Origin of the sequence: Candidatus Rhodoblastus alkanivorans (assembly GCF_022760755.1) — a bacterium.
In the GTDB taxonomy this organism is placed as follows: domain Bacteria; phylum Pseudomonadota; class Alphaproteobacteria; order Rhizobiales; family Beijerinckiaceae; genus Rhodoblastus; species Rhodoblastus alkanivorans.
This window is the reverse complement of record NZ_JAIVFP010000001.1, coordinates 2,639,385-2,752,463: the sequence shown is the minus strand read 5'-3', so window position 1 is coordinate 2,752,463 and position 113,079 is coordinate 2,639,385. Positions and strand designations below refer to the sequence as shown.

Genomic DNA, 113,079 nt, shown 5'->3' with positions numbered 1-113,079 from the left:
CCGCCGCTGTGAGGGCGCGTTGCAGTTCGGCGCGTTGCTGGGAGAGTTTTGTGGCCTCGGCCGGGTTGCGTTCGAAGGCGCGGGGGTCGGAGAGCATCAGATCGACGCGGGCGACGAGGTCGGAGAATTTCGTCATTTTCTCTTCCGCCGCCTTGACCTTGCGGGCGAGCGGCGCGGCGTCCCTGCGGGCTTTGGCGGCGTCGCGGCGGCCCTCTGTCGGCGCCTCGCGCTTTTTCTCCGCGCCGTCCTTGCGGCTGTTGCGCGCGGAATCGAGCACGAATTTGCGATAGTCCGCCATGTCGCCGTCGAACGTCCGCACCTTGCCCTCAGCGACCAGCCACAGCCGGTCGGCGCAGGCTTCGAGCAGATATTGGTCGTGCGAGATCAGGATCACCGCGCCCGAAAAGTCGTTGATCGCCTCGGCCAGAGCGGCGCGGCTGTCGATGTCGAGGTGATTTGTCGGCTCGTCGAGGATCAGCAGGTGCGGGCCGTTGAAAGTGGCGAGACCCATCAGCAGGCGGGCCTTTTCGCCGCCGGACAGATGCGAGACCCTGGTGTCGGCCTTCACATTGGGAAAGCCGATCTGGGCGGCGCGGGTGCGGACTTTCGCTTCCGGCGCGTCGGCCATCAGGCGCTGCACGGCCATGAAGGGCGTGTCGTTGAGATTGAGGTCGTCGACCTGATGCTGGGCGAAAAAGGCGGCTTCGAGCTTGGGCGATTTGCTCAAGGTCCCGGACATCGGGTCGAGCCTTCCGCCGAGCAGTTTGGCGAAGGTCGATTTGCCGTTGCCATTGGCGCCGAGCAGGCCGATGCGGTCGTCGTTGGCAAGGCTCAACGAGAGCCCCGACAGGACGATGCGCTCGCCATAGCCGACCGCAACCTTCTCCATGGCGATGATCGGCGGCGACAAAGGTTTTTCCGGCGAGGGAAAGACGAAGGGCAGCACGTCCTCGTCCACCATCGCCTCGACGCTCTCCATCTTCTCCAGCATTTTCAGGCGCGATTGGGCCTGGCGCGCCTTGGTCGCCTTGGCGCGGAAGCGATCGACGAAAGCCTGGAGATGGGCGCGGCGGTCTTCCTGTTTCTTGAGGAATTTGGCTTGCAGCATTTTCGCCTCGGCGCGCTGGTGGGCGAAGGAATCGTAATTGCCGCGATAGAGCTGCAATTTGGCGCGGTCGAGATGGACGATATGGTCGCAGACTTCGTTGAGCAGATCGCGGTCGTGGCTGATGACCACGATCGTCGCCGGATAGGACCCGAGATAATCGATCAGCCAGAGCGTGCCTTCGAGGTCGAGATAATTGGTCGGCTCGTCGAGCAGCAGCAGATCCGGCCGCGAGAACAGCACGGCGGCGAGCGCGACGCGCATCCGCCAGCCGCCCGAAAACTCTTTCAGCGCGCGATTCTGAGCGTCTTCGTCGAAGCCGAGACCGGAAAGGATCGTGGCGGCGCGGGCCGGGGCGGCGTGGGCCTCGATATCGGCGAGGCGGATGTGGATTTCAGCGATGCGATGCGGGTCCTGCGCGGTTTCGGCCTCTTCCAGCAGGGCGCTGCGCTCGATGTCGGCGGCGAGCACGAAATCGATCAGCTTGCCGTCGCCGCCCGGCGCCTCCTGCTCGACCCGGCCGATGCGCGCGCCGCGCGGCAATTGGATCGCGCCGCTCTCGGCGGCGATCTCGCCGCAGATGAGCCGGAACAAAGTGGTCTTGCCGGCGCCGTTGCGGCCGACGAAGCCGACCTTGGCGCGCTCGGGCAGCGCCAGGCCGGCGGCGTCGAACAACAGGCGCGGTCCGAGCCGGTAGGTGAGATCGGTGACAGTCAGCATGGTTGCGTCGAAGAAGGTCTGCTCAGCAGGTCGTTTTGCCGCATTTGGCCATGGAATCGACGCGGGACTTCAATTGGTCGTAGCCCACGGCGCCGACGATGGCCTCATCGCCGATCACATAGGATGGGGTGCCGTTGAGGCCGAGGGCGTCGGCGACCTTCATGGTTTGCGCGAGGCCGGCGTGGACGGAAGGATCCTTCATGTCCTTCTGGACGCGGGCCATGTCGAGGCCCATGCCCTGGGCCACGGCAAGCGCCTGTTCCTTCCCGACGTGGCCCCGGGTCATCAGCAGTTTCTGATGATAATCGAAGAATTTCGCGCCGGAAATCTGCTTGCGCACGGCGGCGGCGACCCGCGACGCTTCGACCGAATCCGGCCCGAGCACTGGGAAATCGGCGAGAACGACGCGCAGGTCGGGCTCGGCCTTGATCAGGTTTTCGAGATCGCCCAAAGCTCTTTTGCAATAGCCGCAATTATAGTCGAAGAATTCGACCAGGGTGACCTTGCCGTTCGGATTGCCGACCACGCCGTCGAAGGACGAGTGGAAGAGGGCATCCTTGTTCTGTTCGATCGCCTGATGACGAAGGGCGGTTTCCTCCTGCTGCTGTTTCTTTTCCAGCGCGTTCGCGACGTCGCGCAGAACTTCGGGATGGTCGAGCAGATAGGAGTGGACGATCGATTCGATCTCGGATTTCTGCGCGGCGGTGAATTCGCCGGCGCGCGCGGGGAGGGCGAAGGCGCTCAAGGACAGGAACGCGGCGAAAATCGCCTTGCGGGAGGGGAAGGACATGGACAACTCCGGCCGAAAAATCTAACCCTGCTTAGCACTATTTTCGCCGTTCGGTCGAATTACGGCGCTCGATTTTCCGGAAAATGTCATGGATCAGACTGCGCAAATTCTTCGTCCCGCGCGGCGGGCGGCGATCGCGCCTTTCATCGCGATGGACGTCAAGCGCGAGGCGACGCTGCGGGCGCAGGCCGGAGCCGACATCATCCATATGGAGGTGGGCGAACCCTTCGCGCCGCCGCCGCGCCGCGTCCGCGAGGCGGCGATCGCGGCGCTCGGGGGCCAGCCGGTCGGCTATACCGACGCGCTCGGGCTGAGCACTTTGCGCGAGCGCATCGCGCGCCATTATTGCGACGCATATGGCGTGGAGGTCGATCCGGGCCGGGTGGCGGTGACGACCGGCTCGTCGGGCGGCTTCGTCATGGCCTTTCTCGCTTTGTTCGATCCTGGCGCCCGCATCGCCATCCAGAACCCGGGCTATCCGCCCTATCGCAATATTTTCCGGACGCTGGGGCTGGAGGCGGTCGATCTGCCGGTCGATTCCTCCAATGGTTTCGCGGTCAGCGCGGCGGCCGTCGAGAAGGCCCATGACGCTCGTCAACTCGACGGCCTGCTGCTGATGAGCCCGGCCAATCCGAGCGGCGCGATGCAAGGCGCTGAATCGTTGAGGGAAATCGCCGAATTGTGCGAGCGGCGCGGAATTGTTTTCATTTCGGACGAGATTTACCACCGCCTGACCTATGACCGCCCGGCGCAGACGGCGCTGGCTTTTTCCGACCGCGCCGTCATCGTCAATTCCTTCTCGAAATATTATTGCATGACCGGCTGGCGGGTCGGCTGGCTGGTGCTGCCGCCCGAACTGCCGCGCGTTGTCGAGCGGTTGCAGCAATCGCTCGCCATTTCCGCGCCGACCCTGTCGCAGATCGCGGCGCAGGCCGCCTTCGACGCGACCGAGGAGCTTGAGGCAGTAAAGGAGGGCTATCGCCGCAACCGCGATATTCTACTCGACGGCCTGCCGGCGCTCGGCCTCGACCAACTCGCTCCGGCCGACGGCGCTTTCTACATTTACGCCGACGTCAGCCGCTTCACCGACGATTCTACTCGGCTCTGCCGCGACCTTTTGCATCGCGCCGGGGTTGCGGCGACGCCGGGCGTCGATTTCGACCCGCTGCGCGGCCATCTCGCTCTGCGCCTGTCCTATGCCGGCGCCGAGAGCCACATGGTCGAGGCGCTGAAACGGCTGAAGGATTTCCTGCGGCGGTAGGAGATGAGTCCGAAAGTGGAAGTCCGTTTTCGGAAAAATCATGCTCGACAGGACGGCGCCGTCGCGTCGGCGCGTCGTCCCCAGACGACGCGCCGTTCGGCGTTGACGAAACGCCTGCGGCGCCTGATCGTCTAATATTCGAATCTGCTGATTCATGAGCTTGGCTGCGATCTGGGCAGGTTCGGCGCCGTTTTTGCTTTGCAGCAAACAGCCGAGAAAATCGGCAAGGGAGGCGAACAGGAGGGCCCCGAAGCTTTCTTTGCAATAATCGCCGTTGGTCTAGAATAATTGAACTCTTCCGCGATTCGCTTGAATTTTGGAAGTTTTGACGGCCGCGGCGGACGGATTGGAGGTCTTGATGAACCGCCGGTCATTCATTCTTGCGGCGTCCGCGGCTGTTCTCGCCCCTTCGGCCAGCCGCGCAGAACTGATCGTACCTTTCGCTGAAGCGCCGAGCCGCGCTTTCATCCCCCACCCGACTTTTGTCGCGCAGCAATGCGCGGACTGGTGCTGGGCGGCGTCCTGCTCGATGATCTTCGGCACGCTCGGCCATCCCACCGATCAGAGGAAAGTGGTCGATTTCCTCTACAGCGACCTCGCCTGCGCGCCGGCGCCCAAGACCCGCGATCTCACCACGATCCTCAGCAAGTCCTGGATAGACGACCACGGCGTGACCTTCCGGCCGCGGATCGAGGCCAGCTTTGACCAGGAAAGCGGCATTATCGCCATAAACGACGCCCTTATCGTTAGCGAATTGCTGCAAAAGCGCCCGCTGCTTTACGCCAACAAGGACCATTGCATGGTGATCGTCGAAGCGGATTTCATTCCGACGCCGCGCGGGCCGCGCATCATCGCGATGGGCGCGCTCGATCCGTGGCTCCCGAGCGACCAGCCGGGCAGCTCGCCCTATCACCGGCTGACCAAGGCCGAGCGCCGCCCCGCCTTTTTGGGCGGCGACATGATGTATCTCGCGGCGGTGCGAATTTAGCGGTCGAATTCTGGCGCTTGGTTCTCGTTCGCGCTTGACCGAAAGCGGCGGAAAGCTGAAGTCCGAGGGCGTCTCCAGCACGGGCAGCGACGCGCCACCACCGGAAATTCCCGGTTGGTCAGCCCGGTTTCCGGAATTGACATGAGGGCGACGATCAGCGCCGGAGCGCGAACGACCTTTATGATGCTCTTTGAGGAAATTCTTAGAACTGCCGGGACTCGCGCTCGCCAACCCGAATCCTCGTTTTCGGGAGGAGGCGGCGGACCCCCTTCAGGGAAGATCAGATAATTCTCCGGGCAGGAAAGTTGTTGGCGCGCCTGAGGCGTGACGACGTTCACGGGCGGTGATCCTTGCGCCATTGTTGGACGGCGGCGAGCGTGTTGGCGATATGCTTTTGTGGCTCCGAATCCTGGTAGGCGTAAAGGATCCTTCCGTGGGGCGCGATGACATAGGAGATGCGATTGGACATCGAGGGGGCGATCGCGCCAAGTTTGAACATCTGCGCGTCATAGGCGCGGATGACCTTGCCGTCGGCGTCCGCGCCGACCGGGAACTTGTCGCGGCATTCCTTCGAGGAGAATGCGATCTGGGTCTCGATCCCATCCGCCGAAACCCCGATCAGACTCGCGCCCGTCGCGGCGAAGTTTTCCGCGTTCTCGGCGAATTCATGCGCCTCGATCGTGCATCCGGCCGTGAAGGACTTCGGGTAGAAATACAAGACGACGGGGCCTTTCTTCAGAGCCTCGGCCAGGTGGAAGGTGAAAGTCTTGCCGCCGACGGCCGCCTGCAGGGTGAAATCGGGCGCCTTGTCGCCAACCCGCATCGCCGCCCAGGCCGCCGTCGAACAAAGGAGGCCGGCAAGAATTCCCAGGACCGTTCGCGTCATCGTCTTCTCCCAGCGGTAATCCGCGCGCCACATCGCGCATTTGACACCCGTTGATACGCGCCGCCATCGAGAAAGGTTTTTGCCGAAACAGTTCGACAGCGAAAATGGTGATCCCTCGGAGAGCGCTGTGCGTAACTGAACCGAGGTGATCGGTTGGGATCTTTCCATGGTTCCGAAACCCGTACTCGCGCTCGGCTGGGCCGGCGCATTCCCCTTCATGTTCCTGTGTCTTGCAGCGATTCTGGGTCGCGGACCTGTTGCGCAGGACGCCATCAACATGCTGCTTCTTTATGGCGCCGTCATTCTTGCTTTCATGGGCGGCGCGCAATGGGGACTGGAAATGGCGAACGCCGGATGCGGGCTGGATGACCGGCCAGATCATCGGTTTCGACGGCGGCCGTTTGACCGTGGCGCCAAAAGGTTGACGCGCGGGCCGGGGAAGAAGACGTTCACGCGTCGGGCGTAATCGTCGAAAGCCGCGCCACGGGTCGCGCGCATGTGCTTTTCGAGCGGCGGGACGCCGCTGACATGGGCCAGCAGCCAATAGATGAAGATTGGCGCGGCGAGCGCGAGCCAGCCCTGCGGAAAAGCGCCGGAACGGTCGAACGCGATCAACGGCCAGGCGCACCAGAACAGAAATTCGAAGAAATAATTGGGATGGCGCGAGGCGCCCCACAGGCCGATCTCGCAGATCGCGCCGCGCGGCGCCGCGCGGCGGAAGCGCGCGAGTTGCGCGTCGGCGAGCGCCTCGCCCGCCAGGGCCGTCGCCGCCACGAAAAGGCCGGCGATATCGAAAAAGTCCGGAAAGGGGCGCGGCGCGCGCGCGGTCAATGCGATGGAGGCGACCAGAGGCAGGGCTGCCGCCGCCTGGATTTGCAGGAAAACGAACAGGCGCCGGGGAAAATCCGCGCCCCATTCCTGCGCCAGGGCCGCATAGCGCGGATCGTCGCCCGCGCCGCGCGTGCGCGCAAAAATGTGGCTGGCGAGACGCAGAGACCACAACAGCACAAGCCCGGCCGCGAGGAGCCGGCGTCCGAAAGGCGCCGACGAGGCCGGCGTCAAGGCGACGGAGAAACCCGCCAATCCCGTCGCCGCCGACCAGATGGCGTCGATCCAGCCGCTCTGGCCGGCGCGCATCCGGACAAGCCAGGCCAGCGACATGGCGAGGCTCAAACCCAAGACAGCGGCAACGACCACGAACCAGAACAAATTTTTTCTCCCACGTCGCATTAAACGTCCCGGCGACGCTTTCGGATCGCCGGCGGTGAACCGAAGGCTGAGGCTGCGCGTAGAAGATCGTACGCGCCCTTCGCCTGTGAGCCCGTCATGACTCGAACATTTCCTCGTCAAAGACTTGCGGTGATCGGCGCCGGGGTTTCCGGGCTTTCCTGCGCCTGGGCGCTGTCGTGCAACCATGATGTCGTGCTCTACGAGGCCGAGGGCCGGTTGGGCGGCCACGCCAACACGCGCGAGGTGGAATGGGGTGGACGGACGATTCCCGTCGATACCGGCTTCATCGTCTATAACGAGCCGACCTATCCCAACCTGAGGGCGCTTTTCGCCCATCTCGGGGTCGAGACGGCGCCGACCGACATGTCCTTTGCCGTGTCTCTCGACCAAGGCGCTCTTGAATATGCCGGCAAGGATTTGCGCGGCCTGTTCGCGCAGCCCTCGAATATTTTCAGCGCGCGCTTCTGGTCTATGATCCGCGACCTGTTGCGTTTCTACCGTGAGGCGCCGTGCGACCTTTCCCGTCTCGGCGACATCAGCCTCGACGACTATCTGGCGCGCGGCTTCTATGGCGAGGCCTTCATCCACGACCATCTCTACCCGATGGCGGCGGCGATCTGGTCCACGCCGGCCGGCGAGGTCGGCGCTTTTCCCGCGGCGGCCTTCATCCGCTTCTGCGAAAATCACGGCCTGCTCAAACTGGTCGGGCGGCCGACCTGGCGCACAATTCGCGGCGGCTCGCGCGCTTACGTGGGCCGCCTTGCCGAAGCGATTCCCGAAATCCGCGCCGGCGCGGCGGTAAGAAAGGTCGTGCGCTTTCGCGACTGCGTCGAAATCCGGGACGCGCGCGGCGCCGATCGTTTCGACCAGGTGGTGATCGCCGCCCATGCCGACGCGGCCCTCGCGATGCTGGAGCAGCCGAGCGACGCCGAGCGGCGCCTTCTCGGCGCCTTTCGCTACGCCTCCAACGTCGCCTGGCTACATTCCGACGCCAGCTTGATGCCGCGTCGCAAAGCGGCCTGGGCGGCGTGGAACTATCTTGCGGAGCGCGATGGCGACCGCTCCCTCGCGGTGACCTATTGGATGAACCGGCTGCAGCCGCTCGGCGAAGCGCCTCAGCTTTTCGTGACGCTCAATCCGCCGCCGCCGCCGCGCGCGGATCTGATCCATGCGCAGGAGATTTACCGCCACCCGCAATTCGATCTCGCCGCCATGGCGGCGCAGAAAGAATTGTGGTCGCTGCAGGGCGCGGACCGCATCTGGTATTGCGGGGCCTATTTCGGCTCCGGTTTCCATGAAGACGGACTGCAGGCGGGCCTCGCCGTCGCCGAGCAATTGGGCGGCGCGAAGCGGCCCTGGCGCGTTGAAAAGGAAAGCGGCCGGATTTTCCTGACGTCCAAATCGCCGCCTGAACGGGAGCTGGCGCCGGCATGAGCGAATCGGCCCTTTACGCGGGACTGGTGACGCATCATCGGGTGCGCCCGCGCGACCATCGCCTCGCCTACCGCATCTATTCCCTGCTGCTCGATCTCGACGAACTCGATGCGTTGGACAGGCGGCTGCGCCTGTTCTCCGTCGATCGCTTCAACCTGTTTTCCTTCCATAGTCGCGATCGCGGCGACGGCTCGGTCCGGGATTTGCGCGCGCAAGTAGAGGACGCCATGCGCGGCGCGGGGGTAGAGCCCGACGGCGGCAAGATCCTCCTGCTGACCATGCCGCGCCTGCTGGGCTCGGCCTTCAATCCGCTGAGCGTTTTTTATTGCCGGCGGAAATCGGGCGAGCTCGCCGCGGTGCTCTGGGAAGTCGACAACACCTTCGGCGAGCGCCACGCCTATATGATCCCGGTCGAGGGCGACGGCCGCGGCGAGATCGTCCAAAGCTGCGGGAAGAATTTTTATGTCTCTCCCTTCATGAACATGGCGCTCGATTATCGCTTTCGGCTGCGCGCGCCGGACGATCTTCTCAGCCTCGTAATCGAGGTTTCCGACCCTTCCGGCCTGCTGCTGACGGCGCGCTATCAGGCGCGCCGCGAGGCGCTTTCGGATTTCAACCTGCTGCGCCGCTTCTTCGCCACGCCCTTGCTGACCCTGCGCGTGCTCGGCGGCATCCATTGGGAGGCGCTGAAGCTCTGGCGCAAGGGAATCCGCCTGCGCCCCAAGCCGTCGCCGCCCAAGGACCGGGTCACATTCGTTCGCGCCGCCCCGCCCGTTCCGGGCAAACCAGGGATGGATTGATCCATGACGCAAGTTTCCGCCTTTGATATGGACGATGTCGCGTCACGCGCGTGGTTCCGGGCGCATCCCCTCGTTTTCGTCCTGCGTCGGCTGTTGGATCGTTTGCAGGCGGGCCGCCTGTCCGTGAGGCTGCCCTCGGGCGCAAGGATCGACGCCGCGGGCGCGGCGCCGGGGCCCGAGGCCGCTCTTCACATTCAGGATTGGCGCGCGTTTCGCCGCCTGCTGTTGCGCGGAGACATCGGCTTCGCGGAGGGCTATGTCGCGGGCGATTGGACAAGCCCCGACCTCGTTGCTCTGATCCGGCTGGCCGCCGCCAATTCGCCCGCCATGGGACATGTCGCGGCCGGCGCGAGCCTGCATCGCCTGTCCAATTTTTTCCTCCATCGTGCGCGGAAAAATTCGCGGCGCGGCAGCCGCCGCAACATCATGAGCCATTATGACCTCGGCAATGATTTCTTCCGGCTCTGGCTCGACGAAACCATGCTCTATTCCTCAGGCCTGTGGGATGAGGCGACCGTCAGTCTCGAGCAGGCGCAGGGCAAGAAACTCGCGCGCATCGGCCGATGGCTCGACTTGGAGGGCGGCGAAAACATTCTCGAAATCGGCTGCGGCTGGGGCGCGCTCGCCGCGCATCTGGCGCAGGCCGGCGCCGGCCATATTCTCGGCCTCACGCTCTCGCCCGCCCAGCTTTCCTTTGCGCGTGAAAGGCTTGCTCGGGAACGACTCGACAGCGCCGTCGAGCTGAGGCTTCAGGATTATCGCGACGTTTCCGGCGCCTTCGATCGCGTCGTTTCGATCGAGATGATCGAAGCCGTCGGCGAGGCCTATTGGCCGCGCTATTTCAAGAAAATCGCGGAAGCGCTCAAACCCGGCGGCAAGGCGTTGATCCAGGCGATCACGATTGATGAGGCGCGCTTTGAAGATTATCGCGCGCGGCCGGACTTCATCCAGCGCCACATCTTTCCTGGCGGCTTCCTGCCGACCAGGAGCGTCATTGCCGAACAGGCCGCGCGCGCGGGGCTGCGTCTCGCGGGGGCCGAATCCTTCGGCCTGTCCTATGCGCGCACGCTGGCCGAATGGCGTCATCGCTTCGAAAAGCGCTGGGCTGATATCGAAGCTCTCGGCTTCGACGCGAAATTCCGCCGCTTGTGGACCTATTACCTTTGCTATTGCGAGGCGGGCTTTCTCGAACAGGCGACCGACGTCGGCTTTTTCCTCCTTGAGAAGTCAGGAGACCCCTCATGAAGATGCTGGCGGCCTATACGGCGAGCCTCGTCGTTTTCACCGGAATAGACTTCATCTGGCTCGGCCGCATGGGCGATTCATTCTATCGCCCGGCGATGGGCGGACTGGCCATGGACGGCTTTCGCCTCGGACCCGCTGTGGCTTTCTATTTACTTTATGCGTTCGGCGTCGTCTTTTTTGCCGTCAACCCGGCCCTGGCCGCGCAGAACTGGAAAATGGCGGCAGGCTATGGCCTTGCGCTCGGCCTTATCGGCTATGGCGTCTATGACCTGACCAATCAGGCGACACTGAAAACCTGGCCGCTGACATTGACGCTGGTCGACATGGCGTGGGGCAGCTTTCTGACAGGGCTCGCGGCGCTCGCCGGCTATGTCGCCGGGCGGCTCGCCTGATCAAATTCCCATCAGCGGCTGGAACAGCCGGCCCAGCAGGGAATGAATGCGCAGAGGCGCCTCGACCGCCGCCAGACACAGGCATTCGCCTTCCGCCGTCACGCGCGGTTCGTGATCCTCGACCTCTTCGTCGGCTTCTTCCAGATCGCCGGGGCCGTAATAGCCGCGCGCGTGAGCAAAGGCGCCGTAAAGAACCTGGGTCAGCTCAAGCCCGCGATGGCCATGTTCCGGAACCGCGAAACCGGCGGCGATTTTCAGCAGAACGACGCGTTCGCGCGGCGCTTCGGGCAGGGTCACCCGCGCCCAGCGCAGCTTGGGATGGACGAAGCGCCAGCGCCCGATCGCGCAGCCGGACATGGCGGCGGGCAGAACGAAGTCATCCACCCGCGGGGGCGGAACGGCCGGCCGCCGGCGCGGTTCCGCCGCACCCGACTCGATACGCGCGAAAACCTTCTCGATGAGCGCGGCCGAAACCGCGGCCGGTGGCAGGCCTTCGAGCAGGGCGCCGGCCGCCGCCTCGAACAGGCGAAGCTGTTCGCGGCAACGCGGGCAGGCTTCGAGATGGACGTCGACGACCAGCCGAGCGCCGGCGCCCAGGTTTCCTCCGGCATAGCGCACCAGCGTTTCATCGCTGGGATGCTGACGGGGGCGCTCGACCAGACTCATGGCGTCTCCTCCAGCAGCTTTCTCAGCCGCGCGAGCGCCAGCCGCACCCGCGATTTGACCGTGCCGAGCGGCACGCCAAGCTCGCGCGCGATGGCCGATTGCGGCTTTTCGGCGAAATAGGCTTGCTGCAATATCTGCGCCTGTTCGGGCGTCAGTTGCGCCAAGGCCTTTCGGACCGTGCTTTCGCGTTCCGCGGCCAGAACGCCATCCTCGCCGGTGGGGCTGTCGTCGATCTGGTCCCAGTCGTCCAGCGGGAGCATCTCGCGATTGGCTTTTCGGCGCAGGTAATCGACGCGCAAATTGCGCGCGATGACGAAAATCCAGGTCGAGACCCCGCCCTGGGCCTGATTGTAAAGACCAGCCTTGCGCCAGACCGCGATCATGGTCTCCTGGACGATATCCTCGGCCTGGGCCGGCGAAAGTCCGGCGCGCGACAGAAAGGACGCAAGGCGGGGCGCGAAAAAGCCGTGCAGGCGGGCGAAGGCTTCGCGGTCTTGGGCGTCAGCGACGGCTTGCAGCCAGGATTGCAGCATTTCAGGCGTGGGCGCCGAATTTTCCGTGTTTTCCGTCAGCACCCGAGCCTGGCCGCCTTCTTTCGGACCCGCTGCGGCTTTCCTGCGAGGCGTATGTCCGAACAGGGCGCCCCGCCGCCTGAGCGATGGCATTATCGTCAATGGCGCGTCGAGGTCCAGCTTCGCAACCGCGCCAGGCGGAGAAATATCGACCAGAACGGCGCTCATCTTTCACGCGCCAAAGCGAAGAAGCGCGCCTGCTCTGTGGGATCGTCGCGGAAGCGGCCGGAGAAACGCAAAGTCGTCGTCACCGCGCCGGCCTTGCGCACGCCGCGCATCGACATGCACATATGTTCGGCTTCGATCAACACGGCCGCGCCGCGCGAGGTCAGGAAATCATCGAGCGCGCGGAGAATTTGCGAGGTCATCGTCTCCTGCGTTTGCAAGCGTCGCGCATAGATTTCGACCAGACGCGACAGTTTCGACAGGCCAACCACGCCGCGCTCCGGGTAATAGGCGATATGGGCCTTCCCGAAGAAGGGCGCCATATGGTGCTCACAATGCGAGACGAAGGGAATGTCGCGAACGAGGACCATTTCGTCGTAGCCCTCCACGTCCTCGAATATTTTGTCGAGGATCTCCGCCGGATTTTCGCCGTAACCCGCGAAAAGTTCGCCGAAGGCCCTGACGACGCGCGAAGGCGTATCGAGCAAGCCTTCGCGCGCAGGATCGTCGCCAGCCCAGGCGAGCAGCACGCCGACGGCGGCCTCCGCCTCGGCGCGGCTCGGGCGCGGGACGGGACCTCGCGCGTCATCCAGCTCGATCCTGAGCGATCGGGCGTCTATGTCCCGAGCCAGTTCGTCCATGTGCATCCCCGCGCCGGCGAGCAATTTCATTTAGCGTGGGTTTTTACGCGCCAGACGGAACGATGGTTCAGTTTCGTCGCTGCATTTTCCACTTTCGCCAAATGGCTCGCCCCTCTCCAGATCGTGCGCGCGAGCGGGGGGCGCCTGCCCCGCGGCGACCCGATCACGCGTGTCAGGGCCGGCGACCGAAACCCTCCACAAAGACAGCCATCCAACAAGGGGGCAAAGTGTCAGATCTCGACTTCGAGCGAGCCCGACCTATTCCGGCTTGAGCAGGACGTGCTTCTTCTTGCCGACCGAGAGCTTTGCGACGCCGTCATTTCCAAAATCCTTGGCGCCGAGCACGTAGCGCTCGTCGGTGATCGTCGCGTCGTTGAGCCTCAGCCCGCCGCCCTTGATCTGACGGCGCGCTTCGCCGGTCGAGGGCGTAAGGCCCGCCTTGACGAAGGCGGTCAGCACGCCGAGGCCGGCGGCGATCTCGCTTTCCGGCACGGTCACGGTCGGCAGGCTTTCGGCCAGCACGCCTTCCTCAAAGGTCTTGCGCGCGGTTTCGGCGGCGGCTTCGGCGGCTGCGCGGCCGTGCAGCAAAGCGGTGGCCTCGTTGGCGAGAATTTTCTTGGCCTCGTTGATCTCGGCGCCTTGCAGCGCCGCGAGCCGGGCGACCTCATCGAGCGGCAAGACGGTGAAGAGCTTCAAGAAGCGTTCGACGTCGGCGTCTTCGGCGTTGCGCCAATATTGCCAGTAGTCATAAACGGGGAGCATGTCGGCGTTGAGCCAGACGGCGCCGGCGGCGGTCTTGCCCATTTTCGCGCCAGAAGCGGTGGTCAGCAGCGGCGAGGTGAGGGCGTAAAGCTGCGGCGTTCCCATGCGGCGGCCGAGATCGAGGCCGGTGACGATATTGCCCCATTGGTCCGAGCCGCCCATCTGCAAAATGCAGCCGTGGCGCTTGTTAAGCTCCACGAAATCATAGGCTTGCAGGCACATATAATTGAATTCGATGAAGGACAGCTCATGCTCGCGCTCAAGCCGCAGCTTGACCGAATCCATCGCCATCATGCGGTTGACCGAGAAATGGCGGCCGACGTCGCGCAGGAAGTCGATGTAATTCAGCTTGCACAGCCATTCCTCATTGTCGCTCATCAAAGCGTCGGTCTTTCCCGCGCCGAAGGTGAGGAACTTTTCGAAGACCTTTTTGATCGAATCCTTGTTGGACTCGATCGTCTCGACGGTGAGCATTTTCCGGCTTTCGTCCTTGCCGGAAGGATCGCCCACGCGGGTCGTGCCGCCGCCCATCAAGGTGATCGGCTTGCCGCCGGTCTTTTGCAGCCAGTGCAGCATCATGATCGGCAGCAAAGAGCCGACATGGAGCGAGGCCGCGGTGCAGTCGAAGCCGATATAGGCGATGAGTTCGCCGGATAGCGCTTTTTGGTCGAGGCCTTCGACATCGGAGCACTGGTGAACGAAACCGCGCGCGAACAGCGTACGGAGGAAATCGGATCTGGGTTGATATTCGCTCATAAGGACCTCGGCTTTCGCCGAGGTTTAGTTTTTTGGGACAGGGCGCGCAAGGCCGACGGGGATTGGACGGGCTGTAGCGAGCCTCCGCCCAGGTCGAACGGCGACAGGCCGGCCCTCATTCCCCGATAATCTTTACTAGCGCCCGCTTGCGCCTTCCGCCGTCGAATTCGCCATAAAAAATCTGCTCCCAGGGGCCGAAGTCCAATTTGCCGTTGGTGATCGCGACCACCACTTCCCGGCCCATGACCTGACGTTTCATATGGGCGTCGGCGTTGTCCTCGCCGGTGCGGTTGTGCCGATAGCCGGACACCGGTTCATGCGGCGCGAGCTTTTCCAGCCAGACGTCATAATCGTGGTGCAACCCGCTCTCGTCGTCGTTGATGAAAACGGAAGCGGTGATGTGCATGGCGTTGACGAGGCAAAGTCCTTCGCGCACGCTGCTCTCGCGCAACGCCGCCTCGACTTGCGGCGTGATGTTGACGAAGGCGCGCCGACCGGGCGTCTCGAACCAAAGCTCCTTGCGATAGGATTTCATCAGCGCGCTCCTCATCGGCGTCGGATGGCGGCCGGAATGTCCGTTGGCGCGAAATCGCCCCGGCGCCGACGACGGAGGCGCGTCGTTCCGGGCTGGCGATCCGACAGCTTCAATCACATATGCGAATTTGTCTATTTCATTTTGTTTCGGCACGCAAAATAACGAATCGACGAGGCCGGGGATTCCGGCATCGGCCTTGCGAAGGGCGGTCGGTCGGCCGTATAAGCGCGCACCCAATCTTCGCCATATTTGTGCGTTCTTCGCTCAAGCGGCGATGCGCCGTATGGACGGCGTGGCGTCCTTTGCGCCTGCCAATGAAGGTCCTCATGTCACTCCGGGACAAGCTTCGTTACCGTTTTATCAAAATATATGCCAATGCAAGCAAGGTTGTTCTTTCGCTTCATTTGGCCTTTTTTCCGTCGATAAGGAAGGAGCTGCCCGTCTGTGAGCCGGCGTCGCGTCCGGAGCCCTCTGAGAGACGCATTCCACGCATCATCTGGCAGACAAACTATACCGGGTCCGTAACTCTTCAGGTTTATGCCTGTTTCCGTTTCAATCGAATTCTATCCATGACCCATGAATACCGTTTTCAGAACGATCAGGAGTGCGACCGATTCGTTAAGGACTTTTATCCAGAAGAAACATGGCGAGCCTATAAGCGCTTGCAAATCGGTGCGGCGCGCGCCGATTTTTGGCGAATGCTGGTTCTGCTGAAATATGGCGGCATTTACCTGGATATTGATGCGAATTTCGTAGAATCTCCGGATAATGTCATTGACGACGACGCCGAGGGCGTCTTCATCGTCATGAAGAACGGCGAGATCACCAATTATTTTCTGGCGAGCGCACCCGGAAATCCGGTTCTCGCCGAGGTTTGCGCGCGCATCGTCCAGAATATCAACGCTGGCGTTTTGCCTGGCGTCTTTGAAATGACCGGCCCGGTCGTACTCGACGCCGTAATCAAGGAATGGGGCGTCAAATATATCAGTTATAAGAAAATCTGCGTCCAGGGCCAGTTTACCTCCAAGAAAGGCCAATATGCCGACAAGCCGGATGGCGTATGGACGATCGCCCAGAAGCTCAAGCCGGTTTTGGCGGAGGAGGCCGCGATCGACGATTCCGCCGCGGGCGGGGGGCAGCCGCGGGAGTTCGGATGATTTCGCGCTCGGGTCGGTAACGGACAGGCTTCGCAGTCTCGCGACAGAGCGTGTCGTAAATAAATCACATATTGTCGTGATTCGGGGCGATTCCAAGTCCAGAATCGCCGCGGCCTAGGAAGAATTGGTGGCGTGACAAATGCAGAGGCGCCGAATAGTTTTCTGCCAAAAGTCGAAAGGACGGACATGCAGCCGCGTCACGACCATTCGCCTCTGCCGGCCGCGCGGCGCGCCGGCCCCATTTTTCCTCATGCTGACGCCGACGAGGTCGCCTTCGCCGGCTTCGCCTTCCTCGCGGGCGATCCGCCGGCGCGCGCCGGCATTTTCACGCTGACCCGCCGGATCGGCGAATTTCTCTATCCCGTGATCTTTGTCGAGGCCGAGGACATGGCGGCCGAAGCCGCGCGGCTGCGCGCGGACGAGCAGGTTCTCACCAGCGGCCTTGCCGACGGCTGTTTCTGGACCGCGCGCGACAACGCCCGTCTGCGCCATCACGCCCTGCGCGACCTGGTCGGCAAATATGACCCGCCGCTCAACGAGGAATTCCGCATGGGCCGGGCCGCGCCCGAAATCGCCGCCCTTGTCGCCGACCGCGCGAAAAACCTTCCCGTGGGCGAGGCGGAGCATGGCGCCGCGGCGATCGACGCCACGGAAGCCGACATCAAGGCGATGGTTCGCGCCTTTTACGCTGAAGCCTTGCACGACCCGTTGATCGGGCCGGTTTTCGTCAGCCACGTCTCGGATTGGGAGCATCATTTCGATATCGTGCAGAATTTCTGGTCGCGCTCGCTGCTCGGCACGTCGCGCTATGCCGGCAGTCCGTTCACGCCGCATCTGTCGATGAACCTCAAGCCAGAATTTTTCGATCGCTGGGTCGCGTTGTTCCGGAAGAACGCCGAGGCTCATTTGAAGCCGGCGGCGGCGCGGGCGGCGATCGCGCGGGTCGAGCATATGAGCGTCTGTTTCCAGGCCGGCCTTTTCCCGCCGACAATGCCGCGGAAGGAGCCGGCGGCGTGACCGGCGCTCAAGAAGGTGGGCCCCAGGCCTTTTTTGCCGCCATGCGCGTGAGTTTCGACCGGATTCTCGGGGAGGGGCGCGGCGATCCGCGCCTGGTGGAGGCGCTGACCGCCCAGGCCTTCGAAAGCTATGAGCGCACCGCCGAAATCCAGAGCGCGGGCCAGCCGGAGCCCGTCTGCGCGCGCGGCTGCGATACATGCTGCTGTCTTCATGTTTCGGCCACGGCGCCGGAAATTTTTCTCGCCGCCCGTTTTCTGCGCCTGACCGCGCCGGCCTTCGCCCGCCATGGCGTCGATCTGGATGAGAGGCTGGCGCGAGCCCATGCCGCGACGGCGGGCAAGAGCCAGCAGGAGCGTTTCACTTCCTGCCAGATGTGCCCTTTCATCATCGGCGGCGCCTGCGCGATCTATTCCGTGCGCACGCTCGCCTGCCGTGGCCATGTCTCCTATGACCGCGACGCCTGCCACGATGTGGCGGCGGGCGGCGATTCCGACGCGCTGCTGTCGGGCGCGCACCGCACGGTGCGTTCCTTGGTCCAGAGCGCCCTGCAGGCGTCGCTGCGCGATGCCGGGCTCGACTGGGGCGTGTGCGAATTCCTCGCCGGGCTCGACCGCGCGTTGCGCGATGAGGATTGCGAAGCGCGCTGGCTGCGCGGCGAAAAGGTCTTCTCCGATCTGCGCGAGGACTTGGGCGTAGCGCAGGACATGGCGGCGACCTTCGACGCGCTGCGGCCGAGCTGATGCGTAGCGGACGAAATCCGGCTTTGGTTCCCTCAAACGTAGGGCTCAAAACGGCGGAAAGCTGTCATAGCGGCTTCAGCCGGTTTTGACCCTACGCGGCCACTCGCGAAAACTGCCCGGCTAGAGCTGGCCGCGGCCATTGCCCCGATCGTCGGGGCTCTGGCGGCACAGGGACGGCCGCCGAAAACCCCGGTCCGCGATCTCGCTGGCCTTTTGGCGGCTTCAGCCGCTATGCGCGCGCCATCCTTGATCAGGCTGATCAATTCGCGTGATAACCGCGACCAGGCTGATCATCAGTTGAACGCCCCGGCTCCTGGGCGTTCAGTTTGCGCTCATGGGCGGCGCGCGCCAAAGGCGCCAGCCACCACGCGATCGGCGCCGACGCAACCAATGTCGCTGCGACCACGAAAGGCATCAACATCATGGCGATGTTCGCGAGCGGCGTCGCTAAAACCAGAACCACGCCGATGCCGAAAACGACGGCCTGCACCATCATGTAAATCACGATGGCGATAACCATGCGATTTGACATGCGATTTCGCATTTTGTCCTCCCAAACACTTTGAATTCCTCTGGCGTACAACGCACAGCGATCCGACCGTGTTCCTTTTCTGGGCAATTTGCGCGCCTCTCGCTTCCTGCCCGAGGTCGCGAACGCAGAGGTGCAAGGCTCGCCGCCGCGTCATAGACCCTGCTCTGGTTCGACACCGCTATTGTCGGCGCCGCCTGGTCCACACCGCATCTGGTCAAGTGCGCCGATGAGGCACTGTACGCGGCAAAAAATGCGGGACGAAATCGTGTCGTCACCTGGACCAAAATTCCGTCGTCGGTTGGGGAATCTCGGCTAGGACAATTGGCAGTAGGTCTCGATACGTATGACGGCTCGAAACGGCTTGCCGCGCGGCAAACAGGATGAGCACACGGACTCTCACTGAGTTTGTCGCGCTAAAGATTTCAGCCCCGCTGCGACGCATGGAGTGTGGAAAGACACGCGGGCGACCCCATAGGCCCTGTTTCGTGGGACGGCTGCTTACCCGGGTAAGAAAATAAGTTGGTCAGCAAGCGCCGAATTACCATTTATGGCGCCGAGCCGTCCTTTGCGGTCGTCAGCGAAGGGCTCCTTCGAGCCGAATGCGGGCGTCGCCTTCGGGCGCCAAGCGTATGATTTTGACCGTTAGGCCGCCGGGGGGTGGATTTCGTCCGGCTCGCGGGCCTTGGCGATGCGCTCATATTCCGAGCGCACATGGTCGGGGCCATATTTGCGCTCCAGGCGCCGAACCGTGAAATGGCCCTTGGCCAGCGACTGGAAATGGTCGATGAAGGCGAGATTGATCGCCGCTCCGCCGAATGCGCCGAGCGCCGGCGTGGCCTGGGCCAGGAGCTTCTGGCTGACCACGAAGCCGAACCTTGTTCCGATCTGCGCCATCAGCTTGACCAGAGCCGGCGCGGCCTCGTCGATCACGCCCCGGCTGGCGATATAGCGCGCGGCTTCCGAGATCGAGCGGGCGAGCAGGCCGCGAATGGCGAAATAGCCTGATTCCGACACATTGTCGCCGGGCGTGCGGCCGTCGAGGGCGAAGACTTCGAGGCAGGCCATGGCGGCCTCCGGGTCGCGCAGATCCTCGCCTTCGGCGCGCGCGATGTCGGCGATCGAGCGCAGCATGACCGTTGTGCTGACCGGCAGTTCTAAGGGCAGGCTGGCGAGGCCGAGCGCGCCGCCCGCCGCGCCTGAGGCGGCGACGAGGATCTTGTGGGCGCGGTCGCGGTCGCGCACCGGCCTGCCGGCGAGGCTCGCCAGCGCCGCGCGCAAAGCGACCTTCATCGCGCCCATGACGGCGCCGTCGATGATTTTCGCGGCCTTTTCCGGCGCCAGGGTCTTGAGGAAATTGACCTTGCGTCCGACCGCATTGGCCAGCCGCAGCGCCGGACCGATATGCTCCAGCCGCCGGACCGCGTCCATCAGGGCGGCGTGGTCGGCGGCGGTCATACGAGCGGAGTCGAGATCGGGTGTCATTTGCGCTGTCCTTCGGCGCGGGGCGACCGCAGGGAAATGTGGCTGATTTTCGTGAATTCAAGCCCGAAATTAACTCTGGCGGTCTGTCGGAGGTTAAAGCGGTCGCTCGTGTCAGTAAAGCGTAAAGGATGTGCGCGCTCGGCCCGCGGCGTCGAGGGCGCTAAAAATCAGGGCATTCGGACGAATCCGGACAATTTGAAGCAATTTTCTCAGCGCTGATTATACTTAATTCGTCTCGGCGCGAAAATGAACGCATTTGTCTAAAATGCGGCAGTTTTACTTACGCCGCCAACAAATCGTCCCGGTCATTATTCCCCTAACACAGGGGAATGACATGCGTGTCTCGAATTTTCTGGTCCTTGCTTTCGCTCTCATGACCGTCGCCTTTCTGGCCAGCCCCGCCGAAGCCTTTTCCAGCCACGACGTTGCCTATGCCTCGGTCGGCGGCGAAACCAGCATTCCCTATGGCTGGCTTGTGTTCTGCGGGCGCTACAAGAGCGAATGCTCCGGCCCCGCCCTTGCTCCGGTCGACGTCAATCTGACCGCCAGCGCGCGGCGCGAGATCGAACAGGTCAATACCATCGTCAATCACGCTGTCGAACCCGTCGCCGACATCGATCATTGGGGCGTGGTCGATCGCTGGGACTATCCGGTGGACGGCAAGGGCGATTGCGAAGATTATGCCTTGCTGAAGCGCAGAATGCTGATCGAGCGCGGCTATCCCCGTCAGGCCCTGCTGATTACGGTGGTTCGCGACGAGAACAACGAAGGCCACGCCATCCTGACGGTCAAGACCAACGCCGGCGAATTCATCCTCGACAATCTCACCGACGAATTGAAGCCGGTCGATCAGGTTACCTATCGTCTGGTGAAGCGCCAGAGCCAGCAGGACCCGAATGTCTGGGTCGCCCTCGGCCCCGCAGCCGCCCCGGTTTACGCCTCGCGTTGAGGACCTTGGGAAACGATGGCGCCAAAACCCCGCTCAGGCGGGGTTTTCTTTTGAGATTTTTCGCCGCGCCCATTATCACCACGGGTTCAGCGGGAGGGATGTTCAATTGCGCGTGGATCTGTTCGATTTCGACCTTCCTGAAGGACGCATCGCCTTGAGGCCGGCGGAGCCGCGAGACTCGGCGCGGCTGCTCGCGGTGACGCCGGACTCTTTTCGCGACGCCTCGGTGCGCGACCTGCCGGCCTTTCTGCGCCCGGGCGACGTGCTGGTGGTCAATGACGCGAGGGTGATCCCGGCGCAATTGTTCGGCTGGCGTCGGCGCGGCGAGGCGGTCGCGCGGATCGAGGCCACCTTGCACAAGCGCGAGGACGCCTCTCATTGGCGGGCCTTCGTCCGGCCGGCGAAAAAGCTGAAACCCGGCGAGAAGGTGATCTTCGGCGAGGCGCGCGAGGGCGCGGCGTGCCTTGCGGGCGCGCTCTGGGCCGATGTGGCCGAAAAGAACGAGGGCGAGGCCTTGCTTTCCTTCAACCTGTCGGGACCTGCGCTCGACGACGCGATTTTCGCCCTCGGCCACATGCCTTTGCCGCCCTATATCGCCTCGCGCCGCGCCGACGACGACAGGGACGCGCGCGACTACCAGACCTTGTTCGCCGACAAGAGCGGCGCCGTCGCCGCGCCGACGGCGGGCCTGCATTTCACGCCGGAACTGGTCGAGGCGGTTCGAAAAGCGGGCGCGACCCTGGAGAAGGTCACGCTTCTGGTCGGCGCCGGGACTTTCCTGCCGGTGAAGGCCGAGGACACCGCCGGCCATGTCATGCATGCCGAATGGGGATCGGTCGACGCCCAAGTCGCGGCGCGGCTGAACGCGGCGCGAGCGGCGGGCGGGCGGATCGTCGCCGTCGGCACGACCTCGCTACGCATTCTTGAAAGCGCCGCCGACCCTTCTGGCGTCATAAGACCCTTCGCCGGCGAGACTTCGATTTTCATTACGCCGGGCTATGAATTCCGCGCGGTCGATGCGCTGATGACCAATTTCCACCTGCCGCGTTCGACCCTGTTCATGCTGGTCAGCGCCTTTTCCGGGCTGGAGCGCATGCAGGCCGCCTACGCCCACGCCATCGAGGCGAATTACCGCTTCTATTCCTATGGCGACGCCTGCCTGCTGCTACGCGGCTGAGAACTTGCGCCACGCGCTCCATTTCCTGAACAGCCGTTCCCTGGCCGGCGGATGCACGTTGAGCTTGGTCAGGTCGCCATTGGCATGGGCGACGAGGACGGGATCGACGAGCCGGCTCCACAGCGGCGGGAGCAAGGTGATCAGGCTCATGCCGGCATAACCGGTCGGCAGCTGCGGCGCTTCCTCGAAATGGCGCAGGGCCTGGTAATGGCGCATCGGATGGGCATGATGGTCCGAATGGCGCGGCAGGTGGTAGAGCATGATATTCGTGCCAGATGGCTCGAATTCCATGAATGGCGCGGTTCGCAGGGCTGGTAGCGGCCGTCCGGCCGCTTGGCGCGCAGCAGACCGTAGTGCTGCACGTAATTGACCATTTCCAGCATGGTGAGGCCGATAAAGCCTTGCAGGACGAGCCAGGGCAGCACGCTCCAGCCGAGCCATGCGACCAGGGCGCCGAACAGCAGCGGCGTGATGATCCAGGCGGAAAGAACGTCGTTGCGCCAAGTCCAATGCGGTTTGCCCCAGTGGGACTGGTCGCGGCGGACGAACCGCTGCTTTTCGAGGTTCCAGGCGTCCTTGACCCCGCCGACCAGGGTCCGCGGGAAATAGACGTAGAAGCTTTCGCCCATGCGCGCGGAAGAGAAATCCTCGGGCGTGGCCGCCCAGACATGATGGGAGCCGTTGTGCTCAATGGTGAAATGGCCGAAAAAGCTCGGCGCCAGCACGAATTTCGCCAGCCAGCGCTCCAGCGTTTCCGGCTTGTGCCCGATTTCATGGGCGTTGGTGATGGCGATGCCGTTGGCTATGCCGAGCGTCACGACGAGGCCGAGCGAATCGATCCAGTTCAGCCCGCCGTTCGTCAGCATCCATGCGCTCCAGATCAGCGAGGCATATTGGATCGGCATGACCAGATCGGCGACCCAGCGATAATAGGGCTCGTTCTCGACCGCCGCGATTTCCGAAATTTCATAGCTCGACTTGTCCACGCCGACGATGAAGTCGATCATGACGACGCCGAGAATGAAAATGGGGCCGAACCAGTAGAACAGGCCCAGCCCGGTCGCCTTGACCAGCAGATAGCCAAACACGGGCAGGGCGGGGGGAATGAAGCCGAACAGCCAGAGCCAGCGCTTGGCTCCATACATGCTGTTGTCGCGGCTCGGCAGAAAGCTTTCGACGTGGCTCACGGCGCGCTCCGATAGCGTGGAAATGCTTGCAAGTCCCTTCTCTAGCGAAGGCGCTGCGGCCGGACTGTCACGGTTAATACATTCTAAACAAAAAATCCGGGGGTCTGAGCAATCTCGTCCCGAGCGAGACGGAGCGCCGAGATCCCGAGAATAAGAAAATTCTACGAGAAAATCAGTGAATCCGCGCAAGTCGCCAGGGCGCGAGGCTCTTGCCCATGCGATCGCGATTGCGACACTCTATGCGCCGTTCCGCCTTGCGCTGCGAGGAGCCGGAGCGCTTTGCTCGATGGGGAAGGATCGTCCATGTCAAAATTCTACTCGGAGAAGCATCGCGCTCTGCAGGACAAATTCGATTCGCGCCGCATGGCCGATTTGATGGAAAACAACATTGTCCATAATGAATTCGCGGAGCACGAGAGCGCGTTCATTCAATCGCTGGACATGTTCTTTCTCTCGACGGTCGATGGGGCCGGCCGGCCCACCGTTTCCTACAAGGGAGGCGCGCCAGGGTTCGTAAGGGTCACTGGCCCTTCGGCGTTGGTCTTTCCATGGTACGACGGCAACGGAATGTATTATTCGGCGGGGAATTTGATGAACGCGGCGCAGGTCGGCCTGCTGTTCATCGATTTCGTGACCCCCAATCGCCTGCGCGTCCAAGGCGAAGCGGAAGTGCGTTTCGAGCATCCGCTTCTCGATCTCTATCCGGGCGCGGAATTTCTCGTCAATGTCGCGGTCGAAGCGATCTGGGTCAATTGCCCGCGCTATATCCATCGCCATGAGAAGGTCGGGCTGTCGAAATATGTGCCGCAGCCGGAAACGCTGGCGCCGCTGCCTGGCTGGAAGCGGCTGGACATCGTGCAGGACGCCATACCGGCGCGCGACCGGGAGCGGGTCGCCGGCGCTGGCGGCGAGCTTTCGATGGAAAGCTATGCGGAACTGATCGCCAAGGGTGAAGCCTGAATCTCCCTCCCGGATTTTTCGGCGGGACTCCCGCCGAGGCGGCTCTCACCGCCGGCGGATAGGGGCCTTGCGCCTCGCATTGCGCCGGCGCCGTGATTAAATCGTCGATCGGAGCTCAATGGCGGCAAAAGGTCTTTTCCCGGCGGCGCGCTTTGACTAGTTTGCGCTGCCGCAGCCCGAGCCGAGATTCCCGCGCCCATGTCCGAACGCGCCGAATATTACGTCACCACCGCCATTCCCTACGCCAATGGCGCGCCGCATATCGGCCATGCCTATGAGCGCATCGCGACCGACGCCTTCGCGCGCTTCCACCGGCTCGACGGGCGCGAGGCGCTGTTCGTCACCGGTATGGACGAGCATGGCCTGAAGATGCAGCAGACGGCGACGCGCGAGGGCTTGACTCCGCTGGCTTTGGCGGATCGCACGGCCGGGCAGTTCCAGGCCATGGGCGAGAAGCTCAACGCCGTCGCCGACGACGTCGTGCGAACCACGCAGCAGCGCCACAAGGCTTGCGTGCAGGAAATCTGGCGGCGGATGGCGGCAAAGGGCGACATTTACTTGTCGAAATACAGCGGCTGGTATTCGGTCCGCGACGAGGCCTATTACGACGAAAACGAACTCACCGAAAACGCCGAGGGCAGGAAATTCGCGCCGACCGGCACGCCGGTCGAATGGGTGGAGGAGGAGAGCTATTTCTTTCGCCTTTCGGCCTATGCTGAAAAGCTGCTGGCCCATTACGAGGCCCATCCGGACTTCATCACGCCGGAGAAATACCGCAACGAGATCGTGGCTTTCGTGAAGCGCGGGCTGAATGATCTTTCGATCAGCCGCACGACCTTCGACTGGGGCATCCCGGTCCCCGGCGACGAACGCCATGTGATGTATGTCTGGGTCGACGCGCTCACCAATTACCTGACCGCGACCGGCTGGTTCGACGGCGGCCCGCGCGCGAAATTCTGGCCCTGCGACGCTCATGTCATCGGCAAGGACATCACCCGTTTCCACGCCATCTTCTGGCCGGCCTTCCTGATGTCGGCGGATGTTCCCTTGCCGAAGCAGATCGTCGTCCATGGCTTTCTGTTCAATCGTGGCGAGAAAATGTCGAAATCGGTCGGCAATGTTATCGATCCGATGGCGCTCGCCGACCATTATGGCGTGGACGCCTTGCGCTATTTCTTCCTGCGCGAGGTGCCCTTCGGCCAGGACGGCAACTATTCCCACGAGGCTATCGTCCAGCGCATCAACGCCGATCTCGCCAATGATTTGGGCAATCTGGCGCAGCGTTCGCTGTCGATGATCGCCAAGAATTGCGGCGCGAAGGTTCCCGAGCAGGGCGAGGTCCAGTCGGCCGACGCCGAGATGCTGGCCAAGACCTATGGGGCGGTTGAGGCGGTCCGCGGCGCGATGGCCGCCTATGCGCCGCATCAGGCGCTTGCCGAAATCTGGGCCGTGGTGGGCGACGCCAACCGCTATTTCGCCGGCCAGGAGCCCTGGAAGCTTGGCAAAAGCGATCCGGGGCGGCGCGACGCGGTTCTGTTCACGACCATCGAAACCCTGCGTGTGGTTGGCGTCCTATGCCAGCCCTTCATTCCAGCGGCGGCGGGAAAATTGCTTGACCTTCTCGCGGTCCGCGCCGATGAGCGCGATTTCCGTTATGCGACGCCGGAGCATCGGCTGTTCGCCGGCGCCGACCTGCCGGCGCCGGCGCCGATCTTCCCGCGCTATGTCGAGCCGGAGGCGGCCAACTGATGCTGATCGACACCCATTGCCATCTCGATTTCCCGGAACTGGTCAAGGACCGCGCCGGGGTGCTGGATCGCGCCGCCGCCGCCGGGGTCGGCCGGATGATCACGATCTGCACCGAGATCGAGAAATTTCCCGACATTCGCGCCATCGCCGAAAGCGACGACAACATCTTCTGTTCGGTCGGCACGCATCCCAACCACGCGCAAGACGAGCGCGAATTTTCCTCCGCCGAAATCGTCAACCTTGCAATGCATGAGAAATGCGTGGCGATTGGCGAGGCGGGGCTCGATTATCATTACGACCGCGCCCCGCGCGATCTCGCCCATCGCGTCTTCCGCGCCCATATCGTGGCGGCGCGGGAAACCGGCCTGCCCTTGGTGATCCATACCCGCGACGCCGACGAGGACATGGCGGCGATCCTGGCGGACGAGATGGCCAAGGGAAAATTCAAGGCGCTGCTGCATTGCTTTTCGTCCAGCCGGGCGCTGGCCGAACGGGGAGTCGAGCTTGGGCTTTACGTCTCCTTTTCCGGCATCGTGACCTTCAAGAACTCGCACGAATTGCGCGAGATCGCGAGGGACGTCCCGCTCGACCGGATGCTCATCGAGACCGACGCGCCTTTCCTCGCCCCCACGCCTTATCGCGGCAAGACCAACGAGCCGGCTTTTGTCGCGCAGACGGCGAAAATTCTCGCCGAGGTCAAGGGAATCGAACTTGATGAGCTGGCTGAAGCGACGACAGCCAACGCCATTAAATTGTTCGATAAAATGCCGCCGCTCGCCGCATGACGATTGACGTTGTCATATTGGGCTGCGGCTCGTCGGCGGGCGTCCCCCGCGTCGCGCAGGGCTGGGGCGAATGCGACCCCAACAATCCGAAGAACCGCCGCCGCCGATGCGCCATCCTGGTGGAAAAGCGCGGCGAGAGGGAGCCGACCAGGCTGCTGGTGGACGCCGGCGCCGACCTGCGCGAGCAGTTGATCGCGACCGAGGTCCATCGGCTCGACGCGGTGCTGCTGACCCACGCCCATGCCGACCACATCCACGGCCTCGACGATCTGCGGCCCCTGACCATGGCCATGCACCGCAAGATCGACGTTTTCTTCGATCCGCCGACCTGGGCCGCGGTGGGTTCGCGTTTCGATTATCTGTTCGAGACCCCGCCGGGCAGTAATTATCCGCCGCTGCTCATCCCCCATGTCTTCGATTATGGCCGAAGCTTTGCGCATGGCGGCCCGGCCGGGGAGATCGACGTTCTGCCCTTCCGGCTCAATCATGGCGACATCGACGCCGTCGGTTTTCGTTTCGGCGCCTGCGCCTATACGCCGGACGTCAAATATGTCCCGCCCGAGAGCATGGAGTTTCTGGAAAATCTCGATCTGTGGATCGTGGACGCGCTTCGGCACAAGCATCATCCGAGCCATCTCTCGGTAGCTGAGACGCTGGAGCTGATCGCGCATTTCAAGCCGAAGCGCGCGGTGCTGACCAATCTGCACACCGATCTCGATTACGAGGTCCTGCGCCGTAATCTGCCGGCGAATATCGAGCCGGCCTATGATTTCATGCGGCTGAGCGTCTAGCCCTTGGACCGGCTGGCCGAACATTACCGGCTCTGCGGCGAGGCCCTGCGCGAGGCCGACCGCGACCGCTGGCTGGCGTCGATGTTCGCGCCGGACGCGGCGCGGCCGCATCTTTTCGCGCTTTACGCCTTCAACGCCGAGGTCGCGCGCATAAGCGAGCAGGTTTCCCAGCCGCTGCTGGGCGAAATGCGGCTGCAATGGTGGGTCGACGCGCTCAATGCGGCGGGGGGCGGCGAGCCTTCCGCCAATCCTACCGCCGACGCCTTGCTCGCGACTGTCGAGACCTGCGGCCTGCCGCGGCAAAAGCTGCTGGATTATCTAGAGGCGCGGCGCTTCGACCTTTACGACGACCCGGCGCCGGACAGGGCCTTTCTGGACCAATATTGCGACGAGACCTGTTCCGTTCTTTTTGGCCTTGCGGCCCGCATTCTGGGCGGGGCCGAGGCCGAGGATGTCGCGGCTGCGGCTGGCCGCGCCTATGCCGTCACGGGCTTGCTGCGGGCGCTGCCCTGGCATGTCGCGCGCCGGCAATGCTACCTGCCTGTCGATATGCTTGCCCGGCATGGGCTGACGCCGGCCGATCTGTTCGCGCGCGACGGGACGCAAGCCGTCAAGGCCGCGTTGGCGGAGCTGCGCGCTTTGGCGCGCGACGATCTGGTCAAAGCGAAACATGGCGTCCTCTCCCTCCCCAGGCCGGCGCGCGAGGCTTTCCGCCTTCTCGCTCTGCCCGGGCTTTATCTGGACCAAATGGAGCGCCGGGATTACGATCCCTTTTCGACGCCCGTCAACGTGGCGCCCTGGCGCAGGCAGTGGGCGCTCTGGCGATACAAAAGCTAGATCCGAAAATCCGTTCGCACAGGGCGTCCTCTTGGTTCTCTTTCGTGGCCTTCGCCTCGGCGGGGATCTCGTCCTCGCCGAAACAGGCCTGTTCCCAAAGGTCGATCTTGGCGACGTCGTGATTGACGGACGCGAGATCGTCCTCGCGCCGGATCGCGGCGTCCATCGGATGCTCCCTTTCGGGCGAAGATATCCTCCGCCCGTGAAGGTCCCGCGACAGAAATCGGGGCGAATCGTGGCGAGATTCGACCTCTCTCGGGCGGCCGGTCGGGGAAACGCCCGCCGTTTCCCGACTGTTCGACCTTATGGCGCCGCCGGGCAGGCAATTTCCTTTCGGACGGCCGCGGCGAAGGCCTTCAGCCCGCAATTGATGCGCAAGGGGTTGAGTTTGCCGCCCTTTGGCCAGGCCTGATAGGTCACGATGCTGCGCGTGATGGCGATGACTTTGTAATTTTCGGCGCCGGCCGAATAGCATTTGCCGGCTTCGATCGCTTCTTCATTCATCGGCATGACGGGGTTCCTTTCGGCCTCAATCGTGGTCGTGATCTTCTTTGACATGTCGGACATGTTTCGCCAGGAAAGCCCCGGCCGCGTCGGCGCCGTCGCCGTCGATCTCATGGCCGAGGCCGGGCCGCTTGAAGCTCCAAACCGGCGCGCCGCGCGCCTTCAGGGCGTCCTTCAGCGCCAGCATGGCGGAATAACGGGCGTCGGCGTCGCCGTGGACCAGCAGGGTCGGGGCCGGGTCGGCGAGTTCGTCAGGCAGCGTCTGCGTCGGATAGGCGCCGGAAAAACCGACCAGGGCGGCGAGCTTCTGAGGCCGGCGCAGGCCGACGGTCAGCGCCAGTTCCGCGCCCTGGCCGAAGCCGACCAGCGCGAGATGGGAGGCGGGCAGGCGGGTTGTCGCGAGTTGCGCGTCGAGGAAGGAATCGAGCGCGGCGGCGCTTTCGGCGAAAGATTGCGGCCGTTCCGCCTCGCGCCAGACCGCGCGGCCTTCGGGGTCGCGGAAAGGGGCTTCGAGCGCGACGAAATCCGCCTTGATCATCTCGGGCACCCAGCCCAGGGCGAGATCGGCCATGTCCTGGCCGCTCCCGCCTTCGCCATGGAGCAGGACGACGAGATAGACGGGCTTGCCGCAGGATAAAGCGGCGAGTTTCGGACCTTCGATGATTTCGGCCATGGCGGTCTCGCGGATTGCGCGGACCGCCAATCAATTATCGTGCCGCGTCGAATGTCGCGCCGCATGGCCCGATCCCTGCTTCGGCTTGGCGGCGTCGCCTTTGTGACAGGACGGGGCGGCGCGAGGGACAAAGGGCATGCCGATGACGCTTGATCTCAACGGAAACTGGACCGACGCCGATCTCGCCAAATTGCTGGCTTCGCAGGTGGACGACCGCGACTGGCGCCTGGAAGTGGACGCCAAAGGCGTCGCTTCGCTCGCCGACAAGACCGCCAATCCGACCGGTTCCGACTACGACGAAACCCTCCATTGTTTTCTTGAGACCTGGATGGCGGGCACGGATTTCGTCGGCCCATCGGCCGCGGGTGAGAAGGCCCTCGTCGGGAAGATCGCCAAGGCGCTGCGCGACAATTACCCGGCTCTCAAAGGACCCAAATTCGTATATGTTGCTTTGTGAGGGCCTCGCGGGAGGCCCGCGAGGCCGAGGCGCGTCATGGCGAAATCGGGCGGGAAAAATCCCTATCTGAGTCTGTGGCTCAGCGGCGCCAACAAGGTTTTCGGCGCCGCGCGCGGCCACGCCATGAATGAAATGCGCCGACAGCAGGGGATCGCTTTGCGCAAGGCGCAAAAGACTGTTCTGGATTTCTGGGGCGGCGCGCTGAACCCCGGCGTGGCGAAGACGCGCAAGACGAGGAAGTGAAGGAAAAAGTCCCGGTTTGAACTTCGGTCTGCAACGTCAGAAAGCCCTTCGAGCTTGCTTCCCAACGTCCGTGCCAACGCCATCAGCGGTCACGCCGCAAGTCATTCGAACGCGTGCTTATGACCCGATGCGGTATTGCATATTCGAGAGAATGTTGTCGCCCACGGCTGAAAGCCAGTCCTGCCCCTGGTTGCCGGGTCTCTGGGCGACCACGCCGGGACAGGTAGTGAACGAATGAGCTATGAGGAACGTGACAAAGTCTTGGCCGACTTCGTCCAATCATTCGAGCCCTCCAATTCCGTTGGAACCTTGTCGACGACAAGCTTCATTCGTCGGTCGAGAGCCGGTAGCCGACGCCCGGTTCGGTCAGGATGAGGCTTGGCGAGTCGGGTTTAGCCTCGATCTTGGCGCGTAATTGGCCGACGAAGACCCGCAAATAGGGCGTGTCCTGGGCGTGGGCCGGGCCCCAGACGCTGAGAAGAATCTGGCGGTGCGTCGCCACGCGCCCCGCATGATGGACCAGGAAGGCCAGGAGGTCGTATTCCTTTGGTGTCAGCTTCACCGGCGTTCCGTCGCGCGTGACAAGGCGACGTTCGAGATCGACGCGCAGTCCGTCCGCCTCGAAGATCGTCCGCTTCGGCTGCTCGTGATTGGCGAGCCGCGACGCGACGCGCAATCGCGCCAGCAGCTCGCCGATCTTGAAAGGCTTTTCGACATAATCATTGGCGCCGAGGTCGAGCGCCTCGATTTTTTCCACCTCGCGCTCGCGGGCGGACAACACGATGACCGGCTTGGCCGAAAAGCCGCGCGCCTTGGTGAGAACCTCCTTGCCATCCATGTCCGGCAGGCCGAGATCGAGAATGATCAGGTCGGGCGCGGCGGTGGCGATCAGATGCAGCGCCTGCCGGCCCGTCGTGGCGTGGATGACTTCATAATCCGAAGCCTCCAACGCCGTGGTCAGGAACTTCAGGATCTGTTCCTCGTCGTCGACGACCAGCACACGCTGCTTCATGCGGGCAATCTCTCCTTGATCTGCGCGACCGGGAACCGCAGCACGATCCGCGTTCCGCGCCGGCGCACCGCCGGGCTTTGCGCTTCGATCGTTCCGCCCATCGCCTCGACCAGTCCCTTGCAGATGGACAGGCCAAGGCCCGTCCCGGCCTTGCGACCGTCAGCCTTGCCGCCCCGATAGAATTTTTCGAACACGCGGGTCAAATCCGCCGGCTTGATCCCCGGTCCTTCGTCGGTGACGCTGATCACCGCATGTTCGCCCTCGCGGCGGGCGTGGACCATCGCAGTCGAGCCGCCGCCATATTTATGGGCGTTGTCGAGCAGGTTGAACAAGACCTGTTCCAGAAGCTGGGCGTCGCCACGAATGAAAGGCAGCTCAGGGGCCAGCGAGGTCTCGATGGTTTGCGCGCCGAAGGCCTTGCGGCCGCGTTCGACCGCGTTGCGGATGCAGTCGATGGGATCGATGTAATCCTGACGCGCTTTCAGCGCGCCGGATTCGATGCGTGACATGTCGAGCAAATTCGCGATGAAGCGGGTGAGGCGCTCCGTTTCTTCCTCGGCGGATTCCAGCAGCTCCTCGGTTTTTTCGGGCGACAGCCGATCACGTAATTGCCGCAGGGTCGAAATGGCGCCGGCGATTGTCGCGAGCGGCGTGCGCAGATCGTGCGAAAGCGACGACAGCAGCGTCGTGCGCAGCTTTTCATTGTCTTCGAGCGCCGCCGCGCGCACCGCTTCGCCGACCAGAAGCGAACGATCGACGGCCAGCGCAGTCTGTTCGAGGATCGAGGTCAGGGCGCGTTCGACTTCAGGCGTTGGCGCGGCGCCGCGCGCCATGGGCTCGAAGCCGAGCACGCCGACCGCGCCGCGCGGCGTGACCAGAGGCCGGAACTGCCTGGCGAGCGTGGGAAGCGTGTCCGTATGCCAGCCGGCGATTTCATTCTTGGAAAAGGCCCAGCGCGCGGCGCTCATCTCGCCTTCATTCAGTTCCACGTCTGGCGGCCAGGCGATGCTCACCTGCAGGTCGCCGTCCTCCGGGATCAGAAACACGACGGCGCCGCCGACGATCTTTTGCAGATGAGCGGCCGCGGCCCACAGCACGTCGTCGAGCTTCGCGGCGCCCGCCAGCTTGCGCGAGAAGTCGTAGAGCGATTCCGAATGTTGGGCGCGCTGGCGCACGGCCTCGGCCTGATCGTGCGCGCGGCCGGCCAGCGAGCCAGTAAGCACCGCCACGGCGAGGAAAGCCAACAGCGACAACAACTCCTGCGGCTCGGCGATTGTGAAGGTGTAAAGCGGTGGAATGAAGAAGAAATTATAGGCCAGGAAGGACAGGAAGGAGGCGGCGACCGCGGACCACAGGCCATAAAACGCCGAACACGCGAGGACCGCCAGCAGGAACACCATCGACAGGTTCGGCAAATCAAGGAAGTGCGTCAGGGCCTCCCCGACGCCCACCGCCGCGGCGACGGCGAAAACGGCCGCCAGAAAGCCAGGAAACACGCGTTTCGGCTGCGGGCGCGTCCATCGGAACGCGGCGCGCGGCGCCTTGTCCGCCGGCGTCGTCACCACATGGACGGCGATATCGTCCGACCGAATAACCATCTCGTCGGAAAAGCTGCCGCCGAAGCGCCGGCGCAGAAAGCCGGCGCGCGAGCGGCCGAGCACGATCTGGGTCGCGTTTTCGCGGCGCGCGTAACGCAGGACTTCCGCGACCATGTCGCTGGCGCTCAGGCGCTGGGTCTGGGCGCCCAGCCGCTCCGCCAATTGCAGGGCTTCGTCGATCCGCTTGAGGCGCGCTGGGTCTGTCTCTTCATGGCCTTGCCGCTCGACATGAACGACGACCCAGGAGGCGTTGAGGCGGGTCGCCATGCGGCTCGCCGTGCGCACCAGGATTTCGGCGCGGTCGTCGGCGCCGATGCAGACAAGCAGATATTCCGACGTCTCCCATGGTCCTTCGATGGCGTTCTGCCGCAGGTAATTGACCATCTGGTCATCGACCCGATCGGCGGTGCGGCGCAACGCCAGTTCGCGCAAGGCGGTCAGATTGCTGGGGGTGAAGAAATTCTGCACGGCGCGGCGCGCGGTCTGCGGCATATAGACCTTGCCCTCCTGCAGACGCTGGATGAGTTCGGCGGGCGTGATGTCGACGAGGATCACATCCTGCGCCGTTTGCAGCACGTTGTCCGGCACGGTCTCGCGCACCGCCACGCCGGTCACCCGGCTGACGACGTCGGCAAGGCTTTCCAGATGCTGGACGTTGAGCGCGGTCCACACGTCCACGCCGGCGTCGAGCAGTTCCTCGACATCCTGCCAGCGTTTCGGATGGCGGCTCTCCGGCGCGTTGGTGTGGGCGAGTTCGTCGACGACGATCAGGCCCGGCCTGCGCGCGAGCGCGGCGTCGAGGTCGAATTCCTCGATACTCCGGCCGCGGTATTCGACCATGCGGCGCGGCAACACGTCGAGGCCTTCGAGCAGGGCCGCGGTCTCCGAGCGGCCATGGGTTTCGACCAGCCCGATCACCACGTCGATCCCGTCGGCTTTCAGCCGGCGGGCGCCTTGCAGCATGGCGTAGGTCTTCCCGACGCCGGGCGCGGCGCCGAGGAAGACCTTGAGCTTGCCGCGCCTGCCGTCTCCCGTCAGCGCCAGCAGCGCGTCGGGATCGGGGCGGCGTTCGTCATGGGCGTCGGGCGGCATGGTTCATTTTAGCTCATCCAGCGCGAGATTGAGCGACAAAACATTCACTCGCGGTTCGCCGATCACGCCGATCCAGCGCGCCTCTGTCTGCGCCGCGACCAGATCGCGCAACCGCCGCTCGTCCAGTCCGCGCGCCTTGGCCACGCCCGCGACCTGGGCGAGCGCGTTCTGCGGCGAAATATCCGGATCGAGGCCGGAGGCCGAGGTCGTCAGCGCGTCCGCCGGCAACGGCGCCGTCCAGCCGGCGGCCTTTTTGGCTTCTGTGGCGGCGGCGACGCGGGCGATCAATGCCTTCGAGGTCGGGCCGAGATTGGAGCCCGACGAATTGGCGGCGTTATAGGGCGCGTCGACGGTTTTGCTCGGATCCCTGGGGTCAGGCGCGACCGTCGCCGAGGGGCGCGGCTGGAAATAGCGCGCGGAAGCGAAATTCTGCCCGATCAGGCTGGAGCCGACGACTTTTCCCTCCTTCACGATCAGGCTGCCACCGGCCTGGCGCGGCAAGGCGATGCTGGCCACGCCGGTGATCGCGAAAGGATAGACGAGACCTGTCAGCACTGTGAAAAGAACCAGCAGGACAAGCGCGGGACGAAAATGCTTAAGCATGGGTGCCTCCTCAAGCCAGGTGCAGCGCCGCGACCACAAGGTCGATCAGCTTGATGCCGATGAAGGGCGCGATCAGCCCGCCGACGCCGTAAATCAACAGATTGCGCCGCAGCAGCGCCGCCGCGCCGACGGCGCGATAGGAGACGCCCTGCAACGCCAGCGGGATGAGGGCGACGATGATGAGGGCGTTGAAGATCACCGCCGACAGGATCGCCGATTGCGGCGAAGCCAGATGCATGACATTGAGCGCGCCAAGCTCCGGATAGGTCGCGACGAACAGGGCCGGCAGGATGGCGAAATATTTCGCCACGTCATTGGCGATTGAGAAGGTCGTCAGCGAGCCGCGCGTCATCAGGAGCTGCTTGCCGATTTCCACGATCTCGATCAGCTTGGTCGGATCGCTGTCGAGATCGACCATGTTGCCGGCCTCGCGCGCGGCTTGCGTCCCGGTCTGCATGGCGACGCCGACATCGGCCTGGGCGAGGGCCGGCGCATCATTGGTGCCGTCGCCGCACATGGCGACAAGCCGGCCGCCGGTCTGCTCCTTGCGGATGAATCTGAGCTTGTCCTCCGGGGTCGCCTCGGCGAGGAAATCGTCGACGCCAGCCTCGGTCGCGATCGCCGCGGCGGTGAGCGGATTGTCGCCAGTGATCATCACCGTCTTGATGCCCATGGCGCGCAAGGCTGCGAAGCGCTCCTTGATGCCCGGCTTGACCACGTCCTTGAGATGGATGAGGCCGAGCAGCACGCCATTTTCCGCGACCGCCAGCGGCGTGCCGCCGGACCGGCTGATGCGCTCGACGCCGTGGCGGAATTCCGTGGGCGCCTGTTCGGACGTCAGGCCGGCGAATTTCAGCACGGAATCGACCGCGCCTTTGCGGACGCTGCGCCCCTGGACCTCGACGCCCGACAGGCGCGTCTGCGCGGCGAAGGGGATGACGACAGGCGCCTTGCCGGCAAGGTCGGGCTCAGTCAGGCCGAAATCACCCTTGGCGAGCGCGACGATCGAGCGGCCCTCGGGCGTTTCGTCCGCGAGGCTGGCCAGCAGCGAGGCTTCCGCCAGCTTGCGGAGTTCGACGCCCGGCAGCGCGATGAATTCGCTGGCCATGCGGTTGCCGAAGGTGATGGTGCCGGTCTTGTCGAGCAACAAGGTGTCGACGTCGCCCGCCGCCTCGACGGCGCGGCCCGAAGTGGCCAGCACGTTGAAGCGGACCAGGCGGTCCATCCCGGCGATGCCAATCGCCGACAGCAGGCCGCCGATGGTGGTGGGAATGAGGGTCACCAGCAAGGCCACCAGCACGACGACGGTAGGCGCGGCGCCGGAATAGACCGCCAGCCCGTAAAGCGTCGCCACCGCGATCAGGAAGATCAGGGTCAGGCCGGCGAGCAGGACCGAAAGCGCCAGTTCGTTCGGCGTCTTCTGCCGCTCCGCGCCTTCGACCAGAGCGATCATGCGGTCGATGAAGGTTTCGCCCGCTTGTGCGGTGATGCGCACCTTGATCCAGTCGGAAAGGACCGTGGTGCCGCCGGTCACCGCCGAACGGTCGCCGCCCGCCTCGCGGATCACCGGCGCGGATTCGCCGGTGATCGCGCTTTCATTGACCGAGGCGACGCCCTCGATGATATCGCCGTCGGAGGGGATCAGATCGCCGGCCTCGACCAGGACGACGTCTCCGACCTTCAGGTCGAGCGCCGAAACCGCCTGGACCACGGCGGAAAGGCCGCTGCGGCCGTCCGGGTCCATGAGGCGCTTGGCCATCGTGTCCGAACGGGTCGCGCGCAGGGTCGCGGCCTGCGCCTTGCCGCGTCCTTCCGCCACGGCTTCGGCGAAAGTGGCGAAGAGAACCGTGAACCAGAGCCAGGCGGCGATCTGGCCGGAAAAGAACGGCGCGCCCGTCCCATTGATCGTGTCGCGCAGCCAGAGGAGGGTGACGAGCGCCGCGACGACCTCGGTGACGAAGATCACCGGATTGCGCATCAATTGCGACGGCGCCAGCTTCTTGAACGCATCCGCCGCCGCCTGGCCAATGATGCCAGGGTCGAAAAGCGCGAGCGTGTGTTTCGCTTCGGATTTCGCAGACATGGAAAGCTCCGTCAGAAAGTCTTGCCGGCGAGCATCAGGACATGCTCGACGATCGGCCCCAGCGCGAGGGCCGGGAAGAATTGCAGGCCGCCGACGATCAGGATGACGCCGACCAGCAGGCCGACGAACAGCGGCCCGTCAGTGGGAAACGTGCCAGCAGAGGCGGCGGCCTTCTTCTTGGCGGCGATCGAGCCGGCCATGGCCATCACCGGCACGACATAGCCGAAGCGTCCGAGCGCCATGGCGATGCCGGTGGTGACGTTAAACCATGGCGTGTTGGCGCTGAGGCCGGCGAAGGCGGAGCCGTTGTTGCCGGTCGCCGACGTATAGGCATAGAGGATCTCCGACAGGCCGTGCGGTCCCTTATTGGCGAGGCTCGCCAGGGCGACCGGCAGGACCGCGGCGACCGCGGAAAAGCCGAGAATCGACAACGGCAGGATCAGCACGGCAAGCATGGCCAGCTTGATTTCCCGCGCTTCGATCTTCTTGCCCAAAAATTCCGGGGTGCGGCCGACCATCAGCCCGGCGATGAACACCGAGAGAATGGCGAAGACGACCAGACCATAAAGTCCGGAGCCTACGCCGCCCGGCAGCACCTCGCCCAACTGGATCATGAGCAACGGCACGAAACCGCCGAGAGGCGTGAAGGAATCGTGCATGGCGTTGACCGCGCCGCAGGACAGGCCGGTGGTCACGGCGGCGTAAAGGGCGGATAGAGCGACGCCGAAGCGCGTCTCCTTGCCCTCAAGATTGCCGGCGGACCCGTCGAGGCCCAGCGCCGTCAGCAGCGGATTGCCGGAGGCTTCCGCCCAATAAGCCAGAGCCGCGCCCGCGACCAGGATCACGCCGACGCTGGCGACCAGCGCCCAGCCCTGGCGAACCGAGCCGACCATCTTGCCGAAGGCGATCAGCAGCGCGGTGGAGACCGCCAGCATCGACCAGATCTGGAGGATATTGGCGAAGGCGTTCGGGTTTTCGAACGGATGCGCCGAATTGGCGTTGAAAAAGCCGCCGCCATTGGTGCCAAGCTGCTTGATGGCCTCCTGGCTCGCGACCGGGCCCAGTGAGATCGTCTGTTTGGCGCCTTCGAGCGTGGTCGCGTCCACCGAGCCGAGCAGGGTCTGGGGAACGCCGGTCGCGACGAAGGCCAGGGCGACCGCAATGGAGAGCGGCAGCAGCACGTAGAGAGTGCAGCGGGTCAGGTCGACCCAGAAATTGCCGAGCGTCGCGGCGCCGTGGCGGGCGAAGGCGCGGGTCACCGCAAGCGCCAGCGCAATGCCTGTCGCGGCGGAAAGGAAATTATGCACCGCGAGACCCGCCATCTGGGAAAAATGGCTCATGGTCGTCTCGCCGCCATAGGCCTGCCAGTTGGTGTTGGTCAGGAAGCTGATCGCCGTGTTGAAGGCGAGATCCGGCGGGACATTGTCGAAACCCTGCGGATTAAGCGGCAGAAAGGCCTGCAGCCGCAGGATGGCGTAAAGCGAGGCGAAGCCGGCGAGACTGAACATCAGCATCGCGAGCGTATAGGCGAGCCAGCCCTGTTCCTTGTCGGGTGACACGCCCGCCAGTTTATAGAAAAGGCGCTCGACGGGTTCGAGCAGTGGCGAAAGGAAATTGCGCTGGCCGTCGAAAACCGCCGCCATGTAAAGGCCCAGCGGTCGCGCCGTGATCAACACGAGGCCAAGGACGAGGCCGATTTGCAGCCATCCGTTGAGGGTCATGGGAAAGTCTCCCGAGGGAATCAGAAACGCTCAGGCTTGAGCAGCGCGACGACGAGATAGACGCCGAGGCCGAGGGCGACGATGAGGCCGGCGATGGGTTCGAACATGGCCGCCTCCTTCAGGCGCGGGTGAGCGCGTTGGCGTAAAGCGCCATCGCGCCGATCAGGCCAAAGCCTGCGACGAGGAAAATCACATCCGACATGTCTCGCTCCTTTGCGGTTTTTCCGGAGCGAAGATTGGTCGGATCAGCATAAAAGTTCGACGGAGAAATCCGTTGCGCCGCATAAGGCGCCCGTAAGGATTTATTGTCCGGCAGTGCGCCGTGGGCGCCGGATGCAAGCAGAGGCGCTACCTGACGAAAATCGATGATCCCGTCCGCTTCAGCGCAGAAGATCGAGATTCGTGGCGGCGATCATGTCAGAGCGGCAGGAGGTGACTGCGGAAGACATGTTTCAATCCGACGCGAAGGCGATAGCACAGGCCGAGCAGGACATCTCTCTCGGTGTCGATTCCGGAAATAAGGCTGGCCGACCGAAAATTTCCGCTGATGGCGCGACTCTGCCTTTGCCGGTTAGGCCGCTAACGATCCTTGACCGGACCTTCGTTCTACGGCGCTGCGCCCAAAATCGAATTTCGCCACATGGCGCCACGGAAATGATCAGCCAGCCGCCAGCCAGGCGCGCAAATCCGCCTCGGCGCGCTGCGACAGGGCGCGCTTCTTCGCCACGGCTTTTTCCGGTCCCCGCAGGCGCTTGCCGTCCGGCGATTTTGGGGTGAAGTCGAGCGGCGGGAACAGGCCGAAATTGACGTTCATCGGCTGGAAGCTGCGCGGCCCGGCGTCAATCGTCTCGATATGGCCGGCGGTGATGTGGTTGAGCAGGGCGCCGAGCGCACTGGTCCGGGGCGGCGGCGGAAGGTCGCGCCCCAGGCGTTCGGCCACCGCCATGCGCCCGGCGATCAGGCCGATGCCGGCGCTCTCGACATAGCCCTCGCAGCCGGTGATCTGGCCGGCGAAGCGCAGGCGGGGCTCGGCCTTCAGCCGCAGCTTTTCGTCGAGAACCTTCGGCGAATTGAGAAAAGTGTTGCGGTGCAGGCCGCCGAGCCGGGCGAATTCGGCGCGCTCCAGCCCGGGGATTTGCCGGAAGGTTTCGACTTGCGCGCCATAAAGCAGCTTGGTCTGGAAGCCAACCATATTATAGAGCGTTCCCAATGCGTTATCCTGCCGAAGCTGGACGATCGCACAGGGTTTGACGGTTGGATTGTGGGGGTTGGTCAGGCCCACCGGCTTCATCGGCCCATGGCGCAGGGTCTCGCGGCCGCGCTCGGCCATGACCTCGATCGGCAGGCAGCCGTCGAAATAGGGCGTCTTCTCGAAATCCTTGAACTGGGTCTTGGGGCCTTCGATCAAGGCGGTGACGAAGGCCTCGTATTGCTCGCGGTCGAGCGGACAGTTGATGTAATCGGCGCCGGTTCCGCCCGGCCCGGCCTTGTCGTAGCGCGACTGGAACCACGCCTTCTCCATGTCGATGGAGTCGCGGTAAACGATGGGCGCGATGGCGTCGTAGAAGGCGAGCTCCGCCTCGCTGGTGAGGGCGCCGATCGCTTCGGCGAGCGCGGGGGAGGTGAGCGGCCCGGTGGCGACGATCACATTGTCCCATTCCGCCGGGGGCCGGCCCGCCACTTCCTCCCGCCGGATTTCGATCAGCGGCTCCTTTTCCAGCGCCAGGGTGACGGAGGCGGCGAAGCCGTCGCGGTCCACCGCCAGCGCCCCGCCCGCCGGCACCTGATTGGCGTCGGCGCAGCGCATGATCAGCGAATCCATCGCCCGCATTTCCCGATGCAGCACGCCGACGGCGTTGGTTTCGCTGTCGTCGGAGCGGAAGGAATTGGAGCAGACCAATTCGGCGCAGAGCCCGGTCTTGTGGGCGTCGGTGGCGCGCACGGGGCGCATTTCGTGCAGCACGACGGGAACGCCAGCGCGAGCGATCTGCCACGCGGCCTCGGAGCCGGCGAGGCCGCCGCCGATAACGTGGATTGGGGCAGGGGAGGGATTTCGTGTTTCTGTCATGCGGCTGTGTAGAATAACTCGCGGCCGGAGGGAAAGCCGCGGTTCGGTTCGATGGGGTCCTGGTTCAGCCGAGGCGCAGCTTTCGCCGCAACGCCCGGGCGGCCGGGCATACCCGTCCGCCGCTGATTCGGTCGGCGCCAGAATTCAGTTCCGACGCCTTCGAACGGCTGTTGCGCTCGTCAGGCGTGGAATGTGAAATTCGCCGCCATCCCCGCGAGAGTCGTCACATCCATGTTCTTCAATGTCAGGGTGTCGCCGTCCGCCGCGCTTATGAGCACGTTGGCTCCCATATTCGTGGTGTGCTGCATCATGGTGTTGAAATCGGCGAATTCCGACGTCGGCAACGAGATCGTGTCGCCGGCGCTGAAATTGGTGATCGTATCGGCGCCATAGATGGCGTTGAACACGAAGGTCGTCGCGCCGGAGCCGGTCATTTTGTCGCCGCCCAGGCTCGTCAGCGTCTGGCCGCCGGTCAAGGCGACGAGGGCATGGCCGCCGCTGTTGAGGTCGAATGTCTCCTGCAGCGCGACGCCGCTCACATTGTCCATGACGTGATAGGCGTCATAGGACTGGCCCGACACATTGGTGAAATTATAGATGGTGTCGGTGACCGTTGAGCCGGAATAATCCTGCTCGACCGAGGAATAGGGCGTCGATGACAAGCCGGAATAGACGACTTTTTGCAATTTGCCCGCCGCCGAGACGTCCACTTCCTCGGCCGTATAGCTCTGATTCTTGATCCCGGAGAGGAACATTTTGTAGCCCTCGAAGGTCCCGCCCGCATAATCGAGTTCGAGCGATTGATAGGCTTGATTCGCCACGCCGGTCAGCACGACGCGCGACAGGGCGCCGCTGGCATCGAAGTCCTCTTCCTCGCCGGTGTAGGACTGGCCCACGATATTCTTGAAGAAGAACTTATCGCCGACGAAGGCGCCGGAAGAATTGTAGTCGAGTTCATAGGACGAATAGGCCGCGCCAGACGGCGCCGCGACGTCGAATTTCGAACCGGCGAACACGCCGCCGACATAATCGTATTCATAGGCGGAATAGGTGCTTCCGGCCGCGCCGGTGAAAGCGACCCGCGTCAGGCGGTCGGCGCCGTCATAGTCGTATTCATAGCCGGAATAGGGTGCGTTCGCGGCGCCGGCATAAAAGAATTTCGAGCCGATGAAGGCGCCGCCGGCCGAATAGTCATAGGCGTAGTCGCTGTAGGCTTGGCCAGATGCGGCGAAGTCATATTGCGTTCCCTGATAGACCCCGCCACGATAGTTTTGCTGGTAGGCCGTGTAATTTTGGCCCTGGACATCCGTCACCATCACATCCCCTGGCGCCGGATCGGCATAGGGTGCCGACGCGAGGCTGATTTGGAAGGTTCCGTCATTGTTGATGGCCATTTGAAAGGCTTCGCCGGCGAAGGAGCCGGAAAATTTCAGGGTCGCGACGACCGACGAATAGGCCGTGTCGACGATCTTCAGCAAGCCGCCTCCGGCTTGGGGCCGCCAGACCAGTTCATAATCGGCGGGATTTGAACCGCTCGCGGAGGCGACGTTGATGGAATCGCCCGCGGCGAAGCCGTTCACAACGCCGCTATAGCTCTGATAAAGGCGCAAAAGGCCCGAGCCAGCGAAGGTCACGTTCTGGTCGAATGTATATTCGGTATCGATCTCGCCGCCATTCTTGATCAGCGCCTGTCCCGAACCGGTCACCGCGTCGTAGATCTTGAGCAGACCGCCGTCAGCCTCGAGCGTGCCGTTGTTGACGAGGTCGCTTCCCGTCAAGATCGAAAGCGCCGTTCCGGCGGTGGTCGCGTCGATCACCCCGGCCGCCTGGTTGTCGAACGCCAACAGTCCGTTGTAGCCGCCGACCATGCCGTCGCCGGAAATCGTGTTGTCGACATTGTGCAAAGTCGTCGCTGTCGTCGGATTGCTTCCCGCGATAAGGTCGGCGTAAGTGGTGGTCAGTACGACCTTGCCGCCGCCGGTCAGCGTGACGCCGCCGTCGCCAATGATGAGCGCGTTATAGGTCCCGTTGAGGTCGATCTCGCCGTGGTTGACGATGGTTCCCAGCGCGGTCGTCGTGTCGCCGATTACCAATTTGCCGCCGGAGCCGATGGTCACCGCGCCCGCGGCGCTGCTTCCGTCGATGGTGTTGGGGCCATAGGTGGAGATAACCTCGCCGCCCGAGCCGCCGCCGATCGTCCCGCCGACAACCGTCACGCCATATTGCAAATAGACCTGCGATCCCACGCCATAGGCTGCGATCTGCCCGCTGGAAGTCTGAGTGATCTTGGTCGATTGGATGATCAGCGCCCCTCCGCTAGTCGCCTCCAGGACGCCTGCGTTGGAAACCGCATTATCCATGAAGATGTTCGCGCCGCTCGTGTTGGCGTCGATCACGCCAGAAGCCTGGTTGTCAAGAACCAAGAGATTGCCGAGTTGGCCGGATGAGGTTCCGGCGCCGATGATGCCCGCGCCGGAAATCGTGTTGTCGACATTGTGCAGGGTCGTCGCGGTCGTCGAGCTTGCGCCCGTCAGCTGCTGGAGGCCCGTGCCCGAAAGGATCACCTTGCCGCCACCGTTCAGCGTCACATCGCCCGTGCCGACCATGAGCTGATAATTGATGTCGATTTCGCCATGGTTGGTAATCGTTCCCAAGACCGTTGTTCGTTCGCGAATCACCAGCTTGCCGCCCGCGCCGATGGTGACGGCGCCGTCGGCGCCGCTTCCGTCGAGTGTGTCGAAGCCACCATAGCCAGTTGGGGCGAAGTTCACCGTGCCGCCGCCTGATCCGTCGATCATGCCGCCGGCCAGATATGCGTCGTTGATGATGACTGTCGAGCCGGCGCCATAGGCGGCGATGACGCCGCTGGACGTCTGGTCGATCCGGGTGGCCCAAATATTCAGCGTGGCGCCGAGTGTCGCTTCGACGAAACCGGAATTGGTCAGCCCGCCGCCTGGGCCATTGTTGAGGTGGATTCCAAGCGCGTTGGCGCTGTCGGTCGCCTCGATCCAGCCGTGGTTTTCGATGACCAGCGGCGCGGCGGGATCGTATTGATATTCCGGATGCGCCGTGATCAGGCCGGCGCCCTGGATTGTGCTGTAATTGATCAGGTCGGCGACGCCATTGGGATCCGCGCCGGTGAGATAGGCCTGATGATAAATGTCTCCGCCTACCATCGTGATCACGCCCGAGCCCTGAAGCGTCACCGTCCCCTTGAGGTCGAGATAGGCGCCGCCCGCGACTGTGATGTAACCATTGTTTTGAATGGCGCCGCCGGTGATCTGGCCATTGCTGACCACCGCCTGGCCGAAGATGAGCGGGCCGACATTGAGATTGAAGGTCCCGTTGTTGGTCAGGGCCGAGTAGATGGTGAATGGACCGGCGTTCTGATCCAGCACCATCCCGGAATCGATGGTCAGTGAATTGATATCGAGCGGACTGCTGTAGCCCTGATAGGTCGAGGCGCCGATGACGACCTGCGCATAGGCGGTTCCCGTCGCCAATATGACGTTGTCTCCGGGGCCGGGCAGGTAGACCTGCTGGGAATAGCTCGTGCTCAAACCCCAGTTGGCCGCGAATGTCGTATTTGTGCCATTGATGGTGGCGTACTCCACACTGGTCCAGTCGTTGTCGAGTCGGCCGGTGAAATAATAGGTCGTCATTCCGCCTCCCGGTGGGTTTGGATGTTTCGTCACCTGCGACGACCGAAGATCGCCGGTAGCTGAAAAAATTCCGATCAGTCACGATAGGGCGAAGCCCCCGCCGTTCCGCGTTTTGGTCGCTGGATATCGGACTTCGACAACAATCACTGCCATCGGCGGTTCGCGGGCGCGTGAGGTTCGCGCTGGCGAGGCCACCTTAAGCAGCGTTAATAATTTCGACGGTTACCTTATGCTTGGCAAGCGAAAAAGAAAAAGTTTTCATTGAAATCAATAGCAAGCCAGTTTCCACCGACGGCGGTGTTGCTTCGGCGTGGCGTGGGGTGTCCCGATTGGCTGCCCCCGCGCGATATCGCCCGATTCCGGATTTGCCGGGCCCTCCGCGCGACACCGCTTTTCTTTCGACCTTGACCGGGCTGAAACAGCCATTGGTCAGGCGTCTTTTGTGAGACATTGCGCGAGAAATTGCGCGCCGGCCCACGGCCGGCTCTTTCCCGCCGTTCGCTTGCGTTTTGCTCCCCGCCCGAAAGCCGGGATCGAGCAGAGGCGCGACCTTCGGTTTTGCCGAAAGGGCTGATAGTTTCTCGGCGGAATGATGGAGGTCTCCATGAGCAAGCTCGTTTCCGTTGTTGTCGCGCTCGTTCTCGCCGCCGCCGGCGCGGCCAGGGCCGGCGATCTGCCGATCATCTATGTCTACGGGCCGGGCGGGCCGGCGCCGGCGATGAAGGAGGCGGCGCAGGCTTTTGGCGCGGCCCATGGCGTGAGCGTCGTCGTCGCCGCGGGGCCGACGCCGAAATGGGTGGACAAGGCGCGCGCCGACGCCGACATCCTCTATACCGGCGCCGAAAACATGATGCGCGATTACGCCAAAGCCATGCCGCGCGCCTTCGATCCGCGCGACGCCGAGCCGCTTTATCTGCGTCCGGTCGCGATCCTGGTGCGGCCCGGCAATCCCAAAGGCATCCATGGCTTCCGCGACCTGCTCAAGCCCGGCGTCAAGGTTCTCACCGTGGCCCACGCTGGCCAGGTCGGCCTGTGGGAGGACGTCGCCGGCCGGACCGGCGAGATCGACGTGCTGCGCGCCTTCCGCCGCAACATGGTCTGGCCCGAGGCGCCGAACAGCGCGGCCGCGCGCGACCAATGGATGCAGCAGACGGACATAGACGCCTGGCTGATCTGGAACATCTGGCAGGTCGCCAATCCCCATATCGCGGATCTGGTCCCGGTCGAAGAGCCGTTCCGCATCTATCGCGATACGGGTGTCGTGCTGACCCGCAAGGGCGCCGCTTTGCCGCAGGCCAGGGCTTTTGTCGATTTCCTGAAAAGCAAGGATGGCCGCGCCATATTCGTCAAATGGGGCTGGGAGGGCCGCTAGCCTCTCTGTTTTTGCGGCATTTTATATTTTACCCGGGTGAAAATTGACAGGATTATTTCATCCGGGTATAAATCGGGCCGCATTTCGGAGCTTCTCATGAACACGGCTTTTTGCACGATCTTCGCCGGACCGCGGCGCGTCGCCCGCGTCGCCGACTCCTATGCCGCCAGCATGGCCCGCCAGATCCTGGCCGACGATCCCGCCGCCCGCGTGCTCGTCTTCGATGAGGCCGGGCGGCAGGTCGATCTCGATTTCCGCGACGAGGCGCACGAATCCGCCACAGGCGCCGCCCCGCCTGCCCCGGCCGCCGAAACGCGCGGGCGCGGGCGGCCCAAACTGGGCGTGGTCGCCCGCGAGGTCACATTGTTGCCAAGGCATTGGGATTGGCTGAACGCTCAGCCGGGCGGCGCCTCCGTCGCCCTGCGCAAGCTGGTCGAAAACGCCCGCCGCGAGAACGCCGAAAGCGACCGCCGCCGCGAGGCGCGTGAGGCGGCCTATCGCTTCCTGTCGGCGATCGCCGGCGACCTGCCCGGCTTCGAGGAGGCGTCGCGCGCTTTGTTCGCCGGCGACCGGGCGCGCTTCGCCGAAAACGTCTCGGGCTGGCCGGGCGACGTCGCCGCCCATGCGCGCTGGCTCGCATTCCGCGAAGGCGAGCCCTGAGAAAGCCGGCGCTGGCTCGCCTTCCGCGAGGGCGAACCCTGAGTAAATCCCGCGATGCCGCTCGCTTTCGGCCGCGCGGCGTGCTAACCGCATCGAAAACGGCGGCAGGAAAGACATATGGCCGATATTTTCCGCGAAATTGAAGAAGACGTCCGCGTAGACCAGCTCAAACGGCTGTGGTCGAAATATTCGATCGTCGTCGTGGCCCTTGCGGTGGCGATCGTGGTCGGCACGGCGATCTCCGTCTTCATTCAGCACCAGAAGCAAATGCGCGACGAGAAAGCCGGCGCGGCCTTCGACGCGGCGCAGGCGCTCGGGGACGCCAACAAGCCCGAAGCGGCGGCGACGGCCTTCGACGACATCGTCCGGACGGCGCCCCGCGGCTATCAGGCGCTGGCGCGCCTGCGCGCGGCGGAGGAGCGCGCCGGCATCGACCGCGATGCGGCCGTCAAGGGGTTCGACGCGATCGCCGCCGATCCCGCTTACGACAAGCTGCTGCGCGACGTCGCCCGTCTGCGCGCCGGCATGCTGCGCGTGGATGTGGCCGACAGCGCGGAGCTTGACGGCCGCTTCGGCGCGTTGCTCGATACGCCGTTCCGCCACACCGCGCGTGAAATGCTGGGCCTCGCCGCCCTGAAGCGCGGCGATTTCGAGACAGCCGGCAAATGGTTCGACCAGATTGTGGTCGATCCCGCCGCCCCGGAAAATCTGCGCCAGCAGGTCAACGCTTTTCTGTCGCTGGTGCGCGGCGGCGGCAAGTTCACGCCGCCGCCCGCGCCTAAACCGGCCACAAAGCCGGCTGCTCCCGCTCCAACGAAATAATGCCATTCACTGTCGCGATCATCGGTCGGCCCAATGTCGGCAAGTCCACCTTGTTCAACCGGCTGGTGGGCAAGAAACTGGCGCTGGTGGACGACCAGCCGGGGGTGACCCGCGACCGGCGCGCCGGCGAGGCGCGGCTTGGCGACCTGAGTTTCACCATCATCGACACCGCCGGGCTGGAAGAGGGCGGCGTCCAAACCCTTTCGGGACGGATGCGGGCCCAGACCGAGGCCGCGATCCAGGACGCCGATGCGATCTTCTTCATGATCGACGCGCGGGTCGGGGTCACGCCGGAAGACAGCCATTTCGCGTCGCTGGTGCGGCGCGCGGGCAAGCCACTGATTCTTCTCGCCAACAAGGCAGAGGGCAAGACGGGCGAGGCGGGCGCCTATGACGCCTTCACGCTCGGCCTCGGCGACCCCGTTCCGCTGTCGGCCGAACATGGCGACGGTTTTGCCGAGCTTTATGCCGCCCTGCTGGAAGCCTTGCCCGAGGCCACCGCCTTGTCCGAGGACGAGGAGGACGCGCGGCCCGAACTGGCGCTCGCCGACGACGAGGACGGCAGCGAACTCGACCCGACCAAGCCTTTGCGGATCGCCATTGTCGGGCGGCCCAACGCCGGGAAATCGACGCTCATCAATCGCCTGCTCGGCGAGGAGCGCCTGCTGACGGGGCCGGAGGCCGGCGTGACCCGCGATTCGATCGGCGTCGAGCATTTTTGGCGCAAGGGCGAGCGCGACGATTCGCGTAAGCGGTCGGCGGATGCCGGAGCGAGCGACACAAGAGCCTTGAAAGTTTTCGACACCGCCGGACTGCGCAAGCGCGCCAAGGTGGACGGCAAGCTGGAAAAGCTCGCCGCCGCCGACGCCTTGCGCGCGGTGAAATTCGCCGAGGTCGTGGTCGTGCTGCTCGACGCCGCCATTCCCTTCGAGAAGCAGGACTTGACGATCACCGACCTCGTCGCGCGCGAGGGGCGGGCGCTGGTCATCGGCCTCAACAAATGGGACATGATCGCGGACAAGGGCGCGAAACTCGTGGAATTGCGCGAGGAGGCCGACAGGCTGCTGCCCCAGGTGCGCGGCGCCGCCGTCGTTCCGGTTTCCGGCGCCACCGGGCAGGGGGTGGACGCCTTGATCGAGGCGGCGATCAAGGCCCATGAAATCTGGAACAAGCGCATCTCGACCGCGCGCCTCAACCGCTGGCTCGAAGGCGCGCTCGAACAAAACCCGCCGCCGGCGGTCGCCGGACGGCGCATCAAGATCCGCTACATGACCCAGCCCAAGGCGCGCCCGCCTCATTTCGTCATCTTCGGCAACCAGCTCGACGAACTGCCCGAATCCTATCAGCGCTACCTCATCAACGGCCTGCGCAAGACCTTCGACCTGCCGGGAACGCCGATCCGCGTCACGCTGAAACAGGGCGACAACCCCTATGCGGGGCAAAAGCGGCGGCGGTAGCCCCCGCGGTCCGAGCCGATCGGAGCGTCCCATGACCGAGACGAAGCGCGAATCCGTCCTCCGGCGCATGCCGTCCGGCGTCTGGATACTTGGCTTCGTCAGCCTGTTCATGGACATCTCGTCGGAGATGATCCACAGCCTGTTGCCGCTGTTCATGACCACGGTTCTGGGCGCGGACGCCGTCGTCGTCGGTCTGGTGGAAGGCGCCGCCGAATCCACGGCCATGATCGTGAAAATATTTTCGGGCGCGTTGAGCGATTATATCGGCAGGCGTAAGGCGCTGGCGTTGTTCGGCTATGGTCTCAGCGCGCTGACCAAGCCGTTTTTCGCGATCGCGCCGAACCTTGGGGTCGTTCTCGCGGCGCGGCTGGCGGATCGGACGGGAAAGGGGATTCGCGGCGCGCCGCGCGACGCCATGGTCGCGGGCCTGGCGCCGCCCGATATGCGCGGGGCGGCGTTCGGCTTGCGGCAGGCCCTCGACACGGTGGGCGCGTTGCTGGGGCCGCTGCTCGCCGTGGGGCTGATGCTGCTCACGTCCGACAATTTCCGCGTCGTCTTTTGGGTCGCCGCCATTCCCGGCATCCTGAGCGTCGCCCTGCTGGCCTTTGCTTTGCGGGAGCCCGCGCCGGCGCCGGGCGAAAAGCGCTCGAATCCCATCCGTCGTGAAAATCTGCGCCGTCTGGGCGGCGCCTATTGGCGGGTCGTCGTCATCGGCGCCATTTTCGGCCTGGCCCGTTTCAGCGAGGCTTTTCTGGTGCTGCGCGCCGCGCAGACGGGGATCGCCATCGCCTATGTTCCGCTCGTCATGGCGGCGATGAACGTCGTCTATTCCCTGACGGCCTTTCCTTTCGGCGATCTGGCGGACCGCATGGATCGGCGCAGCCTCCTCGCCTTCGGCCTCGTCCTGCTGATCGCCGCCGACGTCACGCTCGCCGCCGCCCATCATTGGGGCCTCGTCCTGATCGGCGTCGGCCTTTGGGGCGCGCATATGGGCGCGACCCAGGGCCTGCTCGCGGCGATGGTGGCGGATTCGACGCCGGCCGATTTGCGCGGAACCGGCTTCGGCTTCTTCAATCTGGTCCAGGGAAGCATCGCACTGCTGGCGAGCGTTCTCGCCGGCCTGTTATGGGAACGTGCAGGGCCGGCGGCGACCTTCGGCGCCGGGGCTCTTTTCTGCGTCCTCGCGCTGGTCGCGCTCGCCGCGCGCTGGCGGGGCGCCCGGCAAGAGCGGCGCTGACGATGGCCTATGGCGTCGCGATCGCCGCGAGGGCGGCGTCGATCTGGTCCCAGACCAGTTCGCCGTAAGTTGCGTTGGCGTGCCATGGGTCGTGGATGCACCAGCGCGGCTCCATGAAGCCGTCGTCCAAAGTCTCCGGCAACGGATAGTCGAGCAGCGTGAAGCGCGCGCCCAACTCCCGGCTTATGTTGGCGAGCGCACGCCGCTGCGCGGTGAAAAAAGCTTTCCAGGCCAAGGGGCCACGCGAGCCGTGGCGCTGGTTGAGGAACCAGCCGGAATCGCTCGCCAAAGCCCGGCTCGGCGCCGGCCAGGGCTGGATCAGGACCTGGCCCTTGAATTCCCTGGCGAGAAGCTGGGCGAGGCGGATCGAGCCATGGCTGCGGATATAGGCTTCGACAATGGCGTCAAAGGCCGATTTCGATACGATCCGCTCGCCGCCCGCCGGTTCAGGCGCGTCCTCCAGCCAGGCCGGACAGGCGAAGGCCCCGCAAGGGTGGATCGCGGGGTCGCGTTCGATGAAAATGTTGCGCGCGGCGAACAGGCCGCAGGCGCTCAGCGCCAGAGCGTCATAGGCGGCGAAGCGCAAGCCTTCCGTCTCGGCGCCCTCGACATCAGTGACGACCGGCCTCTGCGGCGCGACTGGGATCAGGCGATCGCCCTTCGCCGCGATGATCGGCTGGCCGCCGCCGGGCAGAGCATAGAAATCCACGTCGCGCCCGCCCCGCCTCTTGCCGTCGCCGAGGGCCTCGCGCAAGGCGGCGACGTGGGAATTGCCGATGACGCAGACCTTCACGCCGGCGGCCTCCCGAAGGCGGCCAGCAAGGCCTCGTCGCAGATGACGTCTTCAAGGGAATCGGCATTGGGCGCGGAGAACGCCGCTTGCGGCGGCGGCCCGCGCTCGGCCCGCAGGGCGGCGAAAAAGGTCTGCATCACCCATTGCACGCCCTCCGGCGTGATATTGCGGAGGTCCGGCGCATAATGGCGGCGGCCGAATTGTGCGGTGGCCAGCATCTCATAGGACGGGAAATAATCGACGTCGGCGGCCTCGGCCGCGACTTCGTCGGCCGCCGCGCGCAGCGCCGCCTTGGAGGCGGCGGTGGCGACAAGGACATGCCGGCCCGACGCGGTCGCGCTCAGGGGCACGGGGGAAACCGTCAGCAGGAATTTCAGCTTCGGATTGAACGCCCGCAGCCTGTTGAAAGCAGCGCGGAGATCGACGGCGACCTCGGCGCAGCGGAAATTGTGGAAGACGTGCTTTGCCGGATCGAATTCGCCGCCGAGGACGCCCGGGCAGGTCGAATAGACTTGGCCGCTCCGTTTATTGCGCCAGGCTTCGGTGAGGCCGAGCGTGAAAATGAACAGATCGGCGTGCGCCAAAGCATTGCGCATGGCGGCAAGCGTGACCTCGCGCAACATGAAAAGCTCATGTTCGGATTCGAACCCTTGCGGCTCGATATTGGGCCGGAACGGATCGATGAAACGCCCATCCTTGAGCCAGACTTCATCGCGCGGGTCGTTGCCGGCCAAGGCCCATTCGATCCATTGGCGAAGAGCGGTGGCGGTGTAAATATTGCCTGTGCGGAACGAAAACAGCCCGTAACCGAAGGCCCTTTGGGTTCCGGGCGGCATTTGCGGGGGCGCCGGTTCGGCCTCGACCCAGTTGAAGCCGGCCGCGCGCAACGCGCCGCCGATGTGCTGGGCGAAACAGGAGCCCGCGGTCAGAGTTGCGCTGGAGGCGTCGAGCGTGAATTTCGGGCGCCACAGGTCGGTGGGCGCCGCAGGGCCTGCCGCCGTTACGGATGACGCCCAGAAGGCCGAAGGAGGGAGGCTGGCGTAAGGATTCCGCATCGCGTCCCGTCCGCTGGAATCACGCCGGACCCTGGAAAGCCAAAACTCTGTCGGTCGGGAAATCGTAGATTTTTCCCGTCTCCTTCCAGTCCGGGCCGCAGAGATCGACCAGTTTGGGCGCGAATTCCTCCGGCGTGCGCAGCGTCATCGGGTCTTCGCCGGGCATGGCGGCGGCGCGCATTCTGGTGCGCAGCGGTCCGGGATTGACGCTCATCGCCTTGACGTTCGAGATGTTGGCGACATCGGCCGCGTAGGAGCGCATCATCGCGTCCACCGCGGCTTTGGAGGTCGCATAGGGGCCCCAGAACGCCTTATATTCCGCTCTTTGCGCCGCGCCGGACGACATCAGGACGACGCGGCCGGCGTCGGACGCGCGCAGCAGCGGATCGAGCGAGCGCAGCAGCCGGTAATTCGCCGTGACATTGACTGCGAAAAGCTTGTCCCATTTGTCGGGATCGCAATGGGAGATCGGGGTCAGCGGCCCGAGAATCCCGGCATTGCCGACGAAAATATCGAGCTTGCCCCAGCGCTCGTACATCGCCGCGCCGAGCCGGTCGAGGGCCGGGAAGTCGGTGATGTCGCAGGGCACGAGGGTGGCCTCGCCGCCGAGAGCCCGGATTTCGTCGTCGAGTTCCTCCAGGGCGCCCTGGGTTCGCGCCATGGCGACGACATGGGCGCCGCGCCGCGCCAGTTCGAGCGCGACCGCGCGGCCGATGCCGCGCGAAGCGCCGGTGACGAGGGCCAGCCGACCCGACAGACTTTGGCCGGCGAGCGTCTTGTCGCCCGTCGAAGGCGTTTCCGACATGGAGGCGTCCTGTGTTGGCGATCAGCCGGTTTCGGCGAGCAGGGACAATTGGGCGCGAATATCCTTGCCGTTGAGGTCGGTCAAGGTCGTCGGATAGTCTCCGGTGAAGCAATGGTCGGTGAATTGCGGGCGCTGCGCATCGCGCCCGGCCTCGCCCATTGCCCGGTAAATGCCATCGACCGACAGGAAAGCCAGCGAATCCGCCCCGATCCAGGAGCGCATCTCTTCCAGGCTATGGGTCGCCGCCAGCAGCTTGTCGCGCTGCGGCGTGTCGATGCCGTAATAATCGGGATGGGTGATCGGCGGCGAGGAAATGCGGAAATGCACCTCCTTGGCGCCGGCGTCGCGCATCATCTGCACGATTTTTACCGAAGTGGTCCCGCGCACGATGGAATCGTCGAGCAGGATGATCCTTTTGCCCGCGACGACGGCGCGATTGGCGGAATGTTTCATCCGCACGCCGAGTTCGCGCACAGTCTGGGTCGGCTGGATGAAGGTGCGGCCGACATAATGGTTGCGGATGATGCCGAGTTCGAAGGGAATCCCGGAGGCGCGGGCGTAGCCGATCGCCGCCGGCACGCCGGAATCCGGCACGGGGACGACGACGTCGGCTTCGATCGGATTTTCGCGGGCGAGCTGGGCGCCCATTTCCTTGCGCACGTCATAGACCGCGCGGCCGTGGACGATGGAATCGGGACGGGCGAAATAGATATATTCGAAGATGCACGGCCGGGCCGTTTGCGGCGGGAAGGGCTTGATGCTCTCCAGGCCGTCCTCGGAAATCACGACGATCTCGCCATTTTCGACGTCGCGGATGAAATGGGCGCCGATGATGTCGAGGGCGCAGGTTTCCGAAGCCAGAATGTAATGGCCGTCGAGTTGACCGAGCACGAGCGGCCTGATGCCGAGCGGATCGCGCGCGCCGATCAGTATCTTGTTGCTGAGGGCGACGAAGGCATAGGCGCCTTCGAGCTGGCGCAGGGCCTCGATGAAGCGGTCCACCACCGCATGTTTGCGGCTGCGCGCGACCAGATGCAGGACAACCTCGGTGTCCGAAGTGGACTGATAGATCGCGCCGGCGCGGATCAGTTCGCGGCGCAAAGTGAGGCCGTTGGTGAGATTGCCGTTGTGGGCGACGGCGAAGCCGCCGGAATCGAGTTCCGCGAACAGCGGCTGGACGTTGCGGAGGATGGTTTCGCCGGTGGTCGAATAGCGGACGTGGCCGATGGCGCGGTCGCCGGGCAGGCGCTCGATGGTCGAGGCCTTGGAGAAAGTGTCGCCGACCATGCCCATGCGGCGCTCGGAATTGAAGCGTTTGCCGTCATAGGAGACGATGCCCGCCGCTTCCTGGCCGCGATGCTGAAGGGCGTGGAGGCCGAGCGCGGTGATCGCCGCCGCGTCGGGATGGCCGAAAATGCCGAAAACGCCGCATTCCTCGCGCAGGCGATCGGCGTCCGGATCGAAATCTGCGGTTATATCGGGGTCCGCGTCGCGGTCGTCCATGTTCTGGCTCCGTCTGCGCGCGAGCGCCGCGCGCGAAGGGTTTCGGGCTCAATAAACCTCACGACGACAAATGGAAAGCCTTTGCGGAAATTTCCACCACGGCATCGTGCGTTAAGCCGTCAAGCCATGCAAGGGACGGTCCGCGCCCGCGCCAGATCGCGCCGCCGGACTCGTGAATTTCAACGCCCGAGATTGAGGATGCTGTCGAGCTTCTGCTTGTCGGCGGGCGCGGGCGCGGGCTGCGCGGCGCCGGATTTTTCCGGGCGCCGCGGGGGCGAGGGGGGCGCCGGCGTGGCCTTGGGCTCGGAATCGTTCTCCGGCGGCGGAGCCTCGTCGCCGGCCGCGGGCTTCGGCTTCTTGAACTTCGCCAGCAGGCCGTCTGGATCGTCGGGCAGGAGCGACAGCAATTCGTTGCTGGTGGCCGTCAGCAGCGGCAGGCTGCGGGAATTAGCGAGCCATTGCTTGCGCAGGGTGGAAGTCGAGCTGGGGGTGGAAGTCGAGCTGGGGGTGGAATTGTTGGTTTCCGGCGCGAGCCAGTTGAAGAAGATGAAGGCGATGGCGCAGAGCAGGAGTCCACGCACGGCGCCGAACAGGAAGCCCAGCGAACGGTCGAGCGCGCCGATCCGCGAATCGAGAACGGCGTCGGAAATGCGGATCGTGATGAAGGACACGATGATCAGGGCGACGAAAAAGATCGCGGCGCCGGCGGCATAGGGGCGCAAAGCCGCCTTGCTGATATAGATCGGCGACGACGGATCGGCGAGCTTGGGAACGAGCAGCGGATAGAAATAGACCGCCGCCGCCGCCGCAGCACCCCAGGAGAGGATCGCCATGACCTCGCGGGTGAAGCCGCGAACCGTCGCGAGCAGGGCCGATATCAGGACGACGGCGATCAGACCCAGGTCAAGATAAGACGGCATGCGGCGCCTCGATGGGGGATGACGTTCTACCCGGACGGGGCCGGGTGTGGCGGAAGTTAGGGCGGGGCTCCGCCGTTTTTCTGAGCGCCAGCTTATAGCGAATGCGGCCTCCGGCGTCGATAGGCCTAACTGGCGGCGCGCGCGCGGGGCGCGACGCCGCCGCGCCCAAGGGCTGCGATGTCGGCGATGACCTCGCCGATGTGGCGCACCGGGCGCTGGGCGATCCCGGCGATCTTGCCGCCGGCCTCGCCTTCCTGCGGCCCCGGCGGCGCCGCGGCGCGGGCAAAGCCGAGCTTGGCGGCTTCCTTCAGCCTCGGATTGGCGTGCGGCGCCGGGCGGATCGCCCCCGACAGCCCGACTTCGCCGAAGAAAACCGTGTCATGGGGCAGGACGGCGCCGGTGAGCGAGGAAACCAGCGCGGCCGCGGCGGCGAGATCGGCGGCGGGTTCGGAAATTTTCACGCCGCCCGCGACATTGAGATAGATGTCGTGCTGGCCGAGGCGGACGCGGCCGTGGGTTTCCAGCACCGCGACGAGCATCGACAGGCGATTCGGGTCCCAGCCGACCACGGCGCGGCGCGGCGTGCCGAGCGCGCTCGGCGCGACCAGGGCCTGAATTTCGACCAGAACCGGCCGCGTCCCTTCCATCCCGGCGAAGACGGCGGCGCCCGGCGCCGAGCCGTCGCGGCCCGCGAGAAAGAGCGCGGAAGGATTGGCGACTTCCGACAGGCCGGCGCCGGTCATTTCGAACACCCCGATTTCGTCGGTCGGACCGAAGCGGTTCTTCACATTGCGCAGGATGCGGAAGTGATGGGCGCCGTCGCCCTCGAAGGAAGCGACCGCGTCCACCATATGCTCGACCACGCGCGGGCCGGCGATCTGGCCGTCCTTGGTGACATGGCCGACGAGAATCACGCAGGCGCCGGATAATTTGGCGTAGCGGATCAGGGCCTGGGCGGCGCAGCGCACCTGGGTCACCGTGCCGGGCGTCGCCTCGGCGGTTTCCGTCCACATGGTCTGGATCGAATCGATCACGACCAGGGCAGGGCGGCGACCCGCCGAAAGCGTGGCGATGATGTCCTCGACCGAGGTTTCCGCCGCCAGTTCGACCGGGGCGTCGCAAAGCCCGAGCCGTTCGGCGCGCAGCCGAACCTGCGCCGCAGCCTCCTCGCCGGAAATATAGACGACGCGCTCGCCGCGCCGGGCGAGCGCGGCGCAGGCCTGGATGAGCAGGGTCGATTTGCCGATGCCCGGCTCGCCGCCGATGAGCAGGACCGAGCCCGGCACGAAGCCGCCGCCGGTGACTCGGTCAAGCTCGGCCATGCCAGAGAGCAGGCGCGGCGCGGGCTTCGATTCGCCCGTCAGGCCTTCGAGCGCGAACACCCGGCCTTTGCGCGCGCCGCGCGCGGCCAGGGCGCCGATGCCGGCTGAGGGGGCCTCTTCGACTAATGTGTTCCATTCGTTGCAGGCTTCGCATTTGCCCTGCCAGCGCGAGGCGACGGCGCCGCAGTTCTGACAGATGAAGGACGTGCGCGGCTTGGCCAAGACGGGAATCCGGAATCGAGATGAGAACAATTAAAGAACATAAAACGGGCGCCAAGTCCAGCTTCTGCGCGTCGAGCATGTCCAGCTTTTGCGCGTCGAGATTGTGATCAGGATGGATTTCGAGCGCGTCGAATGGATGCGCTTTTCGCTTGATCTCCGGCGAAATCGCGTTATAAGGCGCGCTTCGTTCCCTGGCCGGGGGCTGAACGGAAGGGCTGTGCGCAGTCAGGCTTTGAGCCGTCTTCCCGTGTTCCCGCCTTCGAAATGTTCTATCGAGCGGTTGGCGCACGCCAGAGCGAGATGGGAAAAATCACCGTCGGGCCTTTCTCCGGGCTCGAAGGGCTCCGCGCCGGGGTGGACGAAAGCATAGAGAAAGGCAAGCCCATGGCTCTTTACGAGCACATTTACCTTGCTCGTCCGGATCTCACCGCCCAGCAGGCGGAGGCCCTGACCGAGCAGTTCAAGACGACCATCGCCAATCTTGGCGGCTCGGTCGGCAAGGTCGAATATTGGGGCGTCAAGTCCCTGGCCTATCGGATCAAGAAGAACCGCAAGGCGCATTTCACCCTCATCAATGTGGACGCTCCGGCGGCGGCTCTGGCCGAGGCCGAGCGCCAGTGGTCGATCAGCGAAGACGTGTTGCGCTTCATGACCGTTCGCGTCGAGGCCCTTGAAGACGGCCCCTCCGCCATGTTGCGCAAGCGCGACGACGACGACCGCGGCGACCGTGGCGATCGCGGCGATCGTCCGCCGCGCGGCCCGGGCGGGCGCCCGCCGCGCCCGCGCCGTGAAGAATCCGCCGAAGGAGGACAATTCTGATGACCGTCGCCGCCGCCGGACCCGCCCGCCGCCCGTTCTTCCGCCGCCGCAAGACCTGCCCGTTCAGCGGTCCCAATGCGCCGAAGATCGACTATAAGGACACCCGTCTTCTGTCGCGTTATATTTCCGAGCGCGGCAAGATCGTGCCCTCGCGCATCACCGCCGTCTCGGCCAAGAAGCAGCGTGAACTGGCCCAGGCCATCAAGCGCGCCCGCTTCCTCGGCCTGCTGCCTTACGTGATCGTCTGACGAAAGCGCCGCGGAAAAACTGACGCGGCGCCTTCACAAAGTTGGGGCAGGCTTTGACCTGCCTCTAACCGCCCCTCGCACGACCCCGACAAGCGGATGCCGGTATTCGGATCCAGGTCGTGCGCAGGAACACGGGACAGCTCGGGATGAATGACAACAATCCGCCGGCTACTTGGGCCGATCGGGCCGTGGGGGTCGGAGCCGGCCTCGCCAGCGCCCTTCTGTTCGTGGTTTCGAGCCGCGGCTCCAGCCTCGCGATGGCGCTCGCCTATTTCTCGCCGCTGCCCATGATCATCGGCGGCGCGGGCTTTTCCTTTCCCGGCGCTCTGTTCGGAGCGGCCGCCGGCGTGGCTCTGCTCGCCTTCGCCGCGCAACCGCCTTTCGCGCTCGCCTTTCTGTTCGGCTTCGCGACGCCCGCCCTCGTGCTCGCCGGCCTGATGCAGGTTCGTTTGCGCTCCCGCGACCCCAACCCGGCGGCGCAGCGCTTCGTCACGCCGGGCGAGATGCTGGCGGCGATCGTCGGCCTGGCGATCCTGGTCGCCGCTTTCGGCGTCGGCAGCCTGCTCGTCCATTATCACGGCTTCGAGCCGGCCATGAAAGCCGTGATGAAGCATTTCGCCCCGGCGCTCGACGAGGTCGTCAAAGGCCTTGCTCCGGTGTCGGACGATTTCGACGCCGTGGCGATCAAGCGGCTCGTGATCATGAGCGCGCCGGCGGGCGTCGCCGCCTCGCAGACATTGCTGCTCGCCGCCAATCTCTGGCTGGCCGCGCGCACCATCGAGATTTCCGGCCGGCTGCGTCGTCCCTGGCCCGACCTGCCGGAAAATGTCGTCCTGCCCCGCTTCGTCGCGCCGGTCTTCCTGATCGCCGCCGGCCTCGCCTTCAATGGCGGGTTCGTGGCGGTATTCGCGGGAATTGTCGCCGCCGCGAGCGGCTTCGGCCTCGCGCTCCATGGACTCGCCGCCCTGCACGGCCTCACCCGCGACGTTTCGCTGCGCAGCGCCTGGCTCGCGGCGCTCTATGCCGCCGTGGTCATCCTCGAGCCGTGGTCCGTAATCGTCCTCGCTGTGTTCGGCTTGGTGGAATCCGCCTTTTCGCTGCGCGCGCGCAAGGCGCGCCGAATGAAAACCCAAGGTTGAAATTACACAAACAACTGATCGAACGGAGATCGAACCATGGAAGTCATTCTGCTTGAACGCGTCGCCAAGCTCGGCCAGATGGGCGAGGTCGTCCGCGTCCGCGACGGCTACGCCCGCAATTTCCTGCTGCCGCGCCACAAGGCCCTGCGCGCCACCGAGGCCAACCGGAAGCAGTTCGAGAACCAGCGCGCGCAGCTCGAAGTCCGCAACCTCGAACGCAAGGGCGAGGCCCAGGGCGTGGCCGAGAAGCTGGACGGTCAGGTCTTCATCATCCTGCGCCAGGCGGGCGAATCAGGCCAGCTCTATGGCTCGGTCTCGACCCGCGACATCGCGGAAGCGGCGACGGCCGGCGGCTTCACCGTCGAGCGCCACCAGATCCTGCTCCACACCCCGATCAAGACCCTCGGCCTGCACAAGGCGCCGGTCCATCTGCACCCGGAGGTCGATGTCGAGATCGTCGTCAATGTCGCCCGCTCCAATGAGGAGGCCGAGCGCCAGGCCAAGGGCGAATCGGCGACCATCCGCGAGGAGACCTCGATGGCCGATCTCGGCCTCGAAGTCGGCGCGGCCCTGGCTGAAGCCGGCGACGTCGAGCTCTGATTTTCTGGCGAATTTCGTCAAAAATACCAGCCCGGCGGGCGCGATCCCGCCCGGCTTTTTTGCGCGTGGCGCCAGCGCCCGGGTCAAGCGAAATCCCCGTGATCGGCTAGGCCGTGTTCCGGCCGTGTGGATAACGAGGACGGCCCCGCGCCGCTAAAGATTTGTTTACCCTTTCGGCCCCGGTCCGTGGCACAAGATTTCAGCGATTGCGTATTCCGTCGCAACACTCCGATAATTCCCAACGATTCGTCGCGGCGGCCCGGCCGTCGCGACAGGAATGGCGCTTTTCATGGCCGCACTGGAAAAAAGAACCGACCGCGCCCTGATGGCGGTCGCCGCCCCCGAGGCTTCCGTCCGTATGCCGCCCGCAAATCTCGAGGCGGAACAGGCGCTGCTCGGCGCGATTCTCGTCAATAACGACGCCTTCGACCGCGTTTCCGACTTCCTCAGGCCCGAACATTTCGCGGAAGAGCTGCATCGCCGCATCTATGAGACCGCGGGCCAGCTCATTCGCGCCGGCAAGCTCGCGACTGCGGTCACGCTCAAGACATTTCTCGGCGACCACGACCTCGGCGGCATGACCATTCCGCAATATCTGGCGCGGTTGGCGGCCGAGGCGACCACGATCATCAACGCGATCGATTACGGCCACGCCATCCACGATCTCGCCGTTCGCCGCGAACTGATCAATATCGGCGGCGACGTCGTCAACACGGCTTATGATTCGGACGTCGATCACAGCCCGCGCGCCCAGATCGAGGAGGCCGAGCGCAAGCTTTACGCCATTGCCGAGACCGGGCGTTACGAGGGCGGCTTCCACCGCTTCTCCGACGCTTTGGCGAGCGCGGTGGACATGGCCGCCAAGGCCTGGGAGCGCGAGGGCGGGCTTTCGGGCCTCGCCACGGGCATGCAAGACCTTGACCGCATGATGGGCGGGCTCCAGCCCTCCGACCTCATCATCGTCGCCGGACGACCCGGCATGGGCAAGACGGCGCTTGCAACCAATATCGCCTTCAATGTCGCCCGCGCTTTTCGCGGCGAGACGCGCCCCGACGGCGGCCATGTCACGCTCAACGGCGGCGTCGTCGGCTTTTTCTCGCTGGAAATGTCGTCCGAACAGCTCGCCACCCGCATCATCGCCGAACAGGCCGAGGTGCCCGGCTACAAGATCAGGCGCGGCGACATCACCGAAACTGAATTCCACCGCATCTCGCAGGCCGCGCGGGAGATGCAGTCGATTCCCTTTTTCATCGACCATACCGGCGGCATCTCCATCGCCCAGCTCACCGCCCGCGCCCGCCGCCTCAAACGCCAGCGCGGCCTCGACCTGCTGGTGGTCGATTATTTGCAACTGCTTTCGGGTTCGCGTTCGCGCAGCGACAACCGCGTCCAGGAACTGACCGAAATCACCACTGGAATGAAGGCCTTGGCGAAGGAATTGAACGTGCCGATCATCGCACTGTCGCAATTGTCGCGTCAGGTGGAGGCGCGCGACGACAAGAGGCCGCAACTGTCGGACCTGCGCGAATCCGGTTCGATCGAACAGGACGCCGACGTTGTGATTTTCGTCTATCGCGAGGAATATTATCTGAAAAACAAGCAGCCGCGCGAAGGCACGCCGGAATTCCACGATTGGCAGAACGAGATGGAGCGCGCCCATGGCAAGGCCGAGGTGATCATCGGCAAACAGCGCCACGGGCCGACCGGCACGGTGGAGCTTGCGTTCGAGGGCGAATATACTCGGTTCAGCGATCTCGCGCGCGACGACCACCTGCCAGCGCATATGTGAGGATGTTTCATGCCGGATGAGCCCGCCGCAGATGACGCCCGCGCGACGGGGCAGGCCATCCTCAGGGTCGATCTCGACGCCTTGGCCGAAAACTGGCGCCGTCTCGCCGATCGCGCCGAGGGCGCGGAATGCGCGGCGGTGGTCAAGGCCGACGCCTACGGGCTGGGGATCGCGCCGGTCGCGCGGGCGCTGCTGGAGGAAGGCTGCGAGACGTTTTTCGTCGCCCATCTTTCCGAGGGCGAAATCCTGCGCCAGATCGCGCCGGAGGCGCGCATTTTCGTGCTGAACGGCCTGGCGCCCGAAGCGTGCCCGTTGTTCGTCGCGTCGCGGCTCATTCCGGTGCTCGGCTCGTTGCCGGAAATTTCCGAATGGGCGGATTTCTGCCGCGAGGAGGGCGCGCTCCATCCGGCGGCCATCCATATCGACACCGGCATGAACCGCCTTGGTCTCGGCATGAGCGACCTGCGCCGCGCCAGCGATCTGATGACAGCCTTCTCGCCGGTCCTGGCGATGAGCCATTTCATCTCCGCCGAGGATATGTCGGCGCCGCGCAACCGCTTGCAGATCGAGCGTTTCGAACAGGCCTGCGCCGAACTGCCGCCGATGCCGGCCTCATTGTGCAACTCGTCCGGCATGTTTCTCGAGGAAGCGCCCTTTCTCGACCTCTGCCGGCCGGGCTACGCCCTTTACGGCGGCAATCCGACGCCCGGAAACGACAATCCGATGAGGCGAGTCATCGATCTTTCGACGAATGTCCTTCAGGTTCGCGACGTCGCGGCGGGCGAGACCGCCGGCTATAACGCGCGCTGGACGGCGCCGAGCCGCCGGCGGCTCGCCACCATCAATCTCGGCTATGCCGACGGGTTTTTGCGCAGCGGCGCGGAGGGCCCGCTCGGTGTCGATGTCTTCGCCGCCGGCCATTATTGCCCGGTGGTCGGCCGCATCTCGATGGACCTGGCGATCGTCGACATCAGTGAGACGGCCCCGCTCAAGCGCGGCGACCGGGTTGAGGTTCTGGGCCCCCAGATCTCGATCGACGAACTCGCCGCGCAATCGGGCACGATCGGCTACGAAATCCTGACCCGCCTCGGCCCGCGCTTCCGCCGCGAATATGTTCGGTCCGCAGAAAATATTGCAAGACAAGACGATATCGAAGCATCTTCATCTTCAGAGTGAGGTTCGATATGGGCCAGCCTTTGGCCAAGGCCGGCGTTCCAGCGGTTCGCGGCGCGCGCCGGTTCGGGGGCTTGTGCCAGTCGAAAGCACGAGTGCAGCGGGCGCAGGGACCGGATAGCGCGCCGCGCTTCCGGCGCCAGATCGCTCGTCCGTCGGCTTCGCGACCTTGACAGAGGCGTGAACGGGCGCCAATGGCAGGCGGGAATTGACTTCAAACGAGGCAGAATCGCAGGTGTCGGTCGCATTTCTCTTTCCAGGGCAGGGCTCGCAGGCCATTGGCATGGGCAAGGCGCTTTACGACGCCTTTCCGGCGTCGCGCGCGGTTTTCGACGAGGTGGACGCAGCGCTCGGCGAAAAGCTTTCGGCCCTGATGTTCGAGGGCGACGCGGCGGAACTCACTCTTACCGCCAACGCCCAGCCGGCCCTGATGGCGGTGAGCCTCGCGGCGCTTCGCGCGTTGGAAGCGGAGAAAGGCGTGGATGTCGCGCGCGACGCGGCTTTCGTCGCCGGCCATTCGCTCGGCGAATATTCGGCGCTCTCCGCGGCCGGCGCCCTGACGATTTCCGACGCGGCGCGGCTGTTGCGCCTGCGCGGGCAGGCGATGCAGAAGGCGGTGCCGGTCGGCGAGGGCGCCATGGCGGCCCTGCTCGGCGCGGAGCCCGATCAAGCGGCTAAAATCGCCTTGGAGGCCGCGGCGGCCTCGGGCGAACTTTGCGAACTCGCCAATGACAATGGCGGCGGCCAGATCGTGGTTTCGGGCGGCAAGAAAGCGGTGGATCTGGCGATCGAGATCGCCAGGGAAAACGGCGTCCGCCGCGCCATGCTGCTGCCGGTGTCGGCGCCCTTCCACTGCGCCTTGATGGCGCCGGCCGCCGAGGCCATGCAGGAGGCGCTGGCCAAGACCGAAATCAAGCCGCCCGTGGTCGATGTGGTGGCCAATGTCACCGCCGCGCCGGTGCGCGACCCCGCGGAAATCCGGCAATTGCTGGTCGCCCAGGTCTGCGGGACCGTGCGTTGGCGCGAATGCATGGGCTTCATGCACAAGCAGGGCGTCGATCTGTTCGTCGAGATCGGCGCGGGCAAGGTGCTGGCCGGGCTCGTCAAGCGCACGGCGGAAGGCGCGCGGTCGCTCAATGTCGGCGTCCCGTCCGAGGTCGAAAGCTTTTCGCTGAGCGCTTAAATCGTTATCCGGAGTTATTCATGTTCGATTTGAACAATCGCATCGCGCTTGTCACCGGCGCCAGCGGCGGCCTCGGCTCCGCCATCGCCCGCGCGCTGCACAAGCAGGGCGCGAAAGTCGTGCTGTCGGGCACGCGCCGCGAGGCCTTGGACGCGCTGGCGGCCGAGCTTGGCGCGGGCGGCTTCGTCGCGCCTTGCAACCTCTCGGACAAGGAGGCGGTGGAGAAGCTGGTTCCCGAAGCCGAGGCGCTCGCCGGCCCGCTGGACATTCTCGTGAACAATGCCGGCGTCACCCGCGACGGCCTGTTCATGCGGATGAAGGACGAGGATTGGGACACGGTGCTGACCGTGAACCTGACCTCCGCCTTCCGCCTGTCGCGCGCCGTGCTCAAGGGCATGATGAAGCGGCGCTATGGCCGGATCGTCAACATCACCTCGGTGGTCGGGGTCACCGGCAACGCCGGGCAGGGCAATTACGCGGCCTCCAAGGCGGGGCTGATCGGCATGACCAAATCGCTTGCGGCGGAAGTCGCCTCGCGCAATGTTACGGTGAACTGCGTCGCTCCGGGCTTTATCGCCAGCCCGATGACCGACGTCCTGTCCGACAAGCAGAAAGAGGCCATTCTCGCGACGATTCCCGCCGGCCATCTTGGCGAAGGCGCGGACATCGGCGCGGCATGCGTCTATCTGGCGAGTTCCGAAGCCGCTTACGTCACCGGCCAGACGCTTCACGTGAACGGCGGAATGGCAATGATTTGAAAGTGTTGTGGCCAAGGTCCCGGTGCGGCGCCAATCGCTGCACGGGGGCCTCGCAATCGTGACGGAAGTATGTTAGCAAGCCACGGTTTGTAAGTTCCAACGTGCGAAATTTCGCTGCAGGGCAGAAATTTACGCGTAACCGGAGCCGTCACTCCCCGCGCGCCGCCGCCAACATTCAGGCGCGCCATCAGTTCAAGACCATGAGGAAACCACAGATGAGCGATGTCGCCGAGCGCGTGAAGAAGATTGTGATCGAACATCTCGGCGTCGAACCCGACAAGGTGGTCGACAGCGCGAATTTCATCGACGACCTGGGCGCCGACTCGCTCGACACCGTCGAGCTGGTCATGGCCTTCGAGGAAGAATTTGGCGTGGAAATCCCGGATGACGCGGCCGAGACCATCGTCACCGTCGGCGACGCCGTGAAATTCCTGGAAAAGGCCACGGCTCAGAGCTGAGCCGGGCGCCAGAGGAAATGGTCGCGCGCGTTCGGCCGGGGGTCGGACGCGCGCGATTGACGTTGTGGACACCGCGATGAGCGGCGCGGTAAAAGCAGGACCGGCTGCGCCGGAGGCCCTTGCGCCCCGCGCGCCGCCACAAAGCCCGAGGGAGCTTATGCGCAGGGTCGTCGTAACGGGATTGGGCATGGTGTCGCCGCTCGCCTGCGGCGTGGAGGAGAGCTGGAAACGTCTGCTGGCCAGCGAAAGCGGCGCGGGCCGGATCGAAGGTTTCGACGTTTCCGACCTTGCCTGCCAGATCGGCATGCAGGTTCCACGCAAGGGAAAGACGGACAGCGCACCGGACGCTTTCGATCCCGACGAGTGGATGGAGCCCAAGGAACAGCGCAAGGTCGACGATTTCATCATTTTCGGCGTCGCCGCCGCGACCCAGGCGCTCAAGGACGCAGGCTGGGCCCCTAAGACCTACCAGGACCAGATCGAGACCGGCGTGCTGATCGGCTCCGGCATCGGCGGCCTCGGCGGCATTTATGAAACCTCGCTCACCCTGCAGGAGAAAGGCCCGCGCCGGGTGTCGCCCTTCTTCGTGCCGGGCCGGCTGATCAATCTCATCGGCGGCCACGTTTCCATCATGCATGGGCTCAAGGGCCCGAACCATGCGGTGGTCACCGCCTGTTCGACCGGAACCCACGCCATCGGCGACGCGGCCCGCATCATTGCTTTGGGCGACGCCGAGGTCATGGTGGCGGGCGGCGCGGAATCAGCATGCAACCGCATCGGGATCGCCGGATTCGCCGCCTGCAAGGCGCTGGCGACCGCTTACAACGACAATCCCAAGGCCGCCTCGCGGCCCTATGACCGCGACCGCGACGGCTTCGTCATGGGCGAGGGCGCCGGCTGCGTCGTGCTGGAATCGCTGGAGCACGCCCAGGCGCGCGGCGCCCGCATCTATGCCGAAATCATCGGCTACGGCATGTCGGGCGACGCCTATCACATCACCGCGCCGGCCGAGGACGGCGACGGCGCCTTCCGTTGCATGCAGGCCGCGATCAAGCGCGCCGGCATCGCGGCGGCGGATATCGATTACGTCAACGCCCATGGCACCTCGACCATGGCCGACGGCATCGAGCTCAAGGCGGTCGAGCGCGTCGTGGGCAACGCCGCGAGCAAGATCTCCATGTCCTCGACCAAGAGCTCGGTCGGCCATCTGCTCGGCGCCGCCGGCGCGGTTGAGGCGATCTTCTCCATTCTCGCTTTGCGCGACCAGATCGCGCCGGCGACCCTCAATCTCGACAATCCGGACTTCGAGACCGCGATCGATCTCGTGCCGCACAAGCCGCGGGAACGGGAAATTAACGTTGTTCTGTCGAATTCTTTTGGCTTCGGCGGGACCAACGCCTCGCTCCTGATGCGGCGGTTCGCCTGACCGATCCTGATTTCGCCATAAATTCCGGCACACTGCCAGTAAGTATCGCTGCTTGAGGCGGCACCGCGAGGCGTATATGACGGACCAACCGCAGGGAACCGAGCCGGCCGGCGACGAGCGGCCCACGTCGGCGCGCGCGGGCGCGTCCGGCGCGAGCATTTACGGCCGGCGCGGCGCCATGAGCCCGTCCGAGGCCTTGCAGCCTGAGGCCGCGCCGCCGCCGCCGGAAAAGAAGCGCAAGCGGTCGCGGCTTGGCGCGGCGTCCGGATTCCTGTCCTTCCTGCTCGCGGCGGCCTTTCTCGTCGGCGTCGGCGTTGTCTTCGCCGACCGCGCGGCGCGCGCCCCGGGGCCGCTTCCGGCCGACAAGGTCGTCTATATCCAGCAGGGCTTCGATTCCGACCAGATTATCGACGAATTGCAGACGCAGGAGGTCATCGACTCGCCCATGCTGTTCCGGATGGCGCTGCTGTTCGAAGGCGCCCGCTCCAGGATGAAGGCCGGCGAATATCTGTTCAAACAGGGCGCCTCGGTTCAAGACGTGATCAACACCATGGTCTCGGGCAAGGCGATCCTTCATTCGATCACCATTCCCGAAGGCCTGACCAGCGAGCAGGTGGTCGATCGCCTGCGCCAGGACGATCTCCTCATCGGCGACATCCGCGAGATTCCGCGCGAGGGCTCGCTGCTGCCGGAAACCTACAAGTTCCATCGCGGCGATCGGCGCGACAAGCTGCTGCAGAAAATGGCCGGCGACGAGAAACAGCTGGTCGCTGCGATCTGGCGCAGCCGCGCGCCGGACCTGCCGTTGACGTCGCCGTATGAACTGGTCACCCTGGCGTCGATCGTCGAAAAGGAGACCGGCAAGCCGGACGAACGTCCGCGGGTCGCGGCGGTCTTCCTGAACCGCCTGCGCAAACACATGCGGCTGCAGTCCGATCCGACCATCATTTATGGGCTGGTCGGCGGGAAGGGCGCGCTTGGCCGCACTCTGACCCACGCCGACGTCGAATCGCAGACGGCCTACAACACCTATGTCATCGACGGCCTGCCGCCGGGGCCGATCGCCAATCCCGGCCGCGCCGCCCTGGAGGCGGTCGCCAATCCCGCGCGCACCAAGGATCTCTATTTCGTCGCCGACGGCACGGGCGGCCATGTCTTCTCGGACTCGCTCGGGGCCCACAACCGCAATGTCCAGCGCTGGCGGCAGATCGAGCAGAACAAGACGACGTCGCCCAACGCCCCGGCCGGCGCCGCCGCGCCCGCGGGCCGCGACGACCACAGCGAAAATGGACCGGGGCCGGTTTTCGGCGCCGTTCACATCCCGTCGGAATTCGTCGCGCACGCGCGTAAATTCTATCGCGTCGCCGATGGCGCAGGCGGCCATGTCTTTTCGAATTTGCGTGACGCCAACAAAGGCGATGTTAGGCGCTGGCGGCGGATGGATCGGCAATTCAAGGCCGAGGCGCAGCTCGGGCCGGGCGCTTTGGCCGGCCACGACGACCACGGCGCGACTGCGCCGCAGCAAGAGTTCGGGGTCGCGCCCATGCAGCCGCAATTCAATGGGCGCCGCGAGGTTCCGTCGCCGCGGCAGTTCGATGGGCAATTCAAGGCCGAGGCGCAACTCGGGCCAGGCGCTCCGGCCGGCCGAGGCGACCGCAGGGCGAAAGCGTTCGATTTCGGCGCCCCCCCTAGCGCGACGGAATTCGCGGCGCGCCACGACCTCGCGCCGCCGCGGCCGCGTCTTCGTCCCGATCCAAGGATGATCGCGCGCGTCGCGCCGCTGATGCCGTGGGCGCCGCCGCCGCCTCGCCGCCTCGCCGATTTCGATTCCGACCGCGCCGGCGTTCCGGATGCGCCGAAACTGGCGGCGCTCGGCGATATCGAGATGGGCGGGATCACCCGCGCCGAGAACGAACTCGACGGCCCGGCCGACGATATGGGAACAGACCCGGCGATCGCCCAGGCGTCGCCTTCGCAGCCTCCCCAGCCGAGGGCGGTCGCCGGAGATCTCGATGGCGCGGCCGAGCCGGTCCAGACCGGACCCATGGGCTCCGACGCCATGAGCTATGCGGGCGGCATCGTCAATGCAGCGCCCAACGGCAAGCCGCGCATCTATGACGCGGTGGCGGGAACGGCGCTTGATCCTCTGCTTGAAAAGAACTGGGATCTCAACAGCGCGCAAACGGTGGACGTTCCGCAGCCGCAGACCGAGGCGGCTATCGCCGGCTCCAATACCAGGTCTGTGTCCAAGTCCAGGCCTGCGTCCAAGTCCAGGCCTGCCCACAGGTCCAAATCCAAGGCCGCCTCCGCGTCCAGGTCCAGATCAAAGACCACGTCCGCATCAACGTCGTCGAAATAGCGGCTTTCGAGCGGATGCGAGCGGCGCCAACTCCCTTCCCCTGAAAGGGAGGGGCGGCGGGGGGTGATAAGCCCTTGACACTTCCGGGCGTTACCCGCCCACCCTGACCCAGCGGCCAAGTGGGAGGGAATGGTGAGCGCCGATTCCCTCTGATCGAGAAACGATCGCGCCTGAAGGCAAATTGGTGCGCTTTCCTCGGCGAATCCTGCTATAGGCGAGGAAAATCCGCCTCAGCCGACTCCGGCTCTTTCCGGCGGCGTCCGGGATTTTGACATGACGATTTCGAGCATGACTGGCTTCGCGAGAGAAGCAGGCTTTTCCGCGCCCTACCGATGGAGCTGGGAAATCAAGACGGTGAATTCGAAGGGGCTCGATCTGCGTCTTCGCCTGCCGCCAGGCTTCGATTCTCTCGAAAAGCCGGCGCGCGCGGCGATCGCCCACGCCCTTTCCCGCGGCGCCTGCTACGCCAACCTCGCCGTGACGCGCGAAACGCCTGTCGTGTCGGCGCGGCTCAACCGCGATCTGCTCGTCCAACTGATCAACGCCCTCGCCGACGTCGAGCGGCCCGCCCATATCGGGCCTTTGAGCCTCGACGGTCTCCTCGCCGTGCGCGGCGTGGTCGAAACGGTCGAGCTCGAGGAAGACGAGGCCGAGCGCGAGACGGCGCAGCAGAACATCCTGCTTGGCCTCGACGCGGCGTTGCGCCAGCTCGGCGCCATGCGGGCGGGCGAGGGGGCGACGCTTGCGGCCGTGCTCCGCCAGCGGCTCGATCGCATCGCCGACCTCGCCAAGGCCGCGGATCTCTGCCCGGAGCGTCATCCGGCGGCGGTGCGGGAAAGGCTGCGCGCGGCCATCGCCCAGATCGTGGACGCCGGCCGGCTGGACGAGGCGCGGCTTCATCAGGAGGCGATATTGCTGGCCGCCAAGGCGGACGTCCGCGAGGAGCTGGACCGGCTGTTCGCCCATGTCTCGGCGGCGCGAAAGCTCCTGGCCGATGGCGGAGCCGTCGGGCGTCGGCTCGATTTCCTCGCCCAGGAATTCGGCCGCGAGACCAATACGCTTTGCGCCAAATCGAACGACGCCGCCTTGACGGCGATCGGCCTTGAATTGAAGGTCGAAGTGGAGCAATTGCGCGAGCAGGCGCAGAATATCGAGTAGCATGATGGAAATGGAAAGCGCGGGCCGCCGCGGGCTGATGCTGATTCTTTCGTCGCCTTCCGGCGCGGGCAAGACCACGCTGACTCGCATGCTGCTCCAGAAGAAGGAACTCGATCTGACGCTCTCCATCTCGCTGACGACGCGCAAGCGCCGCTCCAGCGAGGCCGACGGCATTCATTACCATTTCACCGGCCATGCGGAATTCGCGCGGCGGCGCGACGGCGGCGAATTGCTGGAGCATGCCGAGGTCCACGGCAATTTCTACGGCACGCCGCGCGCGCCGGTCGAGGCGATCCTGGCCCAGGGCCGCGACGTTTTGTTCGACATCGACTATCAGGGCGCGCGCCAGGTGCGCGAGAAAATGCCGCGCGACGTCGTCACCATTTTCGTCCTGCCGCCCTCGATGCGCGAATTGCGGGCGCGGCTGGAGCGGCGCGCGGAGGACAACCAGGAAACCATCCTGAAAAGGCTCGACAACGCCCGCCACGAGATCAGCCGCTGGGGCGATTACGATTACGTCCTGATCAACGACGACATCCAGAAAACATTCGAAGACCTGCTGGCGATCGTGCGCGCCGAACGCCTGCGCCGCCCGCGCGTTGCGGCGGGCGTGGAGGATTTCGTCGCCGGCCTGCTGCGGGAAGAGATTTGACGTGTCTGGTCCTGACCTTGCCCATCGGCCGGAGCCGTCAGGAACGATCCGTGAGGTCGGAGCGTTTGCGGGCATCGGCTTGCTACTGATTTGGAGCGGCGATGAGCGCGGCGCGGCGACGAACAGCGTCCGCGGATTTGAGCGCAAAGCCCGCGGATTCGAATGACAGGCTAGAGCAGGCGCGACTCTATTCCGAGGAGCTGGGCCTCGACATTGCGAGCGGCCGAGAGCGCGACCTGTTTCTCTGGTTCATCGCCAGCCAATTGTTCGGCCAAAGAATCTCCGAAGAAATCGCCGCGCGCACCTTTCGCGCTTTTGTCGCGCATGGGCTGACCAGTCCGCAAAAGATCCTCGACGCCGGCTGGGACTATCTTGTCAATCCAGTCATGCGGGAGGGCGGCTATGTGCGCTATGACGAAAGCAAGTCGCGCAAGATATTGCGCGCCTGCCGTAAGCTGCTCGATCAATACGACGGTAAAGTGTCGCGACTTCACGAAGTCGCGGCGGATGCGCGCGACCTCGAAGCGAGGCTCGACGAATTCTATGGCGTGGGGCCGGTGACGATTGAAATCTTCCTGCGCGAGTTGCGGCCGTTCTGGAAAAAGGCCGATCCGGAAACGCCTCCGGCTTTGAGAAATCTGGCGCGAAAATTTGGCGTCGATCTCGAAGCTTACGATCGCGGGAGCCTTCGCCTTGCGCGCGTCGAGGCGGGGCTGATACGCGCCCGCCATTCCGCGCCGCGGAAGAATTGATCGGGAGCGCGCAATGTCCACGGCGTCTGGAGCGCGCGCTTCGAGGTGGCGACGACGACCGGATGGCGCACAAAAAACCGGACGCCGCAGCGTCCGGTTCCGCCTCCGAGGGAGAGGCTGAGTTGCGCCCCGCCGAACCATAGGGAGGACATGGCCCGCGCGCAGCCATTCCATAAAGCTGGAAAAATTGCTGCGATGCAATATTAAATTGTGCAACGCATCATTGTTCATGGCGCATGGCTTCGCCACCGCCAATGCATAGGTCAAGCCTGTCGGGGAAGGCGAAGAAAGCCCAAGTTTCCTTCCAAACATTGAAACTGCGCCGCCACTTTCCAACGGGGTCGCGCGCATTGTCTTGAAGATTGCACAAATGAGCGGCGATTGTTCAGTTTTCTGGTCTACGACAAAATATTTGCTTCAAAGCAATGGATATTGCAATATTTCTGTTATTGGCATGATGATGTAGTTCAGTGGAATGCAGTCAGAACATAAATGTCACAAGAGTTGGTTGTCGATTGGCGCGAAAGAGCGAAATTGAGTGCAAACTAACCGTTCAACTCTAAAGACGCACTTCAACTAGTCATAGAAATCAAAGAGTCCATCGGCGCCAGCAGCGTCGGTTACAGAGCTTTACAGGCTGATCGGATATTGGAAACCGTCCGACGCGCCAATGAACCTTCAGTTCCGTAAGTGGCGGACGCAAAGGCGGCGCTCTATTCGCTCGGCAAGGCGCTCGATCAGATCACGCTGAATTGAATCGCTCGCAACAGTCGGATGATCGATTGGGCGTCATGTCGATCGCACGCGCAATGATTGCGCCCCCGCTCCGGCGCTGCGGAACCTGAACGGCGCGCCGGAACGGGCTGCCGAGCGATTTCGAGCGCGTCGATCACCCTCCCTGCGGCAAAACGATCTCGAACACGCAGCCGCCGTCCTGTTCGTGCGGGCGGATCGCTTTCACCATTTCCGCGGCGGTCTTGAGATCGAGCAGGAAATCGCGCGCGGCCGGCTGTCCCAGCGCGAACAGGATTGCCGGGCTGATCGCCAGAATCGGACCGCAGCCGGTCCAGCCGAAGCGCGTCGCCGCGCCATCGTTGCGCCTGACGGTCTGCATCTCCTCATAGCTCAGGCCGACGAGCATGAGGACGTTGTGGATGTCGTTGATGTCGGCCGTATCCAGGATCGGCCCCGGAACCAGTTCGTCGCTCCCGATCGCGCCGATGAAACTGGACAGGCGATAATCGTCGGCGTTCTGTTCTGGAAGTTCGCCCTGGTCGCCATAGAGAAACGGGTAGAACGCGGGCATCGCTATATCCGATCAGAGAATTGCGCGCTGCCGCGTCCTCGCGGGAGCGGCGGCGGAATGAGCGCTTTCAGTCCGCGGTCCCCGTCTTGCCCGTTTCGTGGGCCGCGATCCATTTCTTCAACTCGGCGACATGGCCGGCTTCCTCCGCGACGAATGCGGCCGCGAACCGTTTGACTTCCGGATCGTCGGTCGTATCGAGGACAGATTTGTAATAGTCGTGGCCGGCGGTTTCGGCGGCAAGGGCCACCTGCAGGGCCTCGCCGCGGCCGAGCATCGGGTCGGCGCCCCAGATCGCGGCGCTTTCCGGGCTTTCGAGGTCCGGCCAGACAAAATCCTGCGGTTCGAGCTTGGGAATATCGCGAAAGCCGGACCGCGCCTGGGCGTCGGCGAGATGCATGCGCGAATAATTCGCCAGGCGGCGGAAGAGTTCGGCCACTTCCTTGTTGCCGCCGTTCTCCATGGCGTCGGCCAGTTCGCCGAAACGAGCCGCCGCTTCCGCCTCGAGATGAATGGAATAGGCGAGAAATTCCTCGACCGTAAGCATTGGGCCTCTCCATGTGCTGGACGCGCTTCTCAGGCGCGGGGCTCCACCCCGCGTGAAGGCGGGGAGGACTTTTTCGGGTGACGCCATTGGCCCTCGCCTCCGATTCGTCGGAGACAAGGGCCAATGGCGGCATCAGTGGCCGCCGCGCTGGTCGGCGCGCACGCCATGGCTCATTTCCAATGATCCATGGCGCGCGGCGATTAGACCGCGTGCTTGGTCGCCAGCCATTCCTCGCGGGCGATCCAGGCTTCGAGAATCTTGACGTGCTCGGCCTCTTCCTTGACGAATTCCTTGGCCAGCGCGACGACCTCGGGGATTTTCGAGGTTCCGCTGACGGCGTAATAGAATTCGTAGCCGCGCTTCTCGCCGGAGAGCGCCGCGCGCAGGGCGTCGAGACGCGACACATCGGCGTCGCCGGCGAGCAGCGAGGTGCGTTCCGGCGTGGCGTGCTCGGGCCAGACGTAATCCGGCGGGATCTGCGCGGTGAGGTCCTTGCCCTTGGCGCGCTCCTTGGCCTGCTTAAGATGCAGGCGGGAATAGCCGGCGAGCTGGCGGAACAGCTTGCCGACCTCGGCGTTGCCACACAATTCCATCGACGCGGCGAGGCCGTCGAAATGGGTGGCGGCGTCTTCCTCGACCTTGATCGCATGGGCGAGGAAGTGGTCGGCGGAACTGATCTCCATCCCGCCCGTATAGATCTTGGCGGCGGTGGAAAGGTGCGGCGGCTGGGCGGGAATCGTCTCGTCGCCGGCGAATTTCACCAGAATGTCCTCGTTGCGGACGAAGCACTGGCAGGCCAACCGATAGCGCGGCGGCATGTCGTTGACTTCGGCGTTGGCGACTTCTTCCCTGGTGATCTTGCCGAGCTGGCGCAGCGCTTCCTTTTCCTTTTCGGTCAAGGCAATGCCATAGGGACGCTTTTCGCTCAGGATTTCGACTTCGACGAGACAGGAGCCGCATTCGCCGTCCTGGCAGTCGAAGGGAATCGGGATTTTGTTGGCTTTGGCGACGGCGAGAATGGTGCCACGATCGCCCGCCACGGCGTAAACCGTCACGTCGCGCGATAGGGACGGCGATGAGAAGGTGATGTTGGCCATCAACATGCCCTCGGGTTTTTGAAGCGGGATTGCTTCTACTGCCCGCGAGCAAGACTTGTTCCCGCCGCGACTGAATATTTCCCGGGTGTCCGATCCAAAATGACGCTACTCCGCAAGGACAATTTGTGCAAATCCACGCAAAGGTGAAAAGATCGCGACAAAGCTGAGGGCGAACCGAACATGCGACGTGTCAAATGGGACGGGCCACGTGAGTAAAAAATTGGCGCCGATCGCTCTAATATTGACGCCAGTCTAACTTGAGCCTGGCGGTTGCGCGCCCGACGAGGCGGGAAGAAAAACGCGCCGGAACGACAATGCGCGCGGCAACTTTCCCCCTCATCTGCTCGCGGCGCAACGCCGCAAGCCTTCTGTTGCAGGATTCGATCCGGTGACGGAGATGCTGATAGGAAACCTTCCCCGGCTTGGTCGCATGGCGCTTTCCGTAAGGAGACGTTCGGGCCGCGAGAAAGCCGCGCCGCGCGCCGGAGTTGGGCCGTGAGCCGCCGCCCGAGCCATTACTCGTCGTTCGACGCGTTCAGCTCTTCGAGCGGGATGGTGGCGTCGGGTTCCGGCTCGCCATCGCGAATCGCGCGGCGCCCGGCGCCGATAGCGGGCACGCAAAGACCCCGCGCACGCGCCCCATCCGCCCAGCGCAACCATTCATCGGATGAATAGGGGCTGGTCGCCGGACCGCATTCGATGAGGATTTCCTGCAATTTTCCGCCCTCCGCCGCGCCGCCGCCCTCCGCGCCGGCCGCGGGATGGGAAAGCCGCCACCAGACGGCGTGCACGACGAAATCCTCGCCGAAGGGAGGGGCCGCATCGGGCCGCCGGATAGAGAGATAGCTGCCGATCGCCGGGATTTCGGGCAGTTCGAAATCCAGCTCGTGAAAGGGTTTGGACCGATCCAGGTCGCGAACGACGACTTTGGCTTTGACCATCGATTTGCTCCCTTGCAAGGCGTTGACGGCGGACGCTTCAAGCCGCCTGCCGGATGCGGTCGCGTTCGACCAGGTTGCGATAGAGGCCCTCGTCCGCCGACCGGCGCCAGGATGCGGCCGCGCGGACGAAAGACGGTCCATTTGCGACGGGAAAGCGGAGGCATTGGGGCGGCTCATGGTTTGAAATCGTGAGACCGGCGCATCGGCGGGGAGGCAACGCGAAACATCAACGCAGGATCAAGCGCTCGGTTGCAGCCCGCGCGCATATGCCGCGTTTGGGCGGTCCGACGCCAGCAGAAAACGAGATCCGAAGGCGTCTAGAAAACTCGGGGCTATTCAGCCTTCAAACTTTTTATGTTTCAAACTGAGACGCTACCGAAAAAAGACAGAAGTTGCAGATTGTTCGACGTAATCCTATGTTATTGGGTCTGGCCGGTCCCGACCGTTGGGTGCGTATCGTCATGAAGCCCAGGTACTTTTTCGGGATCATCATTGCGAGTTTTGTCGCCGGGGTCGTTGGCGTGGCCATCGCTTGGGCGGATGAGCAGCGAGTCGCTCTCGTCGTCGGCAATGGCAATTACAAATCCATCAATCGCCTCGTCAATCCAACCAACGACGCCGAAGATATGGCGCGGGCTTTGCGTAAGGTCGGCTTCGAGGTCATCCTGCGCACGGATTTGACCAAGGACGGCTTTGACAAGGCCCTGGCTGAATTCGCGCGCAAGGCGGCGGGGGCTTCAGCGGCGCTGTTCTATTACGCCGGCCACGGAGTCGCGTACCAGCAGCAGAATTATATTCTTCCCGTCGACATCGAGGTGCGCGACCAGGTCGACCTGCAATTTCGGGCGATCGAAATGCCCCATGTCATGGAGGCGTTCGACCGCGTTCCCGGCGTCAAGATCGTGATGCTCGACACTTGTCGCGACAATCCGCTGGACAGGCGCTTTGCCGGAGTCACCCGTTCGATCCAGGACCGCGGGCTGGCGCGAATCGATGCTTCCGAAGGATTCGTGATCGCTTATGCGACCTCTCCCAACCACACCGCCCAGGACGGAACGGACCACAACAGCCCGTTCACCGACGCTTTCATCCACCGCCTCGCCGAACCGGATCTCGAGATCGCCACGCTTTTCCGGCGCGTGACGCAGGATGTCTATGAGCAGACCAATGGCCGGCAGCGGCCGGAGGTTTCCATTTCCCTCATCGGCGACTTCTACCTCAACCCCATCACGTCGGACGCGCAAGCGTGGTCGCGCATTGCCGATTCCACCCAGGCGGCGGATTTCGAGCGGTTCATTCAGAGCTATCCGCAATCCTCGCATATCCCCGAAGCGCGGCGCAAACTTGAGATTTTCGCCAAAATCGAGCTTGAGCGCGACCAGCGCCTGCTGCAACAAAGCGAAGACCAGGCCAGGGCGCTGCAAAAGGCGCAGCAGGAAAAGGCCGACCAGGAACAAAAGCGCCTCGACGCCTTGCGCCAGGCGAGAGAGGAAGTCGAACGGCGGGCTTTGCAGGAGCAGGCAACGCGGCGCGAGGCGGACCGCGAGGCGGTTGAACGCCTGATCAAGGAGCGTTTGGGCAAAGCGCAGCCGGCGCCGGCGAGCGCCGCGGACGCCACCGCCGTTCGCAGCGAAGTCGAGCGTCTCGCCGAAAAGAATCGTCAGGAACGCCAAGAGTTGGAGATCGCTGCGGAGCGTTACCGGCTGCATCAATTGATTTTGCACCGCGAGAAAGCGGCGGGCGCCGAGGCGGACCGGCTCGATGCCGAAATTCGCGATCTCGTTCGCAAGCAGGTGGAGCGCATCGCTGCGCAACGACTGCAGCGCGCGGGCGGTCAGTCGGAAGTCCGCGAAACCGCCGGCGGCGTCACGCCGAAGCCGGCCCCCGAGCCTGTCCAACCCTGACGCGCCGCGCCTTACTCGCGCACGACACGAAATCCGTTGGCTTCATAGCGCACGTCGAAATCATATTTGTAACGCGAAGCCGAACGCACAAAGCGCGGGTCGCTGTTGAACGCGCCGCCGCGCAAGACACGCTCCTGGCAGCGGGGCGTGACCCAGGCGGAGCCGTCCGAGGGGGCTGAACGGTAGGAATCGTGCCAGCAATCCTCCACCCACTCGGCGGCGTTGCCCAACATGTTGTAAAGCCCGAATGCGTTGGGAGGATAGGCGCCGGGCGTAACCGGACCATCGCTCGGCCTGGCGTTGCAACCGGAACAATTGACGCGATTCCTTTCCATTTTCGCGCCCCAGGGATAGGTCGTCGTCGCGCCGCCGCGCGCGGCGTATTCCCATTCGGCCTCGCTCGGCAGCCGGTAAGTCCGGCCCGTTTTTTTTGAAAGCCAATGGACATATTGCTGCGTGTCGTCCCAACTGAGATTGGTCACCGGCATTGTCGCGCGGTCGGGGGCCGTCTGCGCCGGGGCATAGGCGCAACCCTTATCGGCGACGCAAGCGTCCCATTCGGCCAGCGAGATTTCCCGTTTCGCGATATAGAACGCCGATGGAATGACGACGCGGTGAACGGGCGCCTCGAACGGGAACATCTCCCTTGAGCCCATTTCGAAAGAGCCGGCGGGAATCCTGACCATTTCCGGACAGTGCGAACAATCCCTGTCGGCAGAAGCGGATTTGGCCGGCGCCGGGGCCGGAAGAGGAGACGGCGCGGTTTGAGTGGGTGTGGGAACTGGCGCCGGCGCGATTTCGGCGGGTTTGGACGGTGGCGCGGCGGGGGCGCCCGATTGCAACTTGCGCAGGCGCTCGCGCGCCTCACTGGCGAACCGGCCGTTGGGAAAAGCTTCCAGATAGATTTCGAAATCGCGCGCCGACCCGCGATCCTTGATATCGTTCCAAAAACGAACTTCAAGCGATTCAGCCGCCGCGACCGTTTCGTTGGCGGCCAGCATTCGCGGCGCGGACGCCCGGTCCGACGCCAGTGGCCGCCGCATCGTCCCGAGCGTGGGCGCCTCCTTTACGGACGCGGCGCGAGCCGGAGGCGGGAAAAAAACGAAAAAGGCGCCGACCGCCGCAGCGACGGCGGCCGTCCATCGAAGGCCGCTCCGCCTTCCAGCTTCCGAACCGTAAACGGGGCGCCGATCCCACAAAGCTGTTGAACAGGTCCGAATTTCAACGCACATAGATCGTTATCTTTTTCGACATGACCGGCGGCGTATGCGGGATGTGCTTGTAATCGCCCATCAGCAGCTGGAGCGTATGACGACCGGGCGGAAGCGTCAAAGTCACCTCCGTCTGGCCGTTGCCCAGATGAATGTGGTTGTAGTCATTGGGAATCGGCTTGGAGAGATCACCGACGTTGGTGTCGACCAGCAGATGGTGGTGGCCGGTATTGGGCTTGTCCACGCCTGCCGGAGCGACGCCCATGCCGCTGAGGCCGATGCGCACGGTGAAACGCTGAGGCACATGGATGCCGTCGATCGGATAATGAAAATAGACCCTCGCGCCGGGCGGCGACGGCGTGCCGGCGATCGCGGCGCCGGAAAGGACGGCGGCGAGGATCAGCGCCAAAGCCGCCGGAATCGCAGCTCGCATGAACATCGGTCGCTCCCTCCCAATTTGTCGGCGAGGCCGGCCATCAGTGTCGCAAATGGCGATGGTGATAATGGTGGTGATGGTATTGCACGGGATGCAATCGCTGTCCCGGCTTCAGGACGGTCACTTCGATCCTCTGCGATATGACCGGCGGATCGTGCGGGGTATGCCGGTAATCGGCGAAGATCAGCTGTAGCGTGTGCTTGCCGGGAGAGAGCGAAAGCTTCACCTCGGTTTCGCCCCGGCCGAAATGCATGAGATTCGGCTCGTTCGGCAGCGGCTTGTCGAGCGGCGGCGTCGGCAAGTCGATCAGCAGATGGTGATGCCCGGTGTTCAGCTTGTATACCCCCGCTGGACACACGCCCATATTGCTTAAACCGAAACGTATGGTCGAATGCGGATAGATGGTGTCGCCGTTCTTCGGATAGATGAAATAGACCCTGGCGTCGGGCGGCGATGGCGTCCGGCCGGGCGGCGGCGCGGCGCTCGCGGTCTTGGGGGCGCCATTGTCCACCGCCACGACATGGATCAGTTTCGACATGATCGGCGGATCGTGCGGGATGTGCTCGTAATCGCCGAGCAGCAGCTGCAAGGTGTGCGGCCCCGGCGTGAGGTCGAGTTGCGTCTCCATCTGGCCGCGCCCGAAATGGATGTGGTTGGGGTCGCTGGGGATTTCGCGATCCAGAGGCGGCAGGTCGGTGTCGATCAGAAGATGGAAATGGCCCGAACCGGGAATTTCCTGGCTCGCTTTGCCGGCCGCCGCGATGACCACGCCGCTGGCGCCGAATTTCACGGTTGAATGGGTCGGGATTTTCGCGCCGTCCTCCAGGCCGACGAAGGAGATCCTGGCGCCGGGCGGCGCGGGCACGCGCGGCTTTTCGACGGTGCTGGCGCCGACATGGACATGAATGGCTTCGGAGGCCACCGGCGGAATAAACTGCATGTGGTGCTCGTCGCCCATGAGCAGTTGCAAGGTGTGGTCCCCCGCCGGAAGGATGATTTCCGCCTCCTGCTGGCCGCGCCCGAAATGGAGATGATTCGGGTCGTTCGGTATCGGAACGTCCGGGGGCGGCAGTGGATTGTCGATGATGATGTGGAAATGTCCGGAATTCGGCTCAGGCTTGTCCGTGGGAACCACCGCGATATTCTCGGCGGCGAAATGGACCGTGAACCGCGAGGAAACAGCGGCGCCGTCTTTCAGGTCTGAGAAGTAGATCCTGGCGCCCTCCGGCGCCGGCTTGCGCGGAAATTGTTCCGCCGCCGCAGCTTGAACGTTCAGCCAGCTCAACGCGAGTAAGGCCGCTGCGATGAACAGAGAGAACGCGCGAGTTCCTGACATCGCTATCCTCCAGCCATTCTGCCCATACAACTGCAACGGCACTGGCGAATCAAGAGGCGCGCGCCGGCAAAATGGAATTATCTGTCCGTGGCGTCGCGCCCGACGAAGGGCGGCGCCGCGTTGAGCGGCGCGCGGCGCGGAGCCCGACGGACCGACGGCGATGTCCTGCCCTCGATGATCAGCAGGTAGAATTCCGGCTTCGGAACAAAATTGGACATTTTCGCCACGAAAGTCGTCGGCGACGTTTTGTTCAAATTCTGCGCACAGAAGGAGACGATGCGCGACGCTTTCCCTTTGTCGACGGAAAGCCGGTAGGCGACCGCAGGCACGGGCGCCGCCGCCGGGTCGCGCATCAGGATACGGATGCGCCGTTCCCTGAGTTGTGCGACATTGGCCTCCGCAGCTCCGGCCATGGCGTCGATACCCTTGAGGACGGCCGGTTCGCTGCAGAACGTGCTTATTTGCGCCGCGGCATCCGCCGCGAGTTCCTTGTTGTCGCGCAAGGCCTTGCGCAACAGCGAATCCTGGCGAACGCCAATGCTCGGCCGATAGGCGATTTCGACATCGACCGGCTTCGCCGGCTGGAGCGTCATCCTGAACGCGCCTTCGGTCTTCACGGTCCAGGTCGGGAACAGCAAGGGCGCGCCCTCGACGCTCGTTCCCACCTCCTTGATCAGCCCGTCAGCCTGCAATGATTTTTGTAAGGCCTGTGGCGCGGCAGCCAGTCGGGAGCCGAAATCGCCGACCGGAACGAGCGGCAGTCGCGCCTTGGCGAGCGTCGCCGTGACGTTTTTGCCGTCGAGCGAGGCGGTTTGAGACAAGGTCATCGCGGCCGGCGCGCCGGCGATCTTCAGCTTTGCGTCGAGAAAATTGATCGGGTCCGATCCCGGAATGGCATAGGTCGCATCGGGATCGGAAAAATCGAGGTCAGGATAGCGGAAGTTAAGTTCGATTCGAACCGGCGCAGGTCCCGGCGTCGATATTCGATATCTGAAGATGACCCGGGCGAGGGAAACCGCCACGTTCTCGGACTCGAGGACGACAGGCGCCGAACCGCTCGCCTTGGCGATGTCGAGTCCGCCCGTCGTCAGCTCAATGAGCGATTCGGAAGCGCTGACCGGCGCGCATGACTGCGCGAGCGCGCAAAGGACGAGGCCGCAAGCATGGATTTTCCAAACCGTCATCGCCGCTTCCGGTTTCCCCGTTCATGCCGCCACGGCGTCGAACAATCGACAATGAGGCGCTGGATGTTCATCGGACCACGTAAAATTGCGCTGCGAAGGAAAGATCGGGAGCCGTGAATTCGTCGCTCGCTCCCGTCGGAATGAAGCGCAGGCTTTGCGCCGCCTGACCAAGAAATGTCGCTTCGTCCGGGCGCCCGATCAGATTCGCGGGCACGTCGGGAAGATCGACCACTTGCAGCGGCGTCTCGCTGAAAATGGCCATGGTCATGCCGACGCCGACCGGCGGCGAAGCGATAAACTCATATGTTTTGGAGTCAGCCGCAGGAATGACGATCGGGACGCCGGCCTGTATCCTGTTCGCTTCAGCGGACTTTTCGCCCTCTGCCGCCGACAATGCATTAGGGTAAATCTGAGACGTCTTTCCATGGGCGTCAACATCGACGATCACGACATATCCCGTTTTGTTCGCGCGGATGCGGAACGATATTTTCGAGCCGATCGACAATTGCGCCGCCGGCGCGAAGTCGAAAGCGAGACCGACTTTATTCTTCAATGGAGGACTGGCGGGAAGCGCCGCCACGTCGGCTTCCTTCACCTGCGGGCGATTTAGGGCGCGCGATGGCGCCGGCCAAGCGTCAATGCGCACGCCTCGGACGGCGCCGCCCGGATCTTGCGGCTCCTGGGCTTGCGCGGCGCCTGAGATCGGCGGCGCGCCAAGGAGGAGAGCGCAAAGCAGGAAGGCAGGAGAAAGAGCCACACGCATGGCGCGCTCACGGCGAAGTGAAGATGCGGACATAGCCGATGTGGGGGTCCAGACCATCCAGCGCGGAGGCGAGCGCCTGCAAATCGATGTGGCGCGCGCTTTCGCGCAAGGTCTGTTCGAGTTCCGGCATCGGTCTGGCGGCAGTGACGGCGACGACATAATCCGCGCCGAACGGTTCGCGCACCTGGAAGGTCACGGTATAGGTCGGGTCGGCGCGCTGCGCCGGATCCGCGCCGAGGGGATAAAGCAACTGCGCCGCGCCGGTCCCCGAAAGGTCGAACAGGACGAGATATCGGCCCCTCAATTGCTGAATCTCGATGTCGATGCGCGAGCCGCGCGTATGCAATTCGTCGACCGACAGCAGTTTTATCGGCTGGACCTCCCGCGCCTGCTGGCGCTTGAGCCATGCGATCGCCAAAGCCTGATCGACGACCCCGGTCAGGTCCGCGGCCGAAATGTCGCGCGCCACCACGTCGGGGCCGGCGAGCACTTCCCGCGATTTCGGATCCCAAATCAGATCCGGGTTGGATTTGGCGTCGACCAGCACGACCGGGCGCAGGCGCTGGAGCGCCGGAAACCAGGCGGCTTGGCCATCGAGGGCGGCGATGCGTATGGGCTCGGCGCCGATATCGGCCAGGCTCCTGGCCGCCTTCGCGTCGGCCGTTCCGGCGCCGGGAGCGGCTTCCAGCCGAACCGGCGTCGTGAATCCGTCCTGCCCTCCGCCTGCCTGCGCCGGCGGTTCATCGGCCGGGACGATCGTCAGCCCGCCGGCTCCGGCGCCGACCGGACGCACCCGGACGCCGCGCGTCTGATCGACGGCCGACGTGCTTTCGGCGGCAAGCATAAGGGCGGCTCGGGGGGAAGCGGCGGGGCCCGGCGGCCAATGGGCCGCTGGCGCGGCAAGGGCGGCGGCTTGGGCGAAGGTCGCGGCCAATCCGCTCGCGCCGACCAGCAGCGCCCGCCGCGCTGCTCGCGCTGGACCGCGGACCTTGACCTGTTCCCGCCTCGAAGAGTGGATGGGGGACATGATCGCGCCTTTCCAATCGACTTTAGCGCAGGGAATTGATCCTTGCCAGTTCGGCTATTGGATTTCGAACGCCGCGACGGCGGCGGCCGCTTGCGGATGGGCGCCGATTTCCTGCGACGCCTGAACGAACAGGTCCGCCGCCGCCGATCTGGTCGTGGCGCGCAGGGACGTGAAGGGCGCGGCGCTGGCCACCGCGATGAGCAACAGACGGCGGGTCCGAACTTCGGCGTCCTGCCGCAGGCGCATGGCGAAGCGCCTTTGCGGCGCATCGCCGCGCAGCACGTTGGTGGCGTTATAGGTTTCGCCGTCGTCATCGACGACAAGCAGTTCGACGCTCGCCGGCGACGCCGAAACCGTTCCCGAGAAGACGGCGTCGCCGCGGACCACGGCGCTCTTCAATGCGATCGTCGGGGCCTGTGCGCCCCGTTTACGCAGCGTTTCCAGAAAGTCGATGGCGGGACATTGCGCGCGCGTGACTTCGCGCACCGAAATGTCCGCCAGGCGTCCGGTCAAGGCCTGGAATCTTTGATCGAATCGCTGGAAGGCGGCTGCGTCGAGCCCGAGGCCGGCGAGGGAAACCCGCGCCGGCGAAACTTCGATCGGAACCAGCGTCGCGCAAGGCCCGAGCTGAGGGCGCGCGATCAGAACCCGCGCCCGATCGAGCGCAAGGTCTTCGCTTGGCGTGGGGCCGGGCGGAGCTGCCGCCTGTTTCGCCGCTTCGGCTTTTTGCCGCGCGCTTTCGGGCTCATGCGCACCGACTTCGGGCGGATTCGGCCTATGCCGCTCGATCGCGCGGAACAGCAGGAAACCGCCGAGCGCCAGCGCCGCCGCGATTCCGCCGACGGCTGCGATCCGGCCCGCTCCCGGCCGCGCGGGGCCCGCCAGCGACTTTGGCAGCGCAAAAGGCAGGGGCGTCTCGGGCGGCGCGGGCTCTTTCGGCGGCAGGCGCACAATGGTCTTTTCGGCTGTGACGGGGAGAGCCGAGGGCGTCCAGATTTCAATGTCGCGCATCGACGTTGGGCGCATCGCCGGATCCGGCTGGAGCATGCGTTCGAGCAGAGGCCGCAATTCCGCGTCGGCGCAAGAGAGATCGGGAATGTCGCGACGCTTTTCGATCAACTCGAGCTGACTGCCCTTCATGTCGAGCGGCCGGCCGCAGCTCGCATAGGCCAGCACAAGGCCCAACGAATAAATGTCCGATCTGGCCGTGACCTCGCCACCGAAAAGGCCGAGCTGTTCGGGCGAAACATAATTTTGCTTCCCGGCGAAGCCCGATCCGATCACGGTCGCGTCCCGCGAGCGCGCCGATCGCGCGATGCCGAAGTCGATGATGCGCGCCCGGGCGAAATCGCCGTCGGGGACGATGATGTTGTCTGGCGAAATGTCGCGATGAACGACGCCGCGCCGGTGCGCCGATTCGAGCCCCGAGGCGACGCGGGCCTTGAGCGCGAGAATCGCCTCCAGCGGCAAACGACCCCGGCGCAGGATGTCGGAGAGCGCTTCGCCCTCGACGAATTCCATCGCCAGATAGGGCCTTTTCAGCGCGGGATCGACGGAGAACACGAAATAGCGAACGATTGCCTCATGATGGATGCTGTGCAGCGCCGAGGCTTCGCGGCGGAACATCGCGAGGGCGTCTTCGTCGCTGGCCAGATCTTCGCGAATGAGCTTGATCGCCACCGCATCGCCGGTTTGGATGGCATGCCCGCGATAGACCTCGCCCATGCCGCCGGCCGCCAGGGGTTCGTCGATCTCGTAGATTCCGTTAAGCTGCAGGCCCTTGCGGATCTGCGGACGATCGAGGCTCGTCATGAGCTGGCCTGTCTTACCGCGCGTCGGCCCGGCGACGGGCGCGTCGCGTCGGGCTTGAATTGCACGACGATGACCGAGACATTGTCCTTGCCGCCGCGCGACAAGGCCAGCTCGACGAGATGGTCGCAACCGGCGCGCGCGGCGCGTCCGCGCAGAGCGGACTGAATTTCGGCGTCGCTGACATGGATGGTCAAGCCGTCGCTGCAGACGACGAATGTGTCGTCGGGGCGCAGGTCGCCAAACGCGGCGTCCAATTGCGGGGTCTCCGCGACACCGATGGCGCGTGTCAGCACGTTGCGATTTGGCCAATGGTCGGCTTCCTCGCGCGCGAGCGCGCCACGGTCGATATATTCCTGCAATTCAGTGTGATCGTGGGTGAGTTGCTCGATGGCGCCGTCGCGCACCCGGTAGATTCGGCTGTCGCCGCACCAGAGACAGGCGACGCGCCGGTCGGCCGCGAAAAGCGCGGCGACCGTGGCGCCCGCGACGCCGCCGGCGACCTTTCGGGAAAAGGCGAAAATTTGCGCATTGGCTTCGACGATCCGCTCGCGGCCGGCGCGCGCCAGCGCTTCGACATCCGGCGCAGGCTCAATCTTGGCGAGGGCGTCGGTCACGCAGGCGCTGGCGTAGGCGCCCGCCTGATGGCCGCCCATGCCATCCGCCACCGCCCACAGGCCGACCTCCGGCAGCGCGATCATGCTGTCTTCATTTCTCTCGCGCACCAGGCCTACATGGGTCGCCGCGGCGCTCGAAAACGGCGTGTCCCATTCACTCCTGTCAGGCATCGCCGGCCTCCGCTCTAGCGAATTCGCCCGTCAGCATGGGGGCGAAAATAAAGGGCGACGGCAGCCGCCGCGCGGCGAACGCCCGCGGGGAAAAGCCGTCGCCGCCAATCGTCCACCAGAAGGACGACGACGAAAAGGCGCGGTCCGGATCGGCCCCGCGCGCCAGCGTGAAACAGGACTCGAATGCACGACCGGCCGTCTCGACCCGAACGATGTCGTAAGGGTCGAAAGCGACATCGGGCCAGGACGCCTTTTTAGGGCGGCTCCTTGGGGCGGGCGCCGCGCCGAAAGCGGCGAGCAGGGCGTCGTGCTCGCGCATGCCGAGGGTGGCGAGCAGATAATCCTCGACCTCCTCGAACCATTGGTCCTGGGCGTCGACCTCAGGCGGATCGAAGGTTTCTCCGGCTGCGGCGCAGGCGACCAGCGTCAACGGAAAATAGCGGCCGACCCCGTCCATTGACGGCATGATCGCGCCGATCGCGGCGGCGCCCAGAATGTCGGAGCCGAGCCAGAAACGCCAGATCGGCGCCGACAGATAGGCTTTGATCCAGCCGTCGCGCAGCGCGTCACGGCTGGCGGCGACCGCATTCTGCAGCCACGGCTCCCAGGCCGCCAAAAAGGACCGCGGCGTCGCCACGGCGAAAAAATCGCGGCGCGTCGGCGCCTTGCCGAACAGCGAGCAGCCCGCGCCCATGGCTAAAGGCCCGCCGGGCAGCGGAATTCCCGCAAAGCCGGCAGCAGATAGGGATTGGCGCTCGTCCCGAATGCGAACTGGTATTGCAATTCACGCCCCCCCAAAATGAAACTCGCGGACATGCGGTCGCCATGCTGCCGGGCTCCCGCGGCGTCGAGAAGGCGGAACAGAGCCCAGGCGCCCGTCCGCTCCAGAACCGCGGAGACCGCGGTCGACGACACGGCGGTGGGCGCGGCCGGCGACGGCGAATTGTCGGCGGTCGCCAGGGAGGCCAATGCGGCGTTGGGATCATAGGCCAGGCTGACCGCGGCGCGGCCGCCGGCGGCTGCGCCCGGCCATTGGATCGCGCCCGACGCCGCCGGCGCGCCGGCCTGCGATGTGACCGAGGCGCCGTTGGCCTCGAATTTGGCGGTGGCGCCGGCGCCGCTCAGGATCGGCGGAAAGACCTGGATATTGATCGACGGCATGACGCCGCCAGTCGAAAAAAAGGCGTCCCTGATCTTCTCGGCGCGCTGGAATTCGACCAAGGTCGTCGGCGAAAAAGTGCTGGCGAGCGCGTCGTCGCGCCGCCAGATCCAGGCTCGCTTCGACTGGTCGACATATTTCGCCAGATTGTTCTGGAAGAAACGGTCCATGACGCCGCCGACGCCGAACAGGCGACCGAAATCGGCCAGGGCGATCTCCCTGCGCGCCCCGCGATCGAACGGGTAGCGGCCGGGAATGAGTTGCAGGCAGGGGCCGGTCACCTGATTGCCGAGCGCGCGGGTGAGCTGTCCGAGCAGCGAATTATTGACTTCTGTTTCGAAGGCGCCCGCCGCGCGGCTGATCATGGTGTCGAAGGGCGGCGGCAGCCGCGCCCCCGCCGCCCGCAGGTTCTGCAATTGCGCCTGCAGGCTGGCGTTGGCCTGCGCCGCCTGCGCTGGAACGCTCGTCGAAATGATGAGATTGTCCTTGATCTCGTTCAGCCTGCCGAGCAATTGATCGATCGGCCGATTGGGCGGCGAGCCTTCGACCCATTCGGCCAGCGGCCGGAACTGCGCTTCGATGCTCGCGCCCGGCGCGCCCATGGCCGCCTCGTTGAACAGGGGCGCGGCCGGCGGGTTCCGGTCGGCGGCGCCGGCGGCCCCGCCCTTTGGTTTCGGCCGCTCGCGGGTCAGAGAGGTTTCGTCGCGAACGGATTCCATGAGCGCGCGCAAAGGCGAAGACGGCGCCGCCAGCGCCGATAGCGTCAGATAGCGCGGCTTGTCGGCGGTGAGCCGGCGCAATTGCAATCTGGCGAGCGCCTCCTTCCAGGCGCCGACGAAATCCTTCGCATAGAGCTGATAGACATCGCCCGGCAGGCTATTGAATTGCGCCGCGACGTCGGTCTCCTCGCCAATCCGCCCCAGCACCCATTTGTCGGCGCGGACCTTGTCCGCGATCGTGCCGAGACGGTCCAGCAGGCCCGTCTGAAAGCCTCGGTAAGTATAGAACCCGGGCACGCGGACGCTGGACAGATCCGCGCCGGTGGTGGTCTCGAAGACGCGATCGGCGTCGAGCCCGCCGGCGGTCTGGGCGCTCCAGTCGGGGATGTCGCGCGCCTGGGATTTCAGCAATTGATAGGCGCGCTGCGCGACGCTGAGCCGGGCCAGAATTCTCTGGGCGTTCTCGATCGCGGCGCTGCTCAGTTCGACGAGCGGCGGGCTGCCGTCGTCGAGATCGAGCATGGCGCGCAAATGGTCTTCGAGCGCGGCGCGGCCCGATTCCTGGCCAGCGCCGGGATAGAGATTGTCGCGCCAGTCCTGCCGCTCCCAGGACAGCACGAAATTCCTGTCGAGCGCATGCGCGCCGCCGAGCATCATATATACCTTGAGCGCGTCATAGAGCGCGCTGGGGTCGTCGCGTTTGGCGTCGAGAACTTCCTCGAGGCGATAAAGCAGGCGCGGCCGCAGCAGCCGCTCCAGGCCGACGCGATAGACCTCGATCGCGCTGGAATGGAGGCGCGCGCGCTGACTGAGACCGAAGCGTTCCGCCAGGGGCGGGGAGGGCTCGCCCTGCTGGAATCCGTCCGGCATGTACCGCAGCTTGCGCAGCAGCGGTTCGATCTTGTCGAAATCGCGATCCCCGACGACATCCTCGTCGCGTTTGTCGCCGGCGGCGAGGACATATTCGATATCCGCGTCGCGCATGGCCCCGACAAGGGCGAGGTTGCGCGTATAGGACATCCACCAGACGCCGACGGCGCCGAGCGCGAGGGCGGCGGCGAGGCCAAGCGCCGTCGCCTTCATGATCATCTGGCGGCGCACGGCGGCGACGTCGGTGGACACCCAGGCCGCCTCGCCGATGATCACCTTCTGGATCAGGTCGTTGAGGAAGTAGCTCTTGCCAAGGCCGGACAGGACGGGCGCCCGTACCTCCCGCGCGCCGAAATTGCGGACCAAAGCCACGATGAGCTGGTCGATCGGGGTGCCTTCCTGCGTGCCCGAGGTGAAATAGAAGCCGCGCAGCGCCGCATTGGCGTGATAACGCGTCGGTTCGAAAATGGCGTTGAGAAAATCGTGGACGACGCGTTTGAGCGAAGCCATTTGCGCGGGAAAGCCATAGAGCGCGACACGCGGTGCGGGCGCCGGCTCGTCTTGCAGGCGGTCGGGCATGCGTTCGTTCAGCCGCGCGATTAGCGCGTCGAATTCGGCCGGCGTCTCGCCGACCATGTTCTTCTTCTTGTCGGCGGTCTGAAAGGTGGCGCCCCACACCTGCCGGCGGCCGTGCTCGTCGAGATCGGCGAAGAATTCGACGAAGCCGGCCACGAGATCGCTCTTCGTGAACAGGGCATAGACCGGAAAATCGACCTTGAGCCGATCGTGGATTTCAACCAGACGGGCGCGGATGGCGCGGGCGTGTTCGGCGATCTGCGCCTGGGAAAGGGTCAGCAGATCCTGCAGGCTGATTGCGATGATCACGCCGTTGATGGGCTGCTTCGGCCGGTGGGTCTTCAACAGATCAAGGAAGGCCAGCCAGCTCTTCTTGTCCAGCGTGGCGTCGGAATCCTGCGTGGTGTAGCGCCCGGCGGTGTCGATCAGCACGGCGTCCTCGGTGAACCACCAGTCGCAATAGCGCGTGCCGCCCGCGCCGGCGATCGCGGTGGGCGTGGCGCCATGCGACAGTGGAAAGCGCAGGCCGGAATTGACCAGCGCCGTGGTCTTGCCGGCGCCAGGCGGCCCGATGATCACATACCAGGGCAGGTCATAGAGAAAATCGGACCGGCCGCCGCTCGACGCCTTCAAGGTGGCGATCGCGTCCTTCATGCGCTCGCCGAGCGTCTCCGAATCGTCCGGCGCCTCTTCGGCGACCACGCCTTCCTCCAGAGCGGCGACGTTCTTGCGTCGCCGCCAGAAGGACATTCCTCCGATCGCCGCGACCACGGCGACCAGCACGACGATGACGACCTCGCGCACGATATAATTGTCGAGCGGGCGATAATCGCCAAAAGCGATATAGGGACCCGCCGTCCAGACGATCATCGACACCGAGGCGACGCCCGCGCCATAGAGCAGGATGCTCGCTATGTCCTTGGCGATCGGCGATTTGAACATCCGCCCCTTACCTCGCAACCATCAATCCGCGCGCGTCACCATGATTTCCACGCGCCTGTTCCTGGCGCGGCCTTCGGCTGTCGTGTTCGGCGCAATCGGCTCGTCGGGCCCCTTGCCTTCGACGACAATCCGGTTCGGGTCGCTCAGGCGCGGACGGATCATCGCCGCCACCGCCTTGGCGCGCTCGACGGAGAGATTGAAATTCGATCCGAAGCGATTGGTGGCGCTGAGCGGGACATTGTCAGTGTGGCCGACAATGCGGATCGGTCCGGCTTCCTTTTCGACGGCTTGGGCGATCTTTTCCGCGACTGGCGCGAATTGGGGCAGGACGTCGGCGCTGCCGGATTTGAACAGGATCAGGCTGCCGACGCGAATCACGATCCATTTTCCGGAAAGATCGACGCTCAGCGCGCCGGACGAAATTTCCGGCGCGAGGGCCATGCGGATCCGCCCAAGCTGATCGATCTGAGGCGCGGTCGGGGGCGGCGGCGGGGATGGAGCGCGGCGCTGCAGCGCGATCGGCGTCTCAGGATGCAGCAGGCGCGTCTCGGCGGCGACCGCGTCTGAGGCCGCCGTGATCCGCAGCCGCATGACGAGAAAGGAGCCAAAAGTCAGCGCGGCGAGGACGCCGACCGCCGCCCAGATCGGGACGCGGATGCGATGGCGCGTCAACGCGAGCTTCTGCCCTTCCCAGTGCGGCGACAACAGCCCGGCGGCGCGCGGGCGAATGCGTCGCAGTGTTTCGTAAAGATTGCGCTGGCGCGTCTGCAGAATCGACATCCCGTTCGGGTCGGCGCGATAGCGGCCCTGGAAGCCGAGCGCGAGACAGGCGTGCTGGAGTTCCAGCACGTCGTAATTGGAGGCGGGGTCGCCCAGCAGGCGGTCGAGTTCCTCGAAGAAGCGCACGCCGCCGATCCGCTCGCCGAAGAAGCGGCTCAGCATCGAATAATGGGTCCAGACATGCCGGTCCTCGGTGGGGATGTTCTGGACGATGTCGTCGGCGGTGGCGCAAATCAGATATTTGGCCGTGTTGGCGGCCTCGGGGCTGACGCCGGCCTGGCGAACATCCTTCTCGAAAAACTGCACCGCCTGTGCGACCTGCTCCATCAGGCTGGCGAATGACGCCTGCAGCGCGGCGACGCGCAAACGACCGAGCAGCAGAAGAAGCGGGCCGGCGGAGCGCAGGATCGGATTGGCGCTGGGCGCGACCAGTTCGTCGAAGCTGAGCGCCTGCGCTTGCGGCAACGGCGCGCCGCGCGGCTCGGGCCGCGAAGCGATCCAATCCTCGCCCCCGCTCTCGCCCGCCGGTCGCGGCGACGCCGCCGGCGTCGTCGGCGCGCGCGGCTGGGGCGGCCTGCGCCCGCCGGGATTCGGCCGAAAGACGGTGCGGTCGCTCTCGTCGCCGTCCCCGCTCATCGATGGTCCTCCAGAACCGCCCATAATTCGAGTTCAAGTTCGGGCCAGTCGCCGGAAAAATGCATGCCGATCGAGGCGGCGGAACTGAATTCGGGCCACAACGGCGAATTGCGGTCGAGCAGGAAATAGACGTGATCGGTGATCGCGCGAATCTGCGGCGGCGGCGTCGGCAGGTGCACGAGCGGAACGCCGGGCAGATGCGCGTGTACGATTTCGTTCATCTTGGTGTTCGGACCGACCTTGAACAAATTCGGGAACTGCGACTGAATGTCGGTCAGCGGCCGGCGCGCCGCGACTTCGAGCACGAGGCTGGCGGTGCGGAACAGCGCACGGTCGCGGATCCGCGAAATGAAAGCGTTTTCGGCGCGTTCGATGATTTCGAGCCGGACGGCGCGGCGTCCGAGACGCGCGCTGAGGAAATCCTGGAGGTCGCGCAACATGGGCTCGAAAACGTCGGCGAGCCTGTCGTGGTCATAGGCCGGATAGGTTCGCGCACGGCGGTCGGCGGTGGCGAAAGTGGCGAGTTCGCCCGCGAGCGACGTCAGTTCGACATAGAGCCTTTCTGGATGGACAAAGGCCGACGCGCGCAAATGCAGCAGCTTCGGGATCGATCGGTTGAGCAATTGCAGCACCAGATAGTCGACGCTTTGCAGGCCGCCGCCTGACGTCGGATCGGCGGCATAGCGCGCCAGTTCCTCAAGCTTGTTTTCGACCCATCCGACCACCCGGTCGATCCAGCCGGCGATGACCGGATGGGCGCGGCAGACCAGCGCTGGCGGGGCGAAGCGCGGATCGAACAGGAGATTCTTGTCGCGCACTTCGAGGATGCGCGCCACGGCGAGATTGTGATAGCCGGCCTTCGGCGTGCGTCCCAGTTCGAAGGCGAGCCGCGGATGCGCGACGTCGATCTCATGTTCGACGCGCAGTTCCGAGCTCGAATCGATGAAGGTTTCGGCGCTTTCGATGAAGCGCGACGCGCTGTCGTTCGGTCTGTGATCGACTTCACGCGTATTGGGCGCGGCCGCCGGAATGCACAGCCATACGATCAGATTGCCGGCGCTGTCGGGCACATCGAGCGGCGGCGGCAGCGGAGAGTCGCCCGGCATGTCGAAAGGCGTGCCCTCGGGCATCAGTCCCGCCGCGCGGCGCAGCCCGAATTTGCTTTGCTGCGCCAGATCGCTGTCGATCTCCAGTTCGGCGAAACCCCAGGGATAAGGTGTGACATGGCGCGTACGCGCGTCCAGCCGCCGCTCATGATAGCGATCGCTCTGCTGGAAATGATTTGGGCGGATGAACAAACCTTCGCGCCAGACCACCTTGCTGTACCAGGACATCGCGCCCCCTATCCTGTCTCGTCCGTCGCGTCGTCAACCCGACTTGTCGTAATTTTGCCCGAACAGCAGCATGAAGCGCTGGATGACGTCCTCGGCGCCGCCCTTCGCGGTCGCGCGCCAGGCGGCGACATAAGCGTCCCACAGCGCCGATTTGTGCGATTTCACCAAAGCGGCGACGCCGGCCGGCGCGGGATTGGCTGCTTCGACATTGGCGGGGTCGAGATCGGCGAACATGCGCCTGACGGCTTGCTGCATCGCCGAAAAACATTGCGCCTGATGACGGCCGAGGTCGGCGAAGCCTTGCGCCAGGGCGCGCTCGGCGCCGAGATAGCTCGGCGAGGGCGGCGCGAACATGATGCGGAGGGCGTCTTCGGGCGTGGGGGTGAATTTGAGGGGATTATTGTCCCTTGGCTCGATCACGGTGTGCTTGGAACTGCGCGCCAGGTTCTTGGCCTGCGCACGCGCCTGAAGCAGACGTTTCATCTCCTCGGTGACCACCCGCATCGATCGGCCGAGCATATCGGCGACTTCATTCGGGTCGCGGCCGGCGAAAAAGCCCTCCGGCAGGCCGGCGGCGCGCGCGAATGTGTCGAGGATGGCGGCTTCCGGGAATGGCGCGCGCTGGGCCGCGCGGGTCGGCTCCGGAGCGGCGGGAGGCGGAGCGGGAGCTTTCGCCTCCGCGTCTGGCGCGACGCTTGGCGTAACAACGGGCGGCGCTTCGTCCCAGACGGCCTCCTCGATCCTCGGCCGGCGCGGCGCGGGAGCGCGGAGCGGATCCTCGCGCGGCGGGGTGGCGGCGAAGTCGCCGCCCGGCCGAGGCGAAAATTGCTCTGGCTCGGTCACGCGCGGCGCGTCGGCGGCATGATACAGAAAGTCCGAATAGATCGGCTGATTCCTGGCGGCGCGGCGAAATTGCCTCGGGTCTTCCGGAGGCGCGACGTCGGCTTCCGCGTCCCAGAGCGAGTCGTAGGACGCCGGACGATCGACCGCGGGCGGCGGTTGCGGGGGCTCCGCCGAAGCCATGTCGGCGTCAGGCGTCACGACGACAGAAATCAGATAATCGCCGATCTGCAATTGGTCGCCGCCTTTCAGCCGATAGGGCGACTGCACGCGCGACGACGATCCGTTCACATAAGTTCCATTGGTCGAGAGATCGACGAGGTAATAGTCGTCGCCTTCGCGGGTGATCTCGCAATGCTTTCCCGAGACGATGCGCTCCGGATCCGGAAGGCGCCAGTCGAGATGGGCGTCGCGGCCGATTTCGGCCCGATTCTGTCCACGCATCGTGAAAGTCAGCGGTCCGCCGTCGGACAGCCGGTCGAAATTGTCGATGCTCAACTTCAGCGGCATCGCCCCCCACCTCGATCTGCCCGCAGCGCCGCCGCTGGGCGGCTCATCGGAATTCGACCGCGCTCTCGATGTGCGACACGGCGAGCGTCACCCATCTTTTCATTATAGCATCCCTTTTTTCGCGCGCCACGCGGGTCGAGCCCGAGAGCAGCGCCGCGCGCACCGCCTCGGCCGTCGCTGCGGGGTCGGCGGCGACCGGCTCGGCGTCGGCCGGGGCGATGTTACCGCCGGAGCGCCCCGCCGCCAGCGCGATCCAGGTTCCCGAAAGGCTTTTGCTCGAGCCCAGACCCTGCTCCAGGGCGAGCCGGCGCCTGGCTTCGTCCGGCCTCTGCGCCCAATCGCGCGCCAGGCGCAGGCAGTCGCGCTCCGTTTCGTTCAGCGCATCGACGTCGGCCAGGCATTGGCAGCCCCACCAGACCGCCTCGCGGCGCGGCAGGAGAAAAGCGCAATAGGTCAATGCCAGATCGAGCCGGTTCTCCGCGACGCGGCGCTCGACATAGCGAAGCGAGTCCTCGGACGAGCCCTCTTCGCGGAGATAGATCGCTGCCGAGGGAAACGACGCAACAAGGTCCTTCGTCGTCGCAAAGCGCGGGCTTCCCATTGGCAGGTTCCCATATCTTGCGCCGATCAGGCGATCACCGTAGCCGGCGAAGCGATGACGATGCTGAGCGGCGTCATGGAAATAACGCTCGCGCCGCAGACCAGTTCAATGCTTTGCAGCGCGGTAATCACGACATTCATGGTGGAAAAGGTAGCTTGATTGCCATTCACCGTATTCATCTGATCGCCCGCCGCCAACATCGTCATCTGGTTTCCAGCCAGGAGCGTCATCGTCTGACCGCCGGCCATCAGCGTGATCGTCTGATTTCCGGCCATCAGCGTGGTTGTCTCGCTCCCCTCCATCAGCGTCGTCGTCTTGTCGCCCATATTGATGGTCAGATCGTCGCCGCCATTGACGAGAAGGGTCGAGCGGCAGGCGCCGCCGCCCGTGAACTGCGCGCCGATCTCCCATTTTTCCTTGTTCAGAACTTCGACCTCATGGTCCTTCTGTGCATGCATCGCAATTTTTTCGGCGTTCTTCTTGTCCTCGAACATGAATTCGTTATGGCCGGAATGCCCGACCGAGGAATCCGATTTCACGCCGGACTGGGTCTTGTTGTCGGGCAGCGCATAAGGAAATTTGTTGTCGCCGTTATAGACGGTTCCAACCACCAGAGGCCGGTCGGGATCGCCTTCGAGGAATTCGACCACGGCCTCCATGCCGATCCGTGGAATGAATTGCCCGCCCCATTGCTTGCCGGACCAGAGCTGGGCGACGCGCAGCCGGCACGACTTCTTCCTCTTGCGGTCCCAATGGAACAGCACCAGAATCCGGCCGTGTTCGTCGACATCGATTTCCTCGCCGTCCTTGCCGACCACGCGCGCCGTCTGCGGTCCGCAGATCCGAGGCTTCGGCGTGACGAGCGACGCCTTGAAGGGGATATTGGCGTCGAGGAGTTCATAGGCGCCGGAATAGTCGGCCTCGCCGTCGCCGCCCGACCTGTAAGATTGCTGGGCGAAAGAATGGGACGCCCGCACGACCAGGTATTCCATGTTTTCCGATGCCGACGCGAGCCGCTCGACCTTGGTCAGGCCGCCGGGGAAGACGCTGATCGCATTGCCTTCGGCGTAACGGCGGCGATCCTGCGCCTGTTCGGCCTTGAGCCGGACGTCCGCATAATGATCGCCATCGGGGGATTCCACATATTTTCCGGGATAGTCGTAAATCTCCATCGAGCCTTTCTGGTATGACGAATTCGCCTGCTTGCGGGCGGTCAGATCCTTGCCGGGCTTTTTGAAGTCATAGTCGTTCAATTCGTATTTGCCGGTGCGGAAGCGCCGCTCCGCCGACCATTTGTGGAAATGTTCCTGGTCGCGCCGCGCCTGCGCCCTCGGAAAGTAATTTATTTGGGCATGCCCAGGTATTGGGTGATGAGACGACTTTGAATCGGCAATGATCAGGATGTGATTTCCGGCGCTATGCATAAAAAAATAATAAATCCCATGTTGCTCCATTAACCGTGATACGAAATCCAGATCCTTTTCGCGATATTGGACGCAATATTCGAGCTTGGGAAAATTCGTCGTCGTGGCGTCCTTGAAGTCGGTAAAACCGCGATCGCGGAAAACCTCCTTGATAATGTCGAGGGCGTCCGCCTCATGCCAGATGCGGCAGTCCGCCGAATGGGACAGAAGCCAGAGCCATGGGCGCAGAACGAGCTGATAGACGAATAAATCCTCGCGAGCGCCCGCCGCGCGCGCCTCGACCAGAACCCCGTTGAAATAACGATCCGGCCCGTTCGGACTGGTGAATTTCAGCGCGCAATTGCGCCCGAGCGCCCGGTCGAAATCGATGTCTTCATTTTCACTGAGCGCTTCGATCCGGTATTCGAAGAGTTCGCTCAAGCCCTCAACGCCGTCGAAACCAACCAGGGCGAAAATGTCGTCGCCAAGCGGAGTGATGAGCTGTCCTGGCCGGCCGCTTTGCGAAATATTGGGCATTGTGGTCAGTCCCGCATTTCAACTTCCGCAGCCGCGTCGAAGATGGAATCAATGATATATTAGGGTTTGGCGCCTGTCGAGGGAACCGCGGGACGGGCCTCTGGCGCGCATTCGGGAAGGCGCAGGCCATGGATCGTTCGCAAATTTCGACGCTCCTCGAACCCGTCTCCGCGGACGATCCCTGCGGTCCGGATCTTGACCTTGCCGGCGACGCCGATTTCTTCAACGCCCTCGCCGGCGCGGAAAGTCTGCTGCCGGGCCAGTTCTTCCAGCAGGACGGCGACGACCTTCGGCCTTATCCGCCCGGCTCCAGGGATTTCGAGCCGCGCATCACGGAGCTCCTGAACCAGTTGAAACGCAGCCGCGACATAAGGCTGGTCGTCATTCTCGCGAAATACGCCATTCTTGACCGAAAACTCCCCGAATTCGTCGAAGCGGTGGAACTGATCGCGAAGCTGTTGGAAACCTATTGGGACGAGGTCAATCCGAAAGGCGAAGGGGGAATTTTCGCGCTGCGCGTGGCCGCGCTGCAAGCGCTTGACGATCGCCCGCATGTCATCCTGCCGCTGCAATTCACGCCGCTGATCCGCCATCCGCGTTCGGGGGTCGTCACCTGGCGCAGCAAGGCGCTCGCCGATGGCGCGGAGCCGGCCGAGGGCGAGACGTTCCCCGGCGCCGCCGAACTGAGAGAGGCCTTCGCCACCGTCGAGGTCGCGCAAGTCGTCGACCGGCGCGATTGTTTCGGCCGTCTCGTTGCGGCGTTAGAGATCATCCACTCAGCGACCACGGAACGCCTCGGCCATGCCGAAGCCGCCGATCTGCCGCTGGTTCTGGGGCTCAGCCGCGACATCCTCGCTTTTCTCGACGCGATCGTCGGCGCGCGCGAACCTTCGGCGGCGCCGACGCCTTCCATGGTGACGGTGGGCGCCGAGCGGATGGGCGACGCCACGCGTTCGGCCGCATCGGGATTGGCTGACGTGGCGGCCGTCGCCGCGTCGCTGGCGGGGGTGGCGGCCTATTTCGAGCGGTTCGAGCCTTCGAGCCCCGCCTTGTTGCTGGTGCGCAACGCCGAACGCCTGGTGGGCAAGACATTCGCCGAGGTTATGCGGATTCTGCTGCCGGACCATGTCGACGCCGCAACGATCGAAATCGGCGGCCGTCAGACCTTCGCCGTGCCGGTGAGCCGGTTGGCCGAGGGCGCCGCGGAGCCTTCAGAGGAGGCGGCGCCGTCCGCGCCCGCCATCGTCGCCGATCGCCTGGCCGCGCTGTCCGAATTGCGAAAGATCGAAGCCTTTTACGCCGAGCGCGAGCCGACAAGCCCGGTGCCCTTCTTTTGCGAGCGCGCCCGCAAGTTTGCAGTGCAAGACTTCCTGAGCATTCTGAAGGAAATATTACCGGAAGACGCGCTTAAGACTTTGGATGCCGGCTAGCTTCAAGAGAGAGTATTGACAACGGCCAAATTAGAGCGATCCTATGAAAATGCGGCGCGCGCCTGCACACCGACCTGAAAGGGCGCGGTCGGATGGGGGGGCTGATGAGCACAGACAGCGGCCAGAAGTTCATTCGGCGCAACCGTGTGCCTCGCGTACATATCAGCTACGACGATCCCTATGACGCCGAGCGCAAGATCGAATTGCCCTTTGTCATGGCGGTTCTATCCGACCTGTCCGGGGACTCTCCGGGAGTCGAAAAGCCGGACGTCGCAGCGCGCGATTTCCTGGATATCGACGTGGACAATTTCGAGCAGCGGATGGCCGCGATCGAGCCGGGAACGAGTTTCCGGGTTGCGAACAAGCTCGGCGACGCGCCCGACGATAAGCTGAACATACAGCTGAAATTCAAGAAAATGAGTGATTTGTCACCGGCCGCCGTCGCCCGTCAGGTTCCGGCTCTCGCCAAGCTGCTCGAAGCACGCGAACAATTGGCCAATCTGATGCGTTACATGGACGGCAAGGCCGCCGCCGAAGAACAGTTGCGCAAGCTGTTGAACGATCCCGCCCTGATGTCGGCCCTGCGCGAAAAACTGGAGGCCAAGCCTCAGGTGGGCGAAGCGAACGGGGAATGACATGGCTGCCGAACCCGATCTTCAACGCGTTCCGCCGGCGCCGGTCGACACCCAGACCGTCGACGAATTTTCGGCCTTGCTGAAGCAGAGCTTCAAGCCGCGGACAGAGCGCGCCGCGACCGAAGTCGAAAACGCCGTCTCGACTCTGGTCAAAGAGGCGCTCGCCGATCAGAATCTTGTCAGCGCGGATGTGCTCGACACGATCGAGAACATGATCGCAAGGCTTGACGAGAAGCTGACCGCCCAGGTCAATGAAATCCTGCACGCCCCGGAGTTCCAGGCGATCGAGAGCCGTTGGCGCGGGCTGCATTATCTGGTGTTCAATTCCGAGACCGACGCGCAGCTCAAGATCAAGGTGATGAACGTCTCGCAGGACGAGCTCTATCGCAATCTGCGCCTCTATCCGGGCGCGCGTTGGGATCAGAGTCCTCTCTTCAAGAAAGTATATGAGGCGGAATTCGGACAGCTCGGCGGCCAGCCCTATGGGGCGATCGTCTGCGATTATCATTTCAGCCATCGCGCCACCGACATCCAGCTCATGCGCGATCTGTCGAAGATTGCCTCGGCGGCGCACGCGCCCCTGTTCGCCGCCGCCGAACCGACGCTGATGGGCATGGATAGCTGGAACGAGCTGATGAATCCCCGCGATCTGTCGAAGCTTTTCGACACGCCGGAATATGCCGCGTGGAAAGGCCTGCGCGACCAGATTGACGCCCGCTACATCGGCCTCTGCATGCCGCGCGTGCTGGCGCGCGTTCCCTATGGCGCCAAATCGGAGCCGGTGGAGGAATTCGCCTTCGAAGAGGAGACGGATGGCCACAAGGGCGAGAAATACGCCTGGATGAACGCCGCTTATGCGATGGCGGTCAATGTCAATCGCGCTTTCAAGGATTATGGCTGGTGCACCCGCATTCGCGGCGTGCAATCGGGCGGCGAGGTGCTGAACCTGCCGACCCACACTTTTCCGACCGACGACGGCGGCGTCGATTTGAAATGCCCGACCGAAATCGCCATCAGCGACCGGCGCGAACATGAGCTCGCCAAATCGGGACTGATCCCGATCATCCATCGCAAGAACACCGACAAGGCGGCCTTTATCGGCGCGCAATCCGTTTACAAGCCGAAGAAATACGAGGGGAAGAACGGCGCCGAGGCGACGGCGTCCGACAACCTGTCGGCGCGGCTGCCCTATATGTTCGCGGTGTCCCGATTCGCCCATTACCTGAAATGCATGGTGCGCGACAAGGTCGGATCCACGAAGGAGAAGGAAGGCCTTCGCATGTGGCTGCAGGAGTGGATCATGCAATATGTCGATGGCGATCCACTGCATTCCTCGGAAGCGACCAAGGCCAAGCTGCCGCTCGCCGACGCCAAGGTCGATGTGTTCGAGGATCCTGAAAATCCCGGCTATTACAGCGCCCGTTTCTATCTGCGTCCGCATTATCAACTGGAGGCGATGGATATCGGCCTCAGCCTGGTGTCGCGCCTCCCCAATACGGGAACCGGACCCACTTGATCAAACACTCGGCGGCGACTTTTTTGCCGCCCACGTCATCAAAAGGGGGGAACCATGTCGAGAGTCGATTATTTTCTCAAGCTCGACGGCATCGAAGGCGAATCTCAGGACTCGAAACACGCAAAGGAAATCGAATTGCAGTCCTGGTCCCTGGGCGCCACCAATACTGGCAGTTTCGCGATCGGCGCGGGCGGCGGCACCGGCAAGACCAACGTGCATGACGCCCATTTCACCAAATATTCCGACAAGTCGACGCCGAAGCTGTTCGCCGCCTGCGCCACCGGCCAGCACATTCCGAAAGGAACTCTGACGGTGCGCAAGGCCGGCGTTAAGGAGGGGCAGATTGAATATTTTAAGGTCCAGCTCTCCGACGTGCTGGTTTCATCCTTTCAAGTGAGCGGGGCCTCGGGCAATACGTTGCCGCACGAATCCCTTTCGTTGAACTTCTCCAAAATAGAGTTTGAATATAAGGAACAAAAGGCCGACGGCTCCGCGGGACCGGTGACGCAAGCCGGCTGGGACATCAAGAAATCCGTCAAGGTCTGAGACCTCCTCTCATTTCGTCGCCGCGACAGCGCAAATGCGTCGTCGCGGCGCGGTCGGCGTCCGGACGAGCGCGCCCATGTCGCAAAAAAACAACCGCCTGAGCCCGCCGCTGATGTTCGCGTTCCGCGCCGCCCACGAGGCCAAGGACGCCAGGCGATCCGTTCTTGCCCTTGACAGGGGCGCGCCCCGCCGCGGCGGCGGGCGCGTTGCGGTCACCGAAGCGCTGCTGCGCCGGGAGGTTTCGCGCGATCTCGAACTGCTGATGAATTCGATCGCGCTCGAATCGACCGACAATCTGGAAGATTTCGACCAGGTGCGCGCTTCGATCCTCAATTACGGATTGCCGGACATCGCCCACCGCACGATCGACGAGGCCAAGGTGGGGGAAATTGAAGGTGAAATCCGGCGCGCGCTCGAACTATATGAACCGCGTCTTGACGCCGGATCGATCGTTGTTCGCCGGGACGATTCCGTTGACGGCGAAATGCTCAGATTGCGATTTCTCGTCGATGCTCAACTCGTCTGCCAGCCGATCAACATTCCCGTGGAATTCGTCGCCGACGTCGATTTCGACAGCGGCGAAATCTCGGTCAGCCGCACGTAGCGCCGATGGATCGGGAGTTCCTTGACCATTACAATCGCGAACTCCAGCTTCTCAAGGAACAGGCGCGGGAATTCGCGGAAGAATATCCCGGCATTGCGGAACGTCTCGGCGGCCTGATCGCCGAGCGAATGGACCCGATGATTTCCGGTCTCCTGGAGGGCGCGGCCTTTCTCGCCGCCCGCGTCCAGCTCAAGTTGAAGCACGAGTTTCCCGAATTCTGCAACAATCTGCTGGAACAGCTGGCTCCCCATTATCTCGCCCCGACGCCGTCGGTCATGCTGACGGCGGTCTCGCCGCCCTATGGCGATCCCGCCTTGCGCGACGGCCTCAAATTTCCGCGCGGCTCTCTTGTGGACGCCACCTATCGCGAGCGCGATCGCCTGGTCTCCTGCCGGTTCCGCCTGACCTCGGAAATTGTCGCCTGGCCCTTCGAAATCACGGCCGCGCAATATTTCGAAACGCCGGCGGCGCTCCAGGCGCTGGGTCTGCCCACCGGCGACAACGTTCGCGCCGGTCTGCGGCTCGCTTTGCTCCATCGCTCCGTCGCGCGGCGCGAAGACGAGAAATTCGATCTGCCAGCCAACAGCGATCCATCGTTCTGGTTCGCCGGATGCAAGACGGATGAACTTGTCATTCATCTGGTCGGGCCTGAAGCGGACGCGGTCGGACTTTACGAGCAGATCCACGCCCGCCGCGCCGGCGTGATGCTGCGCTATCTCGATCGCTTCGGCGATCCGGTCGTCATCAAGGCGCCCGTTGAGTGCGTTGAGCAAATCGGTTTCGCCGAGGACGAGCGGCTTTTTCCCCTCGATGACCGGGTGTTCTCCGGTTTCGAACTGCTGCGGGAATATTTCGTCTTTCCTCGCAAATTCCTGGGATTCCGCCTCACCGGCCTGCGCCGGCTGTTCGCCGACGTCAAGGCCCGCAGCCTCGACATCGTCATCGCTTTCGACGAGGTCAACGCCCGCCTCGCCGCCGCCACGGATCCGCGCATGTTCGCGCTCTATGCGGCCCCGGCGATCAATCTGTTCGAGAAGTCGCTCGACCGCATTCCGGTGCGCCGCAATCAGAACGAATATCAGGTCGTCGCCGATCGCAGCCATCATCTCGACTACGAGCCCCACCGCATCCTGGACATGACGGCGCATTTCGCCGGGGGGCGTGGAAGGGCGCCGGTTCTCCCGCTTTATTCGGCGGCGGGCGACGGTCTGCGCGAGCCGGATCTCTGCTACACGATCCGCCGCCTGCCGCGTCGGCGGTCGGAGGAGGAGCGCCGCTACGGCCCGCCGACCAATTACATCGGCGCCGAGATGTTCATTTCCCTGGTCGAGCCCGCGGGCCTCGACGACAAGCGCGCGATCGTCGAACTGAGCGTGCGCGCCCTGTGCTCCAATCGCCATCTGACGGAACATATGCCCGTCGGCAAGGGTCTCGAACTTCGCCTGCTTGACGCCGCCGAGATCGAGGCGCAGGCGGTCGCCGGTCCGACGCCGCCGCGCGGACCCGTCGTTTCGCCCATGCGCGGCCGCCACGAGAATCTGAGCCGGGGCGGCGTCGCCTGGCGCCTCATCAATATGCTCAGCCTCAATCATCTGGGTCTGGTGGAGCGCGGCGCCGGCCTTAACGCGCTGGCTTTGCGCGAAACGCTCGCGATGTTCGCCGACACGACGGATTCGGCGATCGAGCGACGCATTCGCGGCGTGCGCGCCATGGATTCGCGCCCGGTCGTCCGACGCATGCGCCGCGGCGCCGGCGTCGGCGCGGCGCGCGGCGTCGAAATCACCGTGGCGCTCGACGAAAAGGCCTTTGAGGGAACTGGAGTCTTCCTACTCGGCGCCATACTCGAGCGGTTTTTCGGCGAATACGTCAGCGTCAATCATTTCACCCAGACAATCGTCCGCGGCGCTGAACGCGGCGAGATCGTCCGCTGGCCGGTTCGCGTCGGCGCAAGGCGGCTCGCATGACCTCGATCGACGATCTTTCTCGGGAGCCGTGGCGATTTGATTTCTTCGACACGCTCCGGCGCCTCGAGCGGCAATTCGGCCGCCCGATCGAGGCCGATCCCGGGCGTTCCGACGACAGGGCGGCGCGCCCTGCCTTGCCACGCATCGGCGACGCCGCCTCGCGGCGCGAGGAATATGTCCTGCTCGGACAGGATCCCTATTTCGATTTTCCCGCTTCGAACCTCTCGTCCTTCGTCGAGAAATCCGATTGCAAATATGCGATTCTGGTTAAATTCCTCGGACTGCTCGGACCCAATGGCGCCCTGCCTTTGGCAACGACCGAGGAGGCTTGGCGCTGGATGCTGGCGCGCGACGACGCCTTTCCGCGCTTCCTCGACATTTTCAACCATCGCTTCCTGCAATTGTTCTTTCGCGCCTGGGCCGACGCGCGGCCGGCGGCGCAGCACGACCGTCCGGCCGAGGACCGCTTCATCGCCTATGTCGGCTCCGCGATCGGCCTCGGCTCGCCGATCTTCGCGGGATTGGACACGATCGCCGATTCCGGCAAGCTCGGCATCGCCGGCCTGATCGGTTCAAAAGTGAAATCGGCTTCGCGCCTGCGCGGCGCGATCCGCGCGCTCTTCAAGACCGCCGCCGAGATCGAGCAGTTCGTCGGAACGCGACTCGAATTAGCGCCGGAAGATCGCACGCGCCTTGGCGCCGCGCTGTGCGGTCTCGGCGTCGACACCATGATAGGCGGCGTCTTCTACAGCGTGCAGGATAAGATTCGCGTCCGGCTGTTCGTCGCCGATATGGAGGATTATGCGCGCTTCCTGCCGGAAGGGCGATTGTGCGAGCCTCTTGTCGATCTCGTCTATTTCATGTTTGGCGACGAGATCGACTGGGACGTCGAACTGTCCATACCGGCGCACGCCGCGCCGCCCATGCGCCTCGGTGTGGCGACACGGCTCGGGTGGACGAGCTGGCTCGCGCCGGACCCCGGCGCTGACGGCCGCTTTTCCGACGCGCGTTTCAACGCCGCCGACCGGATCCGTCGCAAGCGCGAAGGGAATCGCGAGAGCGGCGCCGCTGTCTGAGGGGGAGGGGCCATGGCCGACGTCAGTCTGGAAACCGTTGCCGGGAAGCTCAACCGCCTCGGCTACGACACATTCATCAAGGCGCTTCGCCTGGCCAAATCCGCCGGCAACCGCAATGTCGAACTCGCGCATTGGCTGGCGCAAATCCTTGGCGAGGAGCGCTCGGACTTCGCGCTCAGCTGCGACGACTTCCAATTGGACCGGGCGAGGCTGGCGACCGATGTCGCGCGTGTGGTTGACGGGTTCAAGCGCAATGAAACCGAAATGCCTGGCGTGTCCAATGCGATCGTTGATTTGCTCGACCGCGGCTGGCATTTCGCCACGCTCCTGTTCGGCGAGACCCAGATCCGAACCGGCCATCTGCTGGTCGCCGCCTTGAAGGCGAACGATCTGCGCCGCGCTTTCATTTCGATTTCCAAGGAATTTGAAAAAATCGCCGTCGACCGGCTGACCGACGAACACCGCGCGATCTGGAAAGATTCCGACGAGGCGAATCTGCGTCCCATGGACGGCTCGGGCCTGCGCGGCGCGGATAGCCCGGGGGCCGCGGCCGCCGGTTCGCGCGGACAGTCCGCGCTCGACCGCTTTTCCCAGGACCTCACCGCCAGAGCCGCTTCCGGTGAAATGGACCCGGTGCTCGGCCGCGAAGAGGAAATTCGTCAGATCGTCGACGTGCTGATGCGTCGCCGCCAGAACAATCCGATTCTCACCGGCGAGGCTGGCGTCGGCAAGACCGCGGTGGTCGAGGGCTTCGCCCAAAGGATCGCTGCCGGCGACATTCCGCCGCCTTTGCGCGGCGTGAGACTCTGCGCGCTCGACATCGGCCTGATGCAGGCTGGCGCCTCGATGAAGGGCGAATTCGAACAGCGCCTGCGCTCGGTGATCGACGAAGTTCAGAACTCGCCGCAGCCCATCATTCTCTTCATCGACGAGGCCCACACGCTGATCGGCGCCGGCGGCGCGGCGGGGGTCGGCGACGCCGCCAATCTGTTGAAGCCAGCGCTCGCGCGCGGGACGTTGCGCACGATCGCCGCCACCACCTGGTCCGAATATCGGCAATATATCGAAAAGGATCCGGCATTGACCCGTCGCTTCCAGCCGATCTCGATCGACGAGCCGGACGTCGCGCGCGCGTGCGGCATGTTGCGCGGGGTCCTTGCGCCGATGGAGAAACATCACAAGGTGCGCATTTCCGACGCCGCCGTTGTCGCCGCCGTCACGCTGTCGAGCCGCTACATTCCGGCGCGGCAATTGCCGGACAAGGCGGTGAGCCTGCTCGATACGGCGAGCGCCCGCGTGGCGATCAGCCAGAGCGCGACGCCAGCCAGAATCCAGGACGCGCGCGTCGCCATCGCCGCCCTCGCGCAGGAAAGGACAGCGCTCGAAGCCGACCGCGAACTCGGCGCCGACGTCGACGCGCGCATTGCCGAAATAGAGGCCGAGAGCAGGGCGCTGCAGGAAAAGCTCGCCAAACTGGAGGAGGATTACGGAAGGGAAAAAGCCCTGGTCGAGGAGATCGCCGCCTTGCGCGCCGGCAAGGACAAGCCGCGGGACGAGGCGGAAGGCCCGGCGCGGCTCAAGGACAAATTCGAGGCGCTCGACGCCATCGAGGCGGAGAACCGCATGGTCTACGCCCATGTCGATGAACAGGTGGTCGCCTCGGTCGTCTCGGACTGGACCGGCATTCCCGTCGGCCGCATGGTCCGGGACGAGATCGAGAATGTGCTGCGCCTGCCGGAAATCCTGAACCGTCGCGTGGTCGGCCAAAGCCACGGCCTGGCGATGATCGCCCGGCGCATCGAGACCAACCGGGCGAAGCTCGACAATCCCAACAAACCGATCGGCGTCTTCATGCTCTGCGGCCCCTCCGGCGTCGGCAAGACGGAAACGGCGCTGGCGCTGGCGGAGGCCCTTTACGGTGGCGAGAGCAATATCATTTCGATCAATATGAGTGAATTCCAGGAGGCGCACACGGTCTCGACCTTGAAGGGCGCGCCGCCCGGCTATGTCGGCTATGGCGAGGGAGGCCGACTGACGGAGGCGGTGCGGCGCAAGCCCTATAGCGTCATCCTGCTCGACGAGGTCGAGAAGGCGCATCCCGACGTGCATGAAATTTTCTTTCAGGTGTTCGACAAGGGAGTGATGGACGACGGCAGCGGCCGGCGGATCGACTTCAAGAACACGCTGATCATTCTGACGTCGAACGTCGGAACCGACACGATCATGAAGCTGGGAGCGACGCCGCCCTATGCCGCCGATCCGGAGGCGCTCGCTCAGGCCCTGCGTTCCGATCTCCTGAAAGTTTTCCCGCCTGCCTTGCTCGGCCGCATCGTCGCCATACCCTATTATCCGCTCTCGCGGGACATGCTGGCCGGCATCGTCCGGCTCCAGCTCGACCGCATCGCCAAGAGAATCCGCGAAAGCCACAATGCCGCCTTCGTCTATGACGACGCCGTGGTCGACCATATCGTCTCGCTCTGCAACGATCCCGATTCCGGCGGTCGCATGATCGACAACATCATCACCAACACGCTGCTGCCGGCGCTGTCGCGCGAATTTCTCAAACGCTCGCTCGCCAGGCAGGAGCTGACGGAAGCGCGCGTTTCGTTCGAGAACGGGGCTTTCGCCTATGCGTGGCGGTAATCAGCCTGGGATCACGCCATCAGCAGCCGCAGGCGCGCGAACTCCTCGAGCGCGCGCGGCGCTAAAATACGCGCCTCGTCTGCGCTCTTGCCGGTCTGCGCGCTGACGAAACGCGCTAGAGCGGCGCGGTCGTTGACGCCGTCGAGCTCCTGCAGGAAGCGATACCAGAACGGGTCGTCCATGCGCACCGGCTTGTGATGGAGCGCCGCCAGAACCCGCTCGCCCTGCGCGGCCTGCGCGCGCGACAGCGGACTGGCGAGCGGCCTTTCGCCCGGCGTCAGACTATAGGCCGGCGGCGCGTTGGACAGGGTCACGACGCCATTGACATAGAGACGCAGCGCCGCCTCGACCAGATCGGCGCGGTGGGCGATCCCGTCGAGCGGCGTCGCGGCAGCGGAAGACAGGGCGTCAAACAGAGCGGCGAGATCGGAATCGTCGGTTTCGAACTCGACCTTGTCGGTCGCGCGAAAGACATGCGCCTTTTGGTCGGGACGGGGCTCGACCCGCGTCAGGGCGGCTGACGCCCACAGACCGCGCACCCGATCGGGCGTCGCGAGCCGGTCGATCGGCGCGCCGTCGCGCACCAACAGCGACCAGCGAAAAGCGCGCATGTCGGTGAAATCCAGCAATTGCTCGTAACGCGCCCAGTCGCCGCCGGTGAACCGCCGCGCCGCGTCGAACCGGGCCGATTCGAACAGGCAGTCCCGAACGGACGCGGGCAGGGCGTCGGCGAGATAGGCGAGCCCCTCGGGACGGGCGGCGGCGACGACGGCGTCGAGGAATTGCGGCTCCCAGATCGTGGCCATTTCGTCGTGAAACAGGACTTCGGGCGGGCGCTCCAGGGTCGATTGCGCGGTCTCGATCAAAGCCTTTTGAAACGGAACGTCTTCCGACCACCCGCCGATCTGATATTCAAGCGCCCAGCGCGCCTTTTCGATGCGTTCGCGCCGATCGTCGACGCCATCGACCATGCGCGCGAGATAGTCGCGAAGCGTCTGCCGCAGGCGGCAGCCGGGAAAGGCATTGTAACTGAGGAAGGCGATTCCGTGCGCGGTCAGGCGCTGGCCCATGACGCGCAGGATCGCCTTGCGCACAATTTCGCCGGTCCAGGAATAGATTCCGTGCGCGACGATATAGTCGAACTCGCCCTCAATCGCCGCCGGTTCGGCGATGTCGCAGCAATGGAGCGATACATTGACCAGACCCGCGAGCGCGAGGGTTTTGCGGCCGCGTTCGATCGCGCCTGCCGCCAGATCGATTCCGACAAATTCCGAACCTGGCGCGGCTGCCGCCATGCTGGCGATATTGGTTCCCTCGTTACAGGCGATTTCGAGGACGCGACACTTGTCGGCAGGCGCCGCCGGCCTGCCGAGCAGTTGGGCCAGCGCCCCGAGCGTCGCCGGGTTGCTGTGGGCGGTCGGCCAATTGGGATAGGGGACGACGTCATAGGCGGTCGCCGCGCCGTCGCTCATCGTCATTCGCGATCCGGCGCGATCGATCTGAGATCGGCGTTCATGAGGGCGCGGTAGCGCATCGGACGATAGCCGCGCGCCAGGAGCGAGCCGACCGGATAGATATTGTGGCACACTTTGCCATTGCAGCCGCCGGTCGAACTTTCCAGCACCTCCGCCTTCCTGTCGCGGGTGAATCGCATGAAGAGCATGACGTGCGAGCCCGGCTTGTCGAAAACGTCGCCCGGCAGCATGTCCCAGACATTGGGCACCGGGCGGGCGATCGAGGGAATGGCGAGGGTGGTGAAATGGGTTGACAGTCCCCAGGCGGCGCTGACGAAGGCGGAGCAGTCCACGCCGGCGATGTCGCGCCGCGGATTGTCGCGCGTGCAGACATTGCCCGCCAGTTCGCCGTGCTGGATCAGGCTGGCGATCTTGGACAGGCTGCCGGAACAGCCCCAGCAATAGGGGATGCCGACGACGTCGCGATTGAGCTTGCCGCGCATGTAGCCGGGGCGCCGGATACGGTTGAAGCCGGAGCAGCGCCGGTCTGGATCGGGGCCATAGGCGGTCGGCGTCACCCGCCAGCGAACGGTGGCGAAGGCTATGCCGTTCTCGATCACCTGGCGGCGGGTCAGGGGCCGGACCAGAGCGTGCGTCGCGCCGATTTTGTCGAAGGCTGAAAAGCTCGGCGCGACCGCGGCGCCATAGGGCAGCGCCTCGCCCTTGGCGACACGCCTGAAGCCGACGCCGAGAATATTGCTCGATCCCTTTCGCGTGCGCAGGAAATAGACCTCGCCATCCGGCGACACCGTGACGAAGCGGCGGGCAAGCCCGGAGTCGCGGGTCAGGGGCAGATCGTAAACGCCTTCCAGCGTCGCATTGGGGCCATAGCGCGCGACGAAATCGGACGCCGTGTCGCCCGGTCCTTCCGGCACGTTTTCGGCGAAAACATAGTAGCGGCCGTGGCTGTCGATATCGAGAAGATCGACCGCGCCGAGGCGGCTCGTCACCCGGAGGTCGAGCTTCGCCAATTCATGGCCGCCGCGACGGCTGGCGACGTCGATCCTGACCGCGGCGTCGCCGTCGAACGGCGAAAATTTCGCAATGACCGCGCCGCCGCCATGGGTGGCCACCGTTTGCTGGCGGCGACCGGCCGGGGTCAGCGACCGCGTCGGTTCAAGCAGGGATTCGAGACTTTCGCCTGGCTGGCGCGATCCCATCTGGGAGAAGGCGTCGTTGATGGTGTCGTCGACCGGTTCGGCGGAGCGGGTAAGGGTAAGGCCGCGCGTCGGCGACGAGGCCGGACCCGTCGGCTCGAGGGTCAGAACCTGACCGTCCCAGACATGGATTTTGCCATTGGAAACGACGAGGTCGGTCGGCGACACCCCGTCGGGCAGCAGGAACTCCTGCGGAGGCGCTCCGGGCGCGCGCGGATCGAATTTCAATATGCGGCTGTTGACTTGATCGAGAACATAGATCTCGCCATTGTCGCCGGAATAAATGGCGTCCGGCCCTTCGAGCTCGACATCCGGGCCGCCCGGCGCGATGCCGACGTCGGTCGCCGCATCGCCCCGCGAAAAGCTGCGCGTCAACACGTTATCGGCGCGAGCTGTCACGCCGCACGCCAACAACAAGGCCGCCACGAAAGTAATTCTGGCGATCGACACGACGGTCTCCCCTCCGCGTCCCTTTCAGATTATAATAGCACTGGCGGCGGAGGAAGGAAGGGCTTGGAGTCCGCCGTCCTGGGCTGGGCCACGGCGGATGCGGGCGCCGGAGCTTATCCGTCGGTGAGCCAGTTCGCCCGGCGCAATACCGCGCCAGATGATTTTCAGGCCGCGGTCCTCGATTTCTGAAGCGAACGCCCGGTCGTCTGGTCAGGAAGCCTTTGGGGGACGGATCATGTCGCTCGAACACCAAGCGCTGTCGGTTCTTTTCGGCCCGACCGTCGCGCGCATCCGTTTTCATTTTCCGATCGCGGGCGGTCGTGTGACGATTGCGCCGCAGACGTTCCATTACGTCGCTCACGCCATCCGCTCCGGCCGGGTGTCGGTGCGGTCGCCCACGGATCTCCCGGCGGGCGTGGCGGCGCAATATAATGATGTCGCGCGCACCCGCGCGGACGGCACGGTCGTCAAGGCCAATACGCTCGAAATCGCCGCGGTGATGGGCCGCTTCGACGAAGCGACGGTGGTCCACGAGAGCCTGCACGCCGCTTACGACTTGCTGCGCACCGGCATCGACGGCAATGCGGAGGAAGCCTCCGCCTATGTCTGCACCGCTCTCTTTTGCCGCATGACGGGCCTGCCCAAGCCGAGATGGGCGAACGACGCGCTTTATTCCGGCGCCGAGCGTACGGCCCAGTCGCTGCTCGCCCAATATCAGATCGGGGACGTCGCCATTCCGACCGTGGGTGAACAGGAGTGGGAGGCTCTGCGCCTCGCGGTCGCGCTCCACCCCGTTTACCGTTTCAACGGGCCCGGCGGCGTGTGGGGCCTGGTGCTAGGGCGGCAATATACCCACGACGGATGAATGCGGTTCATTGCGACGCCGATGCCTCGCGCGGCGCGACCCAGACGCAGGGAGGAGAGAATGGCCACCGCTTTGACTCCCGGGGAATTCGCCCAAAAATATTTGAAAATGCGGGTCTATATCTATCCGCCGGAGGAAGGCGGGCCCGACAATTCCGCCCTCGCGCCGTCCGGCTGGCAGGATGTGAGCTTCGCCAATTACCGGCTCAGCAACAGCGCCTACCGCGAAACCATCTGGAACGACATCGCGCCGCGCCTCAAGGACAAGACGGATGTGAAGCTGATCTCCATCGCTGGAGCGCCGATCGAGGATTCGCTGACGCCCGCCGAGCTGTGGAACGCCTTTCGCTATCCCTGGGTCGGCAAGGGCTCGCCCGAACAGGCCCAGATCGCCATTCAACTGGTGTATCGATTTCACAAGGCCCATACGGCGTTGAACGCCTTCCTCGCCGCCGATTTCGTCGGTCTCGATTGCAATGGATTCGCCGGCAATTATTACCAGCGCGCGATGCAAGCTCAGGGCGCCGACTGGAAGACCCAGAACAATTTGAAGGACCCGGGTCCGACGACCGATATTGAGGGATTGTTCAAGCTCGGCGGCCGCGCCGCCGAAATCAAGAAGCTTGACGACATCGACTCGAGCAAGATCTACGTGCTCGCCGAATGCGATCCCAAAACGGGAGTGATCGCCGATCCGATCCCGGGCCAGGATAATACATGGGGACATGTGATGCTGACCGAACCGGGCGTCTGGAAAAAACTCGCCGACGGCAAGATCGGCCTTTCCGTCTCCGAAGCGACGGCTGACGCCGGCCGGAAATTGCGGACCGGCGTGGACTACACGATCTATCCGGGCAAAACCGTGAACCGCGTCTCCGTTTTTCACGTCGAGCGCGGCGCCCCCGACGACACGCTTGACGTCCGCATCGCTGAATTCAGGGAGCCTTGAACAGGCGCGAGGATCAAATCGGCCACCCGCCGCGATTGACCGCATTCGACCTGCGGCCCTGATCTTTCTCCCGGGCAATCTTTCAGCGTGAGGCAGCGTCCTTCAGGGCGCGGCTTCGCCCTCGCCCTCGAGATCCTCCTCGTCGAACTCCAACAGATTATCCCAAAAGGTGACCGAACCATCGGGGTTTATTGAGAAAAAGCGAAAGACGTCATTATATTCGGAAGAACTTCTAAACTATTTGATGAGATCTCTGAACTGATCCTTGTTCATCTGTGTAAATAAGGTTTGGAGCGCTCGCGGAACCCTGTTCCTCTTCTGAACGTCATCCGCGCTCAGAACCCGACTCGAATTTCAATTCTGACTGGCTTTTGCCCTCGCCAGCCTTCGCATGAGAAGGAAAGCCAGGGCCAATTGCAGCCACGCGAGGGCGGATTCGATGGTCGCCTCGAAGTCTTTTGACAGACGGCGCGCGCGATTGATCCAACCGAGCGTCCTTTCGACGACCCAGCGTTTCGGCAGCACCGTAAATCCTTTCACCTCTTTATCGGTTCGCTTGACGACGGTGATGGAAATGCGGCTCGCCTCGAAGGCTGCGCGCTTGGCTTCATCACCCTGATAACCCCCGTCGACGAAGGACATTTTCACCCACGGGCTCTTGCGATGCACGGCCTTCAGCAACGGCGCGAGAGCGTCGCGGTCCTGCACGTCGGCGGTCGTGATCTGGCATTCGATGGGCAGACCGATCGTGTCGACGGCGAGATGGCGCTTGCGCCCCTTGACCTTCTTGCCCGCATCGAAACCACGGGGGCCGCCGGCTTCCGTCGTCTTGACAGATTGGCTGTCGACGACGACAGCCGTCGGCGCGGCCTCACGGCTTTCCGCTTCGCGGGCGTCCATCACGAGAACGCTGATGATTTGCGCCCACACGCCGCTGTCGCGCCACGCGTAGAAGCGGTTTTGCACGGTCGTGAACGGCGGAAAATCCTTCGGCAGATATCGCCATGGGCAGCCGCAGCGGATCAAATAAAACAAGGCGTTGAGAATGATCTGGGCATCTGTCGGCTTGCGTCCGCGCCGTTTGGGCGGCGGCAACAGCGGCGAAATCAGCGCCAGTTCGGCCTCCGACATATCGCTTGAATAGCGCGCCCGAATGACTTCATACTTCGCGCGATCGGCCTCGCTCCACGGCATCGCGAATCTCCCAAAGTTGTTGCAAACCAAGGGAATCAAGGGCCGCGAGGCCGGTCAACCAATTTCAGGTCAGGCTCTTAATTGCAATGTCAAAATTTCTTGCGAGAACCTCGGCTTCAGTCACGCGATCGGTGGTGGTCGGGCCCATGGAGGTTTGCGGTGTCATCGCCGGGCCGAGCGGAATCGATAAATCCAGATGTGTGACGATGAGATTCGTCAACTTGTCTTGATAGTACGTAAATTATGTCGTAATCGTCTTAAGATTGACGCCTATACTGATAATATATTCAAAAATTGTATTGTAAGTGCCTTTCGGCTGGGCTCCGACGACGCAGGGAGCGACAGCGTCGATCCAAACCGCGAGCGCTTGGGGAGAGTGAATGAATTTCGCCGGCAGCGGCGTGTGACTCATGGCATAACGCGTGAGGCTCGACATGGCGCAACTCCTTGTCGTTCCGAAAGTCCCGAATTGGGCGCAAGCCGGCGCTATACCCAACGCTTTCGCTTGCCGCCTGTTCCGCGCACGAGAACCCTTTTCTCCGGATCGAACTGTGTTGAGCGTGCGACGGGGCCCG

At 64.3% G+C, this 113,079-nt stretch carries 103 protein-coding genes (1 of these 103 cut by a window edge); 50 read left to right on the top strand and 53 right to left on the bottom strand.

Features of this window, described 5'->3' with window-relative positions; translation table 11 throughout:
* Together K2U94_RS12685 and K2U94_RS12680 are read right to left on the bottom strand one after the other, a co-directional pair.
* Nucleotides 1-1,825 carry the 5' portion of an ABC-F family ATP-binding cassette domain-containing protein gene (locus K2U94_RS12685; protein WP_243067562.1) on the bottom strand. The gene continues 53 nt to the left of window position 1, outside the view, so 1,825 of the gene's 1,878 nt are visible here — the first part of the coding sequence; its start codon is at nucleotides 1,823-1,825; its stop codon lies beyond the left edge, outside the window.
* A gap of 22 nt (nucleotides 1,826-1,847) precedes the next feature.
* On the bottom strand, nucleotides 1,848-2,615 hold the full coding sequence (locus K2U94_RS12680) for a DsbA family protein (RefSeq protein WP_243067561.1): 768 nt from the start codon (nucleotides 2,613-2,615) through the stop codon (nucleotides 1,848-1,850).
* 88 nt (nucleotides 2,616-2,703) lie between these two features.
* On the opposite strand from K2U94_RS12680, the gene K2U94_RS12675 reads away from it, so the two are divergent.
* Both K2U94_RS12675 and K2U94_RS12670 read left to right on the top strand, forming a co-directional pair.
* Nucleotides 2,704-3,876, top strand: coding sequence for a pyridoxal phosphate-dependent aminotransferase (locus K2U94_RS12675; protein WP_243067560.1), 1,173 nt, complete (start codon nucleotides 2,704-2,706; stop codon nucleotides 3,874-3,876).
* Between the two features lie 358 nt (nucleotides 3,877-4,234).
* Nucleotides 4,235-4,864 (top strand): hypothetical protein, encoded by a 630-nt coding sequence (locus K2U94_RS12670; protein WP_243067559.1) that lies wholly within the window; start codon nucleotides 4,235-4,237, stop codon nucleotides 4,862-4,864.
* Nucleotides 4,865-5,198: 334 nt separating this feature from the next.
* On the opposite strand, the gene K2U94_RS12665 is transcribed toward K2U94_RS12670, so the two are convergent.
* Nucleotides 5,199-5,750 carry a peroxiredoxin gene (locus K2U94_RS12665; protein WP_243067558.1) on the bottom strand — a complete coding sequence of 184 codons (552 nt, stop codon included), beginning with the start codon at nucleotides 5,748-5,750 and terminating at the stop codon, nucleotides 5,199-5,201.
* A 166-nt stretch (nucleotides 5,751-5,916) separates the two neighbouring features.
* On the opposite strand from K2U94_RS12665, the gene K2U94_RS20795 reads away from it, so the two are divergent.
* The gene (locus tag K2U94_RS20795; RefSeq protein WP_369334834.1) at nucleotides 5,917-6,216 is read left to right on the top strand and encodes a DUF3429 domain-containing protein; all 300 of its coding nucleotides are present in this window, start codon (nucleotides 5,917-5,919) and stop codon (nucleotides 6,214-6,216) included.
* On the opposite strand, the gene K2U94_RS12660 is transcribed toward K2U94_RS20795, so the two are convergent.
* Nucleotides 6,129-6,911 carry a DUF1295 domain-containing protein gene (locus tag K2U94_RS12660; protein WP_243068866.1) on the bottom strand — a complete coding sequence of 261 codons (783 nt, stop codon included), beginning with the start codon at nucleotides 6,909-6,911 and terminating at the stop codon, nucleotides 6,129-6,131. The two genes, K2U94_RS20795 and K2U94_RS12660, sit on opposite strands and share 88 nt — an antisense overlap.
* Before the next feature lie 165 nt (nucleotides 6,912-7,076).
* Here K2U94_RS12660 and K2U94_RS12655 point away from each other — a divergent pair, with 165 nt between their 5' ends.
* The 4 genes from K2U94_RS12655 to K2U94_RS12640 are packed head-to-tail and all read left to right on the top strand — an operon-like array spanning nucleotide 7,077 to nucleotide 10,851.
* Entirely contained in the window at nucleotides 7,077-8,414 is a 1,338-nt protein-coding gene (locus K2U94_RS12655; protein ID WP_243067557.1) for an NAD(P)/FAD-dependent oxidoreductase, read from the top strand.
* On the top strand, nucleotides 8,411-9,214 hold the full coding sequence (locus tag K2U94_RS12650; protein WP_243067556.1) for a DUF1365 domain-containing protein: 804 nt from the start codon (nucleotides 8,411-8,413) through the stop codon (nucleotides 9,212-9,214). The genes K2U94_RS12655 and K2U94_RS12650 overlap by 4 nt, the downstream gene beginning before the upstream one ends.
* A gap of 3 nt (nucleotides 9,215-9,217) precedes the next feature.
* Nucleotides 9,218-10,459, top strand: coding sequence for an SAM-dependent methyltransferase (locus tag K2U94_RS12645; RefSeq protein WP_243067555.1), 1,242 nt, complete (start codon nucleotides 9,218-9,220; stop codon nucleotides 10,457-10,459).
* Nucleotides 10,456-10,851, top strand: coding sequence for a DUF2177 family protein (locus K2U94_RS12640; protein WP_243067554.1), 396 nt, complete (start codon nucleotides 10,456-10,458; stop codon nucleotides 10,849-10,851). Before K2U94_RS12645 ends, K2U94_RS12640 begins: the two co-directional genes overlap by 4 nt.
* Here the strand turns inward: K2U94_RS12640 and K2U94_RS12635 are convergent, their stop codons facing one another.
* The 5 genes from K2U94_RS12635 to K2U94_RS12615 all read right to left on the bottom strand — a co-directional run bounded on the left by K2U94_RS12635 (nucleotide 10,852) and on the right by K2U94_RS12615 (nucleotide 14,948).
* Nucleotides 10,852-11,517, bottom strand: a complete 666-nt coding sequence (locus tag K2U94_RS12635) for a ChrR family anti-sigma-E factor (RefSeq protein ID WP_243067553.1) — start codon at nucleotides 11,515-11,517, stop codon at nucleotides 10,852-10,854.
* Entirely contained in the window at nucleotides 11,514-12,092 is a 579-nt protein-coding gene (locus K2U94_RS12630) for a sigma-70 family RNA polymerase sigma factor (RefSeq protein WP_243067552.1), read from the bottom strand. Before K2U94_RS12630 ends, K2U94_RS12635 begins: the two co-directional genes overlap by 4 nt.
* 161 nt (nucleotides 12,093-12,253) lie before the next feature.
* Nucleotides 12,254-12,895, bottom strand: coding sequence for a GTP cyclohydrolase I FolE (folE, locus tag K2U94_RS12625; protein WP_243067551.1), 642 nt, complete (start codon nucleotides 12,893-12,895; stop codon nucleotides 12,254-12,256).
* 258 nt (nucleotides 12,896-13,153) lie between these two features.
* Entirely contained in the window at nucleotides 13,154-14,413 is a 1,260-nt protein-coding gene (gene tyrS / locus K2U94_RS12620; protein WP_243067550.1) for a tyrosine--tRNA ligase, read from the bottom strand.
* Between the two features lie 115 nt (nucleotides 14,414-14,528).
* On the bottom strand, nucleotides 14,529-14,948 hold the full coding sequence (locus K2U94_RS12615; RefSeq protein ID WP_243067549.1) for a secondary thiamine-phosphate synthase enzyme YjbQ: 420 nt from the start codon (nucleotides 14,946-14,948) through the stop codon (nucleotides 14,529-14,531).
* Between the two features lie 314 nt (nucleotides 14,949-15,262).
* Between K2U94_RS12615 and K2U94_RS12610 the strand changes: the two genes are divergently transcribed.
* The 3 genes from K2U94_RS12610 to K2U94_RS12600 all read left to right on the top strand — a co-directional run bounded on the left by K2U94_RS12610 (nucleotide 15,263) and on the right by K2U94_RS12600 (nucleotide 17,862).
* The gene (locus tag K2U94_RS12610) at nucleotides 15,263-16,105 is read left to right on the top strand and encodes a glycosyltransferase family 32 protein (RefSeq protein ID WP_243067548.1); all 843 of its coding nucleotides are present in this window, start codon (nucleotides 15,263-15,265) and stop codon (nucleotides 16,103-16,105) included.
* A 186-nt stretch (nucleotides 16,106-16,291) separates the two neighbouring features.
* On the top strand, nucleotides 16,292-17,122 hold the full coding sequence (locus K2U94_RS12605; RefSeq protein ID WP_243067547.1) for a group III truncated hemoglobin: 831 nt from the start codon (nucleotides 16,292-16,294) through the stop codon (nucleotides 17,120-17,122).
* On the top strand, nucleotides 17,119-17,862 hold the full coding sequence (locus K2U94_RS12600) for a hypothetical protein (RefSeq protein ID WP_243067546.1): 744 nt from the start codon (nucleotides 17,119-17,121) through the stop codon (nucleotides 17,860-17,862). The genes K2U94_RS12605 and K2U94_RS12600 overlap by 4 nt, the downstream gene beginning before the upstream one ends.
* Nucleotides 17,863-18,121: 259 nt before the next feature.
* On the opposite strand, the gene K2U94_RS12595 is transcribed toward K2U94_RS12600, so the two are convergent.
* Both K2U94_RS12595 and K2U94_RS12590 read right to left on the bottom strand, forming a co-directional pair.
* A complete protein-coding gene (locus K2U94_RS12595) occupies nucleotides 18,122-18,382 on the bottom strand; it encodes a hypothetical protein (protein WP_243067545.1) in 261 nt (86 codons plus the stop codon).
* Between the two features lie 654 nt (nucleotides 18,383-19,036).
* On the bottom strand, nucleotides 19,037-19,876 hold the full coding sequence (locus K2U94_RS12590) for an EcsC family protein (RefSeq protein WP_243067544.1): 840 nt from the start codon (nucleotides 19,874-19,876) through the stop codon (nucleotides 19,037-19,039).
* Nucleotides 19,877-20,210: 334 nt separating this feature from the next.
* Between K2U94_RS12590 and K2U94_RS12585 the strand changes: the two genes are divergently transcribed.
* Both K2U94_RS12585 and queA read left to right on the top strand, forming a co-directional pair.
* Nucleotides 20,211-20,825, top strand: a complete 615-nt coding sequence (locus tag K2U94_RS12585; protein ID WP_243067543.1) for a transglutaminase-like cysteine peptidase — start codon at nucleotides 20,211-20,213, stop codon at nucleotides 20,823-20,825.
* 106 nt (nucleotides 20,826-20,931) lie between these two features.
* Nucleotides 20,932-22,002, top strand: a complete 1,071-nt coding sequence (gene queA, locus K2U94_RS12580) for a tRNA preQ1(34) S-adenosylmethionine ribosyltransferase-isomerase QueA (RefSeq protein WP_243067542.1) — start codon at nucleotides 20,932-20,934, stop codon at nucleotides 22,000-22,002.
* Here queA and K2U94_RS12575 read toward each other — a convergent pair.
* Together K2U94_RS12575 and K2U94_RS12570 are read right to left on the bottom strand one after the other, a co-directional pair.
* The gene (locus K2U94_RS12575) at nucleotides 21,991-22,152 is read right to left on the bottom strand and encodes a hypothetical protein (RefSeq protein WP_243067541.1); all 162 of its coding nucleotides are present in this window, start codon (nucleotides 22,150-22,152) and stop codon (nucleotides 21,991-21,993) included. The two genes, queA and K2U94_RS12575, sit on opposite strands and share 12 nt — an antisense overlap.
* Nucleotides 22,149-23,189: an alkane 1-monooxygenase gene (locus K2U94_RS12570; RefSeq protein ID WP_243067540.1), complete on the bottom strand. Its 1,041-nt coding sequence runs from the start codon at nucleotides 23,187-23,189 to the stop codon at nucleotides 22,149-22,151. Before K2U94_RS12570 ends, K2U94_RS12575 begins: the two co-directional genes overlap by 4 nt.
* A gap of 303 nt (nucleotides 23,190-23,492) precedes the next feature.
* Here K2U94_RS12570 and K2U94_RS12565 point away from each other — a divergent pair, with 303 nt between their 5' ends.
* The 5 genes from K2U94_RS12565 to K2U94_RS12545 all read left to right on the top strand — a co-directional run bounded on the left by K2U94_RS12565 (nucleotide 23,493) and on the right by K2U94_RS12545 (nucleotide 28,311).
* Nucleotides 23,493-24,149 carry a pyridoxamine 5'-phosphate oxidase family protein gene (locus tag K2U94_RS12565; protein WP_243067539.1) on the top strand — a complete coding sequence of 219 codons (657 nt, stop codon included), beginning with the start codon at nucleotides 23,493-23,495 and terminating at the stop codon, nucleotides 24,147-24,149.
* A 198-nt stretch (nucleotides 24,150-24,347) separates the two neighbouring features.
* A complete protein-coding gene (metG, locus tag K2U94_RS12560) occupies nucleotides 24,348-25,898 on the top strand; it encodes a methionine--tRNA ligase (protein WP_243067538.1) in 1,551 nt (516 codons plus the stop codon).
* Entirely contained in the window at nucleotides 25,898-26,683 is a 786-nt protein-coding gene (locus tag K2U94_RS12555) for a TatD family hydrolase (protein WP_243067537.1), read from the top strand. The genes metG and K2U94_RS12555 overlap by 1 nt, the downstream gene beginning before the upstream one ends.
* Nucleotides 26,680-27,474, top strand: a complete 795-nt coding sequence (locus K2U94_RS12550) for an MBL fold metallo-hydrolase (protein ID WP_243067536.1) — start codon at nucleotides 26,680-26,682, stop codon at nucleotides 27,472-27,474. Before K2U94_RS12555 ends, K2U94_RS12550 begins: the two co-directional genes overlap by 4 nt.
* A 3-nt stretch (nucleotides 27,475-27,477) precedes the next feature.
* A complete protein-coding gene (locus K2U94_RS12545; RefSeq protein ID WP_243067535.1) occupies nucleotides 27,478-28,311 on the top strand; it encodes a phytoene/squalene synthase family protein in 834 nt (277 codons plus the stop codon).
* Here the strand turns inward: K2U94_RS12545 and K2U94_RS12540 are convergent.
* From K2U94_RS12540 to K2U94_RS12530, 3 genes are all read right to left on the bottom strand, one after another.
* Nucleotides 28,259-28,477: a hypothetical protein gene (locus K2U94_RS12540; RefSeq protein WP_243067534.1), complete on the bottom strand. Its 219-nt coding sequence runs from the start codon at nucleotides 28,475-28,477 to the stop codon at nucleotides 28,259-28,261. The genes K2U94_RS12545 and K2U94_RS12540 overlap by 53 nt on opposite strands.
* Before the next feature lie 137 nt (nucleotides 28,478-28,614).
* Nucleotides 28,615-28,821: a hypothetical protein gene (locus tag K2U94_RS12535; protein WP_243067533.1), complete on the bottom strand. Its 207-nt coding sequence runs from the start codon at nucleotides 28,819-28,821 to the stop codon at nucleotides 28,615-28,617.
* Nucleotides 28,822-28,840: 19 nt separating this feature from the next.
* The gene (locus K2U94_RS12530; protein ID WP_243067532.1) at nucleotides 28,841-29,518 is read right to left on the bottom strand and encodes an alpha/beta hydrolase; all 678 of its coding nucleotides are present in this window, start codon (nucleotides 29,516-29,518) and stop codon (nucleotides 28,841-28,843) included.
* Between the two features lie 112 nt (nucleotides 29,519-29,630).
* Here K2U94_RS12530 and K2U94_RS12525 point away from each other — a divergent pair, with 112 nt between their 5' ends.
* Nucleotides 29,631-29,945 carry a hypothetical protein gene (locus K2U94_RS12525; RefSeq protein WP_243068865.1) on the top strand — a complete coding sequence of 105 codons (315 nt, stop codon included), beginning with the start codon at nucleotides 29,631-29,633 and terminating at the stop codon, nucleotides 29,943-29,945.
* Between the two features lie 36 nt (nucleotides 29,946-29,981).
* The gene (locus K2U94_RS12520; protein WP_243067531.1) at nucleotides 29,982-30,188 is read left to right on the top strand and encodes a hypothetical protein; all 207 of its coding nucleotides are present in this window, start codon (nucleotides 29,982-29,984) and stop codon (nucleotides 30,186-30,188) included.
* 325 nt (nucleotides 30,189-30,513) lie between these two features.
* Here the strand turns inward: K2U94_RS12520 and K2U94_RS12515 are convergent, their stop codons facing one another.
* From K2U94_RS12515 to K2U94_RS12485, 8 genes are all read right to left on the bottom strand, one after another.
* On the bottom strand, nucleotides 30,514-31,200 hold the full coding sequence (locus tag K2U94_RS12515; RefSeq protein WP_243067530.1) for a response regulator: 687 nt from the start codon (nucleotides 31,198-31,200) through the stop codon (nucleotides 30,514-30,516).
* A complete protein-coding gene (locus tag K2U94_RS12510) occupies nucleotides 31,197-33,890 on the bottom strand; it encodes a sensor histidine kinase (protein WP_243067529.1) in 2,694 nt (897 codons plus the stop codon). Before K2U94_RS12510 ends, K2U94_RS12515 begins: the two co-directional genes overlap by 4 nt.
* A gap of 3 nt (nucleotides 33,891-33,893) precedes the next feature.
* Nucleotides 33,894-34,493 (bottom strand): potassium-transporting ATPase subunit KdpC, encoded by a 600-nt coding sequence (kdpC, locus tag K2U94_RS12505; RefSeq protein WP_243067528.1) that lies wholly within the window; start codon nucleotides 34,491-34,493, stop codon nucleotides 33,894-33,896.
* Between the two features lie 10 nt (nucleotides 34,494-34,503).
* On the bottom strand, nucleotides 34,504-36,576 hold the full coding sequence (gene kdpB / locus K2U94_RS12500) for a potassium-transporting ATPase subunit KdpB (protein ID WP_243067527.1): 2,073 nt from the start codon (nucleotides 36,574-36,576) through the stop codon (nucleotides 34,504-34,506).
* Between the two features lie 11 nt (nucleotides 36,577-36,587).
* Nucleotides 36,588-38,297, bottom strand: coding sequence for a potassium-transporting ATPase subunit KdpA (gene kdpA, locus K2U94_RS12495; RefSeq protein ID WP_243067526.1), 1,710 nt, complete (start codon nucleotides 38,295-38,297; stop codon nucleotides 36,588-36,590).
* 20 nt (nucleotides 38,298-38,317) lie between these two features.
* Nucleotides 38,318-38,404, bottom strand: coding sequence for a K(+)-transporting ATPase subunit F (gene kdpF, locus K2U94_RS20790; protein WP_369334835.1), 87 nt, complete (start codon nucleotides 38,402-38,404; stop codon nucleotides 38,318-38,320).
* Nucleotides 38,405-38,955: 551 nt separating this feature from the next.
* Complete coding sequence (gene trmFO / locus K2U94_RS12490; RefSeq protein WP_243067525.1) at nucleotides 38,956-40,365, bottom strand: methylenetetrahydrofolate--tRNA-(uracil(54)-C(5))-methyltransferase (FADH(2)-oxidizing) TrmFO; 1,410 nt, start codon at nucleotides 40,363-40,365, stop codon at nucleotides 38,956-38,958.
* 179 nt (nucleotides 40,366-40,544) lie between these two features.
* On the bottom strand, nucleotides 40,545-44,027 hold the full coding sequence (locus K2U94_RS12485) for a beta strand repeat-containing protein (protein ID WP_243067524.1): 3,483 nt from the start codon (nucleotides 44,025-44,027) through the stop codon (nucleotides 40,545-40,547).
* A 604-nt stretch (nucleotides 44,028-44,631) separates the two neighbouring features.
* Between K2U94_RS12485 and K2U94_RS12480 the strand changes: the two genes are divergently transcribed.
* The 5 genes from K2U94_RS12480 to K2U94_RS12460 all read left to right on the top strand — a co-directional run bounded on the left by K2U94_RS12480 (nucleotide 44,632) and on the right by K2U94_RS12460 (nucleotide 49,575).
* The gene (locus K2U94_RS12480) at nucleotides 44,632-45,399 is read left to right on the top strand and encodes a substrate-binding domain-containing protein (RefSeq protein WP_243067523.1); all 768 of its coding nucleotides are present in this window, start codon (nucleotides 44,632-44,634) and stop codon (nucleotides 45,397-45,399) included.
* 96 nt (nucleotides 45,400-45,495) lie between these two features.
* A complete protein-coding gene (locus tag K2U94_RS12475; RefSeq protein ID WP_243067522.1) occupies nucleotides 45,496-46,059 on the top strand; it encodes a DUF2239 family protein in 564 nt (187 codons plus the stop codon).
* Between the two features lie 117 nt (nucleotides 46,060-46,176).
* Entirely contained in the window at nucleotides 46,177-46,881 is a 705-nt protein-coding gene (locus tag K2U94_RS12470; protein WP_243067521.1) for a tetratricopeptide repeat protein, read from the top strand.
* A complete protein-coding gene (gene der / locus K2U94_RS12465) occupies nucleotides 46,881-48,338 on the top strand; it encodes a ribosome biogenesis GTPase Der (protein ID WP_243067520.1) in 1,458 nt (485 codons plus the stop codon). The genes K2U94_RS12470 and der overlap by 1 nt, the downstream gene beginning before the upstream one ends.
* Nucleotides 48,339-48,369: 31 nt before the next feature.
* On the top strand, nucleotides 48,370-49,575 hold the full coding sequence (locus tag K2U94_RS12460; RefSeq protein WP_243067519.1) for an MFS transporter: 1,206 nt from the start codon (nucleotides 48,370-48,372) through the stop codon (nucleotides 49,573-49,575).
* 7 nt (nucleotides 49,576-49,582) lie between these two features.
* On the opposite strand, the gene K2U94_RS12455 is transcribed toward K2U94_RS12460, so the two are convergent.
* The 6 genes from K2U94_RS12455 to radA form a co-directional block, all read right to left on the bottom strand.
* Entirely contained in the window at nucleotides 49,583-50,368 is a 786-nt protein-coding gene (locus tag K2U94_RS12455; RefSeq protein ID WP_243067518.1) for a hypothetical protein, read from the bottom strand.
* Nucleotides 50,365-51,423 (bottom strand): GSCFA domain-containing protein, encoded by a 1,059-nt coding sequence (locus K2U94_RS12450; protein ID WP_243067517.1) that lies wholly within the window; start codon nucleotides 51,421-51,423, stop codon nucleotides 50,365-50,367. The genes K2U94_RS12455 and K2U94_RS12450 overlap by 4 nt, the downstream gene beginning before the upstream one ends.
* Nucleotides 51,424-51,442: 19 nt before the next feature.
* Nucleotides 51,443-52,228: an SDR family NAD(P)-dependent oxidoreductase gene (locus tag K2U94_RS12445; RefSeq protein WP_243067516.1), complete on the bottom strand. Its 786-nt coding sequence runs from the start codon at nucleotides 52,226-52,228 to the stop codon at nucleotides 51,443-51,445.
* Nucleotides 52,229-52,249: 21 nt separating this feature from the next.
* The gene (gene purF, locus K2U94_RS12440; protein WP_243067515.1) at nucleotides 52,250-53,731 is read right to left on the bottom strand and encodes an amidophosphoribosyltransferase; all 1,482 of its coding nucleotides are present in this window, start codon (nucleotides 53,729-53,731) and stop codon (nucleotides 52,250-52,252) included.
* A 179-nt stretch (nucleotides 53,732-53,910) separates the two neighbouring features.
* On the bottom strand, nucleotides 53,911-54,651 hold the full coding sequence (locus K2U94_RS12435) for a CvpA family protein (protein ID WP_243067514.1): 741 nt from the start codon (nucleotides 54,649-54,651) through the stop codon (nucleotides 53,911-53,913).
* A 125-nt stretch (nucleotides 54,652-54,776) separates the two neighbouring features.
* Complete coding sequence (gene radA, locus K2U94_RS12430) at nucleotides 54,777-56,195, bottom strand: DNA repair protein RadA (protein WP_243067513.1); 1,419 nt, start codon at nucleotides 56,193-56,195, stop codon at nucleotides 54,777-54,779.
* A 384-nt stretch (nucleotides 56,196-56,579) separates the two neighbouring features.
* On the opposite strand from radA, the gene rpsF reads away from it, so the two are divergent.
* From rpsF to K2U94_RS12360, 14 genes are all read left to right on the top strand, one after another.
* Nucleotides 56,580-57,014, top strand: coding sequence for a 30S ribosomal protein S6 (gene rpsF / locus K2U94_RS12425; RefSeq protein WP_243068864.1), 435 nt, complete (start codon nucleotides 56,580-56,582; stop codon nucleotides 57,012-57,014).
* The gene (rpsR, locus tag K2U94_RS12420; protein ID WP_243067512.1) at nucleotides 57,014-57,262 is read left to right on the top strand and encodes a 30S ribosomal protein S18; all 249 of its coding nucleotides are present in this window, start codon (nucleotides 57,014-57,016) and stop codon (nucleotides 57,260-57,262) included. The genes rpsF and rpsR overlap by 1 nt, the downstream gene beginning before the upstream one ends.
* Before the next feature lie 146 nt (nucleotides 57,263-57,408).
* Nucleotides 57,409-58,401: a hypothetical protein gene (locus K2U94_RS12415; protein WP_243067511.1), complete on the top strand. Its 993-nt coding sequence runs from the start codon at nucleotides 57,409-57,411 to the stop codon at nucleotides 58,399-58,401.
* Between the two features lie 36 nt (nucleotides 58,402-58,437).
* Nucleotides 58,438-59,001 (top strand): 50S ribosomal protein L9, encoded by a 564-nt coding sequence (gene rplI, locus K2U94_RS12410; protein ID WP_243067510.1) that lies wholly within the window; start codon nucleotides 58,438-58,440, stop codon nucleotides 58,999-59,001.
* Between the two features lie 289 nt (nucleotides 59,002-59,290).
* Nucleotides 59,291-60,790, top strand: coding sequence for a replicative DNA helicase (locus K2U94_RS12405; RefSeq protein WP_425332521.1), 1,500 nt, complete (start codon nucleotides 59,291-59,293; stop codon nucleotides 60,788-60,790).
* Between the two features lie 9 nt (nucleotides 60,791-60,799).
* Nucleotides 60,800-61,966, top strand: coding sequence for an alanine racemase (alr, locus tag K2U94_RS12400; RefSeq protein WP_243067509.1), 1,167 nt, complete (start codon nucleotides 60,800-60,802; stop codon nucleotides 61,964-61,966).
* A 232-nt stretch (nucleotides 61,967-62,198) separates the two neighbouring features.
* Nucleotides 62,199-63,146, top strand: coding sequence for an ACP S-malonyltransferase (gene fabD, locus K2U94_RS12395; protein WP_243068862.1), 948 nt, complete (start codon nucleotides 62,199-62,201; stop codon nucleotides 63,144-63,146).
* A gap of 20 nt (nucleotides 63,147-63,166) precedes the next feature.
* Nucleotides 63,167-63,904 (top strand): 3-oxoacyl-[acyl-carrier-protein] reductase, encoded by a 738-nt coding sequence (gene fabG / locus K2U94_RS12390; RefSeq protein WP_243067508.1) that lies wholly within the window; start codon nucleotides 63,167-63,169, stop codon nucleotides 63,902-63,904.
* A gap of 215 nt (nucleotides 63,905-64,119) precedes the next feature.
* Nucleotides 64,120-64,362 (top strand): acyl carrier protein, encoded by a 243-nt coding sequence (locus K2U94_RS12385; RefSeq protein ID WP_243067507.1) that lies wholly within the window; start codon nucleotides 64,120-64,122, stop codon nucleotides 64,360-64,362.
* A gap of 157 nt (nucleotides 64,363-64,519) precedes the next feature.
* Nucleotides 64,520-65,788 (top strand): beta-ketoacyl-ACP synthase II, encoded by a 1,269-nt coding sequence (fabF, locus tag K2U94_RS12380; RefSeq protein WP_243067506.1) that lies wholly within the window; start codon nucleotides 64,520-64,522, stop codon nucleotides 65,786-65,788.
* A gap of 76 nt (nucleotides 65,789-65,864) precedes the next feature.
* Nucleotides 65,865-68,147, top strand: coding sequence for an endolytic transglycosylase MltG (gene mltG / locus K2U94_RS20550; protein WP_272884859.1), 2,283 nt, complete (start codon nucleotides 65,865-65,867; stop codon nucleotides 68,145-68,147).
* Between the two features lie 273 nt (nucleotides 68,148-68,420).
* On the top strand, nucleotides 68,421-69,305 hold the full coding sequence (locus tag K2U94_RS12370; protein WP_243067505.1) for a YicC/YloC family endoribonuclease: 885 nt from the start codon (nucleotides 68,421-68,423) through the stop codon (nucleotides 69,303-69,305).
* Nucleotides 69,306-69,309: 4 nt separating this feature from the next.
* On the top strand, nucleotides 69,310-69,957 hold the full coding sequence (gmk, locus tag K2U94_RS12365; protein WP_243067504.1) for a guanylate kinase: 648 nt from the start codon (nucleotides 69,310-69,312) through the stop codon (nucleotides 69,955-69,957).
* 137 nt (nucleotides 69,958-70,094) lie between these two features.
* Entirely contained in the window at nucleotides 70,095-70,709 is a 615-nt protein-coding gene (locus K2U94_RS12360) for an HhH-GDP family DNA glycosylase (RefSeq protein WP_243067503.1), read from the top strand.
* A gap of 889 nt (nucleotides 70,710-71,598) precedes the next feature.
* Here K2U94_RS12360 and K2U94_RS12355 read toward each other — a convergent pair.
* The 4 genes from K2U94_RS12355 to K2U94_RS12340 all read right to left on the bottom strand — a co-directional run bounded on the left by K2U94_RS12355 (nucleotide 71,599) and on the right by K2U94_RS12340 (nucleotide 74,597).
* A complete protein-coding gene (locus K2U94_RS12355; RefSeq protein ID WP_243067502.1) occupies nucleotides 71,599-72,015 on the bottom strand; it encodes a hypothetical protein in 417 nt (138 codons plus the stop codon).
* Between the two features lie 67 nt (nucleotides 72,016-72,082).
* Nucleotides 72,083-72,559 (bottom strand): ferritin-like domain-containing protein, encoded by a 477-nt coding sequence (locus K2U94_RS12350; RefSeq protein WP_243067501.1) that lies wholly within the window; start codon nucleotides 72,557-72,559, stop codon nucleotides 72,083-72,085.
* Between the two features lie 200 nt (nucleotides 72,560-72,759).
* Complete coding sequence (locus tag K2U94_RS12345; protein WP_243067500.1) at nucleotides 72,760-73,656, bottom strand: 2Fe-2S iron-sulfur cluster-binding protein; 897 nt, start codon at nucleotides 73,654-73,656, stop codon at nucleotides 72,760-72,762.
* A 515-nt stretch (nucleotides 73,657-74,171) separates the two neighbouring features.
* A complete protein-coding gene (locus K2U94_RS12340) occupies nucleotides 74,172-74,597 on the bottom strand; it encodes a hypothetical protein (protein ID WP_243067499.1) in 426 nt (141 codons plus the stop codon).
* Between the two features lie 461 nt (nucleotides 74,598-75,058).
* Here K2U94_RS12340 and K2U94_RS12335 point away from each other — a divergent pair, with 461 nt between their 5' ends.
* The gene (locus K2U94_RS12335) at nucleotides 75,059-76,501 is read left to right on the top strand and encodes a caspase family protein (protein ID WP_243067498.1); all 1,443 of its coding nucleotides are present in this window, start codon (nucleotides 75,059-75,061) and stop codon (nucleotides 76,499-76,501) included.
* Between the two features lie 11 nt (nucleotides 76,502-76,512).
* On the opposite strand, the gene K2U94_RS12330 is transcribed toward K2U94_RS12335, so the two are convergent.
* The 15 genes from K2U94_RS12330 to K2U94_RS12260 form a co-directional block, all read right to left on the bottom strand.
* Nucleotides 76,513-77,502 (bottom strand): formylglycine-generating enzyme family protein, encoded by a 990-nt coding sequence (locus K2U94_RS12330; protein WP_243067497.1) that lies wholly within the window; start codon nucleotides 77,500-77,502, stop codon nucleotides 76,513-76,515.
* Nucleotides 77,503-77,722: 220 nt separating this feature from the next.
* Entirely contained in the window at nucleotides 77,723-78,151 is a 429-nt protein-coding gene (locus K2U94_RS12325; RefSeq protein WP_243067496.1) for a DUF4399 domain-containing protein, read from the bottom strand.
* A gap of 37 nt (nucleotides 78,152-78,188) precedes the next feature.
* A complete protein-coding gene (locus K2U94_RS12320) occupies nucleotides 78,189-79,484 on the bottom strand; it encodes a DUF4399 domain-containing protein (protein WP_243067495.1) in 1,296 nt (431 codons plus the stop codon).
* Nucleotides 79,485-79,561: 77 nt separating this feature from the next.
* On the bottom strand, nucleotides 79,562-80,668 hold the full coding sequence (locus K2U94_RS12315; RefSeq protein WP_243067494.1) for a DUF4424 family protein: 1,107 nt from the start codon (nucleotides 80,666-80,668) through the stop codon (nucleotides 79,562-79,564).
* A 67-nt stretch (nucleotides 80,669-80,735) separates the two neighbouring features.
* Nucleotides 80,736-81,431: a DUF4384 domain-containing protein gene (locus K2U94_RS12310; protein WP_243067493.1), complete on the bottom strand. Its 696-nt coding sequence runs from the start codon at nucleotides 81,429-81,431 to the stop codon at nucleotides 80,736-80,738.
* A 7-nt stretch (nucleotides 81,432-81,438) separates the two neighbouring features.
* Nucleotides 81,439-82,458, bottom strand: a complete 1,020-nt coding sequence (locus K2U94_RS12305; RefSeq protein ID WP_243067492.1) for a DUF4384 domain-containing protein — start codon at nucleotides 82,456-82,458, stop codon at nucleotides 81,439-81,441.
* 54 nt (nucleotides 82,459-82,512) lie between these two features.
* A complete protein-coding gene (locus K2U94_RS12300) occupies nucleotides 82,513-84,270 on the bottom strand; it encodes a serine/threonine-protein kinase (RefSeq protein ID WP_243067491.1) in 1,758 nt (585 codons plus the stop codon).
* The gene (locus K2U94_RS12295) at nucleotides 84,267-85,055 is read right to left on the bottom strand and encodes a PP2C family protein-serine/threonine phosphatase (protein ID WP_243067490.1); all 789 of its coding nucleotides are present in this window, start codon (nucleotides 85,053-85,055) and stop codon (nucleotides 84,267-84,269) included. Before K2U94_RS12295 ends, K2U94_RS12300 begins: the two co-directional genes overlap by 4 nt.
* The gene (gene tagF, locus K2U94_RS12290) at nucleotides 85,048-85,749 is read right to left on the bottom strand and encodes a type VI secretion system-associated protein TagF (protein ID WP_243067489.1); all 702 of its coding nucleotides are present in this window, start codon (nucleotides 85,747-85,749) and stop codon (nucleotides 85,048-85,050) included. The genes K2U94_RS12295 and tagF overlap by 8 nt, the downstream gene beginning before the upstream one ends.
* A gap of 2 nt (nucleotides 85,750-85,751) precedes the next feature.
* Nucleotides 85,752-89,321, bottom strand: a complete 3,570-nt coding sequence (tssM, locus tag K2U94_RS12285; protein ID WP_243067488.1) for a type VI secretion system membrane subunit TssM — start codon at nucleotides 89,319-89,321, stop codon at nucleotides 85,752-85,754.
* Nucleotides 89,322-89,342: 21 nt separating this feature from the next.
* Nucleotides 89,343-90,737, bottom strand: coding sequence for a type VI secretion system protein TssL, long form (tssL, locus tag K2U94_RS12280; RefSeq protein ID WP_243067487.1), 1,395 nt, complete (start codon nucleotides 90,735-90,737; stop codon nucleotides 89,343-89,345).
* The gene (gene tssK, locus K2U94_RS12275; RefSeq protein ID WP_243067486.1) at nucleotides 90,734-92,071 is read right to left on the bottom strand and encodes a type VI secretion system baseplate subunit TssK; all 1,338 of its coding nucleotides are present in this window, start codon (nucleotides 92,069-92,071) and stop codon (nucleotides 90,734-90,736) included. Before tssK ends, tssL begins: the two co-directional genes overlap by 4 nt.
* Nucleotides 92,072-92,104: 33 nt before the next feature.
* Nucleotides 92,105-93,421, bottom strand: a complete 1,317-nt coding sequence (gene tagH / locus K2U94_RS12270; protein WP_243067485.1) for a type VI secretion system-associated FHA domain protein TagH — start codon at nucleotides 93,419-93,421, stop codon at nucleotides 92,105-92,107.
* 43 nt (nucleotides 93,422-93,464) lie between these two features.
* A complete protein-coding gene (locus tag K2U94_RS12265; RefSeq protein ID WP_243067484.1) occupies nucleotides 93,465-94,022 on the bottom strand; it encodes a DUF6931 family protein in 558 nt (185 codons plus the stop codon).
* Between the two features lie 26 nt (nucleotides 94,023-94,048).
* The gene (locus tag K2U94_RS12260; protein ID WP_243067483.1) at nucleotides 94,049-95,962 is read right to left on the bottom strand and encodes a type VI secretion system Vgr family protein; all 1,914 of its coding nucleotides are present in this window, start codon (nucleotides 95,960-95,962) and stop codon (nucleotides 94,049-94,051) included.
* 128 nt (nucleotides 95,963-96,090) lie between these two features.
* On the opposite strand from K2U94_RS12260, the gene K2U94_RS12255 reads away from it, so the two are divergent.
* The 8 genes from K2U94_RS12255 to tssH all read left to right on the top strand — a co-directional run bounded on the left by K2U94_RS12255 (nucleotide 96,091) and on the right by tssH (nucleotide 106,376).
* Complete coding sequence (locus tag K2U94_RS12255; RefSeq protein ID WP_243067482.1) at nucleotides 96,091-97,392, top strand: type VI secretion system protein TssA; 1,302 nt, start codon at nucleotides 96,091-96,093, stop codon at nucleotides 97,390-97,392.
* A 104-nt stretch (nucleotides 97,393-97,496) separates the two neighbouring features.
* Nucleotides 97,497-98,027 (top strand): type VI secretion system contractile sheath small subunit, encoded by a 531-nt coding sequence (gene tssB / locus K2U94_RS12250; RefSeq protein WP_243067481.1) that lies wholly within the window; start codon nucleotides 97,497-97,499, stop codon nucleotides 98,025-98,027.
* A gap of 1 nt (nucleotide 98,028) precedes the next feature.
* A complete protein-coding gene (gene tssC, locus K2U94_RS12245) occupies nucleotides 98,029-99,543 on the top strand; it encodes a type VI secretion system contractile sheath large subunit (protein ID WP_243067480.1) in 1,515 nt (504 codons plus the stop codon).
* A 54-nt stretch (nucleotides 99,544-99,597) separates the two neighbouring features.
* Nucleotides 99,598-100,089 carry an Hcp family type VI secretion system effector gene (locus K2U94_RS12240; RefSeq protein WP_243067479.1) on the top strand — a complete coding sequence of 164 codons (492 nt, stop codon included), beginning with the start codon at nucleotides 99,598-99,600 and terminating at the stop codon, nucleotides 100,087-100,089.
* A 76-nt stretch (nucleotides 100,090-100,165) separates the two neighbouring features.
* The gene (gene tssE / locus K2U94_RS12235) at nucleotides 100,166-100,693 is read left to right on the top strand and encodes a type VI secretion system baseplate subunit TssE (protein ID WP_243067478.1); all 528 of its coding nucleotides are present in this window, start codon (nucleotides 100,166-100,168) and stop codon (nucleotides 100,691-100,693) included.
* Nucleotides 100,694-100,698: 5 nt separating this feature from the next.
* The gene (gene tssF, locus K2U94_RS12230) at nucleotides 100,699-102,657 is read left to right on the top strand and encodes a type VI secretion system baseplate subunit TssF (protein WP_243067477.1); all 1,959 of its coding nucleotides are present in this window, start codon (nucleotides 100,699-100,701) and stop codon (nucleotides 102,655-102,657) included.
* Nucleotides 102,654-103,733: a type VI secretion system baseplate subunit TssG gene (tssG, locus tag K2U94_RS12225; RefSeq protein WP_243067476.1), complete on the top strand. Its 1,080-nt coding sequence runs from the start codon at nucleotides 102,654-102,656 to the stop codon at nucleotides 103,731-103,733. Before tssF ends, tssG begins: the two co-directional genes overlap by 4 nt.
* A 12-nt stretch (nucleotides 103,734-103,745) precedes the next feature.
* Nucleotides 103,746-106,376, top strand: coding sequence for a type VI secretion system ATPase TssH (gene tssH / locus K2U94_RS12220; protein WP_243067475.1), 2,631 nt, complete (start codon nucleotides 103,746-103,748; stop codon nucleotides 106,374-106,376).
* 11 nt (nucleotides 106,377-106,387) lie between these two features.
* Here the strand turns inward: tssH and K2U94_RS12215 are convergent, their stop codons facing one another.
* A complete protein-coding gene (locus K2U94_RS12215; RefSeq protein WP_243067474.1) occupies nucleotides 106,388-107,854 on the bottom strand; it encodes a class I SAM-dependent methyltransferase in 1,467 nt (488 codons plus the stop codon).
* Nucleotides 107,851-109,497 (bottom strand): NHL repeat-containing protein, encoded by a 1,647-nt coding sequence (locus K2U94_RS12210; protein WP_243067473.1) that lies wholly within the window; start codon nucleotides 109,495-109,497, stop codon nucleotides 107,851-107,853. The genes K2U94_RS12215 and K2U94_RS12210 overlap by 4 nt, the downstream gene beginning before the upstream one ends.
* Nucleotides 109,498-109,560: 63 nt before the next feature.
* Between K2U94_RS12210 and K2U94_RS20545 the strand changes: the two genes are divergently transcribed.
* Genes K2U94_RS20545 through K2U94_RS12200 form a run of 3 tightly spaced genes read left to right on the top strand, consistent with a single transcriptional unit; the run spans nucleotide 109,561 to nucleotide 111,310 of the window.
* Complete coding sequence (locus tag K2U94_RS20545; protein WP_272884858.1) at nucleotides 109,561-109,686, top strand: hypothetical protein; 126 nt, start codon at nucleotides 109,561-109,563, stop codon at nucleotides 109,684-109,686.
* 46 nt (nucleotides 109,687-109,732) lie between these two features.
* Nucleotides 109,733-110,362, top strand: coding sequence for a hypothetical protein (locus K2U94_RS12205; protein WP_243067472.1), 630 nt, complete (start codon nucleotides 109,733-109,735; stop codon nucleotides 110,360-110,362).
* A 60-nt stretch (nucleotides 110,363-110,422) separates the two neighbouring features.
* Nucleotides 110,423-111,310, top strand: coding sequence for a hypothetical protein (locus tag K2U94_RS12200; RefSeq protein ID WP_243067471.1), 888 nt, complete (start codon nucleotides 110,423-110,425; stop codon nucleotides 111,308-111,310).
* A gap of 354 nt (nucleotides 111,311-111,664) precedes the next feature.
* Here K2U94_RS12200 and K2U94_RS12195 read toward each other — a convergent pair whose 3' ends face one another.
* Entirely contained in the window at nucleotides 111,665-112,504 is an 840-nt protein-coding gene (locus tag K2U94_RS12195; protein WP_243065792.1) for an IS5 family transposase, read from the bottom strand.
* Between the two features lie 64 nt (nucleotides 112,505-112,568).
* On the bottom strand, nucleotides 112,569-112,724 hold the full coding sequence (locus tag K2U94_RS12190) for a hypothetical protein (protein WP_243067470.1): 156 nt from the start codon (nucleotides 112,722-112,724) through the stop codon (nucleotides 112,569-112,571).
* Nucleotides 112,725-113,079: the final 355 nt, after the last annotated feature.

Excerpts from the sequence above, each read along its gene's own strand:
- K2U94_RS20795 (WP_369334834.1), top strand. The coding sequence starts at position 5,917 with ATGGTTCCGAAACCCGTACTCGCGCTCGGCTGGGCCGGCGCATTCCCC.
- K2U94_RS12585 (WP_243067543.1), top strand. The coding sequence starts at position 20,211 with ATGCGTGTCTCGAATTTTCTGGTCCTTGCTTTCGCTCTCATGACCGTC.
- K2U94_RS12485 (WP_243067524.1), bottom strand. The coding sequence starts at position 44,027 with ATGACGACCTATTATTTCACCGGCCGACTCGACAACGACTGGACCAGT.
- tssM (WP_243067488.1), bottom strand. The coding sequence starts at position 89,321 with ATGTTCAAATCGCCGATCGCCAAGGACATAGCGAGCATCCTGCTCTAT.
- K2U94_RS12565 (WP_243067539.1), top strand. The coding sequence starts at position 23,493 with ATGTCAAAATTCTACTCGGAGAAGCATCGCGCTCTGCAGGACAAATTC.
- K2U94_RS12605 (WP_243067547.1), top strand. The coding sequence starts at position 16,292 with ATGCAGCCGCGTCACGACCATTCGCCTCTGCCGGCCGCGCGGCGCGCC.
- K2U94_RS12195 (WP_243065792.1), bottom strand. The coding sequence starts at position 112,504 with ATGCCGTGGAGCGAGGCCGATCGCGCGAAGTATGAAGTCATTCGGGCG.
- K2U94_RS12640 (WP_243067554.1), top strand. The coding sequence starts at position 10,456 with ATGAAGATGCTGGCGGCCTATACGGCGAGCCTCGTCGTTTTCACCGGA.
- K2U94_RS12450 (WP_243067517.1), bottom strand. The coding sequence starts at position 51,423 with ATGCGGAATCCTTACGCCAGCCTCCCTCCTTCGGCCTTCTGGGCGTCA.
- tyrS (WP_243067550.1), bottom strand. The coding sequence starts at position 14,413 with ATGAGCGAATATCAACCCAGATCCGATTTCCTCCGTACGCTGTTCGCG.
- tssH (WP_243067475.1), top strand. The coding sequence starts at position 103,746 with ATGGCCGACGTCAGTCTGGAAACCGTTGCCGGGAAGCTCAACCGCCTC.
- K2U94_RS12335 (WP_243067498.1), top strand. The coding sequence starts at position 75,059 with ATGAAGCCCAGGTACTTTTTCGGGATCATCATTGCGAGTTTTGTCGCC.
- K2U94_RS12655 (WP_243067557.1), top strand. The coding sequence starts at position 7,077 with ATGACTCGAACATTTCCTCGTCAAAGACTTGCGGTGATCGGCGCCGGG.
- metG (WP_243067538.1), top strand. The coding sequence starts at position 24,348 with ATGTCCGAACGCGCCGAATATTACGTCACCACCGCCATTCCCTACGCC.
- K2U94_RS12550 (WP_243067536.1), top strand. The coding sequence starts at position 26,680 with ATGACGATTGACGTTGTCATATTGGGCTGCGGCTCGTCGGCGGGCGTC.
- K2U94_RS12215 (WP_243067474.1), bottom strand. The coding sequence starts at position 107,854 with ATGACGATGAGCGACGGCGCGGCGACCGCCTATGACGTCGTCCCCTAT.
- tagF (WP_243067489.1), bottom strand. The coding sequence starts at position 85,749 with ATGGGCGCGGGCTGCTCGCTGTTCGGCAAGGCGCCGACGCGCCGCGAT.
- rplI (WP_243067510.1), top strand. The coding sequence starts at position 58,438 with ATGGAAGTCATTCTGCTTGAACGCGTCGCCAAGCTCGGCCAGATGGGC.
- folE (WP_243067551.1), bottom strand. The coding sequence starts at position 12,895 with ATGGACGAACTGGCTCGGGACATAGACGCCCGATCGCTCAGGATCGAG.
- K2U94_RS12610 (WP_243067548.1), top strand. The coding sequence starts at position 15,263 with ATGAAGGTCCTCATGTCACTCCGGGACAAGCTTCGTTACCGTTTTATC.
- K2U94_RS12660 (WP_243068866.1), bottom strand. The coding sequence starts at position 6,911 with ATGTCGCTGGCCTGGCTTGTCCGGATGCGCGCCGGCCAGAGCGGCTGG.
- K2U94_RS12510 (WP_243067529.1), bottom strand. The coding sequence starts at position 33,890 with ATGCCGCCCGACGCCCATGACGAACGCCGCCCCGATCCCGACGCGCTG.
- K2U94_RS12665 (WP_243067558.1), bottom strand. The coding sequence starts at position 5,750 with ATGACGCGAACGGTCCTGGGAATTCTTGCCGGCCTCCTTTGTTCGACG.
- K2U94_RS12635 (WP_243067553.1), bottom strand. The coding sequence starts at position 11,517 with ATGAGTCTGGTCGAGCGCCCCCGTCAGCATCCCAGCGATGAAACGCTG.
- K2U94_RS12330 (WP_243067497.1), bottom strand. The coding sequence starts at position 77,502 with ATGCTGGCCGCCAACGAAACGGTCGCGGCGGCTGAATCGCTTGAAGTT.
- K2U94_RS12260 (WP_243067483.1), bottom strand. The coding sequence starts at position 95,962 with ATGCCCAATATTTCGCAAAGCGGCCGGCCAGGACAGCTCATCACTCCG.
- K2U94_RS12460 (WP_243067519.1), top strand. The coding sequence starts at position 48,370 with ATGACCGAGACGAAGCGCGAATCCGTCCTCCGGCGCATGCCGTCCGGC.
- fabF (WP_243067506.1), top strand. The coding sequence starts at position 64,520 with ATGCGCAGGGTCGTCGTAACGGGATTGGGCATGGTGTCGCCGCTCGCC.
- tssC (WP_243067480.1), top strand. The coding sequence starts at position 98,029 with ATGGCTGCCGAACCCGATCTTCAACGCGTTCCGCCGGCGCCGGTCGAC.
- K2U94_RS12370 (WP_243067505.1), top strand. The coding sequence starts at position 68,421 with ATGACGATTTCGAGCATGACTGGCTTCGCGAGAGAAGCAGGCTTTTCC.
- K2U94_RS12670 (WP_243067559.1), top strand. The coding sequence starts at position 4,235 with ATGAACCGCCGGTCATTCATTCTTGCGGCGTCCGCGGCTGTTCTCGCC.
- K2U94_RS12435 (WP_243067514.1), bottom strand. The coding sequence starts at position 54,651 with ATGCCGTCTTATCTTGACCTGGGTCTGATCGCCGTCGTCCTGATATCG.
- K2U94_RS12295 (WP_243067490.1), bottom strand. The coding sequence starts at position 85,055 with ATGCCTGACAGGAGTGAATGGGACACGCCGTTTTCGAGCGCCGCGGCG.
- trmFO (WP_243067525.1), bottom strand. The coding sequence starts at position 40,365 with ATGACAGAAACACGAAATCCCTCCCCTGCCCCAATCCACGTTATCGGC.
- K2U94_RS12305 (WP_243067492.1), bottom strand. The coding sequence starts at position 82,458 with ATGTCCCCCATCCACTCTTCGAGGCGGGAACAGGTCAAGGTCCGCGGT.
- K2U94_RS12405 (WP_425332521.1), top strand. The coding sequence starts at position 59,291 with ATGGCCGCACTGGAAAAAAGAACCGACCGCGCCCTGATGGCGGTCGCC.
- K2U94_RS12240 (WP_243067479.1), top strand. The coding sequence starts at position 99,598 with ATGTCGAGAGTCGATTATTTTCTCAAGCTCGACGGCATCGAAGGCGAA.
- K2U94_RS12615 (WP_243067549.1), bottom strand. The coding sequence starts at position 14,948 with ATGAAATCCTATCGCAAGGAGCTTTGGTTCGAGACGCCCGGTCGGCGC.
- kdpF (WP_369334835.1), bottom strand. The coding sequence starts at position 38,404 with ATGTTCGAACCCATCGCCGGCCTCATCGTCGCCCTCGGCCTCGGCGTC.
- K2U94_RS12480 (WP_243067523.1), top strand. The coding sequence starts at position 44,632 with ATGAGCAAGCTCGTTTCCGTTGTTGTCGCGCTCGTTCTCGCCGCCGCC.
- rpsF (WP_243068864.1), top strand. The coding sequence starts at position 56,580 with ATGGCTCTTTACGAGCACATTTACCTTGCTCGTCCGGATCTCACCGCC.
- K2U94_RS12315 (WP_243067494.1), bottom strand. The coding sequence starts at position 80,668 with ATGACGGTTTGGAAAATCCATGCTTGCGGCCTCGTCCTTTGCGCGCTC.
- K2U94_RS12415 (WP_243067511.1), top strand. The coding sequence starts at position 57,409 with ATGAATGACAACAATCCGCCGGCTACTTGGGCCGATCGGGCCGTGGGG.
- K2U94_RS12255 (WP_243067482.1), top strand. The coding sequence starts at position 96,091 with ATGGATCGTTCGCAAATTTCGACGCTCCTCGAACCCGTCTCCGCGGAC.
- mltG (WP_272884859.1), top strand. The coding sequence starts at position 65,865 with ATGACGGACCAACCGCAGGGAACCGAGCCGGCCGGCGACGAGCGGCCC.
- K2U94_RS12475 (WP_243067522.1), top strand. The coding sequence starts at position 45,496 with ATGAACACGGCTTTTTGCACGATCTTCGCCGGACCGCGGCGCGTCGCC.
- K2U94_RS12205 (WP_243067472.1), top strand. The coding sequence starts at position 109,733 with ATGTCGCTCGAACACCAAGCGCTGTCGGTTCTTTTCGGCCCGACCGTC.
- K2U94_RS12265 (WP_243067484.1), bottom strand. The coding sequence starts at position 94,022 with ATGGGAAGCCCGCGCTTTGCGACGACGAAGGACCTTGTTGCGTCGTTT.
- rpsR (WP_243067512.1), top strand. The coding sequence starts at position 57,014 with ATGACCGTCGCCGCCGCCGGACCCGCCCGCCGCCCGTTCTTCCGCCGC.
- K2U94_RS12350 (WP_243067501.1), bottom strand. The coding sequence starts at position 72,559 with ATGCTTACGGTCGAGGAATTTCTCGCCTATTCCATTCATCTCGAGGCG.
- K2U94_RS12680 (WP_243067561.1), bottom strand. The coding sequence starts at position 2,615 with ATGTCCTTCCCCTCCCGCAAGGCGATTTTCGCCGCGTTCCTGTCCTTG.
- K2U94_RS12320 (WP_243067495.1), bottom strand. The coding sequence starts at position 79,484 with ATGTCAGGAACTCGCGCGTTCTCTCTGTTCATCGCAGCGGCCTTACTC.
- K2U94_RS12645 (WP_243067555.1), top strand. The coding sequence starts at position 9,218 with ATGACGCAAGTTTCCGCCTTTGATATGGACGATGTCGCGTCACGCGCG.
- tssG (WP_243067476.1), top strand. The coding sequence starts at position 102,654 with ATGACCTCGATCGACGATCTTTCTCGGGAGCCGTGGCGATTTGATTTC.
- K2U94_RS12525 (WP_243068865.1), top strand. The coding sequence starts at position 29,631 with ATGACGCTTGATCTCAACGGAAACTGGACCGACGCCGATCTCGCCAAA.
- K2U94_RS12590 (WP_243067544.1), bottom strand. The coding sequence starts at position 19,876 with ATGACACCCGATCTCGACTCCGCTCGTATGACCGCCGCCGACCACGCC.
- fabG (WP_243067508.1), top strand. The coding sequence starts at position 63,167 with ATGTTCGATTTGAACAATCGCATCGCGCTTGTCACCGGCGCCAGCGGC.
- tagH (WP_243067485.1), bottom strand. The coding sequence starts at position 93,421 with ATGCCGCTGAAGTTGAGCATCGACAATTTCGACCGGCTGTCCGACGGC.
- kdpC (WP_243067528.1), bottom strand. The coding sequence starts at position 34,493 with ATGCTTAAGCATTTTCGTCCCGCGCTTGTCCTGCTGGTTCTTTTCACA.
- K2U94_RS12355 (WP_243067502.1), bottom strand. The coding sequence starts at position 72,015 with ATGCCCGCGTTCTACCCGTTTCTCTATGGCGACCAGGGCGAACTTCCA.
- K2U94_RS12555 (WP_243067537.1), top strand. The coding sequence starts at position 25,898 with ATGCTGATCGACACCCATTGCCATCTCGATTTCCCGGAACTGGTCAAG.
- K2U94_RS12340 (WP_243067499.1), bottom strand. The coding sequence starts at position 74,597 with ATGGTCAAAGCCAAAGTCGTCGTTCGCGACCTGGATCGGTCCAAACCC.
- kdpB (WP_243067527.1), bottom strand. The coding sequence starts at position 36,576 with ATGTCTGCGAAATCCGAAGCGAAACACACGCTCGCGCTTTTCGACCCT.
- tssK (WP_243067486.1), bottom strand. The coding sequence starts at position 92,071 with ATGTCCTGGTACAGCAAGGTGGTCTGGCGCGAAGGTTTGTTCATCCGC.
- K2U94_RS12520 (WP_243067531.1), top strand. The coding sequence starts at position 29,982 with ATGGCGAAATCGGGCGGGAAAAATCCCTATCTGAGTCTGTGGCTCAGC.
- K2U94_RS12310 (WP_243067493.1), bottom strand. The coding sequence starts at position 81,431 with ATGCGTGTGGCTCTTTCTCCTGCCTTCCTGCTTTGCGCTCTCCTCCTT.
- tssL (WP_243067487.1), bottom strand. The coding sequence starts at position 90,737 with ATGAGCGGGGACGGCGACGAGAGCGACCGCACCGTCTTTCGGCCGAAT.
- K2U94_RS12675 (WP_243067560.1), top strand. The coding sequence starts at position 2,704 with ATGGATCAGACTGCGCAAATTCTTCGTCCCGCGCGGCGGGCGGCGATC.
- K2U94_RS12650 (WP_243067556.1), top strand. The coding sequence starts at position 8,411 with ATGAGCGAATCGGCCCTTTACGCGGGACTGGTGACGCATCATCGGGTG.
- K2U94_RS12345 (WP_243067500.1), bottom strand. The coding sequence starts at position 73,656 with ATGGCCAACATCACCTTCTCATCGCCGTCCCTATCGCGCGACGTGACG.
- alr (WP_243067509.1), top strand. The coding sequence starts at position 60,800 with ATGCCGGATGAGCCCGCCGCAGATGACGCCCGCGCGACGGGGCAGGCC.
- K2U94_RS12445 (WP_243067516.1), bottom strand. The coding sequence starts at position 52,228 with ATGTCGGAAACGCCTTCGACGGGCGACAAGACGCTCGCCGGCCAAAGT.
- K2U94_RS12575 (WP_243067541.1), bottom strand. The coding sequence starts at position 22,152 with ATGAGCCTGATCACCTTGCTCCCGCCGCTGTGGAGCCGGCTCGTCGAT.
- K2U94_RS12540 (WP_243067534.1), bottom strand. The coding sequence starts at position 28,477 with ATGGACGCCGCGATCCGGCGCGAGGACGATCTCGCGTCCGTCAATCAC.
- K2U94_RS12385 (WP_243067507.1), top strand. The coding sequence starts at position 64,120 with ATGAGCGATGTCGCCGAGCGCGTGAAGAAGATTGTGATCGAACATCTC.
- K2U94_RS12300 (WP_243067491.1), bottom strand. The coding sequence starts at position 84,270 with ATGACGAGCCTCGATCGTCCGCAGATCCGCAAGGGCCTGCAGCTTAAC.
- K2U94_RS12200 (WP_243067471.1), top strand. The coding sequence starts at position 110,423 with ATGGCCACCGCTTTGACTCCCGGGGAATTCGCCCAAAAATATTTGAAA.
- kdpA (WP_243067526.1), bottom strand. The coding sequence starts at position 38,297 with ATGACCCTCAACGGATGGCTGCAAATCGGCCTCGTCCTTGGCCTCGTG.
- K2U94_RS12470 (WP_243067521.1), top strand. The coding sequence starts at position 46,177 with ATGGCCGATATTTTCCGCGAAATTGAAGAAGACGTCCGCGTAGACCAG.
- gmk (WP_243067504.1), top strand. The coding sequence starts at position 69,310 with ATGGAAATGGAAAGCGCGGGCCGCCGCGGGCTGATGCTGATTCTTTCG.
- K2U94_RS12515 (WP_243067530.1), bottom strand. The coding sequence starts at position 31,200 with ATGAAGCAGCGTGTGCTGGTCGTCGACGACGAGGAACAGATCCTGAAG.
- tssF (WP_243067477.1), top strand. The coding sequence starts at position 100,699 with ATGGATCGGGAGTTCCTTGACCATTACAATCGCGAACTCCAGCTTCTC.
- der (WP_243067520.1), top strand. The coding sequence starts at position 46,881 with ATGCCATTCACTGTCGCGATCATCGGTCGGCCCAATGTCGGCAAGTCC.
- K2U94_RS12535 (WP_243067533.1), bottom strand. The coding sequence starts at position 28,821 with ATGCCGATGAATGAAGAAGCGATCGAAGCCGGCAAATGCTATTCGGCC.
- purF (WP_243067515.1), bottom strand. The coding sequence starts at position 53,731 with ATGGACGACCGCGACGCGGACCCCGATATAACCGCAGATTTCGATCCG.
- K2U94_RS12325 (WP_243067496.1), bottom strand. The coding sequence starts at position 78,151 with ATGTTCATGCGAGCTGCGATTCCGGCGGCTTTGGCGCTGATCCTCGCC.
- tssB (WP_243067481.1), top strand. The coding sequence starts at position 97,497 with ATGAGCACAGACAGCGGCCAGAAGTTCATTCGGCGCAACCGTGTGCCT.
- K2U94_RS12595 (WP_243067545.1), bottom strand. The coding sequence starts at position 18,382 with ATGGTTATCGCCATCGTGATTTACATGATGGTGCAGGCCGTCGTTTTC.
- tssE (WP_243067478.1), top strand. The coding sequence starts at position 100,166 with ATGTCGCAAAAAAACAACCGCCTGAGCCCGCCGCTGATGTTCGCGTTC.